Source organism: Deferrisoma palaeochoriense, assembly GCF_054656955.1.
This window is the reverse complement of sequence record NZ_BAAHXI010000003.1, coordinates 1-109,984: the sequence shown is the minus strand read 5'-3', so window position 1 is coordinate 109,984 and position 109,984 is coordinate 1. Positions and strand designations below refer to the sequence as shown.

Sequence of the window (109,984 nt, the reverse complement as noted above, 5' to 3'; positions counted from 1 at the left end):
TTGGAATAAGAGGGGCACCGATCCCATGCGAGATGCCGTGATCCTCGCTTGCACCGAGTGCAAGCAGCGGAACTACCATACCGATAAAAACAAGAAGCGCACGACCGGCAAACTCGAAAAGAAAAAATACTGCCGGTTCTGCAACCGCCACACGCTCCACAAAGAGACGAAGTAGGCGGTTTCCGACGCGTGCAAAGAGTGCAGGCCAGTAGCTCGAACTGGTAGAGCACCGGACTCCAAATCCGGGGGTTGGGGGTTCGAATCCCTCCTGGCCTGCCACCTTTTTCTCTGGGGCCTCGGATGATCGAAAAGCTCAAGGTGTTTCTCCGGGAGGCGAAGGTCGAGCTCAAGAAGGTGACCTGGCCGGACCGGAAGGTCACCACGGCCTCCACCGTGGTGGTCCTGGTGGTCACGTTCGTGGTCGGGATCTATCTCGGGGTGGTGGACGCCCTGTTAAACCAGTTGTTCCGGCTCGTGTTGAGCTAGATCCCTTCTGGACGCCGGCCCCTCCGGCGCCGGTTGCTCCCCTTCCTTCCTTTCCCCCACTTTCACACCGCATCGCGAAGGCGTGAGGAAATGGCCAAGCAGTGGTTTGTCGTGCAAACCTATTCCGGTTACGAGAACCGTGTGAAGGCGGCGCTCGAGCAGCGGATCCGCGAGCACGGTATGGAGGACCGGTTTGGCCAGATTCTCGTGCCCTCGGAGAAGGTGGTGGAGGTGGTGAAGGGGGAGAAGCGCACCACCTCCCGGAAGTTCTTCCCGGGATACATCCTGGTGCAGATGGAGATGGACACCGACACCTGGTACCTGGTGAAGAACACGCCGAAGGTCTCCGGGTTTGTGGGCGGGGGCGTGAAGCCCACCCCGATCTCCGACGAGGAGGTCGAGAAGATCATCGGGCAGATGGAGGAGGGGCGGGCCCACCCGAAGCCCAAGTACGAGTTCAGCCGTGGCGAGCAGGTCAAGGTGATCGACGGCCCGTTTTCGAACTTCACCGGCGTGGTGGAGGACGTAAACCCCGACAAGGGGAAACTCCGGGTGCTCGTGAGTATCTTTGGCCGCTCGACCCCGGTGGAACTGGAGTTCTTCCAGGTGGAGAAGACCTGAGGGAGGCCCGCCCCGGGGCGGGCCGCTAGGCGGGGACCACGGGGGTCCCCCCACACCTCTGGAAAGGAGCATCCGTCATGGCGAAGAAGGTCGCAGCGATCATCAAGCTGCAGATCCCGGCGGGCCAAGCGAACCCGTCCCCTCCGGTGGGGCCGGCGCTGGGCCAGCATGGGGTCAACATCATGGAGTTCTGCAAGGCGTTCAACGCCAAGACGAAGGACGGCAACGGCATCATCACGCCCGTGGAAATCACGGTCTATGCCGACCGCTCGTTCACCTTCGTCACGAAGACCCCTCCGGCCGCCGTGCTCCTGAAGATGGCGGCGGGCATCGAGAAAGGCTCCGGGGAGCCCAACAAGAAGAAGGTGGGCAAGGTGACCCGGGAGCAGGTCCGCAAGATCGCGGAGCAGAAGATGCCCGATCTGAACACCACCGACATCGAGGCGGCGATCCGCACCATCGAGGGGGCGGCGCGAAGCATGGGCCTCGAGGTCGTGGACTAGGCGGCGGAGGGAGCGGACGATGGCGCGCAAAGGAAAGAAGTACTTGGAGGCCCGGTCCAAGGTAGACCGGTTGAAGCTGTACGATCTCGACGAGGCCCTGGCGCTGCTGCCCCAGATCTCGTACGCCAAGTTCGACGAAAGCGTCGACCTGGCCGTGCGCCTGGGAGTGAACCCGGCCCACGCCGACCAGATGGTGCGGGGCACGGTGGTGCTGCCCCACGGAACCGGCAAGGGCGTGCGGGTGCTGGTGTTCGCCAAGGGCGACAAGGCCAAGGAGGCCGAGGAGGCCGGCGCCGACTTCGTGGGCGCCGAGGATCTGGCCGAGAAGATCCAGGAGGGGTGGCTCGAGTTCGATAAGGCGGTGGCCACGCCCGACATGATGGGGGTGGTGGGCCGCCTGGGCCGGATTCTGGGGCCCCGGGGCCTCATGCCCAACCCGAAGAGCGGCACCGTGACCTTCGACGTGGCCCAGGCCGTGAAGGAACTCAAGGCGGGCCGGGTCGAGTACCGGGTGGACAAGTACGGTAACGTCCACGTGCCGGTGGGCCGCAAGTCGTTCTCCCCCGAGCAACTCAAGGAGAACGTGGCCGCCGTGATCGAGAGCCTGATCCGGGCCAAGCCCGCCTCGGCCAAGGGGGCCTACATCCGGGGGGTGGCGATCGCCACCACCATGAGCCCCGGGATCAAGCTCGACCCGGTGCAGTTCCGGGCCTGAGGACCGTGAATCGCAAATCGTGAATCGTCGGGGCCGGGTCCGACCGGTGACTGACGACCGACGACCGAAGTTTCGTGTTGGCCTTCCGGGCCGTACGAAGACCGCAGGCGCCCGGCCGCGGCCGGGCTTAATCTCCTGCCGAGTCGGCTTCTCGGAGGGATGGGGTGAACGACCCCCTCTCCACACGGCCGGAAGATGGGAAACCGTCCACCGTAACCGCAGTCGAGAGAAAGGGGGTCGAGGGAGACGTGAATAAGACACAGAAGCAGGAAGCCGTCCAAGAACTCAGGGAGATGTTCGAGAAGGCCCAGGGCATCGTCGTGAGCGAGTTCCGCGGGCTCACGGTGGCCCAGGCCAACGCCCTGCGCCGGGGCTTGGAGAAGGAGGGTGCCGGCCACAAGGTGGTCAAGAACACCCTGGCCCGGATCGCGGTGCAGGGGACCCCGTACGAACCCCTCGTGGACGAGTTTGTGGGGCCCACGGCCGTGAGCTTCACCTTTGGCGACCCGGTGGCGCTCGCCAAGGCCGTGGTGGATTTCGCCAAGGCGAACCCCCAGATCACGATCCGCAGCGGGGGGCTGCCCGGGCGGGCGATCACCGCGGCCGAGGTCGAGGCGCTCGCCAAGCTCCCCAGCCGGGAGCAACTCCTCGGGCAGTTCGTGGGGGTGCTGGCCGGGCCCATCCGGGGGCTCCTGGGCGTCCTTTCGGGCGTGCCGCGCGGGTTCGTGCAGGTGCTCAGCCAGATCCAGAAGCAGAAGGAGGCGGCCTAGCCGCCACGTTTCCACCCCATCCCTAAAAACCGAGAACGTGGAGGGTACCAAATGGCAATCACCAAGGAAGACGTGATCCAGTTCATTGAGAACATGACGGTGCTCGAGCTCGCCGAGCTCGTCAAGGAGCTCGAGGAGAAGTTCGGCGTGAGCGCCGCCGCCCCCGTGGCCGTGGCCGCCATGCCCGCGGCCGGCGGCGAGGCTGCCGCGGCCGCCGAGGAAAAGACCGAGTTCGACGTGAAGCTGACCGAGGCCGGCAGCCAGAAGATCCAGGTGATCAAGGTGATCCGGGCCATCACGGGCCTCGGCCTCAAGGAGGCCAAGGAACTCGTGGACGGCGCGCCCTCCGTGGTCAAGGAGGGGGTCAGCAAGGAAGAGGCCGAGGACATCAAGAAGAAGATCGAGGAAGTTGGGGGCAAGGTCGAGATCGCCTAACGGCGACGTTCCGAGAAGAACAACACCCTGTGGACCCCCAATGGGGGCGCGCGGGGGGCGTGTGCCCTCCGCGTGCCCCGTTTCGTTTTTGACCATCCCCTGACTCTCTCGCTCGTTTTCTCCTGCCCTGGATCGTACGGCGGGCGCGAGGCCCGCGAACCATCCTGCCGTGTGAAGGAGACGGAACCCCATGGCGTACTCCGTAGCCGACAACCAAAGGCTTCGTAGGAAGTTCAACAAGATCGAGACCGTGGTCGGGATCCCGAACCTGATCGAGGTACAGCGGGAGTCCTACGCCCGGTTCCTACAGGCCGACGTGCCCGCTGAGGAGCGGCGCAACGTGGGGCTGCAGCGGGTGTTCCAGAGCGTGTTCCCCATCAAGGATTTCGCGGAGACGGCCTCGCTCGAGTTCGTGAAGTACGAGCTCGGGGAGCCGACCCACTCGGTGAAGGAGTGCCTTCAGCGGGGGATGACCTACGCGCGGCCGCTGAAGATCACGGTGCGGCTGGTGGCCTGGGACGTGGACGAGTCCACGGGCACCCGGAGCATCCGGGACGTGAAGGAGCAGGAGGTCTATTTTGGCGAGATCCCGATGATGACCGAGAACGGGACGTTCATCATCAACGGGACCGAGCGGGTGATCGTGAACCAGCTCCACCGGTCACCGGGCGTCTTCTTCAGCCACGACGAGGGCAAGAAGCACGCGAGCGGGAAGATCCTCTACTCGGCCCGCATCATCCCGTCGCGGGGTTCGTGGCTCGATTTCGAGTTCAACCACAAGGACCTCGTGTTCGTGCGGATCGACCGGCGCCGCAAACTCCACGCCACGGTGCTCCTGAAGGCCCTGGGGTACACCCACGAGGAGATCCTCGACGCCTTCTACGACAAGGTGAGAATCCGGGTCGACTGGGAGAAGGGCACCGCCGAGAAGGAACTGCGGACCGACCTGCTTTTGGATGCCCGGGCCACCGAGGATCTGGTGGACCCGACCACGGGCAACGTGATCGTGAAGAAGCAGCGGCGGATCAACAAGGGGGCCGTGCGCAAGCTCCAGCGCCTGGGGGTGGAGTACCTTCCGGTGGACCTCGGGGAGATGGAGGAGAGCTACCTGGGGGAGACCTTGCTCGATCCGGAGACCGGAGATCCCATCGCCCGGGCCGGCGATCCGGTGACCCCGGAGCTCCTGGAGCTTCTCAAGGAGAAAGGGATCCGGGAGTTCTCGGTGCTCTTCATCGACAACCTGAAGGTCGGGCCCTACATCCGAAACACCCTGGCCGAGGACCGGGTGCGCGACTCGGAGGAGGCGATCATCGAGATCTACCGGCGGATGCGGCCGGGGGATCCGCCGACGCCCGACACGGCCCGGAAGTTCTTCGAGAACCTCTTTTTCAACCCCGAGCGCTACGAACTTTCGGACGTGGGGCGGATCAAGCTGAACCACAAGCTCAAGCGAAACGAGCCCATCGAGCAGCAGACCCTCACCAAGGGCGACATCCTGGACGTCGTCCGGTACCTGGTGGGCTTGCGGAACGGCCAGGGCAAGGTGGACGACATCGACCACCTGGGGAACCGGCGGGTCCGGAGCGTGGGGGAGCTCCTGGAAAACCGCTACCGAGTGGGTTTGGTGCGCATGGAGCGGGCCGTGAAGGAGCGCATGGCCCTCGGGGAGATCGAGTCGTTCATGCCCCATGACCTGGTGAACTCCAAACCGGTGACCGCGGTGGTCAAGGAGTTCTTCGGGTCGGGGCAGCTCAGCCAGTTCATGGACCAGACGAACCCGCTCTCCGAGACGACCCACAAACGGCGCTTGAGCGCCCTGGGGCCGGGCGGCCTCACCCGGGAGCGGGCCGGGTTCGAGGTGCGAGACGTCCACCCCACCCACTACGGCCGGATCTGCCCCATCGAGACGCCGGAGGGTCCGAACATCGGGCTCATCGTGAGCCTTTCGATCTACGCCCGTGTGAACGAGTTCGGGTTCATCGAGACCCCCTACCGGAAGGTCGTGGACGGCCGGGTCACCGAGGAGATCGTGTACCTCACGGCGCTCGACGAGGAGGAGCATACGATCGCCCAGGCCAACGCGCCCCTGGATGAGGAGGGCCGGTTCACGAACGAGCTTGTGAACGCCCGGCGCAACGGGGAGACCGTGCTCGTGTCGGCGTCCGAGGTGGACCTGATGGACGTCTCCCCCAAGCAGCTTGTGAGCGTAGCGGCGTCCCTGATCCCGTTCCTGGAGCACGACGACGCGAACCGAGCGCTCATGGGCTCCAATATGCAGCGTCAGGCCGTTCCGCTCCTGCGGACCCAGGCGCCCCTGGTGGGCACCGGCATGGAGCGTGTGGTGGCCCGGGACTCCGGGGTCACGGTGGTGTGCCGCCGCGACGGGGTGGTCCAGAGCGTGGACGCCGCCCGGATCGTGGTGCGCTACGAGGAGCCCGAAGGGGAGGCGGGGGTGGACGTGTACACCCTGACGAAGTTCCAGCGCTCCAACCAGAACACCTGCCTCAACCAGAGGCCCATCGTGCGTGCGGGCGACCGGGTCAAGGCCGGCCAGATCCTGGCCGACGGCCCGGCCACGGCCCAGGGCGAGCTGGCCCTGGGGCAGAACGTGCTCGTGGCCTTCATGAGCTGGGGCGGCTACAACTTCGAGGACTCGATCATCGTCTCGGAGCGGCTCATTCAAAAGGACGCGTTCACCTCGATCCACATCGAGGAGTTCGAGTGCGTGGCGCGGGACACCAAGCTCGGCAAGGAGGAGATCACCGCCGACATCCCCAACGTGGGGGACCGCAAGCTCAAGGACCTGGACGAATCGGGCATCGTCCGGATCGGGGCCGAGGTGCGGCCCGGCGACATCCTGGTGGGCAAGGTGACCCCCAAGGGCGAGACCCAGCTCACCCCGGAGGAGAAGCTCCTGCGGGCGATCTTCGGGGAGAAGGCCGGCGACGTCAAAGATACGAGCCTTCGGGTGCCCCCGGGGGTCGAGGGCATCGTGGTGGACGCGAAGGTGTTCAGCCGCAAAGGGGGCGAGGACGGCGAACAGACGGTGGAGGAGCGGGAGGCCGAACGGCTGCGGCGGGACATGGAGGACGAGATCGCGATCCTCCGGAGCGCCACCTTCGCCGCGATCCGGGAGCTCCTGGTGGGCGAGCGGGCCGCCATGGACATCGTGGACCTGGAGGGGAACGTGGTGATCCCCGAAGGGGCCGAGATCACGAACGAGCTTCTGGACCGGGTGCCCCGGGACGCGTGGGGCGAACTTCCCCTCGTGGATGCCCCCGAGAAAGAGGAGCGGATCTTCGACCTGATGGAGAAGCTCGACCAGCAGGTGGCCGAGGTCCGCAAGCGGTTCGAGGAGCGGGTGTCGCGCCTGGAGGAGGGGGATGACCTGCCGCCGGGCGTCATCAAGATGGTCAAGGTTTACGTCGCGATCAAGCGGCGCCTGTCGGTGGGGGACAAGATGGCGGGCCGCCACGGGAACAAGGGCGTCATCTCGACGATCGTGCCGGTGGAGGATATGCCGTACCTCGAGGACGGCACCCCCGTGGACATCATCTTGAACCCCCTGGGCGTGCCCTCCCGGATGAACGTGGGGCAGGTGCTCGAGACCCATTTGGGGTGGGCCGCCCGAGGGCTCGGGGAGCAGATCCAGAAGGTACTGGACACCAAGTACTCCCCCAAGGCCCTGCGCAAGCGCCTCAAGGAGCTTTACGCCGAACCCGAGAGCCAGGAACTCCTCGACCGGGCCTCCGACGAGGTGATTCTCCACATGGCCCGCCAGGCGGCCCGGGAGGGGGTGTACATGGAGAGCCCGGTGTTCGACGGCGCCTCCGAGGACGAGATCTGGAGCCTGCTGGAACAGGCGGACCTGCCGCGGACCGGCCAGACCGTGCTCCACGACGGCAAGACGGGCGAACCCTTCGATCAGCCCACCACCGTGGGCGTGATGTACATGCTGAAACTCCACCACCTGGTGGACGACAAGATCCACGCCCGCTCCATTGGGCCCTACAGCCTGGTGACCCAGCAGCCCCTGGGCGGCAAGGCCCAGTTCGGGGGGCAGCGGCTCGGGGAGATGGAGGTGTGGGCGCTCGAGGCCTACGGCGCGGCCCACACGCTCCAAGAGATGCTCACGGTCAAGTCCGACGACGTGGCGGGCCGGACCCGGATCTACGAGGCCATCGTGAAGGGCAAGCCGATTTTGGAGCCGGGGCTGCCCGAGTCGTTCAACGTGCTCGTCAAAGAGATGCAGGCCCTGGGGCTCAACGTGGAGCTCCTGGAAGAGGAAGAGGGCGCCTGAGGCTCGCCTGACCGGGGAGCCCCTCGAAGGAGGTCTTGAACCTTGCGCACGATAGACAGCTTGTTCGACCAGCCCAAGGATCCGTTGAGCTTCAACGCGGTGCGCCTTTCGATCGCGGGCCCCGAGCAGATCCGGGAGTGGTCCCACGGTGAGGTGAAAAAGCCCGAGACTATCAACTACCGGACCTTCAAGCCGGAGTCCGACGGGCTGTTTTGCGCCAAGATCTTCGGCCCCGTGAAGGACTACGAGTGCAACTGCGGCAAGTACAAGCGCATGAAGCACCGGGGGGTGGTGTGCGAGAAGTGCGGGGTCGAGGTGATCCGCTCGTCGGTCCGCCGGGAGCGCATGGGCCACATCGAGCTCGCCACCCCGGTGGCCCACGTGTGGTTCCTGCGCAGCCTGCCGTCCCGGATCGGGGCGGTTCTGGGCCTCAAGCTCAAGGACGTGGAGCGGGTGCTCTACTACGAGGCCTATATCGTGATTGACCCGGGCTCCACGCCCCTCAAGAAGGGGGAGCTTCTCACCGAGGAGCAGTACCGGCAGGCCGTGATGGATTACGGAGCCGAGTTCGAGGCCGGCATGGGGGCCGAGGCGATCCGGAGGCTCCTCCAGTCCATCGACGTGCACCAGCTCGCCCACGAGCTTCGCACCGAGATGCTCGAGGCCACGAGCAAGGCGAAGCGCAAGAAGTACGCCAAGCGGCTCAAGGTGGTGAACGCCTTCAAGAACTCCGGGAACCGGCCCGAGGATATGGTTCTCGAGGTGATCCCGGTGCTCCCCCCGGACCTGCGGCCCCTGGTGCCCCTGGAGGGAGGGCGGTTCGCCACGAGCGACCTCAACGACCTCTACCGCCGGGTGATCAACCGGAACAACCGGCTGAAACGGCTTCTGGAGCTCAAGGCCCCGGACATCATCGTCAAGAACGAGAAGCGCATGCTCCAGGAGGCCGTGGACGCCCTGTTCGACAACGGGCGGCGCGGTCGCACCATCACCGGGCCGAACCGCCGGCCGCTCAAGAGCCTGTCCGACATGCTCAAGGGCAAGCAGGGGCGGTTCCGGCAGAACCTGCTCGGAAAGCGGGTGGACTACTCGGGCCGGAGCGTGATCGTGGTGGGCCCGGAGCTCAAGCTCCACCAATGCGGCCTGCCGAAGATCATGGCCCTGGAGCTCTTTAAGCCCTTCATCTTCAACAAACTCGAGGAGCGGGGGCTCGCCACCACCATCAAGAGCGCCAAGAAGATGGTGGAGCGGCAGGAGGACGTGGTCTGGGACATCCTGGAGGAGGTCACCAAGGAACACCCGGTGCTCCTGAACCGGGCGCCCACGCTCCACCGATTGGGCATCCAGGCCTTCGAGCCCAAGCTGATCGAGGGGAAGGCGATCCAGCTCCACCCCCTGGTGTGCACGGCCTACAACGCCGACTTCGACGGCGACCAGATGGCGGTGCACGTGCCGCTCACCGTGGAGGCCCAGATCGAGTCCCGCGTGCTCATGATGAGCACCAACAATATCCTGAGCCCGGCCCACGGCAAGCCGATCATCGTGCCGAGCCAGGACATCGTGCTGGGGGCCTACTACCTGACGCTGGCCCGGGACGGCCAGAAGGGCGAGGGGATGATCTTCGCGAGCCCCGCCGAGGTGCGCCGGGCCTTCGACCAGGGGGCGGTGGGGCTCCACGCGAAGATCCAGGTCCGGATCGACGGCGAGAGGGTCCAGACGACCCCGGGCCGGATCATCCTCTACGAGATCGTGCCCGAGGGCATCCCCTTCTCCGAGGTGAACCGGACCATGAAGAAGGGGAGCCTCGCGGAGTTGATCGACCTGGCGTTTCGGCGGGCCGGGGGGAAGGCCACCGTGATCTTCGCCGACCAGCTCAAGAACCTGGGCTACCGGATGGCGACCCAGTCGGGGCTTTCCATCGGGATCCACGACATGAAGATCCCGGCGGCCAAGAAGGAGATCCTGGACAAGGCCTTCGCCGAGGTGGCCGAGATCCAGCGCCAGTTCGAGGACGGGGTCATCACCGACGGCGAGCGCTACAACAAGGTGGTGGACATCTGGTCCAACGCGGCCGACGCCGTGGCCCAGGAGATGATGAAGGACCTCGAGGCCTCCGGAAACGGCGCCGAGCTCAACTCGATTTACATCATGGCCGACTCGGGCGCCCGGGGTTCCATGAGCCAGATGCGCCAGCTCGCCGGGATGCGGGGTCTCATGGCCAAACCCTCGGGCGAGATCATCGAGACCCCGATCACCGCGAACTTCCGCGAGGGGCTCACGGTGCTCCAGTACTTCATCTCGACCCACGGGGCCCGCAAGGGGCTGGCCGACACGGCCCTGAAGACCGCCAACTCGGGGTACCTGACCCGGCGGCTCGTGGACGTGGCCCAGGACGTCGTGATCACGGAGCAGGACTGCGGCACCCTCGATGGGATCGAGGTCACCGCCCTTGTGGAGGGCGGCGAGGTGGTGGAACGGCTCCGGGACCGGATCCTGGGGCGCACCGCGCTCATGGACATCCGCGACCCGTACACCGGCGAGGTAATCGTGCCGGCCAACGCCGAGATCACCGAGGAGCTCGCGGCCAAGGTGGAGGACGCCGGCATCGAGAAGGTGACGATCCGCAGCGTTCTGACCTGCCAGACCCGAAACGGGCTGTGCGTCGAGTGCTACGGCCGCGACCTGGCCCGGGGCCGCAAGGTCAACATCGGGGAGGCCGTGGGGATCATCGCGGCCCAGTCCATCGGGGAGCCCGGCACCCAGCTCACCATGCGCACGTTCCACATCGGCGGCACGGCCTCGAAACGGGTGGAGCAGTCGACCCTCGAGGTCCGGCACGCCGGCACGGCGCGGTACCGGAACCTCAAGACCGTGACCAAGGCGGACGGCACCATCGTGGCCATGAGCCGAAACGGCGAGATCGTGGTGGTGGACGACCAGGGCCGGGAACGGGAACGCTACCAGGTGGTGTACGGCGCCCACCTCCTGGTGAAGGACGGGGACCCGGTCAGCCCCGGCCAGCGGGTGGCCGAGTGGGATCCCTACACGAACCCGATCCTGACCGAGGCCTCGGGCCGGGTGAAGTTCGGCGATATCCTCGACGGCGTCACCATGCGCGAGCAGGTGGACGAGGTGACCGGCCTGTCGCGAAAGGTGATCACCGAGGCCCGGGGCGGCGACTACCAGCCCCGCGTCTCCATCAAGAGCCTGGAAACCGGCGAGACGGTGGCCCGGTACATCCTGCCCGTGGGGGCCAACATCCTGGTGCAGGAGGGCGACGAGGTCCAGGCCGGCGACGTGGTGGCCAAGATCCCGCGGGAGACCACGAAAACGAAGGACATCACAGGCGGTCTGCCCCGGGTCGACGAACTCTTCGAGGCGCGCAAGCCCAAGGATGCGGCGGTCATCTCGGAGATCGACGGGGTTGTGAGCTTCGGCAAGGACGTCCGCGGAAAGCGCCGGCTCATCGTGACCCCCGAGGTGGGGGAGCCCAAGGAGTACCTGATCCCGAAGGGCCGGCACGTGTCGGTACGGGAAGGCGACTTCGTACGGGCCGGCGAGCCGCTCATGGAGGGGGCCACGAACCCCCACGAGGTGCTCAAGGTCCTGGGCGAGAAGAACCTCATGAAGTACCTGGTGGACGAGATCCAGGAGGTCTACCGACTCCAGGGCGTCGACATCAACGACAAGCACATCGAGGTGATCGTGCGGCAGATGCTCAAACGCGTGGAGATCACCGACGTCGGCGACACCGATTTTCTCCTCAAGGAGCAGGTGGAGCGGCACGTGTTCGAGGAGGAGAACCGAAAGGTCTTGGAGAAGGGCGGCCGCCCCGCGATCGGCGTGCCGGTGCTCCTGGGGATCACGAAGGCGAGTCTTTCCACCGAGAGCTTCATCTCGGCCGCGAGCTTTCAGGAGACGACCAAGGTGCTCACCCAGGCCGCCATCGAGGGCCGGGTGGACTACCTGCGGGGCCTCAAGGAGAACGTGATCATGGGCCGGCTCATCCCGGCCGGCACCGGAACGCCGCGGTACCGGCGGGTGGGCATCGAGGTCCACGACGACGGGGTGCACTACGAGCCCCTGGTGAAGCCCCGGCGTTCCGAACTCACCGACGAGGAGGTCATGGCCGAGCTCACGGCCCTGGGGAGCCGGCAGGTCGCCCTGGGCGGCGAAGACGAAACCGCCAAGGACGAGGCGGCTGAAGCCGAGGAGTAGGCCCGATTGGGGGGCGCCCTGCGCAGGATGGGGCGCCGCGCCGATCGGAGCAAAAACGAACGGGGCCCCGAAAGGGGCCCCTTCTCTATTTATGGCTTAGGGGCGGGGTGATCAGCAGTCGAAATACAGGGCGAACTCCCACGGGGTGGGCCGCATGCGGATCGGGTCCACCTCGTTTTCGCGCTTGTACCTGATCCACATCTCGATCGCGTCCTCGGTGAAGACGTCGCCCTTCAGGAGGAACTCGTGGTCCTCCTCCAGGCAGTTCAGGGCTTCCTCCAGGGATCCCGGGGCCGAGGGGACGTCCGCCAGTTCCTCGGGGGACAGCCCGTAGATGTCCTTGTCCAAGGGCTCGCCCGGGTCGATCTTGTTCTCGATGCCGTCGAGGCCGGCCATGAGCATGGCGGCGAAGGCAAGGTACCCGTTGCACGAGGGGTCGGGGGTGCGGAACTCGATCCGCTTCGCTTTGGGGCTCGTGGAGTACATCGGGATCCGGACCGCGGCCGAGCGGTTCCGGCTGGAGTAGGCCAGGTTCACCGGGGCCTCGAAGCCGGGCACGAGCCGGCGGTAGGAGTTCGTCGAGGGGTTGCAGATGGCGCACAGGGCCCGGGCGTGCTTGAGGATGCCGCCGATGTACCACAGGCCGATCTGGCTGAGGCCCGCGTACTTGTCGCCGGCGAACAGATTCTCGCCGTCCTTCCAGATGGACTGGTGCACGTGCATCCCGGTCCCGTTGTCCTCGAACAGGGGCTTGGGCATGAAGGTGAGGGTCTTGCCGTTGCGGCGGGCCACGTTCTTCAGTACGTACTTGAACCACTGGAGATTGTCGCCCTGCTGGACCAGCGGGGCGTATTTGATGTCGATCTCGCCCTGGCCTCCGGTGGCCACCTCGTGGTGCTGGAGTTCCACCTCGATCCCGAGTCGCAGGAGTTCCAAGACCATCTCGTTTCGCAGATCGTTCAGGGAGTCGGTGGGGGGCACCGGGAAGTAGCCCTCCTTGTACCGGGGCTTGTAGGCCAGGTTCGGCTGCTCGTCCCGGCCCGTGTTCCACCGGCCCTCCACCGAGTCCACGAAATAGAAGGCGCTGTTGCGGGTCTGGTCGAACCGCACGTCGTCGAAGATGAAAAACTCCGCCTCCGGCCCGAAATAGGCCGTGTCGCCGATGCCGGTGCTCTTCAGGTACGCCTCGGCCTTCTGGGCGATGTACCGGGGATCCCGGCTGTAGGGCTCCTTGGTCACGGGATCGACGATGTTCCCGATAAGGGAGAGGGTGCGCTCCCGGGGGAACGGATCGATCTTGGCCGTGGCCGGGTCGGGGATCACGAGCATGTCCGAGGCGTGGATCGGCTGCCACCCCCGGATGCTCGAGCCATCGAACCCCATGCCCTCCTCGAAGGCCGACTCGTCGAATGCCTGAAGCGGCACGGTGAAGTGCTGCCACAGCCCGACGAAATCGAGAAACTTGACGTCCACGAACAGGCACTCGTTTTCGCGGGCGAACTCCATGACGGTTTTCGGATCCATGGTGCGACACCTCCTCCGGATGGGGTTTGGGCCGAAGCCCGTTTCGGGCAAAAGAAGATGGCCTCCGTTCTAGCACGATTCGTGCCATCGCTTCCGGGGCCGGTTACCCGGCCCTGCGGCGCCGGAAAGTGACACGATTGTTTCTTGTGATCTTGTGAAGTACAATGCTGTCGCATCCGGGGTGCCGGGCCCGCCCGCCGGGACCCGCAAGGACCCGTTCCCCGTTCTCGTATCCCGTCGCAGGAGTTTCCCCCGTGACCACGGCAAAGGCGCTGGAGCGAAAGCTCCAGGAACTCGAGACCCTGGGTGAGGTGAGCGCGGCCCTGGCCAGCGACGCCCCCCTCCGGGACCGGCTGTACCGGACGCTGGCGGTGCTCGCCCGGCGGCTCGGCATGACCCGGGGAACGGTGGCCGTGGTGTCGCCCTATGCCGAGGAGGTGCGGGTCGAGGTGTCCTACGGCCTTACGCCCGAGGAGGAGAGCCGGGGCCGCTACCGGATCGGCGAGGGCATCACGGGTCGCGTGGTGGCCACGGGCGAGCCCATGGCCGTGCCCCACGTGGGCAGGGAGCCGTTGTTCCTCAACCGCACCCTGAGCCGGGACCTCACCCGGGAGGACGTGGCCTTCGTGTGCGTGCCCCTGAAGGTGGGCGACGAGGTCCTGGGGGCCCTGAGCGCCGACCGGGTCCAGGGCGACGGCGCCGGGCTCCAGGATGACGTGCGGCTTCTGACGATCCTGGGCACCATGGTGGCCCAGGCCGTGAAACTCCATCGCCTGGCCGAGGACGAGCGCCAGAAGCTCGTGGCTGAGAAGGAGCGGCTCGAGGCCGACCTCGTGCGTAAATACAACATCACGAACATCATCGGAAACTCCAAGGCCATGCACGAGGTCTACGCCATGATCGCCCGGGTCGCAAAATCGAACGCCACCGTGCTGATCCGGGGCGAAAGCGGCACCGGGAAGGAGCTCGTCGCCCACGCCATCCACTACAACTCCCCCCGGGCGAAAAAGCCCTTCGTCAAGGTGAACTGCGCCGCGATCCCCGAGAACCTGATCGAGTCGGAGCTCTTCGGCCACGAGAAGGGGGCGTTCACGGGGGCGGTCCAGCGCAAACCTGGGAAGTTCGAGCTGGCCGAGGGGGGGACGATCTTCCTCGACGAAATCGGGGATCTCTCGCCCACCCTGCAGGTGAAGCTCCTGCGGGTGCTCCAGGAGAAGGAGTTCGAGCGGGTCGGTGGGCTCGAGCCGATCCGGGTGAACGTCCGGGTCATCGCGGCCACCAACCGGGATCTGGAGAGCCTGATCGAGGGCGGCCGGTTCCGGGAGGACCTCTACTACCGGCTCAACGTGTTTCCCATCTTCCTCCCGCCGCTACGGGAGCGGCGCACCGACATCCTGCTCTTAGCCGAGCACTTCCTTCAGAAGTACGCCCGGGAGAACGGCAAGGACATCCGCCGCATCACGACCCCGGCCATCGACATGCTGATGCGCTACCACTGGCCGGGCAACGTGCGGGAGCTCGAAAACTGCATGGAGCGGGCCGTTCTCCTGTGCGAGGAGCCGGCGATCCACTCCTACCACCTGCCCCCCACCCTCCAGACCGCCGACGAGTCGAGGAGCGCCGTGGAGCTCCCCTTCGACGAGGCGGTGCGGCATTTCGAAACCGACCTCATCGTGGATGCCCTAAAGGCCACGCGGGGGAACATCCGAAAAGCCGCCGAGCGGCTCCAGACCACGCCACGGATCGTGGGCTACAAGATCAGAAAGTACGGGATCGAGCCCAGAAAATACAAGTAGGAACGGCGGCCCTCGGCCCTCGAACTTCCGCCGTCGGCAGGGGGCGGGTCAGGGGGACGGGTGCGTGCCGGGTTCCGGCGGCCCGGCCGTAAGGCCCAGGCGAGATGCCTCGGCCTCTAGCAGCCGGAGTCCGGCCGCGGCCACGCCGGCGTAGAACCCCCCATAGGGCAATGTCCCATCCTGCCGGGCGAGGTCCCGGAAGAATCGCGGCATCCACGGCAGCACGTGGGTCCCGAGGCACTCCCGGTACGCGGCGGACCGGGGGCCGGCCTCCGCCGCCAGGAACGCCAGGCAGTCGAGCTGGAAGGCGGCGTGGTCCTCCGCGTCGCGGAACCGCTCGCCTTCGGGCACGAGCCCCTGGGTTCGGAGGAAGCCCCGGAAGGAAACCAGCGCCGGTCCGAACCGAGCCCCGTCCCGGTAGGCGCTGGCGTAGGGGGCGACGCGGGGTTGGAAGGGGTCTTGGAGGAGGGTCCAGAGGGCCTCCCGCGCCGCCTCGCCCCCCCGGACCGGACCCCATTTCCGGGCGGAGGCCGCGAGTTCCCCGAGGAGGACGGAGTCGGCGCGCGCGAGCGCCTCCAGGTCCTCCGGTGTCGGCCCCTCCCAGAGCCAACGGGCCAGATCACCCCAGCCCGGCCTCATGACCCGGCCTCCCCGGGGCGCGGCCCCTCGGCCAACGCGCGCACCGCGCGGCAGTCCGGGCACAGCGCCAGGAGTTCCGGATCGCCCACGCCCCGGTGCCGAAGCCGGCGGGCCACGGCCTCGATCGCCTCCCGGGTGGCGAACACCCGGCCGCACGCCGGACAGGCGTGGGCGTCGGCACGCACGAGCACTCGGGGCGCGAAGGATTCCCGCGCCCAGCGCAGCCCGTGCTGGAGCCCGAGGGTCGCCTCGGGGCAGGCGGCGGCGCACAGCCCGCACCCCACGCACCGCACCTCGGTCGCCCGGAGCACGGGGGTGTTCGGGTCGGCCTCCAGCGCCCCGGTGGGGCAGACGCCGGCGCAGGCCCCGCAGGCCGTGCACCCGCCCCCGACTTCCGGGCGCCCGAAGGGGCCGTCGAGGTCCGGGGCGTCCGGCGCCGCGTCCCACAGGGCCCGGAGGATCCGGGCGCGGCGGGCCAGGGTGGATTCTTCCGGGCGGCCCGGGGGCAGGGGGGGCCTCCGCGCCGCCCCGGACGCGGGGGCGTCCCCGCCGAGGAGGATCGTGCCGCCGAGGCCGACCCGGTCGAGCACGCGGTCGCATTCCTCCCGCAGCGCCTGGGCGACCGGTTCACACGTGGGGCAGGGCGCGAGCCGGAGGCACGGGGACCCGGCCAGGACGGCCCCGGCCAGTCCCCAGGCGTCGAGGCCGGCGAGGTGGTCGAGGGGAACACCCACGGGCCCCTGCGGCCCGCCGACCTCCTCGGCGTGGCGGCACCGCAGGTGAAGGGGAATCCCGGCCCGGCCGAGGGACTCGAGGGCCTGGGCCAGGGCGTCCCGGGGCCAGGGCCTCGAGTCCATCTGCCCGGTGGGGCAGGCGGCCACACACGCCCCGCACCCGGAGCAGGCGAGCGGGTCCCGGTCGAGCGAACCGGCCCGGTCCCGCAACGCCCCGGTGGGGCAGACCTCGAGGCACCGGGAGCAGCCCCCGAGCCGGGCGGCGCGGTGGGCGCAGGCTTCCGGGGGAGGGCCCACGGTGTCCCACGCGACCGTTCCCGCCGCCAGGGCGAGGGCCTCGACGATGGCCGCGGAGACCCCGTCCGGGCCCGCCGGCAGGAACAGACCGGGGCGTGGTGGATCCGTCCCGCCGGGCCAGATCACCTGGTCGGCCGCCACCGCCGGGGGGCGGCGGAGGTCCAGGGCGGCCGCCGGGCCGCAGGCCGCCTCGCACCGGCCGCACCCGTCGCAGCGCTCGGGGGAAAACCGAAGTTCCGGGTCCAAGGCCCCGGTGGGGCAGGCCTGGGCGCAGGCGCCGCACCCGACGCAGGACCAAGGGTCCACCGGGTGGGGGACGGCTAGGCCGATCCGAAATGCCCCGGCCCGCCCGTCGACCCGGACGGGTTGGGCGGGAAGGGCGTTCCAGCCCCTCCCAGGCCGGGCGCCGGGCGCGATCCAAACCACCTCGGCCACCCCGGCCAGGGTGCGCGCGACCCCCAGGCCTCCGGACCCCAGCACGGCCACCCGAGGAAGCGGGGGAAGTTCGCGCTCGGCCGGGGGGAGGGCCGCGGCGGCGAGGTTCGTCCCGGCTGCGGCGGCCGCGGCGGCGAGGCGCCGGGTCGCGGCACCGGGCCGGCCGACGAGCGCCGGGGGGAGGTCCCAGGCCACGACCCGGCCGGGGGATAGCCCCTGCGCCTCCCAGTCGGCCAGGAGCCGGCCGGTCCCCCGGGCGCACCCGACGAACACGGGCGCTTCGGGGGCCGGAAGATCCTGGCGGCACAGGAGCCGGAACCCCCGGAGCCGCAGGCCCTCGGGCAGATCGGCCGGGCGGGGCAGGGGGACGGTGCCGTTACACGAGCACAGCCACGCTTCCCGCGCCAGCCGGGGGGAGAGTCCGTCCTGGGGATTCGCCATGGATCAGCCCGGCTCCCCGAGGCGGCCGGTTCGCACGAGCTCGTCGTACTCCTCGGGGTGTTCGCGCCGCAGGTCCTCCAGGGAGATCCTGCCCGTCAGCCACACCCGGTTGAGCCTCGGCCGGCCGTGGTAGGTGTGCACGTGGTAGAGGTGCCAGATGAAGATCGCGATCACCGCAAGGAGCGCCTCGTCGGTGTGGGCGATGTATCCCATATGGATCACGAAGTCGGAAAACGACCTCGGAAACCACAGGATGAGCCCGGAGCCGGCCATGATCGCCACCCCCCAGAAGGCGCCCCAGTAGTCGAACTTGTTGATGTAGCTGTACCGGGGGTACCGGGCCCGCCGGGGCTCGAGGCCCAGGAGGAACCGGGTGTCGTGGAGCATGTCCCGGACGTCCCGCATCGAGGGCCAAAGCCCCCCGCGCCGGCCGGTGCGCGCCTGGTGCCAGAGGGCGTGGGCCACGTGAACCAGCCCCAGGCCGAGCATCACCACCCCGCTCGCCCGGTGGATCCACCGGACCACCTCGTACCCCCCCATCACCCGGATCATCCCCCACCAGTGCCATTTGAGCGGCATGCCGGTCACGGCGAGCACGGTGAAGGTGATCATCAGGAGGGCGTGCTGCCACACGAACCCGGGCGGAAACCGCTGAACCTCCCGTTGGCTCATCGGTCCTCCTCCTTGCGGGAACGCACGATGTCCAAGAGGATGTGGGCCAGGAGGGCCGCGGTCACGACAACGGTGAGTCCGACGAAGAATCGGTCCGTAAGCCGGGGCCAGGGACTCCTGGGGTCCGTGGCGTGCACGAGGCCCCCCGCGGCCGCGAGCCGGGGTACCTCGAGCTTGCCCTCGCCGTGGCAATCGGTGCAGACCCGCTCGATTCCGAAGGGGTTCTGGGGCGCGTGGCAGGATCTGTCGCAGGCGATGGCCTTTTCGTCCTTGGTGAGTTCGTGGGTGGGCCAGGCGCGGGCCGGACGTAGGTCCCTCACGACGGCAGTTTTCTTCTCCCCCCGGGCCTCGAGCACCTTGGGGCCCTCCAGGTGGCACGAGGTGCACTCGACCCGGTCGGTTTCCTGAAAATGGAGCCGGCACGCGGCGGTGCGTCGCCGGATCCGGTCCCATCCGTGGCAGTCCCCGCAGCGCTCGAGCCCCTGGCGGGGTTCCCGGGCCCCCTGCCGGTCGGGTCCGTCGGGCAAGGCGAGCAGTTTCTCGACGAAGGCGTCCCGGAACCCGGGGTGGCAGTCGGCCTGGTCGCACTTCCGGCCGTCCTTGCCCGGTGGGAACCGGTAGTGGGCCGCCTTGGCCTTGTCCTTCCAGTCGGGCATCGCCCGGGCCAGTGCGACCCAGCGGGCCACCAGCGGGTTCTCCTCCCCCGAAGGCGCCAGGTAGGGGTAGCGGCCGTCGGCCAGATCGGGGGCGGGCCCGGCGGCCGGGGTTCCCCCGGCCCAGAGCCCGAGCACCGCGAACGCGAGGGCCGCGGCGGTTCGTCGCAGGGTCATGCGCGCTCCCTCCCACCGGGGCGGACCCCGAGGGGCCGCCCCTTGCCCGTTACAGGCTCTTCCCGTAGGCCCGCTTCCACCCCCAGGCGTTCGCCTCGGAGCCCCGCTCCACGGCCCGTTTCCGGTAGATCCGGGAAATCTCGTCGGCCTCCCCGGCCAGGAGCGCCTTCGTGGCGCAGGCCGTGGCGCAGGCCGGGAGCTTCCCCTCGGCGAGCCGGTTGGCGCCGTACTTTCGCCGCTCGGCCTCCGAAAGGTCTTCCTCGGGGCCCCCGGCGCAGTAGGTGCACTTGTCCATGACCCCCTTGGCCCCGAAGGGGGCTCCGCTCGGGAAGCTCGGCGCGCCGAAGGGGCAGGCGAACAGGCAGTACCCGCACCCGATGCACTTGTCCTTGGAGTGGAGCACCAGCCCGTCGTCGGTCTGGTAGAACGCCTCCACAGGGCACACGGCGGCGCAGGGCGGGTTCGAGCAGTGCATGCACGAGATGGAGATACTCGCCTCGCCGTCCTGCCCCTCGTTGATCGTGATGACCCGGCGGCGGAAGGTGCCCCGGGGCACATCGTTCGCGTTCTTGCACATCACGGTGCAGCCGTCGCAGGCGATGCACCGGTTCGCGTCGCAAAGGAATTTCAGCCGGGCCATGGGGCACCTCCTAGGCCTTGGAGATCTGGCACAGGCCGGTCTTGGTCTCCTGCATCTGGGTCACCACGTCGTAGCCGTAGTTGGTGACCACGTTGGCGGACTCGCCCAGGACGAACGGCGCGGTCCCTTCCGGGAAGCGATCGGCCTTGCTCACGCCCTCGAACACCCCGCCGAAATGGTACGGCAGGAAGATCGTGTGCTCGTCCACCCGGTGGGTGACCTTCACCCGCACCTTGATCCGGCCCTTCTGGGGGCTCTCCACCCAGATCCAGTCGCCCTCGAGGAGGCCGTAGTCGTTGGCGGTCCTGGGGTTCACCTCGGCGTACATCTCCGGGGCGAGCTCCGAGAGCCAGCGGTTGCCCCGGGTCTCGGCGCCGCCGCCCATGTGGTGGACGATCCGCCCGGTGGTGAGGATGAGCGGGTACTCCTTGCACGCCTCCCCCGACTGGACCCCCTCGAACGGGGTGAAGCACCGGTACTGCATCTTCTGGTCCTTGTAGGTGGGGTAGTCGGCGATGAGGTCGGGCCGCGGGGTGTGGATGGGCTCCCGGTGCACGGGCACCGGATCGGGGAAGGTCCACACGTACATCCGGGCCCGGGCGTTTCCGAACGGGGCCATGCCTTTCGCCAGAGCCGCCTCGATCGTTTTGTTCGTGAGATCGGTCTTCCAGTTGGTGCCGGGCACCACGTCCTGGAACTCCGGGTAGCCGCCCTCGGCCTGGCTCCCGGGCATGGTCACCCCCTTGGCGGCCAGGAGGTCCCGGCCCTTGTACTCGGTGCCGAACCGCGCCCGGAACGGGAGCCCGCCCTCCATGATCGGCTTCGACATGTCGTAGAGGATCGGGGTGCCCGGATGCTTCTCGTTCCAGCACGGCCAGGGCAGCCCGTAGTACTCCCCGTCGCACGGGCCGCCGTTGGCGCGCAGGGTCACCAGGTCGAAGGTGTGGGCGTTGTCGCGCTGACGTTTGAGCCGTTCGACGGTCTGCCCCAGGTACCCGATGGTTTGGAGCCCCTTTCGCCATTCGTTCACGCAGTCGTCGGGCCACGTCTCGATCTTGCCCCGGAACTCCTTGCCGAACCCGAGGCGTTCGGTCAGGGCGAACATGATCTCGTGGTCGGGCCTGGAGTCGTACAGCGGCTCCATGACCTTGTAGCGCCACTGGAGCTGCCGGGCCGTGGCCGTGACCGAGCCCTCGTTCTCGAACTGGGTCGAGGCCGGCAAGAGGTAGGTGCCGTCGGTGCGATCAGGCACCACCGCGGCCGAGGGCACGAAGGGGTCCACGAGCACGAGGAGCTCGAGTTTCTCCAGCGCCTCCTTGACCCGGTGCATCTGGCTCTGGCTTTCCATGGCGATGCCCCAGTAGAACAGGGCCCGGATGTTGTCGCGCTGGTCGATCTGGTCCTTGGGCTGGAGCACCCCCTCGTACCAGCGGGCCATGGTGAAGCCCTTCTTGTTGTGCTGCTTCTTGTCGTACTCCCGATCGAACCGGCCCATGAGCCAGTCGGGATCCACGCCCCAGACCTGGGCCCAGTGCTTGAAGGCCCCGTCGGAGAGGCCGTAGTACCCGGGCAGGCTGTTGGCGAGGATGCACATGTCGGTGGCGCCCTGGACGTTGTCGTGGCCCCGGATCACGTTGGCCCCGCCGCCGGCCTTGCCCATGTTGCCGAGCACGAGTTGGAGGATGCAGTAGCTCCGGGTCACGTTGTTGCCGTTGGAGTGCTGGGTGCCGCCCATGCACCAGATCAGGGTGCCGGGTCGGTTCTCGGCCAGGAGCCGCGCCACCCTTTTGAGGAGTTCCGGCTTCACCCCGGTGATCCGCTCCACCTCCTCGGGGGTGTAGTGGTCGGCCACCTGCATGACCTCTTCAAACCCGAAGGTGCGCTTTTCGATGAATTCCTTGTCGTGCCAGCCGTTCTTTACGATCTCCCGCACCAGGCCCATGACGAGGGCCACGTCGGTGCCCGAGCGGTGGCGGACGTACACGTCGGCCTTGGCGGCGGTCTTCGTGAACCGGGGGTCCACCACGATCAGGGGCGCCCCATTTTTTTCCTTGGCCGCCAGGATGTGCTGCATGGCCACCGGATGGGCCTCGGCGGCGTTCGAGCCCAGCATGATGATGGACCGGGCGTTTCGGATGTCGTTGAGGTGGTTCGTCATGGCCCCGTAGCCCCACGTGTTCGCCAGACCGGCGACCGTGGTGCTGTGTCAGACCCGGGCCTGGTGGTCGACGTTGTTCGTCCCCCACATGGCGGCCATCTTCCGGAACAGGTAGGCCTGCTCGTTGGAAAACTTGGCTGAGCCCATCCAGTACACGCTGTCGGGCCCGGATTCCTTGCGGATGGCCAGAAGTTTTTCGGCGATCTCGTCGAGGGCCTGGTCCCAGGAGATCTTCTTCCACTTGCCCCCTTCGAGCTTCAGGGGGTGGCGCAGTCGCTTCTCGCTCGTGGCGAAGTCCCGGAGGCTCGCGCCCTTGCAGCACACCCCGCCCCGGCTGATCGGGTGGGTGAGGTCCATCTCCTGGCGGACCCACACCCCGTTTTGGACCTCGGCGATGATGCCGCACCCCACGGAGCAGTGGGTGCATACCGTTTTCACCTGCTTGGCGTCGGGGTAGGGCGACTTCTCCCCGGCCCGGGCCCGGCGGACGAACCCGGCCGGCGACCCGGCCACCGCGCCGGCCGCCAGCGCCGTGGCGGCGGATTTGAGGAACCCCCGTCGGTCCACCCCGGCCCCGCGCGGCTTGGCGGGGCTGGGCCTTGCCGTTCGAACGCGCATGGCTCGCCTCCTTATCTGCCTCGTTTCGGAGAGTTCAGTCCTCCAGGGTGCGGTAGTAGGTCTCGACGTGCGGCGTGCGGCGGAATCCCGTGGCCGGGCGGTTGCCGGCGCGCGCCGTGCCGGCCTTGGCCTTCGGCACGAGTCCCAGCGCGGCGAGGCCCGAGCCGAGGGCTGCCAGGAATCTACGGCGGGAGTGGGGGGTTGGCTTGGTCTTCACGGCCCACCTCCTTTGGCGAAGGGTTACGGGCTCACGAGCCCGGCGTCGATGAGGTCCTGGAAGAAGGCGCCCGCGTTGCGAAGCGCGTCGAACACGAGGGAACTCGACATGGTGGCGCCGCTCACGGCGTCCACCGAGGGGTCGAACATCCGGGGCCGAAACGCGTTGAATCCCCGGAGCCGGGCCCGGAGAAAGGCCAGGTCCTCCTCCGAGATCTCCTGGTTCCCGTAGCGGCTGATCCGGAGTTTCACGATGTCGACCACCTCACCATACCGGTCGAACACGGCCACGAAGTGCAGCGCGTGGCAGATGTCGCACACCGGGGCCACCGAGAACACCCGGGCAAAGTAGGGCCCCCCCGGTGCCTCGACCCGCCAGGCCCGGCCGGTATGGGGGAGATCCAGCGCCTCGACCCGCGCCTTCCGCCCCCGGAACGCCGGCGCCTCGAGGATGCGGCGCACCACCTCGTCCTCCGGCATCTGGAGCACCGGGGGTTTGCGCACCACCTGGAACGCGGAGGCCTCCTCCGCGAGCCCCTTGAAGAGCGAGGGATCCAGGTTGCGGTAGCGCTTCATGTCGTAGAACGGGAGCATCGGGGTCGTGATGGCCCCCAGGTGGGTCGTGGCTACGATCCACCGGCCATCGCGCCGGACACAGAGCACCGTGTAGGGCGTGCCCCCGGGGTTTCCAAAGGCGTGATAGGCGAGGAACTCGGGATCCGGGATCAGGGGAAACGACAGGCCGTACCTCCCCCGGAACGCCGCCACCTCGTCGGCCGTGTTGCCCTCGGCCACGCCGAGGATCTTGGCTTTCCCTGCGAGTTCCTCGTCGGCGGCGATGAGGGCCGTGAGTTCCGCCATGACCGGGGCCTGGGCCATGCACGACTGGCAATGGACGTTGAAGAACTCCACCAGCAGGATCTCGCCCGGGACGTCCTCCGTGCTGGCGTCGGGCGACGAGAGCCCGAGGTACGCGCGATCCGGTTCGGGTAGGTTCGCCCAGGCGAGCCGGGGCAGGGGGTTGCCCACCCCCAAGGGATGGGACTCCGCGTCGGTGAGCCGGGGCGCGGCCGAGGCGGAGGCGGCGAGGAAGACGGCGGCGAGGCCGAGGCCGAGAAGCCGGAACCGGTGGGAATTCCCCATGATGTGCCCCCAAACAAGATCAAACAACGTATGAAAAGAACGACGGCACGAAGTCTAGCCGCAGGCACTGTGGTGTCAAGGGGGTGAGGCCCAAAAAATCGCTTGGGAGCGGATCAGGACCGTACGATGGTCTGGAGGAGGGTCAACAGGTCTCGGGTTTGGAAGGGTTTGCGGAGCGGTTTGGGAAAACCGAGTTTGTGAATCTCGTCTTCGCGGTTTTCCGCGTACCCGCTGATGAACCGGATGGGGAGTCCGGGGTCGAGGTCCCGCAGTTTCACGGCCAGGGCCACGCCGTCCATGCCCGGCATGCGCACGTCCACGAGGGCGGCCCGGAAGGATCGGTCCCCCCGCTCGACCGCCCGAAGGGCCTCCTCGGCGCTCCGGGCCGCCCGCACCCGGTAGCCTGCGTCCCGGAGCACCCGGGCCAGGGTCGCTAGCACCACGGGGTCGTCGTCCACCACCAGGATGTCGCCCGCGCCGGCGGGCGGCTCCCCCTCGGCCGCGGCCTCCGGCGTCGCCCCTTCGGCGAAGGGGAAGGTCACCTCGAACCGGGCCCCTCCCCCCGGCGGGCTGACGAGCCGCACGGCCCCCCCGTGGCGCTCGGCGATCCCGTACACGATGGCGAGCCCCAGGCCGGTGCCCTTGCCGGGTTCCTTGGTCGTGAAGAAGGGGTCGAAGATCCGTTCGGCCAGGTCCTCCGGAACGCCCGGACCGGTGTCCTGGACCGCCAGCACGGCGGCCCGGGCATCCGGGGACCGGTAGGTCTCGACGGTCAGCGCGCCCCCGGAGCCCATGGCGTCGGCGGCGTTCAGGACGAGGTTCAAAACGACCTGCTGGACCTGGGTGGGGTCGGCCCGGACCGGCTCGAGGCCGTCGCCCGGGAGCCAACGCAGCTCGATGCCCTTGAGGCTCGGTCTCACCAGGCCGAGCGCCCGCTCCACCTCGGTGTTCAGGTCCACCGGCCGCGGTTCGAACTCCCCGGCTCGGCTGAAGGCGAGGAGCTGGCGCACCAAGCCGGCGGCCCGGTCGGCGCCGGTCTTCACGGTGGCCAGGTACCGAAGCGCCTTGGGATCCTCGATGCGCCGCTCCATCATCTCGAGCGACGGCACCATGGCCCCGAGGATGTTGTTGAAGTCGTGGGCCACCCCAGCCGCGAGCCGGCCCACGCTCTCCATCCGCTGGGCGTGCTGGAGCTGCCGTTCCAAGGTGCGCCGCTCGGTGATGTCCTGCACCACCACCACGGCGTGACCCTTTCCCGCGGGAGCCCTTTGGACCAGGTAGTCGCGGCCGCCCAGCCGGAGCTCGAGTTCGCCGCCCTCGGGCGGCGGTTCCGCCCGGCCCAGGACCCGGGCGCAGCGCATGCCCTCCACCGGCCCGAACCGGCGGTGGGCGTCCCGGTTCGCGTAGACGATCCGGCCGTTGGGGTCCACGAGGAACACGGCGTGGGGCATGCCGCTCAGCACCGCGTCGAGGCGCTCGCGCTCCTCCTCCAGTTCCCGGGTCTTCGCCCGCACCCGCTCCTCCAAGGTCCGGTTCGCCTCGGCGAGTTCCTCGTTGGCCGCGGCCACCTGCTGGAGGGCCGATTCGAGGCGGGCCACAAGATCGCCGAAGGACGCCGCCAGGATCCCCACCTCGTCGTCCCGTGCCACGGGCGGCGGCGGGGTGGGATGCCCCGGGTCGAAGCCCTGGGCCCAGCCGGAGAGCCGCTCCAGGTCGGAGGTGGCCCGGCGGACCACGGCGCGGTAAAGGACGAAGAACCCCAGGAACGCCGCGAGGAGGACCCCGGCCTGGCCGAGCGCCGTGCGAATCGCGAGGGCCTGGAGCTCCCCGGTGGGCAGGAGGATCAGGGCCCACCCCTGGGCCCGGCCCCCGGCGCGGAGGGGGGTGCGCAAGTAGGCGTGGGGAACCCCCCCGATCACGACCTCCCCCCTCATGGAATCGGGGGGTGGGGGATCCCACGGGCTCGGGAGGCTCGTTCCGAGCAGTTGGCCCTCGGGCCCGAGCAATGCCACATCGGCTCCCAGGAGGGAGGCCCAGCGCTGGAGGACGGAGGTCTCCAGGGGAAGGGCCACCACGATGACCTCCTCCACTCCGTTGGACCCCTCCCGGGGGCTCGCCGCGGCCAGCGCCGCCCCGCCTCCGGGAAGCGCCTCGACCGACGCCGCTGGGACCCCGGAGAACGCCTTCTCGAGGAGAAACTCCCAGCCTCCCCGGCCCCTCCAGTACGCCCGGTTTCCCATGCCGACGACCTCGAGCCCGTCGTGGGTGAGCCAGCGCATGGTGTACACCTGGAGTTGGCGCAGGGGCCGGGGATCGGGGCTGGACGACTGGACCCGGGCCACCTCGGCCAGGATCCGCGTGCGGAACACGAGCGACTCCTCCGTCGCCCGCAGGTGGCTTTCGAGGCGGGCCGCGGTCTGGCGGAGCCGCAGGTCGAGGTTCGTCCGGTAGAAGGCCGCCGTGGAGATCCAGGTGACGCCCAGGCTCAGGAGCCCCAACCCGGCGACCAGGGCGCCGAACGAAACCAGGAACCGGCTGCGCAGGCTCGTGGGGCGGATCATCGGTACTGGAAGTAGTTGGCGAGTTCGGCCGAGAGGGCCTGCACCATCTCGTAGAGGGGGGCGTAGTCCTCGTCGGTGGTGGGAAGGAACCGGTCGGCCCCGAGGTCAATCAGGGCCTTCTTCCCCTGGGGGGACTCGTGCATGGAAAGAAGGAGCGTTCGGATCTGGCGCCGAAGGGAGGGGGACACCGTGGGGCCGGCGACGAACCCGTTGGACGGCACGGGCTTCGACGCGGCGAGCTCCCGGAGCCGGCCCTTGAGCGACGGGTCTTCCCGCACCATCTCCCTCCACACCAGGTCCTTCGCCGCCGCGGCGTCCACCTCGCCGCCGAGGAGTCTGCGGAGGGCCGCCTCGTGGGATCCGGCGTCCTCGAAGGCGGCGAAGAACGTCTCGGGCGTCCCGAGCCCCCGGCGCTTGAGGGCGTACATCGGGAAGATCTGGCCTGCCGTGGTGGTGGGCCCCGCGTGGGCTACCTTGCGACCCTTGAGGTCCTCGAGGGACCGGAGCGGGCTCTCGGCGCGCACGTAGATCACCCCCCGGTACCGGGAGATCCCGCCGTAATCCGGCCGGGCCAGCACCTCGGCCCCGGTTTCCACGTGGGCCACCAGGTAGGCGAAGCTGCCGGCGAACGCCGCGTCCACCTGGCCCGTGCGAAACGCCTCGGTGAGATCGGTGTAGCTGGCCTGGTGCACGAGGTCCACGGGGAGCCCGAGGCGCGACTGGAGAAACCGGGCGAGGCCCCCGTATTTCGTCTCGAGGGCCACGATGTTTCGCATCGGCGGCACCCCGATCCGGAGTTCCCGCCGGACCGGCACGAGGCCCCTCGCCTCGGCGAGTTCCTGGGCGGCCTGGGTTTTCAAGAACTCGAGGAACCGCCGGGGCGTCGAAAGGGGTTCGGCCCGCACGGCGAAGATGACCGGTCGGGCGAGTCGATATCGACCGGTCCGCACCGCCTCCGGGTCCGGGTACACCCCGTCGAGCCGGAGCACGCGCACGTCGGGCTCGAGTTCCAGGGCGTCGCGAAGCGAGGTGTATCCCAGGGCCCCCGGGTACATCCGCAGGGCGTGGGACATGTCCTGGGGCGCCTCGAGCACGGTCGCGCTGGGGCTCACGGCAAGCTCGGCGAACACGGTCTCGTCGAGGAGTTTCCGGGGGGAGGTGAACGGCGGGCGGTCCAGGAGCACCACGGGCAACCGGGAGCCGCCGACGCCGGACCAATCGGGGATGGACCCGTCGTAGAGCCGTCGGAGTTGGAGGGTGGTGAGGCCGGTGATCCCGGCGTCGGCGTCGGCGGCGAAGACGAGGGGGTCGAGGGCGAAGGGGTAGACGTAGAGACCGGCGCGCTCGTCGGCGGAAGGCTCGCGGGTCAGGTAGGCCACGTCGATCTCCCGGGCCTTGAGGGCCTGGATGGCGGCGCCGGAATGGGTGGAGGGCACGTGCTCCACCTGGACCCCGGGGTGGGACGCCTGGAACGCGTCGACGAGGGCCTGGGCGAGATCGCGGGCCGAACCGGATCCGCCCAGGCGGAACCGTTCGGGCGGGGACCCGCCCCCGGGAGCACAGGCCCCGAGGAGAACGGCAAGAACGAAGAGAACGGCTGCGGTTCGGCTCATGGGCTCCCGCTCTCGTGGGAAAACGCGACGCCACCCCCTTCGTTTCGGCGGCAGAGGGAAAGAAGTTTACCATGCCAGAACGGGTATGCGGAGTTGATGGAACCCAGAAGGTCACCCCCGGGGGGGCGGCAACGGGGAAAACGGGTTGCCCTGCTTTGGTGAACCCGCAAATCCGTCGCCGGGGATCGGCCCGGTCGGCCCGAGACGCCCCCCGGGTCGGGCCGGCCCTGCTCAGGGGAGCCTCGTCGCTGGGCCGGCCGCAGCCGAGCAGCGGCCACGAGGAGGGTCCATGCGATTCGCCGACATCACCGGCTGGGGCAACTGTGTCCCCCTCCGCCGTCATGACCAACGACGACCGGGCCACCTTCCTGGACGCTTCGGAGGGGTGGATCCGCACCCGTTCGGGCATCGAGCGGTGGCATTACAGCCACGTGATCACCTGCGAGATGGCCCGGGTCGCTGCCGAGCGTCGAGTGCTACCTCGGCCCCAACGGGGCAGGGAAGGGAAGAAGGCGCAAAAAAACCGCCGGCCCGAGGGCCGGCGGTTTCGTTTCGGTGGTGGGCGAGGCGGGATTCGAACCCACGGCCTCAGGTTCCGGAGACCTGCGCTCTATCCAGCTGAGCTACTCGCCCGCCGAAGGAAGCGCGTAGTTAACCACAGGGCGGCACGGATTGCAAGAACTTTGGCCCGCCCCCGGCTGCGGGCTATTCGCACTTCAGGATCGCGTAGATTCTGCGGTTCTTCGCCCGTCCCTCCTCGGTGTCGTTGGAGGCGATGGGCTGGCTCGCGCCGTAGCCTTCCGCCTTCATCCGGGCCTTTTCGATCCCGTACTTCTCGTTGAGGAGTTTGACCACCGCTTTGGCCCGCCGCAGCGACAGGTCCAGGTTGTACTGGGGGGTGCCCACGTTGTCGGTGTGGCCCTGGATGATGACCTTGAGTTCCGGGTTTTCCTTGAGGTACTGGGCCACCCGTTCGAGCTCGGCGTAATCGGCCTGCTTGACCACGTCGGAGTCGAAGTCGAACTGAATCTGGAGTTCGACGCATTTGAGCTCCTTCACGTCGTCGGCCGGGTCGAGCGGGTTGGTGCCGGCCACCTTGACCTCGAGGCCGTCGGGCACCGACCCCTTGTCGGTGTCGGGGTCCTTGGGGTTCGTGCCGTGCTTGGCCACCTCGTCCCCGTCGGTGAGCCCGTCGCCGTCGGTGTCGGGGTTTTTCGGATCGGTGCCGTACTGGAGCACCTCCTTCCCGTCGGCGAGCCCGTCGTCGTCCGAGTCCGGGTCGTTGGGGTTGGTGCCGTACTTCTGGGTCTCATCCCAGTCGGTGAGCCCGTCGCCGTCGGAGTCCTTGAGGCATCCCGTCCGGTCCACCGGGGCGCCCATGGGCGTGCCCGGGCACTTGTCCTCGTGGTCGGCCACGCCGTCGCCGTCGGTGTCGATGGGGCAGCCCACGGCGTCCACCGGGACGTTCTTCAGGGTCCCGGGGCAGCGGTCCTTATAGTCGGGCACTCCGTCGCCGTCGGAGTCGGGGGGAGGGGCCGGCTTGGCCATGGCCTTCTGCTTGGCCTCCCAACACGCCTTGGTCTTGGCCAGGAGGTCGTCGGCCGCCCGTTCCGCCGTCTGGAACTCCTCGTCCACCTCGGCCCCGCCGTGGAACTCCATGGCCTCGTGTCGCGCGTGGGCCAGGAGCGCCTCGGCCGTCGCAAGTTCCCGGGGGGCGCACTCCATGGCGTCCATCTTCTGGGCCTCGCCGATCTTCGCCTGGATCGCGGCCACGCGATCGGCATCGGCCTTCGAGAGCGGCCGGATCGCTCCGCAGCCGGCCGTCAGGGCCAGGGCCCCGGCCCCGAGGAGGGCGCCCCAAAGCAGATTCCATGTCCTCATTGGGCACCTCCTTTCGACGTGGCCAGGGCTTTCTGGGCGTTCTCCAACGCCACCCCGGCCCACTCCTTGGCGGCAGACCAGTCGTTCTCGTCCTTTTCGTGCTCCGCCAGGTCCAGGAACGCCTGGGCCTTGTAGAACTCGTAGGGCGCCTTGGCTTCGGCCCCGGCCGCCTTGGCCTGGGCCAGGGTGTCGTGGGCTTGGCCCAGGGTGCCCAGGGTGGAACACCCGCCGAGCAGCCCGACGGCCGCGAGGGCCGCCAACCAGTGCCTTCGTCTCATGGGTTCCTCCTTTCTTCCGATTGCATCGCTTGGTTTACGGATGTGGCCGACCGTCTGCCCAAAGCACCGCACCTCCTTTCCCCAATCCGGGCCCCGGTCGGAGGTGGCGAACACGGTAACGCGGGAATTTCGGCCGTCAAGGAGGTCGGGTATACTGGCTAGGCGGCTGGGCGGCTGGGCGGCTGGGCGGCTGGAAGGCTGGAAGGCTGGAAGGCTGGAAACGGCGCGGGCGCTGGGAGCCGGGGCTGTAAGGCTTTCGGCATTCCCGCGTTCTAGCCTTCTAGCCTCTCAGTACCGGAACGACACGCTGAACCGGAGACGATCATGCGGGTGAAGGTGAATCTGTACGCCGGTCTTCGCAAGTTCGCGCCGGAGGGCAAGGCGCCCTTCGAGGTGGAGCTCCCGGAAGGGGCGACCCTGGGGGAGTTGATCGCGCGGCTCGGCATCCCGGAGGAGAAGCCTCGGATCCTGCTGGTGAACGGGCGGCACGCCGACCCCGGGCGGGAGCTCGCCGACGGCGACGAGGTGGCGCTGTTTCCGCCGGTGGCCGGGGGGTAGGCCGGTCGGGCGGCGGGTCTACCGGGGCGGGCGAAACCGGGCCAGCACCGGGGCGTGGTCCGAGCCCGGGTCGTAGGGGTCGAACCCGGGGCCCTCCTGGGCGGGCCGGAGCCGCTCGTTGTGCACCTCGGCCCCCAGGAAGTGGGGAAGGAGGGATTGGGAGATCAGGATGTGGTCGAGCATCTCCCTTCGGCCCCGGTACACCTGGGTGAACCGCCGGTCGGCCGGGATCGCCTCTTCGCAGGCCACGAGTTCCATCGGCGTCAGTGAGGGGCTGTCGCAGGCCCGGGCGTCCCCCGCCACGATCCGCAGGCCCTCCGAGTCCAACGTGTCGTTGAAGTCGCCGAGCACGACGACCCTCGCCTCGGGGTCCCGCCGCAGCAGGTGGTCGACCGCACGCCGGATCTGCACCGCCTGGCCCAGCCGCTTGGCCTCGGTCACGAGCCGCCCTTCCCCCGCATCCCCCAGGCTCTGCCACCGGTCCGAGGCCCCCTGTCCCTGGAGCTCCCGGGTGTAGGAGGGGATCTTCGATTTCCAGTGGACCACGATGAGGGTCATGGGAAACCCGGGCACCTGCCACTCCACCTGGAGCGCCGGCCGGCTGAACGCCCCCCGCACCCGGACCTCCATGCCGGCCTTCCGGTCCACGACCTCGAGGTCGATCCCGGCGGCCACCGTTTTGGCACCCGCCAGCGGATAGCGCGAGAACACCCCGCACCGTAGCGGGCTAGACCCCCGCTCGGCCAGGACCACGTGGGGATACCCCAGTCCGTCGAGCAGCGGTTCCAGGAGGTCGGGATCCAACAGCTCCTGGAACGCCACGGCGTCGGCGTCGAGCCGGCGGATCGCCCGCCGCAGGGCCTCGAGGTGCCGGGGCAGGCGCTCGCGGGCCTCCGGGGTTTCCTCGTCCGGGCGGACCCCTAGGTTTTCTAAGTTGTAGGTGGCGAGCCGAAGCTCCCGTACGCCGCTCATCCGTCCTCCCCCGCATGGGCCAGGGCCCGGTCGATGGTGGCGAGAAGGTCTCTCGCCGCTTGGAACCGGGAGTCCGCCCGGGCGACGCCCGCGGGATCCACCAGCACGAGCCGGGGGATCACCCGAACCCCGAAGGCCGAGATGGCCTCGCCGTTGCGGTCGAGGAGAATCCTTCCGGCGTACGAGCGCGGCATCCTGCGAACATCGGCGCGGACCACCTCGGGGGGTTCCCGCAAGAACACCTCGACCACCCGCACGCCCCGTTGCCGAAGGTCGCCGGCGATCCGGTTGAGTTCACCCACCTCGTCCCCGCACTGGGGGCACCAGGTCGTACCGAACTTCAGAAGGATCCATCCGGACCTCCCGCCGAGGAGATCCTCTTGCCGGCCGTCCAGGGTCTCGAGCACCAGGTCGGGAACGGGATTGCCCACGCCGGCGTACCGGGCCTCGGTGGACGCCCGGAACGCGCAGAGCAGCGCGGCGACGGCCACGGTGAAGACGATTTTGGAAACTCGGCCCACGGTCGTGCCTCCTTGCGGGAATGAACGGCGGCCGCCGGGGTTCCGCCCCGGGCCCCCTAGGGCGCCCTCCGGGGGGCGGAACCGCGGGTTTGTTCCATTCTGGCCCACGGGCCGCTCCGGCGCAAAGCGTTTTGGCTCACCGAGCCAGGAGGATTCGTGTCCCGACCGCGAGGAGCACGAGGCCCAGCGCCGCCCTCAGTGTTCGCGGTGGTACCCTCCGCCCCCACGCCGCCCCCCACCGCGCGCCGGCGAGGGCGGGCACCCCCGCCAGGGCCCAGGTGGGAAGGTGGAGGTACCCGATCGCCCCGGGAATCGGGTTGCCGCGGGCGAACCCGAAGGCGACGTAGCCCGCGGCCGCCGTGGAGGCGGAAAAGACCATGATGCCGGCGGCGGTGCCCGCGGCCCGGTGGGTCGGGAGACGGCCGGGTCCCGCCAGAAGGGGCACGAGGAGAACCCCTCCGCCGATCCCGAAGGCGGCGGCGATCGCCGCGGCCCCCGCGGCACAAACCCGCAGGCCGGTGAGCGCGAGCGCCGGGAGGGGACGGAGGAGTTCGCGTGCCCACTGGCCCAGGCCGAGCACGATCAAGAACACCCCGAAGGCCAACTGGACCGCTCCGGGGGCGGCAAAGGTCCCCAAGGCGCCCCCGGCCGCCGCGCCGAGGACCACGAAGGGCGCGAGCCGCCGCACCAGGGACCACTCCACCTGGTCTGCCCGGGCCTGGGACCGCAGGGCCGAGACCGCCGCCAGGAGGACCACGGCCTTGGATGTGCCGAGGGCGGTGGGCACCCTGGCCGCAGGGTAGCCCAGCCATCCGAAGAGCTCGAGGAAGGCCGGAGCCAGGAACACCCCGCCCCCGATGCCCAGGAAACCGGCCGCGAGTCCGGCCCCGAGGCCCAGGGGGGGAAGGATCGCCCAGGTCATGGGGGGGCGATCGGGGTGGGGCTATCCCCCATGGAGGACCACCTGGACCTTTCGGGTGCGGGGCCCGTCGAACTCCGCGAGGAAGATCCCTTGCCACGTGCCCAAAGCGAGCCGGCCCCCGACCACGGGGACCTGGACCGACGAGCCCACCAGGGTCGCCTTGATGTGGGCGTCGGAGTTGCCCTCGGTGTGGCGGTAGGGCCGGTTGCGGGGGACGAGCTCCGAGAGGTGGTGCAGCAGGTCGGCCACCACGTCGGGGTCCGCGTTTTCGTTGATGGTGACGCCGGCCGTGGTGTGGGGCACGAACACCGTGCACAGCGCCCCGTCCCGGCGCCGCACCACCTCCGCCACGGCCGCGGTGATGTCCACGAGGCACTCGCGACGGGTTGTCTTCACGGTCAGGGTTTCCATGCGGAGTTCCGTCTGCGGTCTTCGGTCGCCGGTCGTTGGTCTGGGGCCGCTGGGTTCCGGCTCATGCCCCCAGCGCCCGCCCCAGGTCGCGGGCGCGGGCCAGGAGGTCGGGGTGCCGCTCTACGGCCCCGGCCTCCTCCAGACCGGGGGCCACGAGGGCGGTGGGCTCGAAGCCATACGACGTGAGCACCCGCTCCAGGCTCCCCAGGGTCCAGGCGTAGGCGTCGGGATCCGGGTGCCCCTGGGTCACCAGGAGCACCGCCGGCCGCCCCGTTGGGATCCGGAGGGTTCGGTCCGCGCCGCGAAAGGAGTACCAGCGGTCGAGGTACGATTTGAAGAGTCCCGTCGCGTAGCCGTAGTAGATCGGGGTCGCAAGCACCAGCCCCCGGCAGGTCCGCGTCTCGTGCAGCACCGGGGTGAGGTCGTCCTCGAGCACGCACCGGGTGGCCGTGGCCCGGCAGGCGCCGCAACCCACGCACCCCCGGAACGACAGCCGGGCGAGGGGCACCGTCCGGGTCTCGCCCGCCCCCGCCTCCCGGGCCCCGGCCAGCACCTCCTCGGCGAGTCGGGCCGAGTTGGAGGGTTCTCGACCGCTTCCCACCACGCCCAGGATCATCAGTGCACCGCCTCGGACTCCGCGAACCCGAGTTGCACCGCCTTCACGGCGGCCTGGGTTCGGTTTTTCACCCCTAGTTTCTCGAACAGGCTCACCAGTTCCTTCTTTACCGTCTGCTCGGACACGCAGAGTTTCTCGGCGATCTCGGCGTTGTTGTCGCCCCGGGCCAGGTAGCGGAGCACCTGGAGTTCCCGCTCGGTCAGCCCGTACCGCGCCGGGTCCTGCGCCTGGGACAGTTTCTGGTCCGCGAGGAACGGGGAGTGGATCTCGTCGCCGCGGTACACGGCCTTGAGGATCCGTACGAGTTCATCGAGGTCCACGTCCTTGAGAACATAGCCCGCCGCGCCAGCCTTGATGGCCTGGTCGACCTTGGTGGGGGCGTCGTGGAGGGAGAGAATCAGCACCTGGGTGCGGGGGACCCGTTCCCGGATGAGACGCGTGGCCCGGATGCCGTCGAGGCGGGGCATGGCCAGGTCCATCAGCACGATGTCGGGCTGATGCTTCTCGGCGAGCACCACGGCCTCGGTGCCGTCGGAGGCGGTCGCCACCACCTCGATGTCCTCGTCGAGCCCCAAGACCTCTTCGAAACACTGTCGGAGCAGTCGCTGATCCTCGGCGATGAGAACGCGGATCGGCATGGAGCGGAAAACCCCCTTTTCCCCCTTTTTTCAAGGCCAAAACGTGCGACCGCGATGCTCGTACGGTAGCATAGCCCGAAACGCCTGTTCAACGAGGGCGCCGGCCTCGCGGCGCGGGAGGAACCCATGCGAACGGATCTCCAACTCGTGCCCTACCGGGACTACGACTATCCGCGCCTGGTGGCCGAACCGGCGGGGGGGGTGTGGAACCCGGGCCCGGAAACGTTTCGGGTGGAGGAGATCCCCCTGTACCCGTTCTGCGGGGAGGGGGAACACGCCGCCCTCTGGGTGGAGCGCACAAACCGATCCACGCGGGACCTCGCCGTGGCGGTGGCGCGGAGGCTGGATCTGCACCCTGCCGCCGTGGGGTACGCGGGCATGAAGGACAAACGCTGCACCGCGGTGCAGGGGTTCACCGTGGCCGGCGTGGCCACGGATTCGGCCCGGGAGGCCTTCGAGGCCGAGGGATGCCGGGTTCACCTCGCCACGCGGCATCGAAACAAGCTCCGCCTGGGGCACCTGGCCGCGAACCGGTTCCGGGTGGTCCTGGAAGGCGTGCAGGCCGGGGCCGTGGAACGGGTGGTGGCGTTTCTGGAGTCGTGGGGGGTGCCCAACTACTTCGGGCCCCAACGGTTCGGGGGGAAGGGAGACAACGCGGTCAAGGGGCTTGCCGTTCTCCAGGGCGAGGTGCGCCTGGGACGGTGGAAGCGCGACCTCATGGTTTCGGCCCTCCAGTCCCTGGTGTTCAACGAGGTGCTCGCCCGGCGCATCGAGGCGAACCTGCTCGACCGGCCCCTTCCGGGCGACGTGCTCCAGAAAGCGGACTCGGGGGGGCTCTTTGTGTGCGCCGACCCCGAGGCGGACGCCCCCCGGGTGGACCGGTTCGAGGTGGCGCCCACCGGCCCCCTGTGGGGCCGTAAGATGGTCCGCCCCACGGGTTGGGTGGCCCGTCAGGAGGCGGAGGTGCTTTCGGATTTCGGCCTCGAAGAGGAGTGGTTCTCCCGGGAGACGGGCTCCCGGCGCCCCCTGCGGGTGCCGCTGGCCGGGGCGGAGGTGCGGCCGTCGGAGTCGGGCGTCGTGGTCGAGTTCCTGTGTCCGCCGGGCGCGTTCGCAACCTCCGTGGTGCGGGAGATCACGGGAACCCCCGCAGGTTTTACGTAAAATATACGGCAATATATTTTGAAAAGCCGATCTTGACACTCGTATAATGTAGTGCCAAACTCCCCGTGCCAACGGAGTTCGACACGGGGAGAAAGCGATGAGCGTACGGCCTTCCGAGTTTTACACGCCCAAGGTGGTGGGCGCCCAACTCACGGGCATGATCAAAACCAAGGGGCCCAACGAGTACTCGGCCCGGTTGCGGATCCCGGTGGGGATCCTCACGGCCGAGGTCCTCGAGAGCCTGGCGCGGCTGAGCCGGGAGCACGGCCGGGGGGAGGTGTTTCTCACGGCGCGCTACGGCGTGGAGCTGCCCGGGGTGCCCGGGGACCGGTTCGAGGCCCTCCGCCGGGAACTGGCCGAGGCCGGCATCGGGCTTGCGGGGTGCGGCCCCCGCATGCGAACGACCACCGCGTGCCGGGGAACGGTCTGCCCCCATGGCAACGTCGACACCTTCCGGATCGCTTGGGAGATCGACCGGCGGTACAACAACGCCGAGGTCCTGCCCCACAAGTTCAAGGTGGGGGTGTCGGGTTGCGCCTCGAGTTGCTCCAAACCCCAGGCGAACGACGTGGGCCTCGTGGGAGCCGCGAAGCCCGAGTGCGACCCCGACCGGTGCACCGGATGCGGCGTGTGTGTGGAGGCCTGCCACCTGGGGGCCGCGCGGATGGAGGGGGAGGTGGCCACGATCGACCGGTCGGCCTGCGTTTCGTGCGGCGACTGCATCAAGGCCTGCCCCATGGCGGCCATGCGGGAAGCCCGCACGGGGCTTCACCTGTTCGCTGGCGGGCGGTGGGGCCGGGTCAAGCAGGTGGGCCTCCAGGTGGCGGAATTCCTAGGCGAGGAGGAGGCGATCGAGGCAGTCGGCCGGATCAAAGCGTGGTACCGGGACAACGGCCGGCCCAAGGAGCGGCTCGGCCAGACCATGCTTCGTGTAGGCCCCGAGCGGTTTCAGGCCGAGGTGCTCGACGGCGTCGCCCGGGAAAAATGGGTGGCCCTCACCCCCGAGGCGCTCGCGCGGTTCCAGCCGTTTGGGTGAGTGGGAAGGCGAGTAGGCTGGAAGGCTGGAAAGCTAGAAAGCTAGAAGGCTGGAAAGCTGGAAAGCTGGAAGCTTCCCAGCGCCGCTTTGGGGCGCCACTGTGCATGACAGTAACGCCCGAGTCAGTGCCCGGGTGTAGGAGCGGCGTCCCCGCCGCGATCCGGGCCGAAGGCCCGAAGGGAAATGGTCGCGGCTCGAAAGCCGCTACCACAGGTCAGGACAACTGCCGACGCTGGAATCCCGAATGTTCCCAGCCGCCTAGCTGCCAAGCAGCCCAGCCGTCTAGCCGAAGTTGACGAAGGAGGTTCCCCATGTCCTTCCTCGATATCACCGGCGATGTGTGCCCGATGACCCTGGTGCGGGTCCGGATGGCGTTGGAGCAGGTGGAACCCGGGCAGGAGCTCGAGATCCTCATGGCCCCGGGGGAGCCGGTGGCGAGCATTCCCCGGACGCTCCGGGACGAGGGGCACGAGGTCGTCTCGGTGGAGCGGGACGGCGGGGCGTTCCGGGTGCGGGTGCGGAAGAAGGCATGAGCCTCACCGAGGAGGAGATCCACCGGTATTCCCGCCAGATCATCCTGCCCGAGGTTGGGGGGATCGGCCAGGAGCGCCTCAAGCGGTCCCGCGTGCTGGTGGTCGGGGCGGGGGGACTCGGGTCGCCCGCGGCCCTCTACCTGGCGGCCGCCGGGGTGGGAACCCTGGGGCTGTGCGACGCCGACCGGGTGGACCTCACAAACCTCCAGCGCCAGATCCTCCACGGCACCCCGGACGTGGGCCGCCCCAAGGTGGAATCCGGGGCCGAGGCCCTGCGCCGGCTGAACCCCGGGATTCGGCTGGTCGAGCACCCCGTGCGGCTCGCCGCGGCGAACGCCCTCGAGGTGATCCGCGGCTACGACGTGGTGGTGGACGGCACCGACACCTTTCGGTCGAAATTCCTCGTGAACGACGCCTGCGTGGACGCGGGGGTTCCCTACGTGTACGCCGGCATCCTGCGGTTCGAGGGGCAGATCCTCACCGTCGTGCCGGGTCGGGGCCCGTGCTACCGGTGCTTTTTCCGGGAACCGCCTCCCGCGGGGAGCGTGCCCACGTGTGCCCAGGCCGGCATCCTCGGCGCCGTGGCGGGGGTGATGGGAAGCCTGCAGGCCCTGGAGGTGCTGAAGCTGCTCCTCGGGGTCGGGGAGCCGCTCGTGGGCCGGCTGGTCGTGTTCGACGGGGAGGCCCTGACGTTCCGGGAGGTCCGGGTGCGCCGCGACCCCCAATGCCCGGCGTGCGGGGAGGAGCCCTACCGCAGGCCCGTGGCCGACGAGGCCGAGGAGACCTGCCGGGCCCCGGAGGCGGGGTGCTGAGGCCCACGACGGTATCGCCGGTCGCGGGGTGGGGGACCGGCTCCGGCCGAGCGCGACTGCGGCACCTTTTTTCGCCGCGCCTTCCGAGCAACTTCGGCTAGGCGGCTGGGCTGCTCGGCAGCGAGGCGGCTAAGAACATTCGGGCTCCCGACGTCATCGCGCCGGCGAACCCTTGGGAGCGGCTGCCGTATCGGGGGCCAGAGTTCAGAGGTTAGAGTTCAGAGCACCCCTGTCCTCTGTCGTCTGTCTTCTGGCACCTGGCACGGTCTCCGGTCCCTTCGCCCAGGGCGCGGCGATCCACCCTGTGGCCGAAACCGAGAAGTTATCGTTCTTGCGGACAGGCCGCGCTCCACGGCCTACGGCAGCTTCCAAAGCAATCCAAGCCTGGTGGAGCCCAGCGACGTAGACGTAAACGGCGGCGCCGGGTTTTCCGTGATCGCGCGGGTCCCTGGTTCCCGTACCGACACCCGGGAGTTGATCATTCTCCCGTCGGGATTCGTATCCCTCGGGACCCCTACCCGGCCTCGCCTTCGTTCCCGTCCCGGGTTTTCGCCTGCTTGGGCTGGTAGAGCGCGTTTAAGAACCGGTCGCGCATCCAAGTCTCGTGATCCAGGCACTCCTCGGGGAGATTTTCGAGGGGGATCACCGCTTTGGCCATGGCCTTGTGGCCCCCGGCGCTTCCGAACGCCTCGAATGCTGCCTTGGTGACCTCCCCCGCGCTCCGGCCGGTTCCGAAGCTCCGGACCGAGATCACGAGTTTTCCGCCGTAGATCCCCGACACGACCGACCACTCCACGCCTTCGATCTCGAGGCCGAAGTCCGCGATGAAGGGCACCACGTCCTCCCGGGTCAGGGGGCCCAGGTGGGCGAACAAGATGTCGTCCACGATCTGGGTGTGGGCCAGGGCCTGGCTGAGGGCCGGCAGATCCCGGCGGGGGAACTGGGGCCTATCGATCCGGCGCAGAAGGGCGTGGTTCGCCAGGGGGTAGAGCGCCGCAAAGGCCGACACGTCCATGGGGGTGGTGTCGCGGCCCAGGAGTTGGGTGTCGGTCTTGATCCCGTAAAGGAGCGCCGTGGCGAGCCGCTGGGAGATGGGGACGTCCGAGGCCAGCAGGTACTCCGTCATGATGGTGGACGTGGCCCCGTACTTGGGCCGGATGTCGGCGATCGTGGCCCGGCACTGGGACCGGCGGGGGTGGTGGTCGATGACCAGGTCTACCCGCAGCGGGATGTCGGGGGAGTGGAGCGGTTGAACGTCGAGCAGGGCCACCCGGTCGAACCGGGAGAGGTCGTCTGGGGCCAGGGTCTCCACGTGGATGTCGAGGAGCTTCACCATGGCCACGTTCTCGGGCCGGGTAACCCTGCCGAACGCGCCGATGACCGCGGTGAGTCGGTTGCGGCCGAGGAGCGCCCGGAGCGCCAGGGCCGAGGCCAAGCCGTCCGGGTCGGGGTCGTCCTGCACGAGGAGCAGCACCTTCTCGGCCCCCTCGAACAGCTTTCGGATGGCCGCGAGCATGCGGCGGGTGGCCGCTTTCTCGAGTTCGGCGCGCAGCCGCACGTTGCCCAGTTGCCCGGTGGGAACGAAGAGCACCCGCTCCTTCCACGCCTCGGGAGGCGTTCGGCCCGGTTCCAGGAGCGCCGCCACGGCGGCATCGGGCACCGCGCGAAGCAGGGTGCGGAGCACCCGGTTGAGCTCCGGGGCCCGGGGCAGGTGCACGAGGATGCGGTCCTCGGCCCCCACCCGGGCCCGGCGGTAGAGGGCCGGATCGCCCAGGTCGCCCGTGGCGGTTCGGAATCCCCGACGCCGGGCCTGACGGGCCAGGGCGGGTTGGTCGGTGACGAAGGCCATGGGCTCCTGGGCGGATTTGGGATCCAGGAGCAGAAGGGGAAGGTCGGTCCGGCTGACGACAACGACGGCCATGGTCGGGAACGGGCCTCACACCGGCGCAGGGGTTCTGGGGAAACCGCAAAGGGCTAGAAGTGTAGGCTCGCGACCCCGCAGGGTCAACCGCGCACGGCCCGGGCCAGGGCCGTCGGGAGGTCGCGGGCCGGAAGAACCCGGCTCGCCCCGCCGGCCTCGATGACGGCCTTGGGCATGCCCAGGAATTTGCTCGAGGGGTCGTCGATCACCAGCACCTCGGCCCGGGCCTTGCGCAGGGCGAGGGCGCCCTCCACGGCGTCCTTCTTGGCCGAGAGCCCCGTGAGCACCACTCCCACGACCCGGCGTCCCAGGGCCTTGGCCGCCGTGAAGAAGAGGATGTCGATGCTGGGCTTGAAGTGGAGTTCCTGGGGCTTGGGGCTCAGGACGATCCGGCCGGTGGGCGAAAGCCCTAGATGGAGCCCCCCAGGCCCCAGGTAGACGCATCCGGGCTCGGGTCGGGCGCCGTTTTCGGCCACGCAGACCCGAAACGGCACCCGCTTTTCCAGCGTCTGGGCGAACCCGGCGGTCATGGAACCGGGCATGTGGAGGGCCACCAGGATGGGAGCCGGGAGATCGCCGGGGAGCTTCGCCAGAAGGTCGGTGAGCCCGGCCGGCGCGCCCGTGCTTCCCCCGATGCAGACAATCCGGTCCATGGCCTCCCCCTAGAACAGCCGGAATCCGCGCACGTCCATCACCCGGGTCATCACCTCGTCGAGCACGGGTTTGAGCCGGTCGCCCTGGAGCCCCACGAGGGCCAGGTCCCGCTCGTCCAGTTCGGCGTCGGCCGCGTCGAACCCGGCGCCCACCCCCAGGATGCCGCACACCCCGTCGGCCAGTCGGACTAGGGCAGCCAGGCGAGGATTCTCCACCTCGGCGTCCCGGTCGTGGTGGGAGCGGATCACGTCCCGGAGCACCGGCGCCAGGTTCCAGCGCTCGGCCACCAGGGCCCCGACCTCGGCGTGGTTCGTGCCCAGGACCTCCCGTTCCGCCTGGGGGAAGGGGATCCGCCGGGTCTTAACCGCCTCGACCACCTCTTGGAACCGCGGTGCCAGCAGGGTCGCCAGCACCACCTTTCCGATGTCGTGGAGAAGCCCCGCCGTGTACGCGACGTCGGTGAGATCGGGCGCCGCCTTCTCGGCCAGGGCAAGGCATGCCGTGGCCGACCCGAAGCTGTGCTCCCACAGGCCCTCGGAGGTCTGGGCGTAGGCCTCGAAATCCCCCTGGATCACCGAGTGGACGAAGCTCGAGAGCACGAGGTTCTTGGTCATCTCGAAGCCCAGGAGCACCACGGCCCGCTGGATGCTGGTGACCTCCTTGCCGAGTCCGTAGAAACCGGAGTTGCACAGCTTCAGGACCCGGGCCGCGAGCGTCGGGTCCTTGCACACCACCTGGGCCAGGTCTCCCACGGCGAAGTCCTCGGTCCGGCTCATCTGCATGACCTCGGACACGGTCTGGGGCATGGGCGGAAGTCGCTCCAGGCGGTCGCTGATCTCGGCCAGGATCGGGGCGGGCTGAACCATGGTGATCTCCGGGGAAATGTCGGTCTGCCGTTCGTCGGTCTGCGGTCTTCGGTCGAAGGGCTCCCGCCGGCGCGCGGGAAGCCCCCGCCCTGGAACACGGGTCGGCCCAAGCGGCCGGGATCTTTAGCCGGAACCCGTTCCCCGCCCCCCCGGCAATACGTCCGAACGTATTCGTACCCCCGCGGAGGGTGGAGGGGGTCAGACGAGGGGTTCGTCCGGGCGGACCCGCAGGTGCTCCGTCACCGTGCGGGGCAGTTGGCCCACGAGCTGGCCCTCCCGCAGGAGCCCCACCCCGATCACCGCGCCCTCCCACCGGAGGAGCACGAACCCCCGGCCGGGGCGGTCCACCGGGATCGTCTGCCCCTGCAGGAGGGCCCGGAGTTGCTCGTCCCGGAGGTCCACGGCCCCGCCCCCGGCCCCGGACGCCAGGAGTTGGACCCCCCGGGTGGCCGGTTTGAACCGGCCCGGCCCCATCTCCTTGGCGAGCCGGAGCCCGCCCCCGGCGAGTTGGAGCGCCTCGGCCGCTTCGGCCGCCTCCCCGCGCACGGCGCACACGTACCCGCTGCGGCGAAAGAGCCGAAGGCCCTCAAACGCCTCCGGGGGCACGCCGAACCGCTCGCCGAAGTAGGCGATGACGGCCCGGGTCTCATCCGGGTTTAGCCAATCGAGCGACAAAGAAACCCTCCGAATCGAACCGGTGGGGATAGAGGCGGCGGGTCAGCGCGAGCTCAGGAGGGAACCGGCGCCCCTCCCACTCCGGAAGCCCCGGTTCGGCCGGCACGTCCACCGGCACCGGGAGCACCCGGGCCCCCTCGCGCTCCACCAGGCCGGCCAGGATCGCCTCGTTCTCCTCCGGGGCGTAGGTGCAGGTGGAGTACACGAGTTCGCCGCCCGGTTCCAGGACGTCCCAGGCCCTCTGGATGAGGCCCGTTTGTTGGCGCGCCAGGGCGGCCCGGAACTCCCCGGAGATCCTCCGGGGTTTGGCGTCGGGGCCGCGCCAGGTGCCCTCGCCAGAGCAGGGGGCGTCCACCAGCACCCGGTCGAACCGAAGCCGCTTGGGGAAGTTCTGGCCGGCGTAAGCGGTGATCAGGACCGACGCCGCGCCCATCCGCTCGAGGTTTGCGGCGAGCGACTTGATCCGCCGGCGGTTGGGCTCGTTGGCCACCACGAGCCCCCGGTCGTCCATCTCCTGCACGAGCAGGGTGGTCTTGGATCCCGGGGCCGCGCACAGGTCGAGCACCCGGTCCCCGGGGCGGGCCCCCAGGGCCCGGGCCGACACGGCCGACGACGCGCTCTGGATGTACACGAAGCCGAGCGCGTGGACCAGGGTGGCTCCGAAGGCGAACCCCTGGGGGGCCTCGATGACGCGAAGGAGATCCGGATACCAGGATTCCGGCCGGACTCGCACCCCGGCCCGGGACAGCCGGTTCACCACCCAGTCGGAGGCGGCCTTGCGAGGGTTGACCCGCAGATGGACCGGGGCCGGCGCCTCGTGGGCCGCGCAGAAGGCCGGGAAATCGGGCACGATCTCCCGGTACCGGGCGAACCGGTCGGCGAACCGGGACAAGGGGCCTTACTCCCCGAAGACGAGTTCGGTCTCGAGGGGGATGCCCTGGGCCACCGAGGCCGAAACGATGCAGTACTTCTTGAAGATCTCGTAACAGCCCTCGACCTTTCGGCGATCGGCCTCGGCGGCCCCGACCCGGATCCGGGCCCGGATCCGGACGACCCGCAACAGGCCCTCCTCGTTGCGGGCCACCTCGCCCTCCATGTCCATGGCCAGGGGGGCCTCGACCCGCTTCTTTTGGAGGCACAGGGCGAGGCTCGATAGGAGGCACCCCCCCACCGCCGTCAGAAGGTAGTCCATGGGGCACGGCGCCGCGCCGTCCCCCCCGAGGTCCTTGGGTTCGTCGAGGCCGTAGGGCGGCAGGTCGCGAACCCTCACGGTGGCCCGGAACCCGCCGGCATGCTCGATCGTCTGGGTGAAACGAAGGGTCTGGATCTGGGACATGGGAGCACCTCCATCAGGGAGTGTGGCAGGCTCCGGTTCGTCTCGGGTTCGCCCGCCTCTGGCGTTGGGCCTCGTAGAGGATCATGGCCGCGGCTGCCGCGACGTTGAGCGACTCCACGGCGCCTTCCATGGGCAGCGTGATCCGGAGATCCGTCAAGGCCGTAAGCCCGCGGCCCAGCCCCCCTCCCTCCTGGCCGAGGAGCAGGGCGAACCGGCCCGAGAGGTCGAGGGCGTCCGGGGGGGTGCCGCCCCGGCTCACCGTGGCGGCCGCCGGGAGGCCGGCGTCCCGGAGGAAGCCAGCCGGGTCGTCCACCCGCAGGGTCGGGAGCCGGAGCAGGGACCCGGCCGAGGCCCGCAGGGCCTTGGGATTTCCGGGGTCCGCAGCCCCCTTGACCAGAACGAGTCCCGCCGCGCCCGTGGCCTCGGCCGTGCGGGCGATCGTGCCCAGGTTCCCGGGTTCCTGGAGGCGGTCGAGCACCACCACGGGGCCGGGCCGTGTCAGGAGATCTTCGGCCGACCAGGCCGGGGCCTCGAAGGCCACCACCACGCCCTGGGGCGTGGCGGTGTCGGCGGCCTCCCGCACCGCGGCCCGGGTGGCGTGGGCCACCGGGTCGCCCCGGGCCCGGACGCGCCGGAACAGCCGGGCCTCGCGCTCCCCCCGCTCCTCCCAGCCCTCCTCCAGGAGCCACAGGCGCACCCGGAGCCCGGAGGCCAGCACCTCCTCGGCCAGGCGGATCCCCTCGGTCACCCATGCCCCCTCCCGCCGGCGGAACCGGCGGTCGGCGCCGAGGCGGGCGAGCCACCGGACGCGCTCGTTTCTGGGGGATCGGATCGTGTCCGCCACGGGCCGCGCCTCCTTTCCCTCCGTGGCCCCGCCGGGGGCCGCCCGGCCGGACCAGACTACCCTTCCGGGCCGGGGCCGGTAAAGCGCGGGGCTGGACACCCCCGCCGGGGTTGGTAGCCTTGCCGCCAACCGGAACCGGTCCCGAGAAGACGGAGGAACCGATGGCGGAGGCGAAAGCGGTTCTCTACGCGGTGCCCTGGTGCGAGAAATGCCGCGCCGTGCGCCAGATCCTCGACGCGGCGGGCGTGGGCTACGAGGTGGTGGACCCCGAGGCCGACCCCGAGGCGGGCCGGCGCCTGGAGGGGCTCACGGGGGGCGGGGTCGAGGTGCCCGCCGTGGAGGTGGGGGGGCGCCTCCTCGTCGATCCCGCCCCCGGGGAACTGGGCGAGGCCCTGGGATTCGACCCGGAGTCCCTGCCGCCGGCGTACGACGTGGCGATCCTGGGCGGCGGGCCCGCGGGCTTGACGGCGGCGATCTACACCGCCCGGGAGGGGCTGCGCACCCTCGTCCTGGAGGCGGCCATGCCGGGCGGGCAGGCCGCCCTCACCGACCGGATCGAGAACTACCCCGGGTTCCCGGAGCCCGTGAACGGCGCAGAGCTGATGGAACGGGTGTACCGCCAGGCCCTCAAGTTCGGGGCCGAGGTCCGGACGTTCGAAGGGGCCGAAGGGCTGGAGCCGGCCAGCACCCTGGTGCGGGTGCTCACCCCCCGGGCCGAGGTCCTGGCCTGCGGGGTGATCGTGGCCACGGGGTCGGTGTACCGGCGCATGGGGGTTCCGGGGGAGGAGGAGCTCGTGGGCCGGGGGGTGAGCTTTTGCGCCACCTGCGACGCCCCGTTCTTCAAGGGAAAGCACGTCGTCGTGGTGGGGGGCGGAAACTCGGCCCTCCAGGAAACCGTGCACCTGGCCCAGTACGCCGACCGGATCACCCTGGTGCAGAACCTCGACCGGCTCACCGCAAGCCGGGTGCTCCAGGAGCGGGTGCGGGCGTTGCCCCAGGTGGAGATTCGGCTGGGCCAGCGCGTCCGGCGGGTGCTTGGGACCGACGGGGTGGAGGGGGTAGAGGTGGAGGACGCGGCCACCGGCCGGGTGGAGACGGTCCCCTGCGACGGCGTGTTCGTGTTCATCGGGCTCCAGCCCAACGCGGGGTTCCTGAGGGGCACGGTGGAGCTCGACGAGGGCGGCTTCGTGAAGACCGACCCGGCCACCCTCGCCACCTCGATGCCCGGGGTGTTCGCCGCCGGCGACGTGCGTTCGGGGAGCCGCAAACAGATCACCTCGGCCGTGGGGGAGGGAACCGTGGCCGCCTTCATGGTGGCCGAGTGGATCGAGCGCCGGCACCGGGGGGGTGGCTGACCCGGACCGGGAGGCCGCCCGCGCGTTCCACCCGAGCGGAAAAGGCCGGCCCCCGCGGGGGCCGGCCTTCGGGTCCGGCGGAGAAGGCCGCGGTCACACCTCGTGGGCCTCGAACTTCTCCTTGGCGCAGCCGCACACCGGACACTTGTCGGGGGCCTCTCCCCGCACCGTGTACCCGCACACCGGGCAGATGTGGAGGGTGCCGAACGAGATGTCCTTGCCCTGGTCCACGGCGGCCTTGGCCTCCTCGTAGAGCGCCTTGTGGACCTTCTCGGTCTCCAGGGCGTAGTGGAAACTGCGAGCCGCGGCGTTCTCGCCCTGGAACTCGGCCACCTGCTTGTAGACCGGGTACATCTGCTCGATCTCGAAGGTCTCGCCGTCGATGCCGCCCTGGAGGGCCTGGCTCGTGGTCTGGTACCCGAACACCCCGCCGGCCGTCACCGCCGTGTCGCCCACCTGGTCCTTGAGCACCCGGTAGTGGTTGCCGGCGTGGATCCACTCGGCCCGGGCCACGGCCCGGAACAGCCGGGCCACCCCGGGGAACCCCTCCTTCTCTGCCAGATCGGCCCAGTGCAGGTAGCGCATGTGGGCCATGGACTCCCCGCCGAACGCGCTCTTCAGGTTGGCCTCGGTCATCGCGTTCATGAACTCTCCTCCTCTCTGGGTGAGAAAACGGGCAAACGTCGCCGAAAAGATAGCCAGGCGGCCTTCGAAGTCAAGCCACCGTCCGTTCGAGCAGGGGCAGGATCTCCCTCGTGTAGAGGTTGTCCCATACGTAGTGGCGGATCACGTGGCGGAACATGCTCTGGGTGTTGTTGCTCCGGGCGATGGCGAGCACCTTCTCCGCAATGGCCTCCGGGGACTCGTCGAGGCCGAAGTAGGTGACGTTGTCGCCCCCGATCTCCCGGAACGGAGGGATGTCGGAGCACACGATGGGCAGCTTGATCATGCCGGCCTCCAGGAGCGGGATCCCGAACCCCTCCTGGACGCTGGGGAGAAAGAGCACGTCGGCCAGGAGGTAGAGGTCCCGGATGGTGATCCGGTCGGCCGTCAGGCGCTCCCCGCTCCGGAACCGGTACTCGGCCATGATCAGGATGTCGTCGAGCACCCCGAGATCCCGGGCGAGGTGGCGGAGCTTCCGGTAGTACGCCAGGGTCTTCTCCTCGTGGGGGTCGTAGGCCCCGGTCAGCAGGAGCCGGGCCTTGAGCCCCCTGTCCTGGAGGGCCCGCACCACCCGGATCGACAGCTCGATGTTCTTGCGGGGGTGAAGCCGGGAGGGGTGCACCAGCAGGAAGTCAGCCTCGAACAGCCGCTGTTCCTGGATCACCCGCACCGTGGTGGGGTCGAGCCGGAAGAACCGGATCGGGTCGATGCCGTTGGGCACCACGTGGATCTCGGCGCCGGGGCCGTAGAGGGCCTGGAACTGCTCCCGCCGGGCCTCGGTGATGGTGACGTAGGTCACGTTGGGGTTGTACCGGCGCAGGATCTCCCACACGGGGTGCGAGAGCCGGGGGGCCATGTGGTCGTAGAAGAAGGGGCTGTCGTGGTTCCAGGCCACCACCCGGATCGCCCCCTCGTCGGCCAACCGGTGGAGGGCCCGGGCCAGGGGCAGGTTGTAGGCCATGGCGAGCACGTTGTGGGCGATGACCACCTCGAACCCAGCCAGGGTCTCGGCGAGGTAGGAGTGGACCTCGTCGGTCACCCGGTCCAGCGTGCGGGGGTCCTCCCGCCCGATCTCCTGGGCCCGGGCCACCCGTTCGTACCGGGACCCGAGCTTGGGGTTGATCTCCACGGGGTACTCGTCGGTGAACGGCCCCCCGGCGCCGGCCACGATCTTCACGGGGTGGAAGTGGCGCCGGAACAGGGAGGCCTGCTGGCGCACCACCTCCTCCACACCGCCTACCACCGGCGGGCAGGAGTAGTGGACGAGGGCGATCGGGAGTTTGGGCTGGGAACCGGGCATCGGTTGCCTCCGGGGCTCAGGGTTCCAGGAGTTGGCCGTTGCAGCACCGGATGAGGTGGAGGAGTTTCTCCTCTAGCACCTCGAAGCTGAAGAACCTTCGGGCGATCTCGTAGTTTCGGTCCACCATGGCCCGGCGCCGAGCGGGGTTCGAGAGGACCTCCCGGATCTGGTCCACGGCCTGGTGGGTTGCAAAGCCCTCGATCTCGATCACGTCGAAGCCCCTCGGTTCGATGTCGGCCACGTAGATCGAGTACCGGTTCACCACGATGGGTTTGCGGAAGTAGATCGCCTCCAGGAACGCGTTTCCGAACCCCTCGTAGCCGCTGGGGTAGGTCACGAGGTCCGCGGCCTGGTAGGCGTCGGCGATGGTGTAGAGGCGCTCTCCCCGGTCGTTCGTGCCCCGCTCGGAGGCGATCAAGTGGTCGATAAAGACGAGCTCCACCCCCAGGTTCTCCGCGTATTCCTTCACCCGCAAGGTGTACTCGTCGCCCTCGTCCCCCGAACCGTGGGAGATCACGAGCCGCGGCTTGGGGAGCTGGAGGTAGCGGACGATCTCGATGGACCGCTCGATCCACTTGCGGGGCACCACCCGGGTGGGCTGGAGCACCAGGACGTCGTCGTCCCCGAACCCGAGCCGCGCCCTGAGGCTCCGGCAGTACTCGTCGCACGGCGGCGGGGGGTTCGCGAAGTCATACACGTTGGGTACCACCGTGTTCGACACACCCCGCCGGTGGGCGAGTTGTTCGGACGCGAGGGAGTTGATCACCACGTGCTGGATGCTCGGGAGATCCGGCGGAAACGCGCAGTCTAAAAGATCGCGGCAGGCGCTCACCAGGAACCGGTCGCGCTCCCAGGAGAAATCGTGGTGGTGGGCGATGGTGGGGATGCCGGTCTCGGCGACGAACTCGGCCGTGGCGAGCCCCAGGGGGATGTTGAGCGGGATCGCCAGGATGTTCTCGGGGATCAGGAGGTCGATTTCGAACCGGTCCCGAAACGCGTAGAGGGCCTCCTTGAACTCGGCGGCGAGTTCCCGGATGCGCTCGCTGGCCCAACGGGGCCGGGTTTTCCGGCCGAACAGCACGGCCTGGAGTTCCAGGATCTCAGGGTGGAGGAAGTGGAACCGGGGCCCCAGCATCGAGCGGTCGGCCGGCCGGTCGAGCTCCCCGGCCAGGTAGAAGCAACGGTACCCGTTTCGTTCGAGCACCCGGGCCCACTTGTCGAGCTCCAGCGACACCCCGTCGGTACCCGCGATGCGGGTCGAGACGAACCCCACGTTGCGGATGGCGGACGGTCGGCAGTCGGTCGGCATGGCGCGTCACCTCCGGTCTGGATCGGGAGTCGGGGGGGCGGCCACCAGGCGAAACAGGTACGGGAAGATAAGGCTCGAGGCCATGGCTGCCAACACCAGGGCCCCGGTGAGCCGCGGGGTCAAGAGGCCCATGCGCTCCCCGAGGGCCCCGGCCACTACCATCATCGAAAGGGGGGCCGCGAGCAGGAGCGCCATGGCTCCCCCGTCGCGCAAAGAGTGGCCGAGTTTGGGGGCCAGGGCCACCACCGGGGCCCGGGCCGCCAGGGCCGCCAGGGTGAGCACCCCGGCCCAGGCCAACACCCCGGGGTCGGTCAGCAGGGCGGGGGGAAGGTCGGCGCCCACCCCCACAAAGAAAAACGGGGTGAAGAACCCAAACCCCACGGCGTTCACCTTGTCCTCGAAAAGCCCCTTGTTGGGGAACACGTAGCTCGTGATGAGCCCGGCCATGAACGACCCCAGGATCGGCTCGACCCCGGCCGCCTCGGCCAGCACGGCCCCGGCGAAGGCTAGCACGATCACGCCCCGGATGCCCTCCTCGGCGGGGTCCTGGCTCGTCATGACCCGCTCGACCCAGTCGGGATGCCACCAGCCCAGGAGGTAGATGACGTGGAGGGTTACCGCGGCCGCCCCGAGGAGCCCGGCGAGTTTGGCGAGCATCCACAGGGCGTGCACCGACACGCCGTGGGCCGCGTAGGAGTCGGCCGCCGTGAGCACGAGGATGCACACCACCTCTCCCACCAGGGCGAACCCGATGAGGTCGCGGCCCAGGGCCGTGCGGGCGTGGCCGGTCTCCTTGAGCACCGGGATCACGATGCCGGCCGAGATCATGGCGGCGCAAAGCCCCAGGTACGCCGGGACCCCGGCCGCGCCGAAGGCGAGCGCCGCACCCCCCAAGGAGGCCGCGGCGGCCAGGGCGTAGGCCAGGGGCCGGCGCGATCCGGCCATGGCCCGAAGGTCGAGCTCCATGCCGGCGATGAACATGAGGTAAAGGAATCCGAGTTCCCGCAGGAGCCGGAACCACTCGGGCTGACCCCGGAGCAGGGTGTGGAAGAGCACGGCGCCGTAGAGGATCTCGAGCACCGGGGCCGGCACCCGAAGCCGCCGAGACACGAAGGGCGCCAGGGCCGCTCCGCCCACGATCAGGAACAGCCCCAGGTGCTCGGGGTTCACCCCGTGGTGGGGCGCCGGGCTCACAGGGCCTCCTCGTCGGGGGGCAGAAGCAGGGTGCTCGCCGGGCAGTGGCGCACCACGAGCCAGGGCGGATCGGGCTGGAGGAGGGACCGGAGGAACCCCGGTCGCCTCCACCCGCCGGTGTCGAGCACGGCCAGGTGGTATCCGTGGAGGGCCTCCTCGGTCGCCCGTACCGGGTTCCCCGCGAGTTCCTCCACCTCGATCCGCACCCGGTGGGCCAGCGCCATCTCGGCGATGATCTTCCGGATCTCCTCGGGATCCGACAGGTCTTCGGGGGCCGCCATGTGGGGCGACGGCAGGCTCAGGAGCACCGCGGCCTCTGCCCCGAGGACCGGGGCGATCTCGGCCAGGGCCTCCACGGCGTGCTCCACGTCGACCCCGGGCACCGCCGGCACGGCGAGCCGTTCGTAGGGAAACGTGCCGGCCGCGAGCAGCAGGGGGGCCGCCCGCTGCTCCACCAACTCCCGGAGGAACGCCTTGCGGCCGGCATCGGTGCGGGGCACGCCTCCGGCGAAGAGGCAGCGCCGACAGACCACCACGAGCCCGTCCCCGCCCTGGCGGGGCGGCGGCCAGGCCCCGGGGAGCGGCCCCTCGGCGGCGAGGACCTCCTCCGGTTCGACCCCGGCGGCGGACCACCGGGATTCCAGAACGGCCCGCCGGTCCCGCGCATCGCCGGCGAGCACGAGCCGCATGGGCTCCAGGGGGAACGTCCGGGCCACGTAGGCGAGTTCCTGGAAGAATCGGTCGTCCTCGCCGCCGAAGAGGCAGGCCGTGAGCACCGAGCCGTACTCCAGGGGGAACTGCCGGAAGCTCAGGGTCAGCAGTTCCACCACCGTGCGAAGCGCCCCCGGGTCGCCGGCCAGGACGACCCGGTCCCCGCCCCGGAGCACGGTGTTCCCGTGGGGCACCACGATCTCCTCGCCCCGGTACACCAGCGCCACCTGCCAGCGCCGGGGCCGGAGCGCCGAGAGGGGCTTCCCCACGAGCCGGGACCGGGGGTGAACGTCGGCCTCCACGATCTCGTCGCGCCCGAGGCCGATGCCCTGGGCCACCCTGGCCCGGGACTCGATGCGGTTCCGAAGGGCGATGGCCCCCAGTTCCAGCACCCCCTCCACCTCGACCCCGAGGGCCCGGAACGCCTCGATCCCGGCCGGCGTGATCCCAACCGCCACGATCCGGGGCACGTCGAAGTGCTCCCGGAGCACCCGGGCCACCTCCAGGTTGACCCGCTCGGAGGTCACCGTGAGGGCCACCACCTGGGCGTCGGCTGCGCCGGCGTCCTCAAGCACCAGCCGGCTCGTGGCGTCCCCCTCCACGGTCCGCACCCGGCCCTGGCGAACCTCCCGGGCCCGCTCCAGGGCCCCGGGGTCCCGGTCCACGCAGACCACGTCCAGGTCCCGGGACAGCCGCTCCAGGAGCTCCTGGCCCACCCGGCCGGCGCCCACCACGAGGCAGGTGGCCCGCTGCATGGCGCTACGCCGTCAGGAGCCGCAGCTCGATCGCCCGGGCCGCCTCCACCAGCGCCCGGGCCAGGTCCTCGAACTGGCCCTCGGTGAGGGTGACCCGGTCGCCGGCCGTGACGAGCTTCACCTTGCCCCCGGGGTAGCGGAGTTCGAGGGTCGATTCGCCGAGGGCCTCCAGGGCCCGCCGGTCCAGGGGTCCGCCCCGAAGCGCCGCCCGGTAGAGCTGGAGAAACAGGGGGACCCACGGGGGGGCCTTGGCCAGGGCCCCCGGGGTGCCGGCCAGGGTCTCGACCCCAGCGGTGGTTTCGGGAAGCGGCGGAAGCTCCCGGAGCCCCAGGGCCCGGGCGAGGAAGGCCCGGAAGTGGTCCCCGAGCGCCAGCACGGCCACGTCGGTGAGCCGGTCGGGCGCGGCCTCTAGGGCTCCCCGAACGGCCGCGAGCTCCGGCCCGAGTTGGGCGGCCGAGGCCGCCGGGTTGTTCACGAGGTCGGCCACCCGCTTCGTGGCCAGCCGGAGCCCGTACTCGGCGGCCCTCACGAACCCGAGCACCCCCTCGACCGCCTCTTCGAAGGCCCAGAGGGCCCGTTCCACATCGCTCGCCATGGTGACTCCTTGGACGGCTAGGAAGCTGGAAGGCTGGAAAGCGGGGAGGCCCAACCTCCTTCTTTCCGGCCGGGCTTTCTTCGCGCACCCGAACGGTCGGATACTGTAACGACAAGCGCGGGGGAGGCAAGCGGCGCGCCGTTCGGATGCCGAGGCGGGAACACCACGGAGGACACGGAGAACACGGAGGGAGCGGGAGTCCGGCTCTTTTCGTGTTCCTTGCAAGGTGAGATGACAACTCAAACTCCCGTGGACGAATTGGAACAGAAGGTCTCCCGGTTCCCCACCCGGCCCGGCGTCTACCTCATGAAGGACGCCGAGGGGCGGGTCCTGTACGTGGGCAAGGCCAAGAACCTCCGGGCCCGGGTGCGCACCTACTTCCGGGAAGGGGCCGACGGCCGGCTCCGGGTGCGGTTCCTGATGGCCCGGGTGGCCGACATCGACTTCGTGGTGACCGACACGGAAAAAGAGGCCCTGATCCTCGAAAACACCCTGATCAAGCGCCACCGGCCCCGGTACAACGTGGACCTCCGGGACGACAAGACCTACCTCTCGCTCCGGCTCGACGTGCAAAACCCCTTCCCCCGGCTCACCACGACCCGCCGCATCGTGCCCGACGGCGCCCTCTACTTCGGCCCCTACTCCTCGGCCCGGGCCCTCCGGGAGACCGTGGAGCTCATTCAGCGCATCTTCCCCCTGCGCCAGTGCCGGGACCGGGAGTTCCGGGCCCGCACCCGGCCCTGCCTCTATTGCCAGATGCGGGGGTGCCTGGCCCCGTGCTGCGGCCGGGTCACGCCCGAGGCCTACCGGGAGATCGTGGACCAGGTGGTGGCGTTTCTGAAGGGGCGGGGCCGCGAGCTCCTCGACGACCTGAGGGCCCAGATGGCCCAGGCGGCCGAGCGGCTCGAGTTCGAGGAGGCCGCCCGGCTGCGCGACCGGATTCGGGCGGTGGAGGAGACCCTGGAACGCCAGAAGGCCGTGACCCACCGGCCCGTGGACCGGGACGTGGTGGGCTGGGTCCGGGAGGGGGGGGAGGCCGAGGTGGTGGTGCTGGTGGTCCGAAGCGGCAACCTGATCGACCGCCGGTCCTACTACCTGGACCGGTTGGAAGAAGACGACGCCGAGGTCATGGCCCAGTTCCTGCGGCAGTACTACCGGGGCGACCGGATCGTGCCGGCCGAGGTGGTGGTGGGCGTGGACGTGGGGCCCGAGGAGGCCGGCGTGCTGGAGGAGTGGCTCGGGGAAAAGCGCGGGGGGCGGGTCCGGGTGGTGCACCCCAAGCGGGGGGAGCGCCGGGAGCTCGTGCGCATGGCCGAGGGGAACGCGGCCGAGCTCCTCGAGGAGCGGCGGAAGACCAAGGTCGGTTACGAGGCGGCCCTGGCGGAACTGCGGGACCGGCTGGGCCTGCCCGACCTGCCGCGCCGGATCGAGGGGTACGACATCTCCAACCTCCAGGGCCGGGAGGCCGTGGGGAGCATGGTGGTGTTCACCGACGGGTTCCCCGACCCCGGGGCGTACCGGCGGTTCCTCATCCGCACCGTGGAAGGGGCCGACGACTTCGCCTCGCTCTACGAGGTGCTTCGCCGGCGGCTGGGCCGGCGGGGTCAACCGGGGTGGGAGCTGCCGGACCTGGTGCTGATCGACGGGGGCCGGGGGCAGGTGGCGGCCGCCGCCAAAGCCTTGGAGGACGAGGGGATTGCCGTGCCCCTGGCCGGCATCGCCAAGGCCCGGGTGCTCCCGGGCCGGGGCCCCGAGGTGGAGCACTCGGCCGAGCGGATCTTCCTCCCCGGCCGCTCGAACCCGGTGGGGTTCGGCCGGAACAGTTCGGGGCTCTTCCTGCTCCAGCGGGTCCGGGACGAGGCCCACCGGTTCGCCGTGGCCTTCCACCGAAAACGGCGGGCCCGGGCGAGCCTGCGCTCGGCCCTGGAGGGGGTGCCGGGCCTCGGCCCCAAGCGCCGCAGGGCGCTTCTGCGCCATTTCGGAAGCCTCAAGCGCCTGGCCGAGGCCTCGGCCGACGAGATCGCCGCCGTCCCCGGCATCCCCCGTCCGGTGGCCGAACGGGTGGCCGAGGCCTTGGGCCGGCCGGACCGGGCCCCCGACGCTTGACACCCCTTGCGACGGGCCCCTATGCTCCGCTGTTTCGGCGGCGGGACGGCTAGGCGGCTGGGCGGCCGGGCAGCTAGGCAGTTAGGCAGCGGGGCGGCTGGTTTTTTCCGCCTTCTAGCCTTCTAGCCTTCTAGCCTTCTAGCTTCCCAGCTTCCCAGCTTCCCAGCTTTCCAGCTTTCCAGCTTTCCATCGGTGCCAGCCCAACACGGGCGAGCGGAGGTTCATGGGGTTGGACACACACGAGCGGGTTCGCGCACACTGGGCCGAGGCGGCCCGCACCCTGGAGCGGTTCGCCGAGGACGCGGCGGCCGAGACGGCCCGGGTGGCCGAGGCCGTGGCCGGGCGGTTGCGGGGGGGCGGGAAGCTCCTCGCCTTCGGGAACGGCGGGTCGGCGGCCGACGCCCAGCACCTGGCGGCCGAGTTCGTGAACCGGTTCCTGCGGGACCGGCCGCCGCTCGCGGCGGTGGCCTTGACCACCGACACCTCCGCGCTCACGGCGATCGGGAACGACTTCGGGTTCGACGAGGTGTTCGAAAAGCAGGTGCGGGCCCTGGCCCGGCCCGGCGACGTGGCCGTGGGCATCTCCACGAGCGGCCGGAGCCCCAACGTGCTCCGGGGGCTTCGGGCGGCCCGGGAGGCCGGGTGCCTGTGCGTGGGGCTCACGGGCGAGGCCGGGGCCGCCATGGCCGAGGCCTGCGACCACCTGATCCGGGCCCCGAGCCGCCACACCCCCCGGATCCAGGAGTGCCACGTGGCCTGGATCCACGCCCTGTGCGACCTGGTGGACGAGATCCTCTTTCCCGCGGAACCCGCCTGATGGCCAAGCGCTTTCCCCCCCACGCCGAGCTCGACCCGGCCGGCGCCGACACCTACCCGCTGGCCGAGCGGCCGAGCAAGGTGCACCGGAAGGACTTCCGGCCCCCCTTCCGGCCGGGCGGGAGCTTCCGGGCGTTCGTGGAGAGCCTGCCGGCCTTCCTCCAGGCCGAGGACCTGCGGGCCCTGGCCGGGGCCGTGGCCGAGGCCCACCGGGCCGACCGGGTGGTGCTCCTGGGCCTCGGGGCCCACAACATCAAGGTGGGCCTCCAGCCCCTGTACGCCGACCTCATGGCCCGGGGGCTCCTGAGCGGCGTCGCGGTGAACGGGGCCTGCGTGGTCCACGACTTCGAGCTCGCGGCCGCGGGCCACACCTCCGAGGACGTGGCGGCCCAGTTCCGGGAGGGGCGGTTCGGCATGGCCCGGGAGACGGGCGAGTGGGTGAACCGGGTGGTCCGCCGGGCCCGGGACCGGGGCCTGGGCCTGGGCTACGCGGTGGGCGAGGCGATCTGGGAGGACGGGCTCCCCTATCGGGAGTCGAGCCTGCTCGCCGCGGCCTACCGCCACGGGGTCACGGCCACGGTCCACGTGGCCGTGGGGACCGACATCGTGCACATGCACCCGGGGTGCGACGGCGCTGCCCTGGGCGAGACGAGCCTGAGGGACTTTCGGAAGTTCGCGGCCCTGGTGGCCGAGCTGGAAGGGGGGGTGTACCTGAACGTGGGAAGCGCCGTGGTGCTCCCCGAGGTGTTCCTGAAGGCCCTGACCCTGGCCCGGAACCTGGGCCGCGAGGTGGCCCATTTCACCACGGCGAACCTCGACTTCGTGCGCCACTACCGGCCCAGCGTGAACGTGGTGGGCCGGCCCACGGGCGGGGGCGGCCGGGGCATTCACCTGACCGGGCCCCACGAGATCCTGGTGCCGCTCCTGTTCGGGTGGGTGCTGGAGCTTCTGGAAGGGGGGCCGTGAGCCGCCCGCGCTACCCGGTCTTCCTGGACCTGCGGGGGAAGCCCGTGCTCGTGGTGGGCGCCGGCCGGGTGGCCGAGCGGAAGATCCGGGGGCTTCTGGCGTGCGGGGCGCGGGTGCGGGTGGTGGCGCCCGAGGCGGCCGTGGGGGTTCGGGGGCTCGCCGAGGCGGGGGTCGTGGAGTGGGTGCGGCGGCGGTTCGAGCCCGAGGATCTGGGCGGCATGGTCCTTGCTTTCGTGGCCACCTCCGATCCGGCGGCGAACCGGGCCGCGGCGGCCGAGGCGGCCGCCCGGGGCGTGTGGGCCAACGTGGTCGACGACCCCGAGGGGAGCCCGGTCCACGTGCCGGCCGTGTGGCGGCAGGGGGACGTGGCGGTGGCCGTGTCCACGGCCGGGGCGTCACCCGAGCTGGCGGCCTGGCTTCGCGACCGGATCGCGGCGGCACTGCCGGGGCGCCTGGGCGATCTGGCGGAGTTCGTACGTCGTGTGCGCCAAATGGCCCAGCCGGGCGCCGTGTCGCGCCTGCTCGCCCGGGGCGTGGCCGAGGATTTCGCCCGGGGCGACCGGGCCGCGGCCGAACGCAAAGCGGCCGAGGTGCTTTCCGGATCGGAGCGGGAGGGGTAGGGAGGAGCCATGAGCGTCTGGATGTTGAAGGGAACCGCCCTGGTGTACCTCTTGGCCATGGTGCTTCAGTTGGCCCACCTGGTGACCCTGCAGGAGCCCGTGCGGCGGTGGGCCCACCGGGCCACCTGGGCCGCGTTCGGGCTCCACACGCTTTCGATCGTGGTGCGGTTCGCCGAGGCCGGGTACACCCCGGTGACGAACCTCCACGAGGCCCTGAGCTTTTTCGCCTGGTGCGTGACGCTCCTCTATCTCGTCCTCCAGTTCCGGTTCCAGGTGCCGACCCTGGGGGCCTTCGCCACCCCGTTCGCGGTCGTGTTCGTGCTGGGGGCCATGGCCGTCCCGGGCGATGTGCAGCCCCTGCCGGCGGCGCTCCAGTCCTGGTGGCTCCCGGTACACGTGGGGCTCCTGTTCTTGGGCGACGGCGCCTTCGCCGTGGCCGCCGCGGCCGGCGTCATGTACCTGCTCCAGGAGCGGCAGTTGAAACGAAAGCGGCTCGGGGCCTTGTTCCGGCGGCTCCCCAGCCTTGACGTGCTGGACGAGCTCAACTACCGGTGCCTTACCCTGGGCTTCCCCCTCCTGACCGTGGGCATCATCACGGGGGCCATCTGGGCCCAGCAGGCCTGGGGCACCTACTGGAGCTGGGACCCCAAGGAGACCTGGTCGCTCATCACCTGGTTTCTTTACGCCGCGCTCCTGCACGGCCGGCTCACCGTGGGGTGGCGGGGCCGGCGGGCGGCCATCTGGTCGCTCGTGGGGTTCGCATCGGTGCTGTTCACGTTCCTGGGCGTCAACTTCATCCTGCCCAAACTGATCCCGGGGCTCGAAAGCCTCCACATCTACACCGGATGAGGGGCCGAGAGAGGCGCACATGGACATCCTCGTCGTCGGGTTGAGCCACAAGACCGCGCCGGTGGAGATCCGGGAGAAGGTGGCGTTCGCCGCCGACTGCCTCCACGACGCGCTCGAGCGGGTGCGGGTGGGCGGGGTGGTGCCCGAGGCCGTGATCGTGTCCACCTGTAACCGCGTGGAGGTGTACGCCGCGGCCCGCGATAGGCAGGAGGGGGTCGAGCAGGTGGTGCGGTTCTTCGCCGACTACCACGACATCCCCCTGGAAGAGCTGCGGCCCCACCTCTACGTGTACGAGGGGCCCGAGGCCGTGCGCCACGTGTTCCGGGTGGCCTCGAGCCTCGACTCCATGGTGGTGGGCGAGCCCCAGATCCTGGGACAGGTGAAGGACGCCTACGAGGCGGCCGCGGCCGGCAAGGCCACGGGCCTGGTGCTCAACAAGTTCATGCACAAGGCCTTCAGCACGGCCAAGCGGGTGCGCACCGAGACCGCCATCGCCCAGGCGGCCGTGTCGGTGTCGTTCGCGGCGGTGCAGCTCGCCCGGGCCATCTTCGGCACCCTGGAGGGCAAGAGCGTCCTCGTGATCGGGGCGGGCGAGATGTGCGAGCTGGCCGTGACTCATCTGGTGGAGAACGGGGTCCGGGAGGTCCAGGTGACAAACCGCACCCTGGCCCGGGCCGAGGAACTCGCCGCCCGGTTCGGGGGGCGGGCCGTGCCCTTCGAGGAGTTCTCCTACCACCTGCCCGAGGTGGACATCGTGATCTCCTCGACCGGGGCCCCCCACTTCGTGTTGGGGGTCGAGGCCGTGCGCTCGGCCATGAAGGCCCGCAAGCAAAAGCCGATGTTTCTGATCGACATCGCGGTGCCCCGGGACATCGACCCCCGGATCAACGACCTTGCGAACGTGTACCTCTACGACGTGGACGACCTCCAGAGCGTCGTGGAGCAGAACAAGAAGGAACGGGAGAAGGAGGCCGCCAAGGCCGAGCAGATCGTGGCCGAGGAGGTGGAGAGCTTCCAGGCCTGGCTCAAGACCCTGGAGGTCACCCCCACGATCCGGGCCCTGCGGGAACGGTTCGACGCCATCCGGAAGGCCGAACTCGAAAAGACCCTGCGGGTGTTCGGCGACGGCCTCACCGCCAAGCAGCGAAAGAGCCTCGAGGCCATGAGCCAGGCCATCGTGAACAAGATCCTCCACGAGCCCACCGTGTACCTCAAACGGGCGGCCAACGACCCGGACCTGGAGGCCGCGGTGGACGCCGTGCGCCGCCTGTTCGGGCTCGACGAGGGGGAGGGGAACGGCACGTAGGTCGCGGGTCGTTCGTCGTTCGTCGTGTGTCCCCGGATGGGGACGGCGAGGCCGCCGCCCCGCCGCCAAGCTGCCGAGCCGCCAAGCCGAAACAAGGAGCCGGTTTCGTGAACACCCTACGGATCGCAACGCGAAAGAGCCAACTCGCCCTGTGGCAGGCCAACTGGGTCAAGGGCGAGCTGGAGCGCCTCCACCCCGGCCTTCGGGTGGAGCTCGTCAAGGTGGTGACCAAGGGCGACAAGATCCTCGACGTGCCGCTCGCGAAGGTGGGGGGCAAGGGGCTGTTCGTCAAGGAGATCGAGGACGCCCTCTTGGAGGGCCGGGCCGACATCGCGGTCCACTCCATGAAGGACGTGCCCACCGAGCTGCCCCCGGGGCTCCACCTGCCGGTGATCTGCGAGCGCGAGGACCCCCGGGATGCCTGGTTCTGCCGCTCCGGCTCGTCGTTTCGGGATCTGCCGGCCGGGAGCCGGGTGGGCACCTCGAGCCTGCGGCGCCAGGCCCAACTGCGGGCCGTGCGGCCCGACCTCAGTTTCGAGAACCTCCGGGGCAACGTGGACACCCGGCTCCGCAAGCTCGACGAGGGCCAGTACGACGCCATCGTGCTCGCCGCCGCCGGGGTGAAGCGCCTGGGGTTCGCCGACCGGATCACCGAACTCCTGGGGCCCGACGTGACCCTGCCGGCCATCGGCCAGGGGGCGGTGGGCATCGAGTGCCGGGCGGACGACCCCGAGACCAACGCCCTCATCGCGCCCCTGCGCCATGAGCCCACCTGGATCACCGTGACGGCCGAGCGGGCGTTCCTGGCCCGGCTCGAGGGCGGGTGCCAGGTGCCCATCGCGGCGTTCGGAGAGCTCGAGGACGGCACGCTCCGGCTCCGGGGCCTGGTGGGGAGCCTCGACGGCGCAACGCTCCTTCGGGCCGAGCGGACCGGTCCGGCGGCCGAGGCGGCGGCCATGGGCCGGGCCCTGGCCGAGGAACTCCTGGACCGCGGCGCCCGGGAGATCCTGGACGAGGTGTACCGCCAGAACGCGCCGGACGCCCGGGAGACCTAGTGTGGGCCACAAGGGGTTCGTCTACCTGGTGGGCGCGGGGCCCGGCGATCCGGGGCTCGTGACCCTGCGGGCCCGGCAGGTGCTCGGCCGGGCCGAGGCGGTGGTGTACGACAACCTGGTGCATCCCCGGGTGCTCGACTGGGCCCCGCCGGAGGCCGAGCGGGTGCCCATGGGGAAGATCGGCCACGTCCACCAGCACACCCAGGCCGAGATCAACCAGGCCCTGATCGACCGGGCCCGGGCCGGGAAGGTCGTGGTCCGGCTCAAGGGGGGCGACCCGGCCGTGTTCGGCCGGCTGGGGGAGGAGGCCGAGGCCCTGGCCCGGGAGGGCATCCCCTTCGAGGTGGTGCCCGGGGTCACCTCGGCCTCGGCCGCGGCGGTGTACGCCGGGTTCCCCCTGACCCACCGGGACCATGCCCCGTCGGTCACCTTCGTCACGGGCCACCGCCGCCGGGACGGCGGCGAGGGCCCCGAACTCGACTGGGGGGCCCTGGCCCGGGCCAGCGGGACCCTGGTGGTGTACATGGGCATCCGCACCCTGCCCCAGGTGGTGGAACACCTGGTGGCCGGCGGCCGCGACCCGGCCACCCCGGTGGCCGTGGTGGAGCGGGCCACCTGGCCGGGGCAGCGGGTGGTCACCGGCACGCTCGGCGACATCGTGGAGCGGGCCCGGGCCGAGGGCGTGCGGGCCCCGGCGCTGGTGATCGTGGGCGGGGTGGTGGAACTCCGGGCGCGGTGCGACTGGCTGCGGTGGAAGCCGCTCTTCGGGAAGCGGGTGCTGGTGACCCGGGCGGCCCACCAGTGCGCCGAGTTTTCGGAACTCCTGCGGGACCACGGGGCCGAGGCGGTGGAGCTGCCCCTGATCGAGCTCCGGCCCACGGGCCACGCGAGCGGCACCGAGGCGGCACTCCGGCGGCTCTTCGCGTACGACTGGGTGATCCTGACCTCCGGGAACGCGGTGCGGTTCCTGTTCGAGCGGCTCGACGCCCTGGGCCTCGACGCCCGGGCGTTCGGGGCGGCCCGGGTGTGCGCCGTGGGCCCCCGCACGGCCGAGGCGTTGGAGGCCCGGGGCATCCGGCCCGACGTGGTGCCGGGAAAGTACGTGGCCGAGGCCCTGGTGGAGGCCCTCGCGGCCCATGCCGAACTCCGGGGGGCGAGCGTGCTCGTGCCGCGGGCCAAGGAGGCCCGGGACGTGATCCCCAACGAGCTCACCCGGCTCGGGGCCAAGGTGGAGGTGCTCCCCATCTACGAGAACGTGAAGCCGGCGACCCACCCGGCCGAGGGCCTGGCCGCGGTGAAGGAGGGGGCCCTCGATCTGGTGACCCTGGCCAGTTCCTCGGCGGCCCGAAACTACGCGGAGCTCTGCCGGGAACTGGGGGTGCCGGCCGACCGGATCCCCTGCGCCGTCATCGGCCCGGCCACCGAGAAGACGGCCCGGGCCCTGGGCCTTCCGGTGGCCGTGGTGCCCGAGGAGTACACGCTGCGGGGCCTCGTGGCCGCGGCGGAACGGTATTTTCTGGGGCTAGGCGGCTAGGCGGCCAGGCAGCCGGGCGGCCGCGATCCCTTTTCTCCTTTGCGCACCCGGGGCCCCTGGAGGCTCCGGCACAGAGAAGACCATGACCCAAGAGTTCGTGCCCAAATGGATCGCGTGGGAGACCACGCAACGCTGCAACCTCCGGTGCGTGCACTGCCGGTGCTCGTCGGACCTCGAGGCCGCCCAGGGCGACTTCACCACCGAGGAGGCCAAGAAGCTCCTAGACGACATCGCCGAGGTGAGCAAGCCGGTGATCGTCTTGTCCGGGGGCGAGCCGCTCCTCCGGCCCGACATCTGGGAGATCGCCCGGTACGGCACCGACAAGGGGTTCCGGATGTGCATGGCCACCAACGGCACCCTGGTGACCGACGAGGTCTGCCGGAAGATGCTCGAGGCCGACATCAAGATGGTGTCGCTCTCCCTCGACGGCCCCACGGCCGAGGTCCACGACGACTTCCGCCAGTGCCCGGGCGCCTTCGAGGGGGTGGTGCGGGCGGCGGAACTGTTCCGCAAGCACGGGGTGAAGTTCCTCGTCAACTCGTCGTTCACCAAGCGAAACCAGCCCTACATCGCCGACACGTTCCGGCTTGCCAAGGAGCTCGGGGCCACGGCCTGGTACATGTTCATGATCGTGCCCACGGGCCGGGGCGAGGAGCTTTTCGAGGAGCTCATCTCCAAGGAGGACTACGAGGAGATCCTGGCCTGGCACTACCAGCAGGAGAAGAACGAGCACGAGATCCTGATGCGGCCCACCTGCGCGCCCCACTACTACCGCATCGTGCCCCAGCTCGCCAAAAAGGAGGGCATCAAGTTCCAGCGCCGGAGCCTCACCTTCTCCACCGGCGGGGGCAAGGGGTGCATCGCGGCCCAGTCCATCTGCCTCATCGACTGCTTCGGCGAGGTGAAGCCCTGCTCCTACTTCCCCATGAGCGCGGGCAACGTGAAGAAGACCCCGTTCAAGAAGATCTGGTTCGAGAGCCCGCTGTTCCACGATCTCCGGAACTTCAAGGCCTACAAGGGCAAATGCGGCTCCTGCGAGTTCCTGAACGTGTGCGGCGGCTGCCGCGCCCGGGCCTACGCCGTGAGCGGCGACTACCTGGAGGCCGAGCCGTTCTGCTCCTATGTGCCGAGGCGGCTGGAAGGCCGGGAGGCTGGAAAGCTGGAAGGCTAGGAGGCTAGAAGGCTGGAAGGCTGGAAGGCTAGAAGGCTGGAAGGTCGTCCCTTTCGTCCCTTTTGTCCGTTTCGTCCCTGAAACGCCCATCATCGGGAGACACCCAATATGAGCCGAGCCGACCGATTCCTGAACGCCTGCCGGGGCCTGCCGGTGGACACGACCCCCATCTGGATCATGCGCCAGGCGGGCCGGTACATGCCCGAGTACCGGGCCGTGCGGGCCAAGCACTCGTTCCTCGAGGTCTGCCACGAGCCGGAACTCGCCTGCGAGGTGACCCTCCAGCCCGTGGACATCCTGGGGGTGGACGCGGCGATCCTCTTTTCCGACATCATGATCCCCCTGGAGGGCATGGGCTGCTCCATCGAGTTCAACCCGGGCCCGGTGTTCGCCGAGCCCGTGCGCACCGCGGCCGACGTGGAAAAGCTCCGGGTCTGCGAGCCCGAGGAGGACGTGCCCTTCGTGCTGGAGGCCGTGCGGCTCATCCGTCGTGAGCTCGCCGGCCGGGTGCCGCTGATCGGGTTCTCCGGCGCACCGTTTACGCTCGCGGCCTACATGGTCGAGGGCAAGGGCTCCCGGAACTTCGAGAACCTGAAGGCGATGATGTACGCCGCCCCCGAGGTGTACCGGGCGCTCATGGACAAGGTCACCGACACGGTGATCCGGTACCTCAACGCCCAGATCGCCGCCGGCGCCCAGGCCGTGCAGGTGTTCGACACCTGGGGCGGCATCCTGTCGCCGGCCGACTACGCCGAGTACGTGCTCCCGTACTCGAAGCGGGTCATCGCTGGGCTCGACCGGAGCGTGCCCGTGATCCACTTCGTCAAGGGCTGCGGGCTCCTCCTGGACCACATCCGCACGGCCGGGGGCGACGTGCTGGGCATCGACTGGCACATCGACCTCGCCGACGCCATCGCGAAGGTGGGGGGCGAGTTCGCCGTGCAGGGGAACCTGGACCCCACCGTGCTCCTCGGGCCCCGGGAGTTCGTGCAGGCCCGGGCCCGGGAGATCGTGGAGAAGGGCAAGGCCGCCAAGGGCCACGTGTTCAACCTGGGCCACGGCATCCTGCCCATGGTGCCCGTGGACAACGTGAAGGCCCTGGTCGAAGCGGTCCACGAGGCAGGGGCGAGGGGGTAGGAGCCCCCCTCACCCCGGCCCTCTCCCCCCGGTTGCGGGGGGAGAGGGAGACAGACGGCGGGGGCGTCATGCCGGCGCGGGGCCGGTTCCCCCTCCCCTGGTGGGAGGGGGGCAGGGGGAGGGGGTGAAAGGGACCCGCATGCTCACTCCGGCCCTTTCCCCCCGGTTGCGGGGGGAGAGGAAGCCAAACGGCGGGGGCGTTGTGCCGGCGCGGAGCCGGTTCCCCCTCCCCTGGAGGGAGGGGGGCAGGGGGAGGGGGTGAAAGGAACCAAGACGCTCACCCTGGCCCTCTCCCCCCGGTTGCGGCGGGAGTGGGAGACAGACGGCGGGGGCGTTGTGCCAGCACGGGGCCGGTTCCCCCTCCCCTGGCAGGAGGGGGATAGGGGGAGGGGGTGAAAGGAACCAGCATGCTCGCCCCGGCCCTCTCCCCCCGGTTGCGGCGGGAGTGGGAGACAGACGGCGGGGGCGTCGTGCCAGCACGGGGCCGGTTCCCCCTCCCCTGGCGGGAGGGGGATAGGGGGAGGGGGTGAAAGGAACCCGCATGCTCACCCCGGCCCTCTCCCCCCGCTTGCGGGGGGAGAGGGAGACAGACGGCGGGGGCGTTGTGCCGGCGCGGGGCCGGTTCCCCCTCCCCTGGCGGGAGGGGGATAGGGGGAGGGGGTGAAAGGAACCAACATGCTCGCGTACTTGGCCTGTCTCGCGGCCGGGATCGCCCTGGGGATCACCCTGGGGGCCCGGCCGCTTCTTCGTCGGATGCAGCAGCGGTTTCTGCCGGCCACGATCCTGGGGCTCTTGTTCTTCATGGGCGTGGGGATCGGCCGGGACCCGGACCTTCCGGCCAAGATCGCCCGGTTCGGGTGGGACGGGGGCGCCGTGGCCCTCCTGGCCGTGGGGGGGAGCGTGGCCGCGGTGTGGGGCCTGGACCGGCTCTTCCGGAGGCGGCCGTGACCGCGGCGCTGGTCGCGAGCGTGGTGGCCGGGGCGGTGCTCGCCCAGGCGGGCCTCCTGCCGGCGGGGCTCGTGGCCGCAAGCGGCGAGATCACCCGGTGGGCCCTCTACCTCCTGCTCCTCTGGATCGGGTACGACATCGGCCGCGACCGGGCGGCGCTCCGGCGGCTTTTCACGGCCGACCGCTACGCGCTGCTCGTGCCGGCGGGCACCGTGCTCGGAACGCTCGCCGGCGGGTGGTGCGCCGCCTGGGTCACGGGCCTGGGCCTGCGCGAAAGCCTCGCCGTGGCCGCCGGGTTCGGGTGGTACAGCCTCTCGGCCGTCATCCTCACCGACGCGGGCCACCCGGACCTCGGGTCGGTGGCGTTTCTGGCCAACGTGTTCCGGGAACTCCTGGCCATCGGGCTCATCCCGGTGGTGGCCAAGCGCCTCGGGCCCTACGTGGCCGTGGCCCCGGGCGGTGCCACCACCATGGACACCACGCTCCCCCTGATCGAGCGCTACGCCGGCGACGCCGCGGCCCTGGTGGGGTTCGTGAACGGCTTCCTCCTGAGCGCCCTCGTGCCGGTGCTCGTGCCGCTCCTCCTGGGCGGGGGGTGAGCCGCACGGGGTCGGGAGGGAATCCGTGCCGGCGGCTATTCTCGTCGGCGGCGATGGTCCCCGCGGGGGCATCCCCGGGTGCGCCGTTGCTCGTCGCGCGCCTCGAGGCGGGCCCGGGTCATGCGCTCCCGAAGGCCGCCCTCCTCGAGGAACGCCTTCTCCAGTTGCTCCAACTGCCGGTCGAGCAGGTACGTCGTGATCTTGATGAGCCCAACGATGGCGTTGGCCGCGATGGCCGGGTCCGGGTGCTCCACGGCCCTGCGGAACGTTTCGTAGTCGGCCCCCGGGGTGCACGCGAGTTCCGACAGGCGCCGGGCGTAGGGGTGGGTCCTGGGCCATTCCTCGATCCCCCGGAGCCGCAGGAAGTCGCGGTAGTCCTCGAGCAGTTCCTCCAGGCTCGCCCGGGCCACGTTGGTGAGCTTGATCTCCATCTCCTTCGAGGTGCCCGAGGCCATGCTGGCCTCGACGATGTTCTGCTTGCCCGACCGGGCCGCCTGCACCATCTGGTCCACGGTGCGGTCGCGCGGGTCGAGCCAGCGCTCGCAAAACCGCACCGTGGCCTCGTACACCACGAGGGCCCACTGGTAGCTCAGGAGCTTCTTGTACCCTCCGTGGGGCGGGATGAACCGCTCGGGCATGGGCGCCCCTCCGTTGCCGAGAGAGCCGGCGGTCCAAGGGGCCCAAGGGACGTAAGGGCCTTCGCACCTTTTGTCCCTCGGGTCTCTTGCGTCCCTGTGACCTACGGCCGCCAGGTCTCCATCACGGCCAGAGCCTCGCGCAGGAGTTCCTCGGCCCGCTCCTCGGAGTCGGCCTCGGTGTAGCAGCGGAACTCCGGGGCGTTGCCCGAGGGCCTGAGGTGCACGATCTCCCCCGAGGCGAAGGTGATCCGGAGCCCGTCGGTGGTGTCGGTGGCGGCCACCGGGCCGAACCGGCCGCCGAAGGCGGCCTCGATGGCCGCCGGCCCGCCCTCGGCGAGTTCGCGCACCCGGGCGAGGCTCACCTCGGTGGGGAACTCCTTGAGCCGGTCGCTCGCGGTGTACCGGCGGGGCAGGGCCTCGCGGAGTTCCGACACGGTTTTCCCCTCCCGCACGGCCAGAAGGAGCACGCCCAGGATCACGATGGCCGCGTCGCGGGTGGGCAGGGGCGCGAGTTCGGCCCGACCGAGCCCGATGGGGGAGGCCGTGAGGAACCCCCCGTTCGCCTCGTACCCCACCACGGTGCGGTAGCCCTCGGCCGCGGCCGCGAGCATGCCCTCGATCACGTAGGGCGACCCGATCCGGGTGCGCACCACCTTCCGGAACCACCCGCACTGTTCCACCGCGGTGTTGCAGCTCACCGGGCAAACCACAGCGTCGGCGCCGAGAAGCCGGGCCGTCAGGATGCCCACCACGTCGCCCCGGAGCCACTTGCCCCGTTCGTCGGCCACGAGGGGCCGGTCGCTGTCGCCGTCGGCCGAGACGAGGGCGTCGAGCCGGTGTTCGGCCGCCCAGCGACGGGCGAGTTCCACGTCTTCGGGCCGGATCGCCTCGGTGTCCACCGGGATGAACCGGTCGCTTCGGCCCAGCCGGACCACCTCGGCGCCGAGGCCCCCGAGAATCTCGGCCAGGAGGTCCCGGGCCACGGCCGAGTGCTCGTAGAGCCCGATCCGCTTGCCCCGCAGGAACCCCTCGGGGAAGGCGGCCAGGTAGCGCTCCACGTACCGGCGGCTGGCGGTGGGGTCCTCCGGCGGCATCTCGGGCGGCGCCACGAGGTTCCCCGCCGGGTCGAAGAGTTCGTCGGGAAGCTCCACCACCTGTTCCCGGATCGCCGCCTCGTCGCGCTTCAGGATCTCGCCCCCGGGCCGGGTGTACTTGATGCCGTTTCGGTCGTCGGGGATGTGGCTACCGGTCACCATGACCGAGGGGATGCCTTCCGTGAACCCGTAGAGGGCCAGGGCGGGCGAGGGCAGGAGCCCGCCGTTCACCACCCGGCCACCCCGGTCGGCCACGGCCCGGGCCACGGCCCGGAGGATCCGGGGGGTGGACGGCCGGTGGTCTCCCCCGAGGGCCACCGGCGTGCCGGGCCCGAACTCGCCGAACCCCTCGAGGTGCTGGAGGAACCCCAGGGTGTAGGCGTACGCCACCCGGTCGGTGATGGCCTGGGCCAGGCCCCGGGCCCCGCTGGTGCCGAACTTGACCCCTGTTTGTTCCATGAGGTCCTGGATTCGCATGGTCGCCATGTCGTCCTCTCCTCCCGCGCCGGGAGCCGATGTGCCCGGCGGCGTGTGGCATGAAATGAAACCGAGGCGGGCCGCAATCAACCAGGGGTTGACCGTGTGAACGGCCCGCCGGTAGCCTTGCGCGGCGATTTCCCGTGGGCATGCCGAGGCAACGATGGGGTCCTTTCTTCGAAACGTCAAGATCCGCTGGAAGCTTCTGGCCGTGGTGCTGCCGCTTGTGCTCGGACCCATGGCGCTGGCGGCCGCGGCGGTGGGGTATCTGGCCAAGGAGCTCGCGATCGAGGGGGTCACGCGCACGAGCCGCGACGACCTCGACCACATGGCCGAGTTCGCCCTCGATCTCCTCGCGGCCCACCACCGTCAGTTCGAGGTGTACCGGGAGGACAAGAAACGGGTTCTCCGGGCCGAACTCCAAAGCCTCCTGAATCTGGCCTACGGCCTGGTGGAAGCCCAGCATCGTAGGGAAACGGAAGGGGCGGTTTCCCGCGAGGCGGCCCAGGCCGAGGCCCGCCGGGCCCTGAAGGCGGTGAGCGTGGGCGACACGGGGTACCTCTACGCCATGACGAGCGCCGGGGTGCTCACGGTGCACCTGGCCCTGGAGGGACAGGACATCTCGAACTCCCGGGACGAGGAGGGCCGCGCCTTCATCCGGGAGATGTGCGCCCGGGCCACGGCGGAGCCGGACCGGGTCCACTTCATCGTGTACCCCTGGCGGAACCCCGACCGGGGGGAGGCGACGCCGCGGCGCAAGATGGTGGCCTACCGGTACGTTCCGGCCTGGGACTGGATCGTGGCGGCCGGCGCGTACCTGGACGAGGCCTACGAAGACCCGGCCTTCGAGCGCAACGCCTTCGAGGACCTGAAGCGCCGGATCAAGGAGAAGCGGGTCGGCCGCACCGGGTACATCTACGCCATGACCACCGGCGGGGTGCTCACGATTCATCCGTTTCAAGAGGGGGCGAACATCCTCGACGCCCGGGACCACGAGGGCCGGGCGTTCATCCGGGAGATGTGCCGGCGCAAGGAGGGCTGGATCCGGTACCCCTGGCGCAACGAGGGGGAGCCCGAGGCCCGGTGGAAGATCGTCCGGTACCGGTATTTCGAGCCCTGGGACTGGATCGTGGCCGTGGGGTCCTACGAGGACGAGTTCTACGCCGAGGCCAACCTGATCGAGGGCCGGATCCTCGTGGCCGTGGTGTCGCTGGTGGGCCTGGTGGGGGCGGTCGCGGTGGGGCTCACCTTCGTGGTGGCGGGATGGATCACCCGGCCGGTCCGGGAGCTCACCGGGGCGGTGCGGGAGGTGGAGCGGGGGCGCTCGGACGTGCGGCTCGACGTGCGCGGCAACGACGAGCTCGGGGAGCTCGCGGCCGCGTTCAACCGCATGCTGGGGGAGCTCCGGCGGGTGCGAGAGCTCGAGGCGGAGCTCGGGCGGCAGGGGAAGCTCGCGTCCCTGGGGGTGCTCGCCTCGGGGGTGGCCCACGAGATCAACAACCCCCTGGGGGTGATCCTGGGCTACGCCTCCCACATGGAGCGCAAGCTTCCCCCCGAGGACCCCAACCGGCGGTTCGTGGAGGAGATCCGGCGGGAGAGCCTGCGGTGCCGCCGGATCGTCCAGGACCTCCTCCAGTACGTGCGGGTGCCCCGGCCGGCCCGCCAGGAGGTGGACCTCCACGCCCTGTTGGACGAGATCCTGGATTTCGCGGCCCACCACATCGAACTGGGCCGGGTCGAGGTGGTGCGACGGTGGAGCCCCGGCGTGCCGCCCCTGCGCCTGGACCCCGACCAGATGCGGCAGGTGGCGCTCAACCTCGTGCTCAACGCCGGGGCCGCCATGGAGGGAGAGGGCACGCTCACGGTCTCGACCGCGGTGGGCGAGGGGGCCGTGGAGATCCGGTTCGAGGACACGGGCCCCGGCATTCCCGAGGAGATCCGCGACCGGATTTTCGAGCCGTTTTTCACCACCAAGCCCCGGGGCACGGGGCTCGGGCTCCCCATCACCCGGCAGATCGTGGAGCGCCACGGCGGCGCGATCCGGATCGAGAATCGGGACGAAGGAGGGGCCCGGGTGGTGGTGCGGTTGCCGCTGGACGAGGGGAACGGGTGATGGCGCGCGAGCCGAGGATTCTCTTCATCGACGACGAGCCGGGCCTGTGCCGGATGGTGGAAACCGTGCTCGCCGACGAGGGCTACCGGGTGGACACCTTCACCCGGCCGGTGGAGGCCCTCGAGCGGTTCGAGCCGGGCACCTACGACGTGGTGGTGACCGACGTCAAAATGCCCGGGATCGACGGCCTGGAGATCCTGGAGCGGGTGCGGGCCCGCGACCCCGACGTGCCGGTCATCGTGATCACGGCCTACGCCACCGTGGACCTCTCGATCCAGGCGCTCCGGAAGGGCGCCTACGACATGCTCACCAAGCCCTTCGAGCCCGAGGAGCTCCTGTACCGGGTGCGAAACGCCCGGCAGCACACGGCCCTGGTGGCCGAGAACCGGGAGCTGCGGGACGAGCTCGAGGGCCGGGCGGTCACGGCGGACCTCGTGGGCGAGAGCCCGCGGCTCCGGGCGGTTCTCGAAATGGCCCGGAAGGTGGCGGCCCGGGATCTGCCGGTCCTCGTCACGGGCGAGTCGGGCACGGGCAAGGAGCTCGTGGCCCGGGCGATCCACCGGTTCTCCCCGCGGCGGGAGGCCCGGTTCGTGGCCCTGAACTGCGGCGCCCTGCCCGAGTCGATCCTGGAGGGGGAGCTCTTCGGGTCGCGCAAGGGGGCGTACACCGGCGCGGACCGGGACCGGCCCGGGCTCCTCGAGGAGGCCGACGGCGGCACCCTGTTCCTGGACGAGGTCGGGAACCTGCCCATGGGGGTCCAGAAGAGCCTTCTGCGGTTCCTCCAGGAGAAGGAGTTCCTGCGGCTCGGCGACCGCACCCCCACCCGGGTGGACGTGCGGATCGTGTCGGCCACCAACGCCGACCTCAGGGCGGCCGTGCGCGAGGGCCGGTTCCGGGAGGACCTGTTCTACCGGCTCAACGTCATCACCCTGGAACTGCCGCCCCTCCGGGAGCGCACCTCCGACATCCCGCTCCTGGCGAACCACTTCCTGGCCCAGGCCAACCGGCGGTTCGGCACGAAGCTGCGCGGGTTCACGCCCGAGGCCATGCGTGCCCTGGTGCACCACCCCTGGCCCGGGAACGTGCGCCAGCTCAAGAACGTGGTGGAGGCGGCGGCCGCGGTGGAGGACCGGGAGCGGGTGGGCCTCGACGTGGTGCGGCAGTTCCTGGAGGCCGACGAAGGGGCCCCCGCGGGGGTGGCGGCGGCCGAGGAAACCTACGCCGCGGCCCTGGCCCGGTTCGAGATCGACTACCTGCGCCGGCTCCTGCGCCGCACAGAGGGCAACGTGGAGGAGGCGGCCCGGGTCTCGGGCATGAACGTGGCCACCGTGTACCGGAAGATGAAGCGCTACGGCATCCGCCGGGAGGACTGCGTGGAGCGGCGGGGCGGCTAGGCGGCTGGGCAGCTAGGCGGCTAGGCGGCTAGGCGGCTAGGCAGCTAGGCGGCTGGGCGGCTGGAAGCTCCGGTAGGCCGCGCAGGGCGCGGCCTGTTCGCAGGACCAATGACGTTCCGCTCTCGGGTCCTCGGCGCCGTGGCTTGGCCCAAGGGACCGCAGACCGTGTCAGGTGCCAGAAGTCAGAAGACAGAAGACAGAGGGTTTCTGACATCTGTCCTCTGAATTCTGATCACTGGTACGGCTGCCGCTCCCGCACCGGGCCCCGACCCGGGGTTCATCTCTTGTCGTACTGCCCCCCGCGGCGGATGCGGGGGCCTCCAACGCGGAAGGCCCCTGATTCGCAAATTTGCGAAACCCCCTCGCTCTCCCTCGCAGCACTGCGACTCCTCCCCGCTGGACCCGCGAAAATGCCGTTTGCCTCCATGAAGACCGGCTCAAAGCCGGAACGGAGGCCTCCCCCTTTTCGCGCCCGTGCAAACCAAAACCGGTTTGTCGTCGCTTCCGTGTTCCTTGGTGTGTGAAAAAATTCCGGGAGGTCAATAGGTTATCCGAAAATCAGCGGAGCGTTTCTCCTTTTGGCCCTCCCCTTGCAGATCCCGGGGCAACCCCTTCCGGACCAAGGAGGTGCCGGAGCCATGGTGGACGTCTGCCCCTTTTACAGCCGGTCGAGGCGCGGTCCGTGCGAGGTGGGCTCCTGGCCCATCTCGCCCCACGAGGCCGGGATGATCGCCCGCCACTGCCTCAACCGGTACGAGGGGTGTCCCCGGTACGAGGTGCTCCGCGCCCGGCAGGAAGCCGAGCGGCGGGCCGAGGAGGAGCGGACCATGGGCGCCGAGGTGGCCGCGGTGGAGCACCGGCTCCGGACCCCGCTTACGAGCATCCGGGCGTTCTCCGAGATCCTGCTCCGGTATCCCGACGATCCGGTCCGGCGCGAGGAGTTCGTCCGGATCATCCACGACGAGGCCGTGAGGCTGTCGGCCGCCGTGGACGAGTTGGTGGAGGATCTGGCCGGCCGCAGGGGGCCGGTTCCGGTGGAACCGAAGGAACCCAAACCGAAGGGAGGAAGGACGATGGCAGCGACGACGAAGAACCGCGGGTGGGCCGTGGTGGCCGCCGGGACGGGGATCAACCTGGCCCTGGGCATCCTCTACACCTGGAGCATCTTCAAGGGGGCGATCCGGGCCTCGGTGGAGTCGGGTGGGCCGTTCCGGTGGGATCTGGCCTCGATCAACGACCCCTACGCCGTGTGCTGTCTCGTGTTCGCGTTCGCCATGATCGTGGCCGGCCGGGTGCAGGACCGGTTCGGGCCCCGGCTCACGGCGCTCCTCGGCGGGCTCATGGTGGGGGCCGGGTTCGTCTGGATCTCCCAGACGACCAACTACTGGGCCTGGATCCTGGGATTCGGCGTGCTGGCCGGGGTCGGGATCGGGTTCGGGTACTCCGCGGCGACGCCCCCGGCCCTCAAATGGTTCCCCCCGTCCCGCACCGGGCTCGTGGCCGGGATCGTGGTGAGCGGGTTCGGGCTGGCCTCGGTGTACATCGCGCCCCTGGCCCAGTATCTCCTGGGGGCCTGGGGGCTCCAGAAGGCGATGCTCTTCTTCGGGGTAGCCTTCGCCGTGGTCGTGAGCGCCCTGTCGCTCCTCCTGGTGAACCCGCCGGCCGGGTACCTCTTCGGCGAGGCCGCCCGCCGCACCGACGAGAAGCGAAAGCAGGCCCCGTCGGTGCGTTCCCGCGGCGACTTTCGGCCCGGCGAGATGCTTCGCACGCCCACGTTCTACATCCTGTGGACCCTGTACCTCATCGGCTCGGGCGCCGGGCTCATGGTGATCGGCAGCGTGGCCGGCATGGCCAAGGCGAGCCTGGGCGAGCTCGCGTTCGTGGCCGTGGCGCTCCTGGCGGTGGGGAACGCGGCCGGCCGGATCGTGGCCGGGGTGCTCTCGGACCGTATCGGCCGCACCAAGACCCTGATCGGCATGTTCCTCTTCCAGGCGGCCCTCATGTTCGCGGCCGTTCCGGTGGTGGGCGGCGCGACCCAAAGCGCGGTGCTCCTGGTGGCGCTGGCGACCTTCATCGGGTTCAACTACGGCACGAACCTGTCGCTCTTTCCCTTGTTTGCGAAGGACTTCTGGGGGCTCAAGCACTTCGGCACCAACTACGGCATCCTGTTCACGGCCTGGGGCGTGGGCGGGTTCGTGATGGGCCGGTTGAGCCAGATGCTCAAGGCCTCGACCGGCAGCTACAATCTTTCGTTCCTGGCGGCCGGAACCCTGTTGATCGCCGGGGTCGGCCTCGCCCTGACCCTGCGGGAGGGCAAGCGCTACCAGATCGAGCGCGCCGTCGAGGAAGAGGCCGCCCCGGCCGTGGTCCCGGAGGTCCGGCCCGGCGCCTCGACCGGCACGGCCTGATCCACTCCGGGCTCTTTCGGGAAGGGGAAGGGCGCTCCGCCTTGGGGGCGCCGAGGGAGGAGCGGGGCCCCGGCGTAGGTCCGGGGCCCCGGTTTTTTGTGCTCGTCGGTGCTCGAAATCTCACACCCGGGGGCCGACGAACACCAGGACCTTGGCCGGAGGTTGGGGTGGGTGGAAGACCGGCATCGAGAACACGTCGAACCCCAGGAACTCCCCCTTGAGCACGAGGCATTCGCCCCGGCCGATCACCCGGCCCTGGGCGTCGTAGGCGGCGGCGACGATCTGAAGGTCGTGCTCGGGTTCCGCCCCCGGCCGTAGGCGGATCTCTCCGTTGACGGTGGTTAGTTCATCCCCGTCCCATGAGGCGTAGAGCCCGGCGAGCTCCACACCCGAGCGTTCCTCCAGGTCCGCCTTCCTCTCGACCGAAATCTCTTTCGACGTGGGCATGGGGCGTCTCCTGTCGGCAAACGGTTGCCCGGATGGAAGCCGCCGGTTTCCCCCGGTCCGGACGAAACGTACCTGCCGCCGCTTGTGGGGGGCCGGGGGGGATATCCTCCCCCGTTTTCCTTCGTCGGTCGCCACCCCGGGGGGCGACCAAACGTACCACGGCGTCTCGGCATCGGCCAGCCGGGCTCCCCGCCCCACGCATCTAGGGTGTTGTGCCTCGCTGCGCGGTGGTGCGGGGACCCGTGCAGCCCGCCGGTTCGTTCGGTCGTTGCACGCGAACGGCCCCCGTTGGGCGGGCCGTTCGCGTGGGGGCCTGTCACACGGCGCCCGGCGGGTTCGCCGGGTCGTACCGGCTCATCAGGAAGATGGCTTTGGTGGGGCAGGCCATCATGCAGGCCCCGTCGCCGATGCAGTTCTCCGGGCGCGCCACAACCGCCACCCCGTCCCGAATCTCCAGCACGTTGGGACCAAGTTTCTTGCACAGCGCGACGCAGTGATTGCATCCTAGGCACCGCACCGGATGAATCTCGGGGATGTTTCCCTTCACGAAGGTTCGGCCGAACGCCTCCGCGATCTCCGCCTGCACCGTTTTCTTCTCCATGACTCTTTCCTCCTCGTTTCGTGGGGCGAAAGGGTTCGTTGCCTCCAGCGTAGCGGCGGGGGCGGGGGCTGTACACCCGTAACTTTTTGGTAAGACACGAAAAATCTTTCTGCGGGAGAGCGGCCCGGTGGGAGCGATCGAGGCCTTCGAAACCGTGCTCAAGTGCAAGTGGACCCTGCGGATCCTGGCCCTCCTGGCCGAGGCACCGAAGCGGCCCGCCGAGCTGTTTCGGGGCCTGCCTGGGATCTCCTGGAAGGTTCTCTATGAGCGGCTTGCCCGGCTCGTGGACTTCGGCTTCGTGGAGAAGACGGTCGTCTCCGAGAAGCCGAGCCACGTGGAGTACGCCTTGACGCCCAAGGGGCGCCGGGCGGCGGAAATCGTGGAGATGGTGAAGGCCCTCGACGACCTGTAGGCGCAGGGAGGCGAAGACGTGACCGACTACCTCTTGTTGTTCGGCGTGGGCCTCGTGGCCGGGACCCTCAACGTGATCGCGGGCGGCGGGTCGTTTCTGACCCTGCCGCTCCTCATCTTTCTGGGGCTGCCGGCCACGGTCGCGAACGGCACGAACCGGGTGGGCATCTTCTGCCAAAACGTGGCCGCCGTGTGGGGGTTCCACCGCCACGGGGTGGTGGACTGGCGCTACGTGGTGTGGGCCGCGGTGCCGGCGACCTTCGGGGCGGGGCTCGGCACCTGGGCCGCCGTAGCCATCGGCGACGCGGCGTTCCGGCGGGTGCTCGCGTTCCTCATGATCGCCGTGACCCTGTGGACCCTGTGGGACCCCTTCAAGAAGAAGCAGGCGTTCCTGGAACCGGGCCAGCGGCCCAACGTGGCGGCGCTGGCCATCGGGTTTTTCTTCGTGGGGATCTACGGGGGGTTCGTGCAGGCCGGCGTCGGGTTCCTCATCCTCGCGACGACCACCCTGGCGGGCCTCGACCTGGTGCGCGGGAACGCGGTGAAGGTGTTGAGCGTGCTCATCTACACCGCGCTCTCCCTCGGGCTTTTCGCCTGGCAGGGCAAGGTGGTGTGGGACCTGGGCCTGGCGCTGGCCGTCGGCACCGTGGCCGGCAGCCAGGTGGGGGTGCGGTTCACGGTGCTCAAGGGGCACCGGTGGGTCAAGGCGGTGGTCACCACGGCGGTGCTGGTGTTCGCCGTGAAGCTCCTCCTGATGGGGTAGGGGGGGCTTTCCAACCACGGAGGGCACGGAGAGCACGGAGGGGAGCTCCGGTAGGTGACTGCGGCCTGGACCGCCGGACCGAAGACCGCCGACCGCCGTGAAAAAACACGGGCCGGAAGGAAGCTCCTTCCGGCCCGTTGCACGCTTGGGGGGGGGCGGGTCTTACGAGACCGCCTTCTCCACCCGGTTCGAGCGCAGGCACCGGGTGCAGACCTTGACCCGCTTGGTCGCGCCGTTCACCCGCGCCCGCACCACCTGGATGTTCGGCAGCAGGATCTTCTTCGTGCGGTTGTTCGCGTGGCTCACGTTGTTGCCCCGGGCAGGGCCCTTGCCGCAGATCTCACACCGTCTGGCCATGGTTTCGTCCTCCTACGCGGTTTCGTGCCACGGAAGGCCCGGGGCCTCCCGGCCGTGTTCACTTGGGCGCCGCCTGGCGGCAGCAAAGGCCCGCCTTTCTACCACGATCCCGCGCCGGACTCAAGCGGATTTCCTCACGAGAACGGTTTCCACCAGGGTTTCTTCTCCCCGGTCAGCTTGTAGGTTCGGCCCCGGCTTTTGAGCTCGTGGAGCTCGTCCTCGAGCTCGATGATCCGCTTGTCCCTCTCCTGGATCTGCTCGCGGAGCGCCTGGACCTGCTCCTTGAGCTTTCGGATCACCGTGTCGCGGGGGTCGGGCCCCCGGGCCACCGGGGGCCTGGGCTCCGGTTCCTGGGTTGGGGGAGGTTCCGTGGCCTGGGGCGGCCCCTCGGGCTGGGGCCAGCTCAGGGAGTAGTGTTTGAGCCGGAGTACCACGCTGGGAGGAATCCGAAAGGTCTGGGGCTCCCCCACCGCCCATCCGGTTCCCCCGGGCTGGCACGGATACACCCGGAACTGTTTCGTCTCGAGGAACGCCCACAGGAACCGCAGATCGTCGGGCTGGTCCGGATAGAGCCGGAGGTCGTAGCTCACGGGCTCGGTGGGGATGTCGTAGAGGAGGATCGAGAGGGCCACACAGCCGTCCTCTTCCCGGTTGATCTCGATCCCCATGTCGGCCTCGGCAGCCTTCTGGAGGTCGGGCACCCGCACCAGAAAGTGGGGCATTCCCGTGCGGTCCAGATCGCGCACGATGGCCGCCGTCTCCAGGGCGGCGGCCGCTTCGGGTTCGAGCTGGAACTTCACCGTGGAAGCCTCCCTCGTTTCGGCGGCGACGGGTGGGGTTCGGCGGAGCCCACGGAAGCATACTTCAGCCCCCCCGCCGAGACAACGCCGGCCTACTCGAACCAGTGGCTCTGGCCGAACCCGATGACCACCACCTCGGCCCCGGCGCCGGCCGCCTTGTCGGCGAACTCCCGCGGGTCCTGCACGAGGACGTCGAAGGTGCCGTAGTGCATGGGCACGACGTAGCGGGGCCGCAGGAGTTCCACCGCCTTGGCGGCGTCTTCGGGTCCCATGGTGAAGTTGTCGCCGATGGGCAGGAGCGCCACGTCGATGCGGTGCATCTCGCCGATGAGCTTCATGTCATAGAAGAGCCCGGTGTCCCCGGCGTGGTACACGGTGAGGCCGCCCATCTCCACGAGGAACCCGCAGGGGTTCCCGGTGTACTCGGTTCCCTTGTCCACGAAGGCCGAGCCGTGGTGGGCGATGGTGAGCTTGACCCGGCCGAACTCGAACCCGTGGCTTCCCCCGATGTGCATGGGATGCACGGCGGCACCGCGACGCTGGCAGAACATGGCGAGCTCGAAGGGGGCCACCACCGGCGCCCCGGTGCGTTTGGAGATCTCGATCGCGTCGCCCAGGTGGTCGGCGTGGCCGTGGGTGACGAGGATGGCGTCGAGCGCGGGGAACGCCTCGGGGCCGACCCGGGCGTTGGGGTTCCCGGTGAGGAACGGGTCGATGAGCACCTTGTGGGAGCCGTCGTCCAGCAGGAAACAGGCGTGTCCGTGGTAGGTAACCTCGACCATGACTTCTCCTCCTTTGCCTTCGGGGCGTGTGGATAAGACGGCCGGCCCGGTCGGGCTTCGGCCGAAACCCTCAGCGATGCCGGCACTTTTCTGTAACTATTTGAAATGAAAGACGTTCTTTGTTGCACAAAAAAAGTGCACCTTGGCAAGCCTCCCCATGACCCCTGGGGATTTTCCCGGTATCCACACCGCCGTCCACAGGTTATCCACAGGTCCGTGTGGAAACGGCGGCCCCGGTGGGGACCGTGGGTACACTAGTACTGCAAGGCGCCGGGCGGGGCAACCGTCCCTTGACCCGGGGCCCGGTTTCCCCGTTGAATGACGCCACGCCGGGAACCGGACACCGGGGCGGCACGCAGCGGAGGCCCCGCGGTCGCCCCGGCCGCTGGCCCGAAACGGGCGGTCCGCCCGCCATCCCGGCGAAGAACCGCGACCCTTCTGCCACGAGGTGCTCCCGTGTCTCCCGAGGAACTCAAGGAACTGACCGGTATCGACGTCCTGCCCCGCCACCGGCCGCGCATGGTTTACGCGTGCATCCGGTGCGGCGAAACGACCCCCCTCGACCGGCTCCTTTACACCTGCCCGTCCTGTGGGGGGCTGCTGCGGGTGCGCGACGAGAACTTCGCGGCCCTGCGGGAGCGAAGCGGCGAGGAGTGGCGCCGGGTGTTCGATCTGCGCCGGGCCACCCGGGTGGAGGCCCTCCAGGGCATTTTTTGCTTCCACGAGCTGGTGCTCCCCCACCTGCCCCTGGAAGACATCGTGTACCTGGGCGAGGGCCACACCCCGCTGGTGCGGGCCAACGCCGAGCTGAGCGAGTGGGTGGGCGCCGAGTTCTTCGTCAAGAACGACGGGCAAAACCCCTCGGCCTCGTTCAAGGACCGGGGCATGGCCAGCGCCATCAGCTTCCTCAACCACTACCTGCGGACCCAGCGGCCGGGCACCGTGCTCGGGATCTGCGCCTCCACGGGCGACACCTCGGCCGCGGCGGCGCTCTACCTCTCGTACCTCCCGAAGGGCGCGGTGCGCTCGGCGGTGCTCCTGCCCAAGGGCCGGGTGACCCCCCAGCAGCTCTCCCAGCCCCTGGGCAGCGGCGCCCGGGTGCTCGAGGTGCCGGGGGTGTTCGACGACTGCATGCGGCTGGTGGAGGATCTCGCGGCCCGGTACGAGGTGTTTCTTCTGAACTCCAAGAACCCGGTGCGGATCAACGGCCAGAAGTCGTTCACCTTCGAGGTGGCCCAGCAGCTCGGCTGGCGGGTGGAGCACGCCACCGTGGCGGTGCCCATCGGGAACGCCGGGAACGTCACGGCGATCCTCGAGGGGTTCCTCGATCTGTGGCAGCTCGGCGTGACCGACGGGCTCCCCCGGATCCTGGGCGTCCAGAGCGAGCACGCGAACCCCGTGGCCCGGTGGAAGGCGAGCGGGCACTACGAGCCGGTGACGGTGCGGCCCAGCGTGGCCCAGGCGGCCATGATCGGGAACCCCGTGTCGTTCCCCAAGGTGCGCCAGCTCGTGGAGGAGCACTACGGCGACCGGTTCGCCTGCGTGAGCGTGACCGAGCAGGAGATCCTGGACACCATGCTCCACGTGAACCGCCACGGCCACGTGGTGTGCACCCAGGGGGGGGAGGCCGTGGCCGGGCTCCGGAAAGCCCTGGCCGAGGGGGTGGTGCCGGCCCACGGTCGGTTCGTGTGCGACTCCACGAGCCACCAGCTCAAGTTCGCGGGGTTCCAGGAGGCCTACTTCGCCGGCACCCTGGACCCGGAGTACGGCATCGAGCCCCGGGAGGAACTCGTGAACCGGCCGGTCTCCCTCGAGGCCAGCGCCGAGGCCATCGCGGCCCACCTGGGGCTGCGGCCGCGGGCGGGATAGGCCGCCGGGGCCGGGGGTTGCGAGCCGCGGTTCCCGTGGCAGACTGGGGAGCCGGTGATTCGCCAACGCTCCCGACGGGAGGTGGAACGGATGGGCCGGCTTCGATGGGTCTGGGCGGTGGTGGGGGTGCTCGTCGGGATCGGCCCGGTGCGAGGAGGTGAGGCCATGGCGATGGAGATCCGGTCCTCCGCATTTGCGCACAACGGCGAGATTCCCAGCAAATACACCTGCGACGGTGCGGACGTCTCCCCGCCCCTGGAGTGGTCGGGGGTGCCCAAGGGCGCGAAAAGCCTCGTGCTCATCGTGGACGACCCCGACGCGCCGGATCCCCGGGCGCCCAAAATGACCTGGGTCCACTGGGTGCTCTACAACCTGCCCCCCGACTCCCGGGGGCTTCCCGAGGGCGTCCGCCCCGAGCACCTACCGGCCGGCACGGGCCAGGGGCTCAACGACTGGAAGCGAACGGGCTACGGCGGGCCCTGCCCGCCCATCGGCCGGCACCGGTACTTCCACAAGCTCTACGCCCTGTCGGAGCGCCTGCCCGACCTGGGCACCCCCACCAAGGCCCAGCTCTTGAAGGCCATGGAGGGCAAGGTGCTCGCCGAGGCCCAGCTCGTGGGAACCTACGAACGAAAGAGGTGAGGGCGCGATGCCGCTTTACGACTTCGTGTGCGAGGCCTGCGGCCACGCCTTCGAGGCCCTGGCACGGCCAGGGGAGGTTCCGCCCTGTCCCCGGTGCGGTGCGGCGGACGCCCGTCGCAAGCTCTCCGCTTTCGCCATCGGAGGCGGGGGAGGCGGGGGCGGGAGCTCGTGCGCGGGGTGCAAGGCCTCGTCCTGCGCCGGTTGCCGATGAGGAGTGCCGGATCGCCGTGCCCCACCCCTTTCTCCTTTCCCCGGGTGTACCTGACCCGGGGCGTCCCGCCCCCCTGTCCGATTGCCCCCCCGCCCTGCTCTTGAGACGCGCCCCACGGTAGGTGCCCCATGAAGCTCCCGCTCCAGGACCTTTGGCAGCCCGTGGCCGCGGTGGTGGAGCCCGAGGCCCCCGTGGCCGGGCTTCCGCCGGTGGGCCGCGACGCGGCCGTGGTGGTCCGGGGGCACGGGGGGGTGCTCGCCGTGGCCTCGGGCCCCGCCATCGCCCGGGCGCTCGACGCCGGCCGGGGGAACGACCCGGTGCTGGGCGTCGCGGAACCGGCCCGCGCCGTGCCGGACGGGCAATCCCTGCCACTTCTGGAGCCCGGCGCGGCCGACCACGCCGTGGTGGGGATGCGCCGAAACGAGGTGGTGGGCTGGATCCCGCGGGACCGGCTGCTGGAGGCCGCGTTCAAGGCCCTGTGTGCCCGGATGGCGAAGCTCCGGGTCGCCCTCGACGCCGCCCACAACGCGATCGTGGTGGTCGATGCCGAGGGCCGGGTGGTGGCGGCGAACAAGGCGCTGGGCCGGGTGCTCGGGGTGGAGCGCGAAGACCTCATCGGCCGGCCGATCCAGGAGGTGGTGCCCCACACCGGATTGCCCGAGGTGCTCCGCACCCGCGAGCCCCGGATCGGGCAGCGGATCGAGCTCCGGGGGCACGTCTACCTGAGCAACCGCACCCCGATCTTCCGAAACGGCCGGCTGGCCGGGGCCGTTGCCGTGCTCCAGGACGTGACCGATCTCGAGTCGGCCCGGGCCGAGCGCGACGAGGCGAACCGGTGGAAGAGGACCCTGGAGGCCGTGCTCGACACCGCCTACGAGGGGGTCGTCGTGGTGGACGAGCGGGGCGTCATCACCATGTTCAACCGCGCCTACGGGGAGTTCCTGGGGGTGGACCCGGCCGACATGGTGGGCCGGCCGGTCACGGAGGCCATCGAGAACACCCGGATGCACATCGTGCTCCGCACGGGCGAACCCGAGATCCGGCAGGTCCAGCGGATCAAGGGCCACGACATGGTCTGTGACCGGATCCCGATCCGGGAGGGCGACCGGATCGTGGGGGCGGTGGGGAAGGTGCTGTTCCGGGACGTGTCGGAGCTCGACGCCCTGTTCGAGGAGACCCGCCGGCTCCGAACCGAGCTCAGCTACTACCGCGAGGAGCTTCGCCGTCAGAACGGCACCCGGTACAGCCTGGAGAACCTGGTCGGGGAAAGCCCCGTGATCCGCGAGCTCAAAGACATGGTGCGACGGGTCGCCCGGACCCATTCCACCGTGCTCATCCAGGGCGAGAGCGGCACGGGCAAGGAGCTCGTGGCCCACGCCCTCCACAACCTGAGCCCCCGGGCCGACAAGCCCTTCGTCAAGGTGAACTGCGCGGCCATCCCGGAAAACCTGCTCGAGGCGGAGCTCTTCGGCTACCGGGAGGGCGCGTTCACGGGGGCCCGCAAGGGGGGGCAGGTGGGCCGGTTCGAGCTCGCTCAGGGCGGCACCGTGTTCCTGGACGAGGTGGCCGAGCTGCCCCTGCCCACCCAGGCGAAGCTCCTCCGGGTGATTCAGGAGCGGGAGATCGAGCCCCTGGGCGGGGGCGGGCCGGTGGAGGTGGACCTGCGGATCATCGCGGCCACCAACCGGGATCTGCGGCAGTTGGCCGCCGAGGGGGCGTTCCGGCAAGACCTCCTGTACCGTCTCAATGTGGTGCTGATCGAGGCGCCGCCCCTGCGCGACCGCAAGGAGGACATCCCGCTCCTGGCCGAGCGGCTCCTCTGCCGCCTGTCGAAGACGCTCGGGGTCCGGCCCCGCAGGCTCTCGGCCGAGGCCCTGGCGACCCTGCTCGCGTACGCCTGGCCGGGAAACGTGCGGGAGCTCGAAAACGTCCTGGAAAGAGCCCTGAACCTCTGCGACGGCGACGAGATCCTCCCGGCCCACCTGCCCCATCACGTCCGGCGCCCGGCCGGGCCGGGATTCGCCCTGGCCCCCCTGCGACAGGTGCTGGCCGAGGTGGAGGCCGAGCACCTGCGCGCGGCCCTTCGTGTGGCCAACGGGCGGGCCGTGGAGGCGGCCCGGCTCCTCGGCATCGGGAAGTCCGCCTTTTACGAAAAGGCGGCCAAGCACGGACTCTTGAACTCCTGACCCCACCGCCCGGTTTCCGGAAAACCGGAAACCATCCGGATTTCCGGAAACCCCCGCAGTAGCCGCCGCCTCAGCGAAAACCCCCGATACGACCCCGCTTGGATTCCGGATATCCGGAAACGCCCCCGCGAGAACCCCCGAAAAACGGCGCTCGCCTCGGCGGCACGGTCCGTGCACTTGCCCTTCGCCGTTTCGTTTCCCCAACCGAAAGGAGGCAGGACATGCGAAGGGGACTGAGGCTGGTGGCGGTGACGGTGGCGATGGCGGCTCTTGTGGTTTCCCCCGGCTGGGCGAAGGAGAAGAAGGTGCTGCTCAAGGTGCCGATCGCGTTTTCAACGGCGCTGCCCGGGCTGGGGTCGACGATCCAGTGGATGGCCGACCGGATCGAACCCCTGAGCGGGGGGTCGATGCGGATGAAGGTCTACGAGCCGGGGAAGCTTGTCGCCCCGTTCGAGATCCTGGACGCGGTGAGCACGGGCAAGGTGAACGCCGGTTACACCACGGCCGGCTACTGGCAGGGCAAGATGCCGGCGGCCGCGCTTTTTAGCGCGGTGCCCTTCGGCCCCGAGGCCGGGGAGTACCTGGCCTGGCTCTATTACGGCAACGGCATGAAGCTCTACCAGGAGATGTATGACCAGGCCGGGTACAACGTGAAGGTGCTCGTGTGCGGGATCATCGCGCCCGAGACCTCGGGGTGGTTCAAGAAGGAGATCCAAAGCCCGGAGGACCTCAAGGGGCTCCGGATCCGGTTCTACGGCCTGGGGGGCAAGGTGATGGAGAAGCTGGGGGCCTCGGTGAGCGTGATCCCGGGCGGCGAGATCTTCCCGGCGCTGGAGAAGGGGGCGATCGACGCCACCGAGTTTTCGATGCCGGCCATCGACAAGCGGCTGGGATTTTACAAGATTGCCAAGCACAACTACTTCCCGGGCTGGCACCAGCAGGCCACGGTGTTTGAGCTCCTGATCAACAAGGACGTGTGGAACGGTTTGAGCGACCACCAGAAGATGGTGCTGGAGATTCTATCCAAGGCGAGCGTGGCCGACTCCTATGCTTACGGCGAGGCCATCCAGTTCGACGCCATGAAGGAGAACGTCGAGAAACACGGGGTGAAGCTGCATTACTGGAAGGACGAGATGCTCCAGGCGTTCCGGAAGGCCTGGGACGAGGTGGCGGAGGAAGAGGCGGCCAAGGATGAGTTCTTCAAGAAGGTATGGGAAGACATGAAGGCGTTCCGGACGAACTACAAGGTGTGGCAGGCCTACGCGTTCCTGCCGCGGCCGAAGCCTGAAGAGGTGGAGGTCAAGTAGGCGCCGGATTCCAAGGAAAGGGGGCGGGTCCCGGGGGACCCGCCCCCTTTTGAGGGACGGAGCAGAGGAGACGACGGTGAGCGGGAACGGGGAACTGCCGCGGATCGGTTGGTGCGAGGCGATCGACAACGGGATCCGGCGCCTGGGCCACGTGATCATGTGGGCGAATGCGGTCTTGGTGGCGGTGATCATCGTGCAGGTGGTGCTGCGCTACGGGTTCGGCCATGGGTTGGTGGCGCTGGAGGAGCTGGAATGGCACCTCTACGCCGTGGGCATCATGTTCGGCATCAGCTACGCCATGGTGGAGGACAGCCACATCCGGGTGGACATCTTCCACATGCGGTTTTCGCCTCGGACGAAGGCCAAATGGGAGGTGTTCGGGACGCTGGTGTTCCTGCTGCCGTTCCTGTGGGTGGTGTTCGACCACAGCCTGCCGTTCGTGGCGGACTCGTGGCGGGTGGGCGAGGCCTCCCAGGCGCCGGCCGGGCTCCCGTGGCGGTGGCTCATCAAGGGGGTGATCCCGGTGAGCGTGGCGCTGATGATGCTGGCGGCGGTGACGCGGCTGGTGCGCCACGTGGTGTTTCTGGCCTCGGGCCGGGGGCGATGAGGTTCCCCGGCGGGCCGACGAGCGCGACGACACGGCCGAAGAGCGACATGCGAGGGCCGACCAACCGAGCCAGGGGCGCGAGCCGATGCTGACCAACGACATCTTGGTCGTGGCGATGTTCGCCACGTTCATCGCAGGGCTGTTCACGGGGTTTCCGATCGCCTTCGTGCTGGGGGGCACGGGGGTGTTGTTCGCGGGGGTGGGCTGGATCGCGGACACCTACTTCGACGCGTGGACCGGGCTCGATTACATGACGCTCGGCATGGTGGTGAACCGGATCTACAAGTACATGGACAACTGGGTGCTGGTGGCCCTGCCCATGTTCATCTTCATGGGGCTGATGCTCGACCGCTCGGGGATCGCCGAGCGGATGATGGAGTCCATGCAGCGGCTGTTCGGCCGGGTTCGGGGGGGCCTTGCGATCACCGTGACCGCGATCGGGATCATCCTGGCGGCCTCCACGGGGATCATTGGGGCCTCGGTGGTGCTCCTGGGGCTGCTGAGCTACCCGGCCATGCGCCACCAGGGGTACGAAAACCCCCTGGCCCTGGGCACGATCGCGGCCTCGGGGACCCTGGGGATCCTGATCCCGCCGTCGATCATGCTGGTGATCATGGCCGACCAGTTGGGGCTGTCGGTGGGAGACCTGTTCATGGGGGCGGTGCTCCCCGGCCTCATCCTGGGCTGCCTCTACATCGGCTACATCCTGGTGTACTGCTGGCTCCGGCCCCGGGCGGCGCCGCTGCCGCAAGGGGCCGAGCAGGGGGTGGGACTGCGGGAGGTGTGGGCGGTGGTGCGCACGGTGCTTCCCGCAGCCGGGCTGATCCTGGCGGTGCTGGGGTCCATTTTCGCCGGCATCGCAACGCCGACTGAGGCGAGCGGGGTGGGGGCGTTGGGGGCGACCCTGCTGGCGGCTGGAAACCGCAAGCTCGATTTCCAGGTGTTCAAGGAGGTGCTCAGGGGCACGTACAACACCACGGCCTATATCTTCGCGATCTTCCTGGGGGCCACCTGTTTCGCCCTGGTGCTGCGGGGCCTGGGGGGGGACGAGGTGATCGAGCAGGTGCTCACGGGGCTGCCGTTCGGTCCCTACGGGATCATCGCGTTCATCCTGGGCGTGGTGTTCCTCCTCGGATTCTTCCTGGACTGGATCGAGATCACCCTGATCGTGCTCCCGCTGGTGGCGCCGGTGGTGGGCCAGTTGGGGCTCGAGATTCCGGGATACGGGCAGGTGGAGAACCCGGAGTTGGTGTGGTTCGTGCTGCTGGTGGCGGTGGCGCTCCAGACCAGCTTTTTGACGCCGCCGGTGGGATTCGCGCTGTTCTACCTGAAGGGGGTTGTCCCCCCCGACGTGCGGCTCGTCGAGATCTACAAGGGCGTGATCCCGTTCATCGTGCTCCAGCTCGTGGGACTCGTTCTCGTGGCGTTGTTCCCATGGCTTGTGACCTGGCTCCCGGCCGCGGCCTACGGCTGATCCCGGTTTGATGCCGAGGGAGGCAAGACCAATGTGCGCCAAGATCGTGACCGCCCAGGAGGCGGTTCGGCTCATCCCCTCCGGGGCCACGGTGGCGAGCGGGGGGTTCGTGGGGACCGGGTTTGCCGAGGGGCTTGCCGTGGCCCTGGAGGAGCGGTTCCTCGCCACCGGGGAGCCCCGGGATCTCACGTTCGTGTACGCCGCAGGGCAGGGGGACGGCCGCGACCGGGGCATGAACCACGTGGCCCACGAGGGGCTGGTCAGGCGGGTCGTGGGGGGCCACTGGGGCCTCGCGCCCAAGCTCGGCCGGATGGCCCTGGAGAACCGGATCGAGGCCTACAACCTGCCCCAGGGGGTCATCTCCCACCTGTTTCGGGACATCGCGGCGGGTAAGCCCGGCACCATCACCCACATCGGGCTCCGAACCTTCGTGGATCCCCGGATCGAAGGGGGGAAGGTGAACGCCCGGACCACCGAGGACCTGGTGGAGGTGGTGGAGATCGGCGGGCGGGAGTGGCTGTGGTACAAGGCGTTCCCGATCCACGTGGGGTTCATCCGGGCCACCTCGGCGGACCTCAGGGGGAACCTCTCCTACGAGAAGGAGGCGGCCCTGCTCGAGAACCTGGCCATCGCCCAGGCCGTGCGGAACTCGGGCGGCATCGTGATCGCCCAGGTGGAGCGGATCGTCAAGAACGAGACGCTCCGGCCCAAGGACGTGCGGGTGCCGGGGATCTTCGTGGACTACGTGGTGGTGGCCCCGCCCGAGCACCACATGCAGACCTTCGCCAAGGCCTACGACCCGAGCTTTTCGGGGGAGACCAAGATCCCGGTGGAGCACCTGGAGCCGATGCCGCTCGACGTGCGTAAGGTGATCGCCCGGCGGGCGTTGCTGGAGGTCCAGGAGGGGGCGGTGGTGAACCTCGGGATCGGCATGCCCGAGGGGGTGGCCCTGTGCGCGGCCGAGGAGGGGGTGTTCGATCGGTTCACCCTGTCGGTGGAGTCCGGCATGACCGGCGGAATCCCGGCCGGCGGACTCAATTTCGGGGTGGCCACGAACCCTGAGTGCATCTACGAGCAGCCGAGCCAGTTCGACTTTTACGACGGCGGCGGCCTCGACCAGGCGTTCTTAGGCATGGCCCAGGCCGACCGGGAGGGCAACGTCAACGTCTCCCGGTTCGGGCCCCGGTTCGCCGGGTGCGGGGGGTTCATCAACATCACCCAGACCGCGAAAAAGCTCTATTTTCTGGGCACCTTCACGGCGGGCGGGTTCGAGGCCCGGGTCTCGGACGGCCGCCTCGAGATCCTGCGGGACGGCGAGCACCCGAAGTTCATGGAACGGGTGGAGCAGGTGACCTTCAGCGGGGCGTACGCCAGGGATCTCGGTCAGGAGGTTCTCTACATCACGGAGCGCGCCGTGTTCCGGTTGCTGCCCGCGGGGATCGAGGTGGTGGAGATCGCGCCGGGGGTGGACCTGGAGCGGGACGTGCTGGGCCGCATGGCGTTTCGCCCGCTCGTGAGCCCCGATCTCAAGCCCATGCCCCCCGAGGTGTTCCTGCCCGGCCCCATGGGGGTGGCCGACCAGGTGTGAAAACGGGGGGCGCCCCGGACCGGGGACCGAGGACGGTAGACCGCAGACCGGCGACCGTGGACCTTTGTCACTCCTCGTCCCAGAACTGCGGCGGAAGGGGCTGGGGGCCGGGGACGATGCCGGCGATGTCGGGGTCTCCCTCGGTATCGTCCCGGGGCGGAAGGCTGGCCTTTCGCTCCCGGGCCTCGGCACGGCGGGCTTCTTTCTCCTGCCGGCGCTCCTGCCGGGCCTTTTCGCGCTGGCGTTTCTGAAAGGTCTGCTTGGATCGGCGGGCCATGGGATGCTCCTTGGAGAGGGGTGTGCGTGGAGGGCCTCCGGGGAAGGAAAAAAGGGCGGATCCCCTGGGGGATCCGCCCTTTTCGTGGGTCAGACCGGACCTAGACGGGCCGGACGTTGGCCGCCTGGGGCCCCTTCATGCCGGGCACGGCGTCGAACTCGACGGCCTGGCCCTCGGTCAGGGTCTTGAACCCCTCGCCCTGGATCGCGCTGAAGTGCACGAACAGGTCGGCGCCCCCGTTGTCGGGGGTGACGAAGCCGTAGCCCTTCTGGTCGTTGAACCACTTCACGATGCCTCTAGCCATGGTGTTTCTCCTTCGGTTTCGGGATCCTGGATCCCAGGGGATGCAACTGCGATGGGGACCAGGGCGGGAACCGCGTTCCCGAACTCCGAACCATGTCCATCGAGGTGCGAAAAAACAAAAAAAGCGGTGAGAGGCTACGGTCGCCTCTCCCGCTTGGGTTCGCCTTCCGACACTGCCTTTCCGTCTGTGTTGTGGCGCTTACCCTACGCCCCTCGGCGGCCGGATGCAAGGAAAAAGGTTGGGGACCCGATCCTCTCGGTTCCCCGACCGCCAAGCCGGGTCGCCGCCCGGTCTACTCTACCGGTCCCACGGCCGCCAGGTAGTACGCAAACTCGTTCTCCCCGTCCACACCCAGGAGTTCGTTCATCTCCCGGTCGAAAAACGCGGCCACGGGGCAGGCCCCGAGCCCCAGGGCCTCGGCCGCGAGGAGCAGGTTCTGGCACACGTGCCCCAGGTCGAGACCCAGGTACCGGAGGGCCCGGTCGCCGTATTTCCAGGCGGCCCGGGGGTAGACGGCGGTCCACACCAACACGACCGAGGCCCGGGCCAGGAACCCCTGGGCCAGGGACGCAAGGGCGAGGGTTCTGCCGTGGTCCCCCTGGGCCAGGATCTCCAACGCGAACCCGGCCACGTCGAAGTGGGCGAGGCAGGGTTCGATCCCCCCGACCCGCTGGAGCGACACATAGGTCTCGAACGGGTAGAGGGCCCCTGCCGACGGGGCCGTGCGCAGAAGGTACGGTCCCTGCCGGGCGGTGACCCCCTGGCAGGCCCAGAGGAGCAGGGCCAGCGTTTCCAGGGAGAGGGCCCCTCCCGTGAACTCGCGCCTGGACCTGCGGGCCGCCAGCGCCGCCCAGAGGTCCGAGGCGCCCGGTCGGAGGTCCCCCGGCCGGGGCAGTTTGAGTCGCCGGCACCCCGGGTAGGTCTTGAGCGCCTCGGGTTTCCGGGCCCAGTCGAGGCTCCGGCCCGAAAGGGCGTCGGGCGAAAGGTCGGTCCTCTGCCTCCACCACCGGAGCGCCTCGTCCACGGCGATCCTCCATGCCCTTGGGGGTCAGCCGCCCGGGGGCTCCTCCAGGAGTTTCCGGATTTTCTCCTCCATGTCCCGGGCGATGTCCTGGCTATACCCCATGAAGGTGTAGCGGATCCGGCCCTGGCGGTCGATCAGGAAGGCCTGGGGGATCGATGCCACCCCCCCGTAGGCCAGCCGGGTGGCTTCGTCCACCTTCACCACGGGGTAGTTAAACGAGGTGCGGGTTATGAACTCGGTGAGGTCGTCGGGGTTCTGGTCCATGTTCATCCCGACGACCACGAGCCCTTCGGCCCGGTACTTCTGCTGGAGCTCCACGAGGTGGGGGATCGCCACCCGGCAGGGCGGGCACCAGGTGGCCCAGAAGTCCAAAAGCACCACCTTACCCCTGAGGTCGGAAAGCCGCACATGGTTCCCGTCCACGCTCACCAGGTCGAAATCCGGCGCGGGCTTCGGCTCCTCGGCCTCCTTTTTCCCCCCCGAGCACGCGGCCACCGCCAGGGCGAAAGCGAAAACCATCCCCCACACGACCCCCCGTCCCCTTGAGATCCCCATCGCGAAACGCCTCCACGAAAAGATGAGAAAGGAAAAAGAGCGGCGCAGGGCCAAAGGCTCCTGCGCCGGTTCTTCGGGGCCCCCGGCCCCGTGTGGTCTAGCCTCAGGTGAACCCACCCCGCGGGGCGCAACCCCCTCCCCCCGGGCTCTTCGTGTGGGCGGCCACCGGGGCCCAGTTTCGGTCCATCGGGCCGCCGCAGTTGGGGCACCGGGGGGCGTCCTGGGCCCGGTCGCCCGAGCGGACCAGGATTTCGGTCTTCTCCCCGCACTGGGTGCACTGGTACTCGTACAGCGGCATGGCTCTCCCTCACACCACCTTGTTCAGCATCTCCTCGAGTTTCTGCCGGGGCACGGCGCCCACCACCTCGTCCACCACCTGGCCGCCCTTGAACAGCTTCAGGTTCGGGATGCCCCGCACCCCGTACTTGGCCGGGGTCTGGGGGTTGTCGTCCACGTTCATCTTGGCGACCACCACCTTGCCCTCGTACGCCTCGGCCACCTCGTCGATCACCGGGCTCATCATGCGGCACGGCCCGCACCAGGCGGCCCAGAAATCCACGAGCACCGGCTTGTCGGCCTTGAGAACCTTCTCCTCGAAATCCGCGTCGGTCACGTTGAGAACCTTATCTCCCGCCATCTTGTGTCTCCTTTTGTCGAAAGGGTATTCGTTTGGTCCCTTGATGTACCGCCGACCGGCGGTCAGCAGCCTCCTCAGCCCCCGCCCCGGAGGGACATGACCGCCACGAGGACGATCAACACGATCCAGATCCAGCCTTCCACGCTACTCTCCTCCCTCTTCGCCGCAGCACTTCTCCCGGAGGAACCGGTGGAGATCGATGTGGACCTCCTGGGGCACCTCTTCTTCCTGGCCCGAGTACTTGTAGAGTACCACGGTCTTCTTGAGCGTGTTGAGGAACGCCACGCAGGGGTTGCACCCCTCCATGTGGGCCTCGATTTCCTCGCAGATCGACGGGTCGAGCTCGTGGTCGATGTACGCCGAGAGTTGCTCCAGAATCTCTTTGCAGGTCAGTTTCCGGCTCATGGGTTCACCGCCCGCCCCTCGGCGCTCTCCTCGTCGGAGAAGTAGGGGCTCAGTTTCTCCCGCAGATGGATCCGGGCCCGGTGGAGGCGGGTCTTCACGGCCCCCTCGGTGGTGCCGAGGATCTTCGCGGTGTCGGCCGTGCTCAGTCCCTCCACGTCGCGTAGCACCACCACGGCCCGGTAGATGGGCGGCAGTTCCTGGATGGCCCGGACGAGGAGCTGCCGCACCTCCTGCCGGAGCAAGGCTTCCTTGGGGTCGAGGGCCCAGTCGGTCACGCCCTTCTGGCGGATCTCCTCGTGGCTGGGCATGGGCAGCTCGTCCCACGACACGGTGTCGGGCTGCTTTTTGCGAAGCCGCATGAGCGCGTGGTTCGTGGCGATGCGATAGAGCCAGGTGGAGAACGCCGCGTTCCCCTGGAACGATTTCAGGTTTCGGTACGCGCTCAGATAGGTCTCCTGCATGAGCTCCCGGGCGTCTTCGGGGTTTCCGGTCATCCGCAGGAGCAGGCTGTAGATCCGCCCCTCGGTGCGGTTAACCAGTTCCTCGAAGGCCTGGAAGTCGCCCTCTCGGGCCCGCTCCACGAGCCGTGCCTCGTCCATTGCCGTGTCCTTGAGATGCGGGTGCCCCCTCGGGGGTTACGGAAGACCCCGGAAGCATAAAGGAGGGCCCCCGGGTGCGCAAGCAGCCCGGGTCGGGGGGATTTTCGAGTTGCCCGGGGGTCCAAAAAAAGGGTGGCGAGCCACTACATGTCGTGGTATCATTTCGCCGCCTACTAGATATGGCGTTTTCTCCCCTCCCTAACCCCCTGTTTTCCCTACGGAAGGAGCGACGGCCATGGGCGAGGTGATGGAGCTCGGCCGGACCGGGGCCAAGCCCCGCGACGGCGACGCGACCGACCGGGTGCTGTTCGTCCGCACGTCGGACATGGAGATCGTCAACTGGGACCGGAGCCGCATCGCCGACGCCCTGGTCCGGGAGACGTACCTCGACCGGGACACGGCCGAGCGCGTGGCCGAGGAGGTGGACAAGCTGATCCACCGGTCCCGGATCGAGGTCCTGACCGCGCCCCTGATCCGTGAGCTCGTGGACGCGAAGCTCATTGATATGGGGCTCGAGGGCGCCCGCCGGATGCACACCCGGCTCGGGATGCCGCTTTACGACGTGGAGGAGCTGCTGGTCGCCCCCAACAAGGAGAACGCCAACGTTCCCCACGGCCCCGAGGCCACGAACCTCACCCTGGCCGAGAACATCAAGAAGGAGTACGCGCTGCTGGCGGTGTTCAGCCAGGACGTGGCCGACGCCCACATGCGGGGCGACCTCCATCTGCACGACCTGGGGTTCATCGACCGGCCCTACTGCTCGGGCCAGAGCCTCGAGTACCTGAAGAAGTTCGGCCTGAACCTCCCGAACAGCCTCGCGAACGCGAAACCCGCCAAGCACCCCGAGGTGCTCCTGGCCCACATGGTGAAGTTCTCGGCCGCGCTCCAGTCCAACTTCGCCGGGGCCATCGGGTGGGACGCGGTGAACCTGTTTTTCGCCCCGTATCTCGAAGGGCTGCCCGACCGGGACGTGGAGCAGCTCGCCCAGATGCTGATCTTCGAGTACTCCCAGCAGGCCGTGGCCCGGGGCGGCCAGGCGATCTTCTCCGACATCAACCTCTACTGGGAGGTGCCCAAGCACTTCCAGGACGTGCCGGCCATCGGCCCCGGGGGCGAGTACACCGGGAAGACCTACGGCGACTACGAGAAGGAGGCCCAGCGGTTCGTGTGGAAGCTGTTCGACGTGTACGCCGAGGGCGACGCCTCGGGCCGGCCGTTCTTCTTCCCGAAGCCGCTGGTGCACATCACCGAGAAGTTCTTCCAGACCGAGGGCCACGAGCGGTTCCTGGCGAAGATCTGCGAGGTGGCGGCCGAGAAGGGGAACACCTACTTCGTGTTCGACCGGGGCGACACGGCGAAGATCTCGGAGTGCTGCCGGCTCGCGTTCAAGCTGGAGAAGTCCGATCTCGAGGACGCCAAGCAGCCCTGGCGCATGCGATACTCGGCGCTCCAGAACGTGACCCTGAACCTCCCGCGCATCGCCTACCGGGCCGGCGGTGATGACACCCGGCTGTTCCAGCACCTGACCGAGATGATGGAGCTCGCGGCCCAGGCCCACCTGCAGAAGCGGGCCTTCATCGAGCGGCTCCTGAGCCAGGGGGACCGCGGGCCGCTGTCGCTGCTCACCATGGACCGGGACGGACAGCCCTACCTCCGGATGCACCGGGTGAGCTATCTGCTGGGCATGGTGGGCCTGAACGAGATGGTCAAGATCCACACCGGCCAGGAACTCCACGAGAGCCAAGAGGCGTTCCGGTTCGGGCTCAAGATCATCGCCCACATGAAGCTCCTGGCCGACAAGCTCGCCCGCAAGCACAACATGCACTTCGTGCTGGAGCAGACCCCGGCCGAGTCCACGGCGTACCGGTTCGCCAAGCTCGACCTCAAGTATTTCTCTCCGGCGGCCGGAGCGGCCGTGCGGGGCGACGTGGCCCGGGGCGAGGTGTACTACACGAACTCCACCCAGCTCCACGTGGGAAGCCCCACGAACCCCGTGGACCGGGTGCGTTTGGAGGGCCTGTTCCATCCCCTCATCGAGGCCGGGGCCATCACCCATCTGTGGCTCGGCGAGGAGAAGCCCCACCCCGAGAGCCTTGCGAACTTCGTGGTCAAGGTGTTCCGGAACACCCACAACGACCAGGTGGCCTTCAGCCCCGAGTTCACCACCTGCCTGGCGTGCGCCCGCACCACCCGGGGTCTCCGGGAGTCCTGCCCCCAGTGCGGAAGCGACGATGTGGAGGGGATCACCCGGATCACGGGGTACTTCACCAAGATCAGCTCCTGGAACAAGGGGAAGATCGGGGAGCTCCACGACCGGCAGCGCACCGCGGGATTTTTCTCGGGCCCGGCTCCCGATGCCGGCGCCGCCGAGGCGTAGGGGCGCGCCGAACCGGGGACCGAAGACCGCTGACCGCGTTTCCTGAGGAGGGTTCCATGACGCTGTTTACCAAGGTCGGGTGCGAGAAGTGCGAGTACGTGAAGGAACGGGTGGATCTCGCCGCCCTCGGGGTTGTCGTGGAGGAGCTCGGCCCGGAAAACCCGGACGCCCTGGCCCACCTGGCCTGGCACGGGCTCGTGAACGTGGCGGAGCGAAGCCTCCCGATCCTGGTGCTGGACGACTCGTCCTATCTCACCGGGGCGGTGCGCATCCGGAAATACCTCGAGGAGATGAAGACCCGGGCCGCGTAGGAACGGGCATCGGCCCGGCGTGTGCGGGTTTCGAGGGGCGACGGGTTCGTCGCCCCTCGTTGCGTGAAAGGGAGGACGAGGTGGCGCTGCCCGAGATCAAGGGGTTCCTGGAGACCACCTTCACCGACTGGAAGGGCAAGGTGGCCGCCGTGGTGTTCCTGCCCCGGTGCAACTTCCGGTGTCCCTACTGCCACAACCACCGGATCGTGACGGCCCCCCACGAGGTGCCCTCCTGGCCGTGGGACGAGGTGGAGGCGCGGCTTCGGGGACTTGGGGGCTGGGTGGACGGGGTGTGCGTGACCGGGGGGGAGCCCACCCTCCACCCGGGTCTCCCGGAACTCCTGGAGCGGTTTCGGGCGATGGGGCTGGCCGTGAAGCTCGACACGAACGGGTCCCGGCCCGAGGCGGTCGAGGAGGTGGTGCGGGCGGGCCTGGTGGACCTGGTGGCGGTGGACGTGAAGGCGCCTCTGGAGCCCGTGCCTTACCGCCGGAACACGGGCCCCGGCTCCGACCCGGACCGGGTGGAGGCGACGCTGGAGTTCTTGGGGGCCGCGGACCTTCCGCTGGAGCTTCGCACCACGGTCCACCCTCGGCTTCTGAGCCGGGACGAGGTGTGCCGGCTGGGGGCGGACCTGGGCCGCAGGGTCCGGGGCCGGGCGGCCCCGGTACGCTGGGTGCTCCAGCGGTGCCGCACCGACGAGGTGCTCGACCCGGAACTCCAAAATCACCCGCCGCTCACGCCGGAGGCGTTCCGGAAGTGGGAGGAGGCGGCCCGGCGAGAATTCCGGGTGGCGTCGGAGGGGCTCAGGCCTTGACGCCCTTCGTCCGGCGGGGCACGAAATCCTTGCGGTTCAGGCCGTACTTGGCCATTTTCCGCTCGATGGTGCGGCGCGAGAGCCCGGAGGCCTGGATCAGGTTCTTGATCCGCCCCCCGAACCGCCGCAGGTTGTGTTCCAGGTAGGCCCGTTCGAACTCCTCCAAGACCCGGCCGGCGGCCTCCTCGAAGGGCAGTTCCCAGTCGGCGGGGGCTCCGGAGGCGCGGGAAAACGTCTCCGGCCCCATGGCCTCCTTCAGGTGCGACTCGTGGAGCACCTTTCCCCGGCCCATCACCACGGCGCTCTCGATGATGTTCCTGAGTTCCCGGACGTTCCCCGGGTAGTCGTACTGCTGGAGCACCCGGGCGGCGCGGGCGTCGATGTCCTCGAAGGATTTCCCGTACGCCTGGGAGAACCGCCGCAGAAACGCGTGGGCCAGAAGGAGGATGTCCTCGCGCCGCTCCCGCAGGGGCGGAAGCTCGATGTGCACGACCCGAAGCCGGTAGTAGAGGTCGTTCCGGAACGAGCCCTCCTGCACGGCGTCCAGGAGCCGGCGGTTCGTGGCCGCCACGATCCGCACGTCCACGCGCCGCGGTTTCGTCTCGCCCACCCGGGTGACCGCCCCGTCCTGGAGCACCCTCAGGAGCTTGACCTGGAGCCGCGGGTCCATCTCCCCGATCTCGTCCAGGAACAGGGTGCCCCCGTGGGCGGCCTCGAAATAGCCCTGCCGGTCCACGTGGGCCCCGGTGAAGGCGCCCCGCACGTGGCCGAAGAGCTCCGACTCCAGCAGTTCCCCGGGGATCGCCCCGCAGTTCACTGGCACGAACGGGCCGGCCGCCCGCCGGGACTCGGCGTGGATGGCCTTCGCCACGAGCTCCTTTCCGGTGCCGGACTCGCCCTCGAGAAGAACCGTGGCGTCGGTGCGGGCGGCGCGGCGCACCCGCTCGAATACCCGGAGCATGGCCGGGCTCCGGCCCAGGAGTTCGCCCTGGAGGAGGGCCGCCGCCTTTTCCCGCCGCAGGGCCCTCACCTCGTCTCGGAGGCCCTTCATCTCCAGGGCCCGGCGCACCACGTGGAGGATCTCCTCGGGCAGCAGGGGCTTTCGCAGGTAGTCGAAGGCCCCCTCCTTCATGACCTCGACGGCCGAGTCCACCGAGGCGTGGGCCGTGATCACGAGGACCTCGGTCTCCGGGTTCGTGGCCTTGACCTCGCGGACCACGTGCTCCCCGCCCCGGCCCCCGAGCACGAGATCGGTGATCACGAGGTCAAAGGCGTTCCCGGCCAGTAGCCCCAGGGCCTCCTCCGCGGAACCGGCCGTCTCCACCTCGTACCCCTCCCGTTCGAGGACCCGCCGGAGCAGGTCCACCATGCCGGGCTCGTCGTCCACGACGAGGAGCCGGACGGGGCGGTCGGAACGGGCTTGGGGGTGGGGTTGGGCCATGGGCGGTTCACCGGAGCCGCCCCGGGGCCCAGGGCCCCGGGGCGCGTGAGGGAGATCAGAACACCCAGACGATGTTGAGCCAGGTGCTCGTGCCCTCGGGCATGTTCTTTCCGTCGAACTCCCAGAGGTGCTTGGCCACCAGGCTGAACCGGCCCTGGTTGGGCCACCATTTGAGCCCGGGGCCGATGCCGGCCAGTCGGCTGCGGTTGTGGTCCTCCTTGCCGTCGATCTCGTCGTCGGTCGTCTGCCAGTAATAGAACCCGTTCACGCCGAACCGCCACCCGGGTTTCGGTGCCCAGCCGATCGCCCAGTCGAAGTGGAACTCCTGGCCCGGGTCGAGGTCGACTTCTTTCATGCCCCCCGCGCCATCCGGCACGAGAAATTCATCGTTGGTGGTGTTGAAGTCGTACATCAATTTCACGGAGAAGTCGAAACCGTTCCACAGGTACGACATCGCCAGGACCGGCTCAAACGTCCAGTGGTTCTTCGAGAGAAGTTGGGTAGACACGTCTTCGTTGTCGTAGTTGCCGGTGGGCGCCCAAATATCCAGGGCGAACACCGTATGGAAGTTGGGGCCGAAGTGCCATCCCAGGATGAAAGGGCTGAAAATGATGTCGCCGAGACCCCCGTCTGCGTCGTTGACCACTTTGAGCGGCCCACCCGGGGTCTGCGCGGTGACCTCCACGTCGGCCGCGTAGAAGGGGATGAAGATGTGGGCGCCCCAGGATGCCCCGAGCACCTTGTACGGACTCACCCAGATCACGCGGGGGATCACCCCGAACACGTTGGCGTCGAACTCCACGGGCGTCTTCTTGCCCTCGTTGTCCATGAGGCGGTTCTTGTCGATGTACACCAGATAGTTCTTCAAATAGAGCCCCGGGGGCGGCAGGGCGCCCACGACGAAGTCCTCCGCTCCGTTCGGGTAGTGCTGCCCGCCCCCCGCAAAAACGGGGGTGGCCGAAACCACCGCGGCCAGGGCCAGAGCGCCGAGCACTCTCATCGCCGTTCTGCGTCTCCTCATGTTCCTTCCTCCTTTCCTCGTTGGGGAGCCGAGTCTCCCCGGGGTGGGATCAGTCGTACACCGGATCGTGCCACCAGGGCTCGAACCGGTAGGGGATCGGCGTGCCGTCGAGCCGCACCCGCGCGCCCCGGTTGTCCACGGGCACGGTCACGGCGCAGGCCGCGCGGGGCGAACCCTCCCAGTCCCGCCACCGGGCCCACACCGAGGGGTTTCGGCTCAGGCCGAACACCGCCGGTCCGATGGAACTCATACCGACGATCTCGGCGCCGGTGCGGCGAAGTTCTTCCATCACCTCCAAGATCTCCCGCCCCCGGTCGCCGTGGAGTTCGATCTCGGCCCGCTTCGAGCCCTCTTGGGAAAGCTCCCACAGGAGATCCCCCACGACCCGGAGGTCGCCGGCGAGGGCGGCCGGAAGGAGATCCATGAACACCCGGCACACCTTCCGGGCTGCCGTTTTCGCATCAAAAGCCTGGGCGGCGCCGAGAAGCGACCGGTACTCCCCGGCCCCGGACGAAACCTCGGGCGCCATCTTGGGCAGGAGCAGAAGGGCCCTGAGGTCCTCGGGCATGGCGACCCGGGCCGCGAGTTCGCAGCGGTCCGTAGCGATCACCATGCCGCCGTGCAAACCCGCCATCGCCCCCACATTGGTTTCGAACCCCGGCACCAGCCTCGGCGGCGCCGCGGAAAGCTCCTCGCAGTAATTGTAGGCGACGAGCTTCCGGAGGTTTCTGAGGTCCAAGGGGCGGCCCAGGGCCTCGTTGAGCGCCACCGCGGCGGCCGTAAGGGTCGAAACCGAGGACCCCAGTCCCATATGGCGGCGGTTGTGGTCGCGGGTCTCGATCTCGATACCGCCCTCGTACCCGGTGAGTCGCCGAAATAGCTCCGCCACGTGTTGCCCCAAGAGGGGTCGGTTTCCGTACGAGCGGATCTCCGCTTTTTCGCTTAGGCTCACCGTGGCACGTGAGAACAGCCCCACGGCGAACCCGACTCCTCCGCCTCCCGGCCGGCCGATGTCGAAACGGGTCATGTCCAGCACCGCCGCGTGGATCCGTCCGGGAATCTCGACCTCACACCGGGTGCCGGCAGGGGGCGGTTCGACGCTGCGAACTCGGCCGCCCCAGGCTTCCGGCAGCACGAACCGCCCCGGGTCCCCCGGGGCGAAGGCAGTGTCCTCCAGGCGCCGGGTCGTCACCTAGCCCCCCCGCCGCCAAAACCGCCCCGGGCTTCGTTGCGGCATACGAGGTTTGGTTTCGTCATATTCAAGCTCTGTGCCTGCCCGGCAAAATCACCGACGTGCTTCGCGTCGGAAGCGTTCTGTTGAACGGTTTTTGCAGACGCTTGCTGGCCAACCATCCGTGTGCAAAGATCCCGTCGAACGGTAGGCGGGAAGATGGTGCCCATTAGAGCACGCAACATAAAATCAAACAAGGGTACGCGATGGACGTTTCCGCGATAAAATACGCCATCTCTGACGCATTGTGGGAGGGCCTCCCGGTGGCGGCGTTCCTGACCGACGAAACCGGCCGGATCGTCGGGTGGAACCCGGCGGCGGAGGTCCTCACGGGCCGCCTCGCGTCCGAGGTGGAAGGCCAGCCCTGGGCGGAAGCGCTCGGGGTCTCGGGGGGCGGGGTCACGGAACCCGGGAGCGCGCGGGGTGAGGCCTGGGCCGAGACGCTTTGCACCGCCCACCGGGCCGACGGCCGCTCGATCCGCTTGCGGTTGCGTTCGAGGGCCGTGCGGGATACCGCCGGCCGGCCCCTGGGCCGGTTGTGGCTTGCGACCGACGTGTCGCTGCGCGACGCCGTGGACCGAAAACTCGTGCAGTACGAACGGCTCGCCACGTTGGGGGAGCTCGCGGCGTCGGTGGTGCACGAGGTGGGAAATCCGGTCTCGGTGATCCTCGGGTTCGCGGCCCTCCTGCGAGACGATGCCGGCGCCGACCCCGACGGCGCGATCCGTGATCGGATCTACGAGGAGGCCCAGCGCTGTCGCACCCTGATCGACCAACTCCTGGGGTATGCCCGGTCGGCCACCGGCCGTTCGGACCCAGGTCCGGTGCAGGTACCCGACGTGGTGGGCGAAACCCTGGCCTTGGTGCGGTACCGGTTCCAGCGGGCTGGCGTGGGGGTGGAGACCCGGTGGGGGGAGGGGGGGCTCTCCGTTTGGGCCGACGCCTCCGAGCTCAAACAGGTGGTTCTCAACCTGCTCCTGAATGCGGCAGACGTGTCGCCCCCGGGCGGGGTGGTGGAGGTGGAGTGCACCGGATTCGAGCGCGAAGAGCAACGGGGCGGCGACTCCCTCCTGGACCCGGTGCTCCGGGTGGAACGGGTGCCCTGGGTGCGTCTGCGGGTGGGCGACCGGGGGCCCGGGTTCGGGGGCCAGGACCCGGAGCGGTTCTTCGACCCGTTCGTGACCACCAAGGAGGGGGGCGGGGGGCTGGGGCTTACCGTGTGCCGCCGGCTCGTGGGGTCGTGGGGCGGCGAGATCCGCCTCGAGGAGCGGGAGGGCGGCGGAGCATGGGCCGTGGTGGAACTGCCGGGCCATCGGGGCTGAGAACTCAGGAGGCGCCGTACAGGAGTTCCCGCAGCCTGCGCATGACCCGGGGTACGGCCTCAGGGTGCCGGATGGGGCAGGGCCGGGTCCACTCTTCCCACGGACCCAGGAGGTCCGCGTAGGGGTCTGCACAGGCCCGGGCCAGATGCACCCGGGCGCCCGGCGCCGCCCGGGAGGCGGTTTCCTCGAGGGCGGCCACCAGGCGGTCGCGTTCCGTGGCCGTGTCCGCATGAAGCACCAGGGCCGAGGTGCCGAAGCGCTCGCGCCGCCCCCCGAGCTTGCCGAACAGGTAGAGGTCGGGGTGCTCCTCGGCCAGCCTGTCAAGAAGCGCCATACAGGTCTCCTCGTCCGGGGCAACGGCCACCACCTTCCAGCAGTCCCAGGCGAAGGGGAGGTCCACCGCACCCACACCCTGCTTGAGTTGGTCCAGCAGGGTCGTGAGGCAGGGCAGGCACCGGTCGTAGATGCGGCGTTTGGTCCGGTCCATGCGGGGGTGGGTCTCGAAGCTCCACCACCCCTCCCGGGACCGACGGTGCCCGAAATGGACCTCCACCGGTCCCCCCTCACTCCTCCAGCGTCTCGGCCAGCACCTCGAAGTGGGCCCTCAAGGTCCAGAGGGTGCCCTGCATGCGCCGGGCGTTCCGCTCCACCGCGGGCAGGTCCTTCCCCTTCTCGATGAGTTCCTCCAGGTCCCGGCCGAGCCGTTCCACCGCCTCGGCGATCTCCCGGATCCTCGCGTCGGAAATCATCGTTGGCTCCCTCCCGTCTTTCGCAGGTCGTGGAACCGGCGGGCCTTCACCTGGTAGCGGGGCAGGCTGCCGTAGGGCTGGGGCTGAATCTCGAAGTTGAGCTGGGTCTTCCAGCGAAGCCGGCTGGCCAGTTCCTTGAGCAGATGTTCCCGGTCGGGCCCGGTCAGCCCGTCGGGCAGTTCCACCTTGAGGGTGATGTGGTCGAGGTCGCCGCGCTTCTCCACGTAGATCTCGAACTCGCCGTCGAGTTCCTCGAACGACCGCACCACCTCCTCCACCGTGACCGGCGAGAACAGGACGCCTTTCACCTTGGTGATGTGGTCCACCCGGCCCTGCACGCCCCCTTCGAGGATGCGCCAGGTCCGGCCGCAGCCGCAGGGATCCTTGGCCCACATCGACACGTCCTTGGTGTCGAACCGCACGCAGGGCTGGGCCCGGCGGTCGAACGCGGTGATCACGATCCGGCCCGGTACCCCCGGTTCGGTGACCGGCCGGTCAGAGTCGAGTTCCAGGAGCTCCACCAGGAACATGGACTCGATGATGTGCTGGCCGAAGGGCTGGTGGCGGCACTCGAACCCCCAGGCCCCCACCTCGGTGGCGCCCGCGTGGTCGTAGACCGGGCAGCCCCAGGCGTCCTGCATGCGCTTTTTCGTGCTCGGCACGAGCGCCCCGGGTTCCCCGGCGCAGGTGATGCGCCGGATGCCCCACTCCCTCGGGTCGGCCCCCAGTTCCTTCTGGGCGGTTTCGGCCATCCCGAGCACGTAGGTGGGGGTGGCCATGAAGGCGTTGACCTGGAGTTCGCGCATTTTGAGAAGCCGCTCCCGGGTGCCGAGGACGCCCCCGGGCACCACCTCGCACCCCATGCGCTCGGCGCCGTAGTGGGCGGTCCAGAACGCGATGAACACGTGGTAGCCGAAGGGGAAAAAGATCCGGTCCGTGGGGCGGTACCCCTGGGCCCAGAGGATGGTGGCCCAGAGTTCCGAGAACCACTCCCAGTCGGCCCAGGTGTCGGGCTGGTACACCGGGGTGCCCGTGGTGCCCGATGTCTGGTGGAACTCGGTGACCTCCTCGAGCGGTACGCACAGGGTGTCGCCGTAGGGGAACGGGTCCTTGCCCTGGCACCGGTAGTCGTCCTTGGTCACCAGGGGCACGCGGGCCACGTCGTCCCAGGTGCGCACGTCCTCCGGCCGAAGCCCGGCGGCCTCGTACTTGCGGCGGTACATCGGGCTCCGCTCATACACCCACGAGAGCACCCGCCGGAATTTGGCGAGTTGCAGCGCCCGCAGGCGCTCGGGGTCCAGGGTTTCGGTGGCCGGGTTCCAGTACTCGGATTCGGGGTACGGCATGGTTCCTCTCCGGGGCTAGGAAGCTGGAAGGCTGGAAAGCTGGAAAGCTAGGAGGCGCGGAAGCCAGAAGCTACCAACACCAACGCAAGTATTGTCAGGTCCCCGTGGTCGCTACGGAAGCCAGCGGGTGGGGGGCTGGTGGAGAGCCGGGTGCGGCCCCTCACGTCGCCGCGCCCCACCAGGCTTGGCGTGCTTTGGAACTTCCGGAACTTCCGCTGCCGGCGTCCCGACCTGCCGCGCCGGCAACGGCATGCGAAGGCGCGGCGGAAAGGGTGCCGCACTCGCGCCCGGCCGGAACCAGTCCCCCACCCGCCGCCCGCAACAGTTCTCAAGGTTAGTAGTAAAGCGCTCCCTTGTCCGCCGCGGTTCCACGCGGTCTTGGTCCTCGGCCGGGGGGCAGTCCTCGGGGCCCGGCGCGAGCGGGGTCACTCCGCGCCCGAGCCTCCCCCCGCCAACACCTTAACGTCGCTGCCCTTCCAGCGGCGAAACAGGTTGTGTTCGATCCGGAGCGCATCGAGCACCTTGCCCACGGTCTGGTCCACGATCTCGTCGACCGTTTTGGGCCGGTGATAAAACGCCACCATCGGCGGCAGGATGACGGCCCCGATGTCCGCGCAGCGGCGCAGGATGTCGAGATGCCCCTTGTGGAGCGGGGTCTCCCGGAACAGGAGGACCAGGGGCCGGCGCTCCTTCAGGGTGACGTCGGCCGCGCGCACCAGAAGGTTGTCGTTGTACGAGTTGGAGATGGCCGAGGCGGTCTTCACGGAACAGGGGGCCACCACCATCCCCTCGGTGAGAAACGAACCGCTGGCGATGGCGGCGCCCACGTCCTCGGGGTCGTAGACCCTGTCGGCCAGGGCCTCCACCTCTTCCGGGGTCCAGTCGCTTTCCAGCCGGATGTTGCGGCGCGCGGCCTTGGAGAGCACAAGATGGGTCTCCACGTCGGTGTTCCGGAGCACCTCCAGGAGCCGGATGCCGTACTGGGGGCCGGTGGCCCCGGAGATTCCCACCACGAGTCGGCGCGTTTTCATCAGCGTCTCCTTTGGCCCAGTTCCCGGGCTTTTTTCACGGCATCTTCGGGGATCCGCACCCGTCGGCCGGCCACGCGGCCGTATCCCGTGGCGTCGATGGCGGCCTTGGCCGTGCGCGCGGCCTCGTGGGCCGAAGGATCGATGGGCTGCCCCCGGAGTCCCGAGACCACGGACCAGTCTCGATCGGGTTGGGTGCGGCTTGCGATGGACCAGGCCAGGTCCCAGGGGTCCGTCGGGTCCACGTCCTCGGCCACCGCCACGGCGAGCTTCACGTGGGTCTGCTCCAGCACGGCCCGGAGTCCCCTTTCGATCGTGTCCGCCGGCGCGGGCGGCACCCGGAGCACCACCGTGGAGCCGTAAGTGGTGGGCAGAGCCCGGACCCCGGACACCGGCAGGCCGGCCCCGGCGGCGGCCGCTCGGGCCGCGGCCTCCCACACCATGGCAAGAAGCCGATCGGACTCCCACGCCGTGGGAAGGAGGGCGTGGTACAGGGGGGAGGCCCGGCACCACACCCGCTCGGCCACGAAGGTGGGGGTGGCTTCCAAGGCCACGTGCACCCCGCTGATCTCGCCGAACGGGCCGTCCGGCCTCTCGTCAGAAGGGTCGATCACCCCTTCGAGCAGAAGTTCGGCCTCGGCCGGCACCGGGATGCCGGTTAGGGGGGCTGGAACCAGGTCCACCGGTTCCCCCCGAAGCGCCCCGGCCCCGGCCATTTTGTCGAGCCCGGGCTTCCCCTTGAAGGCGGCTGCGAGGAACGTCAAGGGCTCGTGGCCCACCGTGACCGCGGCCGGCAGCGGAGTTTCGGCTGCCTTGGCCCGGGCGTACACCTCAGAAAGGGGCGGGTTCAGTAGAGCCACCCCGAACCGATCGGGGCCCCTTCGCTCCATCCGGTGCACCCCCCGGGCCGCGGAACCGGTGGCCGGGTCGAACACCGACACCACGGCCGTGGTCAGAAACGGCGCCGAGTCCCCTTCGTAATGGGTCAGCACTGGGAGAAAATCGCCCAGGTCGGCCACCGGGATCTCCCGGGCGAGAACCGGGGCATCGCCCACCCTCCGGGGCTCCACCGGTTCGGCCTGGGCCCGCGCCAGGAACTCGTCGGCCGCCCGCTCCAGGGGAACCCCCAGGGCGCGGGCCAGCACCCCGTCGTGGCAGAGCACGTTGCCCACCACGGGGAGCGCGCCGGGTACCGGGCGGCCGAGGTACACGGCCTTTCCGTCGCGGGAAGCCAGGTGGAGGAGGGCCGCGGCCTCGAACCGCACCGAAACCGGTTCGTCCACCCGGAGGAGTCGGCCGGTCCGTTCCAGAAACTCCACGGCTTCGGCGAGGTTTCGAAAGCCCACAGCCCTCCTCCCCCGACCTACCGCCACTGCTCGGGGATGGGGTTGATCTCCTCCACGACCCGGATAGACCAGGGTTCACCCACCCACTGGCCGCGCCCGAGCCGCGGCCAGAGCCGCTCGGGGTACTTGGTCGGGTTTTTGGACACCTTGGCCCGGACCACCTGGCACCGGTACTTGGCCCGGCCCGGCGTGAGGTCGCGGATCACGAGGCGGATCTCCTCGTCCTGGGGCACTTGGTCGAGATCCTCGAAGAACGCGTCGTATTCAGCCATCGGTCACCTCCGTTACTCCGAAAACCCGTAGTTCTTCCAGTTGGCCAGTACCTTCTCGCGGACCTCCTTGGGATAGACCGTGTCGAAGGCGACCAGGATGGGCACGTCGGAGGGCGGCCAGTCCCTGGGGAACAGGCAGTCGAACAGGACCTTCGCCCCCTTGCTCATGCGGCGCTCCGCCGGGGTGGCGAAGGGATTGAGCGGGGTGCCCACGTCGTTTTCGTAGACGTGGATGCCGTTCACCGGGTGGCACCGGGTGCACAGGGCGTGGATCACCTGGTTTTTGTTGTAGATGTCCGTCTTTTCGTCCACCACCACCACCATGTGGAACCAGGGCCCGAGCTTGCTGCCGAACACGAGGTTTGCGATCTGGCGGGCGATCCCGGTGTACGCGTGCCGGGTGCCGATCACCACCAAATGGTGGGTGGACTCGGGCCACATGTAGACCCCCGTGATCGGGATGCCCTGGCTCCGGAGGAGCTTTTCCATCTCGAGGCTCAGGGAGAACGAACGCAGGAGTTGGCCCTCGTCGGTGGGCACGCCCATGTTGGACACCGTGAGGATCGGGTTGTCCCGAAACGTGATCGCCCGGACCCGGTACACCGTGCGGGGTTCCCGGGGGGAGGTGCGGTATCCCGTGTACTCGCCGAACGGCGCCTCCTCCAGTTCGACCCCCGGCAGGATCTCCCCTTCGATGACGATCTCCGCGTGGGCCGGCACCAGCAGGTCGGACGTTTCGCATTTCACCAACTCCACCGGTTCTCCCATGAGCATGCCGGCGAACTCGTCCTCCGGGATCGGAGAGGGTGCGCACGCGGCCACGCCCGAAAGCGGGTCCATCCCGATCACCGTGGCGAACGGCAGGGGCTGGTTTCTCGGCACGGATTTGTTGTGGAACATCTTCCCCATGTCGGAGAACGGGAGCACGGGCCCGACCATGGTTTTCTCATCGAAGACCATCTGCCGGTACATGCCCCAGTTCACCTCTCGGGTGTCCGGGTCGGCCGCCACGATCATGTGCCAGGTGGCCAGGTACCGGCCGCCGTCGCCGTCGTGCACCATGGGGGCCGGCAGGTTGAACAGATTTGCGTCTTTGCCCGTCCAGACGTTCTGCTTGCAGGGGGCCTGGGACCGTTCGACCACCTTGGGCTTGACCGGGGTGCCCTTCTCGGTGCGCTCCACGTAGGCTTTTCCGATCTCGGGGATCGGGGTGTCGGGGGGAAGGCCCAGGCACACGGCCAGCTTCCGGTAGGTGGCCAGGGGGGCGCCCAGGGCCTCGAACCCGGGATAGTCCTTGATCTTTTTGAAATGGGGCGAGGGGCCTTGCAGTTCGCACACCCGCCGGACGATGGCGCCCATCTCCAGATCCCAGTCCACCTCGGGTTCCACCGTCACGAGGTCGCCGGTGGACCGCAGGGCCTCGATGAACTCCCGGTTGTCCTTGTAGTAGGTATATGCCATGATCTTGATCTCCCTTCGGAAACGGGCTATCCCCAGCCCATGTTGGAAACCTTGTCCACCAAGGGCTTCCATTTGCCCTGGGCCCGCAGGATGAACTCGGCGAGCTCCCGGAGCATGCCCTCGCCCCCGGCCCGGCGGGTGGCGTAGTGGGCGGCGTCCTGGACCTCGGGCACCCCGTTGGCGGGGCACACCGCGAACCCCACCCGCCGCATGGCCCCCAGGTCGATGATCTCGTCGCCCACGTAGCAGACCTCCTCGGGCCCGATGCCCAGTTCGGCCATGATCTCCTGCATCTTGGCCCACTTCTCCTTGGCCGCGTACACCCGCTTGATGCCCACCTCTTCGGCCCGCTTGAACACGATTTTCGACTTGCGGGTGAGGAGCGCCACCTCGATGCCGGACATCATCAGCGCGTTGGCCCCGAACCCGTCGTCGTGGTGAAACACCTGGAATTTCACCCCGTCCTCGTTGAAGAGGACCATGCCGTTGGTGAGCACGCCGTGCACGTCGAGCACCACGAGCTTGACCCGTTTGGCCCTCTCGATCGCATCCATCATGTCGTACGCCATGGGTTCGCACCTCCTGACTGCGGTCTTCGGTCCTCGGTCTTCCGTCCGGGGCCTGCGGCCCCACGGTCTGGATCGGCGCTCGGTCCCCCCCGGGGTCGTGGGACGTCTTCCCCCTCTCCGGTTGCGCCGGGTCTGTGGGTCAGTCGTCCAGGCCCAGTTCCTTCCAGCGCGCCTTGATGCGCTCGACCACCTCGGGCACCAGGGACACCTCCACCGGTTTCTGCTCCCACTCGAAGGGCACCGTGGCGTCCAGGAGGATCCGGGAGGTGATCAGCTTGTTGGAGGTGGGGTCGAGGGCCGGGTCCAGGGGCGTGGACCGGCCGCGCTGGATGATCTGGGCGTCCCGGGCTGGATCGAACCGTACGGCCAGGGCCCACCACACCCGCGGCAGGTCGTCGGCCTGGATGTCATCGTCCACCACGATCACCCCCTTGGTGCCGTAGGTGCAGGTGTTGCTCGCCACCACGGCGGCGGCCACCTGGTTCGCGTGCCCTGGGTACATCTGCTTCACGCTCACGATGGCCCAGAACCGTCCGCACCCCTCCGGGGGCAGGTACACCGACTGGATGCCGGGGATCCGCATGTTCTCGAGTTCGGTCCACAGGGTGGCGCCCCGCACGAACGCGAGCATCCAGTGGTTGTCGGTGACCGGCCGGCCCACCGAGGTGGCCCAGAGGATGGGGTTGTTCCGGTGGTACACCCGCTCGACCACCATCGAGGGTTTCGGGATGGGGTGGAACAGTTCGTCGGTGTAGTACCCGGTGTACTCGCCGAAGGGGCCCTCCGGCCGGAGGTCGTCGGGGTCGATCCAGCCCTCGAGCACGATCTCGGCGTCGGCGGGGATCGGGAGGCCGGTCACCTTCCCCCGCGTCACCTGGACCGGTTCGCCCCGGAGCGATCCCACCACGTCGTACTCGCTCGCCTTTGCCACCATGGCGCTTCCGGCGAGCATCAGCAGCGGGTCGCACCCGATCACGACGCAGGCCGGCATCTTCTCGCCGCGCTTCTTGTACTTCTTCAGGATCCGGTCGCCCCGCTTGCCCTTGAGGATCTGCACCCCGATCCGGTTCTTTTCCTGGGCTTGCATCCGGTAGGTGCCCAGGTTGATCTCCTGGGTTTCCGGGTCCTGGGTCACCAGGAACACAGCGGTGCCGATGTACCTCCCGCCGTCCTTCTCGAAGAACTTGGGGGAGGGGAACCGAAAGATGTCCACCTGGTCGCCCGTGAGTTCGTTTTCAAACACAGGCCCGGAATCCACGTTTTCGGCCGGGATCACCTTGTCCACGGCGAGTTTCATCCACTCGCGGGTGAGGTCCACGAGCGACATGTGGGTGGGCCGGCCGAGGGCCAGGGCCAGTCGCTTCGGGGAGGCGAAGGCGCCGGTGAAGACCGGGCTTTGGTAGCCTTTCACGTTCTCGAACAGGAGGGCTGGCCCCTCCTTTTCCTCGACCAGTTTCGCGATGTGGCTGAGTTCCAGGTTCCAGTCCACCTCGGCCTTGATCCGCTTGAGTTGGCCCTCCCGCTCGCACAGGGAGATGAAGTCCCGCAGGTCCATGGCGCCCTCCTTCCCAAATAAGGTTTTGATGTGCTGCCAGGCTACGCCCCGGGGGCTCCGGGGTCCAATCATATGTTTTGCAACGATGGATAAGGTCAGGTTATGCTTTGGGTCGTTGGTCGTCACCTGTGACCCGTCACCGGAATCGCCATGCTCAACTTCAACCAGTTGCGAGCGTTTTTCGAGGCAGCCCGCACCGGAAGCTTTACCCGGGCGGCCGACGTGCTGTGCGTCACCCAGCCGGCCGTGACCGGGCAGGTGCGGGCCCTGGAGGAGTCACTGGGGCTCAAGCTGTTCCGGCGCAGGGGCCGGCGGATGGTGCTCACGGAGGCCGGGGCGCTCCTGTTCCGGGAGGCCGAGAAGGTGTTCGCCCTGGAGCGGGAGATCGAGGATCTGGTGGCCGAGATCCGGGACCTGCGGCGGGGGCTCCTCAAGGTGGGAACCACCAAGACCTACGCGCGCTACCTCATGCCCGACATCTTGGCCCGGTTCCACGGGGTGCACCCGGGGATCCGGATCGTGCTGGACGAGGGCGCCTCGGCCGAGGTGCTGCGCTCGGTGGTGGAGGGGCGAAACGAACTGGCCGTGGTGGGCCTGTCGCGACCCGTGGAGGGGCTCATCTGCACCCCGTTTCGGAGGGAGGAGGTGGTGCTGTTCTGCGCGCCCGGCCACCCTCTGGCCGGGCGCGCCGGCATTGGGGTGGCCGAACTCGGGGGGGAGTTGCTGGTCCTCAAGGAGGAGGGGTCCACGACCCGGGAGCTCGTGCGGCGCCTCTTCCGGCGCCACGGGGTTTCGCCCAATGTGCTCGTGGAGACGAGCAATCTGGAGTTCATCAAGGACATGGTGGCCCGGGGGGAAGGGGTGTCGTTTCTGGTGCGTTCGGCGATCGGGGAGGAGCTTCGAACCGGCAGGTTCGTGGAGGTGCCGCTCGCGGACGGGCCGATCCGGCTCGAGGTCTACACGGTCCACCCCGATCCGGCGGTCCTCTCCCCCGCCGCCAGGGCGTTTCTGGACGTGTTGGAGGATTCCCGCGAGTACCCCTGATACCGAGTTGCGTTCAAATCAACCGTTTCCTGATTCAGCCCGGCAAGGGGCCTGGTGGAGCGCCGGGCGTGGCTCCTACAGTCGCTGCATCCGGCACTCAGCCGATGTCTCCCTCGCCGTGAGCCCACCAATGGCTC

The 109,984-nt window shown here is 69.4% G+C and carries 105 protein-coding genes, 2 tRNA genes and 1 pseudogene; 48 read left to right on the top strand and 60 right to left on the bottom strand.

Annotated features, from left to right (window positions below):
* The first annotated feature begins 25 nt into the window (after nt 1-25).
* The 10 genes from rpmG to rpoC all read left to right on the top strand — a co-directional run bounded on the left by rpmG (nt 26) and on the right by rpoC (nt 12,048).
* Nucleotides 26-175 carry a 50S ribosomal protein L33 gene (rpmG, locus tag ACYQ8L_RS01950; protein WP_459940077.1) on the top strand — a complete coding sequence of 50 codons (150 nt, stop codon included), beginning with the start codon at nt 26-28 and terminating at the stop codon, nt 173-175.
* Nucleotides 176-202: 27 nt separating this feature from the next.
* Nucleotides 203-279 (top strand) — tRNA-Trp (locus tag ACYQ8L_RS01945).
* A 21-nt stretch (nt 280-300) separates the two neighbouring features.
* The gene (gene secE / locus ACYQ8L_RS01940; protein ID WP_459940073.1) at nt 301-486 is read left to right on the top strand and encodes a preprotein translocase subunit SecE; all 186 of its coding nucleotides are present in this window, start codon (nt 301-303) and stop codon (nt 484-486) included.
* Between the two features lie 90 nt (nt 487-576).
* Nucleotides 577-1,107, top strand: a complete 531-nt coding sequence (nusG, locus tag ACYQ8L_RS01935; protein ID WP_459940072.1) for a transcription termination/antitermination protein NusG — start codon at nt 577-579, stop codon at nt 1,105-1,107.
* Nucleotides 1,108-1,184: 77 nt separating this feature from the next.
* Nucleotides 1,185-1,610 carry a 50S ribosomal protein L11 gene (gene rplK / locus ACYQ8L_RS01930; RefSeq protein ID WP_459940071.1) on the top strand — a complete coding sequence of 142 codons (426 nt, stop codon included), beginning with the start codon at nt 1,185-1,187 and terminating at the stop codon, nt 1,608-1,610.
* 19 nt (nt 1,611-1,629) lie between these two features.
* Nucleotides 1,630-2,325 carry a 50S ribosomal protein L1 gene (gene rplA, locus ACYQ8L_RS01925; RefSeq protein WP_459940070.1) on the top strand — a complete coding sequence of 232 codons (696 nt, stop codon included), beginning with the start codon at nt 1,630-1,632 and terminating at the stop codon, nt 2,323-2,325.
* Nucleotides 2,326-2,573: 248 nt separating this feature from the next.
* On the top strand, nt 2,574-3,095 hold the full coding sequence (rplJ, locus tag ACYQ8L_RS01920; RefSeq protein ID WP_459940069.1) for a 50S ribosomal protein L10: 522 nt from the start codon (nt 2,574-2,576) through the stop codon (nt 3,093-3,095).
* Between the two features lie 51 nt (nt 3,096-3,146).
* The gene (gene rplL / locus ACYQ8L_RS01915; RefSeq protein ID WP_459940068.1) at nt 3,147-3,530 is read left to right on the top strand and encodes a 50S ribosomal protein L7/L12; all 384 of its coding nucleotides are present in this window, start codon (nt 3,147-3,149) and stop codon (nt 3,528-3,530) included.
* 190 nt (nt 3,531-3,720) lie between these two features.
* Entirely contained in the window at nt 3,721-7,830 is a 4,110-nt protein-coding gene (gene rpoB / locus ACYQ8L_RS01910; RefSeq protein ID WP_459940067.1) for a DNA-directed RNA polymerase subunit beta, read from the top strand.
* Nucleotides 7,831-7,872: 42 nt separating this feature from the next.
* Nucleotides 7,873-12,048, top strand: a complete 4,176-nt coding sequence (rpoC, locus tag ACYQ8L_RS01905) for a DNA-directed RNA polymerase subunit beta' (protein ID WP_459940066.1) — start codon at nt 7,873-7,875, stop codon at nt 12,046-12,048.
* A gap of 111 nt (nt 12,049-12,159) precedes the next feature.
* Here rpoC and glnA read toward each other — a convergent pair whose 3' ends face one another.
* Nucleotides 12,160-13,572 (bottom strand): type I glutamate--ammonia ligase, encoded by a 1,413-nt coding sequence (glnA, locus tag ACYQ8L_RS01900; protein ID WP_459940065.1) that lies wholly within the window; start codon nt 13,570-13,572, stop codon nt 12,160-12,162.
* A gap of 164 nt (nt 13,573-13,736) precedes the next feature.
* Here glnA and nifA point away from each other — a divergent pair, with 164 nt between their 5' ends.
* Nucleotides 13,737-15,368 (top strand): nif-specific transcriptional activator NifA, encoded by a 1,632-nt coding sequence (nifA, locus tag ACYQ8L_RS01895; protein WP_459940064.1) that lies wholly within the window; start codon nt 13,737-13,739, stop codon nt 15,366-15,368.
* 48 nt (nt 15,369-15,416) lie between these two features.
* Here nifA and ACYQ8L_RS01890 read toward each other — a convergent pair whose 3' ends face one another.
* The 13 genes from ACYQ8L_RS01890 to ACYQ8L_RS01830 form a co-directional block, all read right to left on the bottom strand.
* Nucleotides 15,417-16,007 carry a TorD/DmsD family molecular chaperone gene (locus tag ACYQ8L_RS01890; RefSeq protein ID WP_459940063.1) on the bottom strand — a complete coding sequence of 197 codons (591 nt, stop codon included), beginning with the start codon at nt 16,005-16,007 and terminating at the stop codon, nt 15,417-15,419.
* Nucleotides 16,004-17,914, bottom strand: a complete 1,911-nt coding sequence (locus tag ACYQ8L_RS01885; RefSeq protein ID WP_459940062.1) for a 4Fe-4S binding protein — start codon at nt 17,912-17,914, stop codon at nt 16,004-16,006. The genes ACYQ8L_RS01890 and ACYQ8L_RS01885 overlap by 4 nt, the downstream gene beginning before the upstream one ends.
* A 3-nt stretch (nt 17,915-17,917) precedes the next feature.
* Nucleotides 17,918-18,586 (bottom strand): formate dehydrogenase subunit gamma, encoded by a 669-nt coding sequence (locus ACYQ8L_RS01880; RefSeq protein ID WP_459940061.1) that lies wholly within the window; start codon nt 18,584-18,586, stop codon nt 17,918-17,920.
* On the bottom strand, nt 18,583-19,416 hold the full coding sequence (locus tag ACYQ8L_RS01875; RefSeq protein ID WP_459940060.1) for a hypothetical protein: 834 nt from the start codon (nt 19,414-19,416) through the stop codon (nt 18,583-18,585). Before ACYQ8L_RS01875 ends, ACYQ8L_RS01880 begins: the two co-directional genes overlap by 4 nt.
* A gap of 49 nt (nt 19,417-19,465) precedes the next feature.
* Nucleotides 19,466-20,056: a formate dehydrogenase FDH3 subunit beta gene (gene fdh3B, locus ACYQ8L_RS01870; protein ID WP_459940059.1), complete on the bottom strand. Its 591-nt coding sequence runs from the start codon at nt 20,054-20,056 to the stop codon at nt 19,466-19,468.
* 10 nt (nt 20,057-20,066) lie between these two features.
* Nucleotides 20,067-22,832, bottom strand: coding sequence for a formate dehydrogenase subunit alpha (locus ACYQ8L_RS01865; protein WP_459940058.1), 2,766 nt, complete (start codon nt 22,830-22,832; stop codon nt 20,067-20,069).
* A 34-nt stretch (nt 22,833-22,866) separates the two neighbouring features.
* The gene (locus ACYQ8L_RS01860) at nt 22,867-23,049 is read right to left on the bottom strand and encodes a hypothetical protein (RefSeq protein ID WP_459940057.1); all 183 of its coding nucleotides are present in this window, start codon (nt 23,047-23,049) and stop codon (nt 22,867-22,869) included.
* A 23-nt stretch (nt 23,050-23,072) separates the two neighbouring features.
* The gene (locus ACYQ8L_RS01855; protein ID WP_459940056.1) at nt 23,073-24,191 is read right to left on the bottom strand and encodes a hypothetical protein; all 1,119 of its coding nucleotides are present in this window, start codon (nt 24,189-24,191) and stop codon (nt 23,073-23,075) included.
* Between the two features lie 113 nt (nt 24,192-24,304).
* A complete protein-coding gene (locus tag ACYQ8L_RS01850; RefSeq protein WP_459940055.1) occupies nt 24,305-26,752 on the bottom strand; it encodes a hybrid sensor histidine kinase/response regulator in 2,448 nt (815 codons plus the stop codon).
* The gene (gene phnD / locus ACYQ8L_RS01845) at nt 26,749-28,365 is read right to left on the bottom strand and encodes a phosphate/phosphite/phosphonate ABC transporter substrate-binding protein (protein ID WP_459940054.1); all 1,617 of its coding nucleotides are present in this window, start codon (nt 28,363-28,365) and stop codon (nt 26,749-26,751) included. The genes ACYQ8L_RS01850 and phnD overlap by 4 nt, the downstream gene beginning before the upstream one ends.
* A 556-nt stretch (nt 28,366-28,921) precedes the next feature.
* Nucleotides 28,922-28,998, bottom strand: a tRNA-Arg gene (locus tag ACYQ8L_RS01840).
* Nucleotides 28,999-29,070: 72 nt separating this feature from the next.
* Nucleotides 29,071-30,246, bottom strand: coding sequence for an OmpA family protein (locus ACYQ8L_RS01835; protein WP_459940053.1), 1,176 nt, complete (start codon nt 30,244-30,246; stop codon nt 29,071-29,073).
* Entirely contained in the window at nt 30,243-30,524 is a 282-nt protein-coding gene (locus tag ACYQ8L_RS01830; RefSeq protein WP_459940052.1) for a DUF4398 domain-containing protein, read from the bottom strand. Before ACYQ8L_RS01830 ends, ACYQ8L_RS01835 begins: the two co-directional genes overlap by 4 nt.
* Nucleotides 30,525-30,848: 324 nt before the next feature.
* Here ACYQ8L_RS01830 and ACYQ8L_RS01825 point away from each other — a divergent pair, with 324 nt between their 5' ends.
* The gene (locus ACYQ8L_RS01825) at nt 30,849-31,082 is read left to right on the top strand and encodes a MoaD/ThiS family protein (protein WP_459940051.1); all 234 of its coding nucleotides are present in this window, start codon (nt 30,849-30,851) and stop codon (nt 31,080-31,082) included.
* Nucleotides 31,083-31,100: 18 nt separating this feature from the next.
* Here ACYQ8L_RS01825 and ACYQ8L_RS01820 read toward each other — a convergent pair whose 3' ends face one another.
* From ACYQ8L_RS01820 to ACYQ8L_RS01795, 6 genes are all read right to left on the bottom strand, one after another.
* Entirely contained in the window at nt 31,101-32,054 is a 954-nt protein-coding gene (locus ACYQ8L_RS01820; RefSeq protein WP_459940050.1) for an endonuclease/exonuclease/phosphatase family protein, read from the bottom strand.
* Entirely contained in the window at nt 32,051-32,575 is a 525-nt protein-coding gene (locus tag ACYQ8L_RS01815; protein WP_459940049.1) for a TlpA family protein disulfide reductase, read from the bottom strand. The genes ACYQ8L_RS01820 and ACYQ8L_RS01815 overlap by 4 nt, the downstream gene beginning before the upstream one ends.
* A 136-nt stretch (nt 32,576-32,711) precedes the next feature.
* A complete protein-coding gene (locus ACYQ8L_RS01810; protein ID WP_459940048.1) occupies nt 32,712-33,497 on the bottom strand; it encodes a sulfite exporter TauE/SafE family protein in 786 nt (261 codons plus the stop codon).
* A 21-nt stretch (nt 33,498-33,518) separates the two neighbouring features.
* On the bottom strand, nt 33,519-33,908 hold the full coding sequence (locus ACYQ8L_RS01805; RefSeq protein WP_459940047.1) for a secondary thiamine-phosphate synthase enzyme YjbQ: 390 nt from the start codon (nt 33,906-33,908) through the stop codon (nt 33,519-33,521).
* Nucleotides 33,909-33,969: 61 nt separating this feature from the next.
* Nucleotides 33,970-34,524, bottom strand: coding sequence for a flavodoxin family protein (locus tag ACYQ8L_RS01800; RefSeq protein ID WP_459940046.1), 555 nt, complete (start codon nt 34,522-34,524; stop codon nt 33,970-33,972).
* Nucleotides 34,524-35,162, bottom strand: coding sequence for a response regulator transcription factor (locus tag ACYQ8L_RS01795; protein ID WP_459940045.1), 639 nt, complete (start codon nt 35,160-35,162; stop codon nt 34,524-34,526). The genes ACYQ8L_RS01800 and ACYQ8L_RS01795 overlap by 1 nt, the downstream gene beginning before the upstream one ends.
* Before the next feature lie 126 nt (nt 35,163-35,288).
* Here ACYQ8L_RS01795 and truD point away from each other — a divergent pair, with 126 nt between their 5' ends.
* The 4 genes from truD (at nt 35,289) to ACYQ8L_RS01775 (ending at nt 38,704) form a co-directional block, all read left to right on the top strand.
* Complete coding sequence (truD, locus tag ACYQ8L_RS01790) at nt 35,289-36,323, top strand: tRNA pseudouridine(13) synthase TruD (RefSeq protein ID WP_459940044.1); 1,035 nt, start codon at nt 35,289-35,291, stop codon at nt 36,321-36,323.
* Between the two features lie 97 nt (nt 36,324-36,420).
* A complete protein-coding gene (locus ACYQ8L_RS01785) occupies nt 36,421-37,359 on the top strand; it encodes a 4Fe-4S binding protein (RefSeq protein ID WP_459940043.1) in 939 nt (312 codons plus the stop codon).
* Between the two features lie 311 nt (nt 37,360-37,670).
* Nucleotides 37,671-37,892, top strand: coding sequence for a sulfurtransferase TusA family protein (locus tag ACYQ8L_RS01780; protein WP_459940042.1), 222 nt, complete (start codon nt 37,671-37,673; stop codon nt 37,890-37,892).
* Complete coding sequence (locus ACYQ8L_RS01775) at nt 37,889-38,704, top strand: HesA/MoeB/ThiF family protein (protein WP_459940041.1); 816 nt, start codon at nt 37,889-37,891, stop codon at nt 38,702-38,704. Before ACYQ8L_RS01780 ends, ACYQ8L_RS01775 begins: the two co-directional genes overlap by 4 nt.
* Before the next feature lie 514 nt (nt 38,705-39,218).
* Here the strand turns inward: ACYQ8L_RS01775 and ACYQ8L_RS01770 are convergent.
* The 7 genes from ACYQ8L_RS01770 to ACYQ8L_RS01740 form a co-directional block, all read right to left on the bottom strand.
* On the bottom strand, nt 39,219-40,625 hold the full coding sequence (locus tag ACYQ8L_RS01770) for a DHH family phosphoesterase (protein ID WP_459940040.1): 1,407 nt from the start codon (nt 40,623-40,625) through the stop codon (nt 39,219-39,221).
* An 83-nt stretch (nt 40,626-40,708) separates the two neighbouring features.
* Nucleotides 40,709-41,278 carry a CheB methylesterase domain-containing protein gene (locus ACYQ8L_RS01765; RefSeq protein ID WP_459940039.1) on the bottom strand — a complete coding sequence of 190 codons (570 nt, stop codon included), beginning with the start codon at nt 41,276-41,278 and terminating at the stop codon, nt 40,709-40,711.
* Nucleotides 41,279-41,287: 9 nt separating this feature from the next.
* Complete coding sequence (locus tag ACYQ8L_RS01760; RefSeq protein ID WP_459940038.1) at nt 41,288-42,145, bottom strand: HDOD domain-containing protein; 858 nt, start codon at nt 42,143-42,145, stop codon at nt 41,288-41,290.
* Between the two features lie 198 nt (nt 42,146-42,343).
* Nucleotides 42,344-42,820: a methyltransferase RsmF C-terminal domain-like protein gene (locus ACYQ8L_RS01755; RefSeq protein WP_459940037.1), complete on the bottom strand. Its 477-nt coding sequence runs from the start codon at nt 42,818-42,820 to the stop codon at nt 42,344-42,346.
* Nucleotides 42,792-43,712 (bottom strand): RsmB/NOP family class I SAM-dependent RNA methyltransferase, encoded by a 921-nt coding sequence (locus ACYQ8L_RS01750; protein ID WP_459940036.1) that lies wholly within the window; start codon nt 43,710-43,712, stop codon nt 42,792-42,794. Before ACYQ8L_RS01750 ends, ACYQ8L_RS01755 begins: the two co-directional genes overlap by 29 nt.
* Before the next feature lie 6 nt (nt 43,713-43,718).
* On the bottom strand, nt 43,719-44,156 hold the full coding sequence (locus ACYQ8L_RS01745; protein WP_459940035.1) for an OsmC family protein: 438 nt from the start codon (nt 44,154-44,156) through the stop codon (nt 43,719-43,721).
* Nucleotides 44,157-44,169: 13 nt separating this feature from the next.
* A complete protein-coding gene (locus tag ACYQ8L_RS01740) occupies nt 44,170-45,000 on the bottom strand; it encodes a TrmH family RNA methyltransferase (protein ID WP_459940034.1) in 831 nt (276 codons plus the stop codon).
* A 161-nt stretch (nt 45,001-45,161) separates the two neighbouring features.
* On the opposite strand from ACYQ8L_RS01740, the gene ACYQ8L_RS01735 reads away from it, so the two are divergent.
* The gene (locus ACYQ8L_RS01735) at nt 45,162-46,355 is read left to right on the top strand and encodes an FAD-dependent oxidoreductase (protein ID WP_459940033.1); all 1,194 of its coding nucleotides are present in this window, start codon (nt 45,162-45,164) and stop codon (nt 46,353-46,355) included.
* Between the two features lie 93 nt (nt 46,356-46,448).
* Here the strand turns inward: ACYQ8L_RS01735 and ACYQ8L_RS01730 are convergent, their stop codons facing one another.
* From ACYQ8L_RS01730 to ACYQ8L_RS01705, 6 genes are all read right to left on the bottom strand, one after another.
* Entirely contained in the window at nt 46,449-47,000 is a 552-nt protein-coding gene (locus tag ACYQ8L_RS01730) for a rubrerythrin family protein (protein WP_459940032.1), read from the bottom strand.
* 70 nt (nt 47,001-47,070) lie between these two features.
* The gene (locus ACYQ8L_RS01725; RefSeq protein ID WP_459940031.1) at nt 47,071-48,318 is read right to left on the bottom strand and encodes a glycosyltransferase family 4 protein; all 1,248 of its coding nucleotides are present in this window, start codon (nt 48,316-48,318) and stop codon (nt 47,071-47,073) included.
* Between the two features lie 16 nt (nt 48,319-48,334).
* Nucleotides 48,335-49,627 (bottom strand): glycosyltransferase, encoded by a 1,293-nt coding sequence (locus ACYQ8L_RS01720; RefSeq protein ID WP_459940030.1) that lies wholly within the window; start codon nt 49,625-49,627, stop codon nt 48,335-48,337.
* Between the two features lie 6 nt (nt 49,628-49,633).
* Entirely contained in the window at nt 49,634-50,821 is a 1,188-nt protein-coding gene (locus tag ACYQ8L_RS01715; protein WP_459940029.1) for a cation:proton antiporter, read from the bottom strand.
* Nucleotides 50,818-52,287 carry a potassium channel family protein gene (locus tag ACYQ8L_RS01710; protein WP_459940028.1) on the bottom strand — a complete coding sequence of 490 codons (1,470 nt, stop codon included), beginning with the start codon at nt 52,285-52,287 and terminating at the stop codon, nt 50,818-50,820. The genes ACYQ8L_RS01715 and ACYQ8L_RS01710 overlap by 4 nt, the downstream gene beginning before the upstream one ends.
* Before the next feature lie 4 nt (nt 52,288-52,291).
* Nucleotides 52,292-52,882, bottom strand: coding sequence for a hypothetical protein (locus ACYQ8L_RS01705; RefSeq protein WP_459940027.1), 591 nt, complete (start codon nt 52,880-52,882; stop codon nt 52,292-52,294).
* 231 nt (nt 52,883-53,113) lie between these two features.
* Between ACYQ8L_RS01705 and uvrC the strand changes: the two genes are divergently transcribed.
* The 12 genes from uvrC (at nt 53,114) to ACYQ8L_RS01645 (ending at nt 65,989) form a co-directional block, all read left to right on the top strand.
* Nucleotides 53,114-54,988 carry an excinuclease ABC subunit UvrC gene (gene uvrC, locus ACYQ8L_RS01700; RefSeq protein ID WP_459940026.1) on the top strand — a complete coding sequence of 625 codons (1,875 nt, stop codon included), beginning with the start codon at nt 53,114-53,116 and terminating at the stop codon, nt 54,986-54,988.
* Nucleotides 54,989-55,211: 223 nt separating this feature from the next.
* Nucleotides 55,212-55,805: a D-sedoheptulose 7-phosphate isomerase gene (locus ACYQ8L_RS01695; protein WP_459940025.1), complete on the top strand. Its 594-nt coding sequence runs from the start codon at nt 55,212-55,214 to the stop codon at nt 55,803-55,805.
* Nucleotides 55,805-56,770, top strand: a complete 966-nt coding sequence (locus ACYQ8L_RS01690) for a GSU2086 family protein (protein ID WP_459940024.1) — start codon at nt 55,805-55,807, stop codon at nt 56,768-56,770. The genes ACYQ8L_RS01695 and ACYQ8L_RS01690 overlap by 1 nt, the downstream gene beginning before the upstream one ends.
* Nucleotides 56,767-57,390 carry a precorrin-2 dehydrogenase/sirohydrochlorin ferrochelatase family protein gene (locus ACYQ8L_RS01685; protein WP_459940023.1) on the top strand — a complete coding sequence of 208 codons (624 nt, stop codon included), beginning with the start codon at nt 56,767-56,769 and terminating at the stop codon, nt 57,388-57,390. Before ACYQ8L_RS01690 ends, ACYQ8L_RS01685 begins: the two co-directional genes overlap by 4 nt.
* Before the next feature lie 9 nt (nt 57,391-57,399).
* On the top strand, nt 57,400-58,239 hold the full coding sequence (ccsB, locus tag ACYQ8L_RS01680) for a c-type cytochrome biogenesis protein CcsB (RefSeq protein ID WP_459940022.1): 840 nt from the start codon (nt 57,400-57,402) through the stop codon (nt 58,237-58,239).
* Between the two features lie 19 nt (nt 58,240-58,258).
* On the top strand, nt 58,259-59,545 hold the full coding sequence (gene hemA / locus ACYQ8L_RS01675; RefSeq protein ID WP_459940021.1) for a glutamyl-tRNA reductase: 1,287 nt from the start codon (nt 58,259-58,261) through the stop codon (nt 59,543-59,545).
* 107 nt (nt 59,546-59,652) lie between these two features.
* A complete protein-coding gene (gene hemC, locus ACYQ8L_RS01670; protein WP_459940020.1) occupies nt 59,653-60,600 on the top strand; it encodes a hydroxymethylbilane synthase in 948 nt (315 codons plus the stop codon).
* 1 nt (nt 60,601) lies between these two features.
* Nucleotides 60,602-62,134: a uroporphyrinogen-III C-methyltransferase gene (gene cobA, locus ACYQ8L_RS01665; RefSeq protein ID WP_459940019.1), complete on the top strand. Its 1,533-nt coding sequence runs from the start codon at nt 60,602-60,604 to the stop codon at nt 62,132-62,134.
* An 82-nt stretch (nt 62,135-62,216) separates the two neighbouring features.
* Nucleotides 62,217-63,305 carry a radical SAM protein gene (locus tag ACYQ8L_RS01660; protein ID WP_459940018.1) on the top strand — a complete coding sequence of 363 codons (1,089 nt, stop codon included), beginning with the start codon at nt 62,217-62,219 and terminating at the stop codon, nt 63,303-63,305.
* Between the two features lie 108 nt (nt 63,306-63,413).
* On the top strand, nt 63,414-64,442 hold the full coding sequence (hemE, locus tag ACYQ8L_RS01655) for a uroporphyrinogen decarboxylase (RefSeq protein ID WP_459940017.1): 1,029 nt from the start codon (nt 63,414-63,416) through the stop codon (nt 64,440-64,442).
* A 675-nt stretch (nt 64,443-65,117) separates the two neighbouring features.
* Nucleotides 65,118-65,390 (top strand): LysO family transporter, encoded by a 273-nt coding sequence (locus ACYQ8L_RS01650; protein WP_459940016.1) that lies wholly within the window; start codon nt 65,118-65,120, stop codon nt 65,388-65,390.
* Nucleotides 65,387-65,989, top strand: coding sequence for a LysO family transporter (locus ACYQ8L_RS01645; protein WP_459940015.1), 603 nt, complete (start codon nt 65,387-65,389; stop codon nt 65,987-65,989). Before ACYQ8L_RS01650 ends, ACYQ8L_RS01645 begins: the two co-directional genes overlap by 4 nt.
* Nucleotides 65,990-66,024: 35 nt before the next feature.
* On the opposite strand, the gene ACYQ8L_RS01640 is transcribed toward ACYQ8L_RS01645, so the two are convergent.
* Together ACYQ8L_RS01640 and ACYQ8L_RS01635 are read right to left on the bottom strand one after the other, a co-directional pair.
* Nucleotides 66,025-66,627: a four helix bundle suffix domain-containing protein gene (locus ACYQ8L_RS01640; protein WP_459940014.1), complete on the bottom strand. Its 603-nt coding sequence runs from the start codon at nt 66,625-66,627 to the stop codon at nt 66,025-66,027.
* 101 nt (nt 66,628-66,728) lie between these two features.
* Nucleotides 66,729-68,207, bottom strand: a complete 1,479-nt coding sequence (locus tag ACYQ8L_RS01635; protein ID WP_459940013.1) for a phosphomannomutase — start codon at nt 68,205-68,207, stop codon at nt 66,729-66,731.
* Between the two features lie 154 nt (nt 68,208-68,361).
* Here ACYQ8L_RS01635 and ACYQ8L_RS01630 point away from each other — a divergent pair, with 154 nt between their 5' ends.
* From ACYQ8L_RS01630 to ACYQ8L_RS01615, 4 genes and pseudogenes are all read left to right on the top strand, one after another.
* A complete protein-coding gene (locus ACYQ8L_RS01630) occupies nt 68,362-70,311 on the top strand; it encodes a cache domain-containing protein (RefSeq protein WP_459940012.1) in 1,950 nt (649 codons plus the stop codon).
* The gene (locus ACYQ8L_RS01625) at nt 70,311-71,705 is read left to right on the top strand and encodes a sigma-54-dependent transcriptional regulator (RefSeq protein ID WP_459940011.1); all 1,395 of its coding nucleotides are present in this window, start codon (nt 70,311-70,313) and stop codon (nt 71,703-71,705) included. The genes ACYQ8L_RS01630 and ACYQ8L_RS01625 overlap by 1 nt, the downstream gene beginning before the upstream one ends.
* 638 nt (nt 71,706-72,343) lie before the next feature.
* Nucleotides 72,344-72,691 (top strand): annotated as a pseudogene (locus tag ACYQ8L_RS01620) (histidine kinase dimerization/phospho-acceptor domain-containing protein); the annotation flags it as partial.
* Nucleotides 72,692-72,778: 87 nt separating this feature from the next.
* Entirely contained in the window at nt 72,779-74,113 is a 1,335-nt protein-coding gene (locus ACYQ8L_RS01615) for an L-lactate MFS transporter (protein WP_459940076.1), read from the top strand.
* A gap of 120 nt (nt 74,114-74,233) precedes the next feature.
* On the opposite strand, the gene ACYQ8L_RS01610 is transcribed toward ACYQ8L_RS01615, so the two are convergent.
* Nucleotides 74,234-74,560 carry a hypothetical protein gene (locus ACYQ8L_RS01610; protein ID WP_459940010.1) on the bottom strand — a complete coding sequence of 109 codons (327 nt, stop codon included), beginning with the start codon at nt 74,558-74,560 and terminating at the stop codon, nt 74,234-74,236.
* 316 nt (nt 74,561-74,876) lie between these two features.
* Entirely contained in the window at nt 74,877-75,161 is a 285-nt protein-coding gene (locus tag ACYQ8L_RS01605; RefSeq protein WP_459940009.1) for a 4Fe-4S dicluster domain-containing protein, read from the bottom strand.
* 127 nt (nt 75,162-75,288) lie between these two features.
* Between ACYQ8L_RS01605 and ACYQ8L_RS01600 the strand changes: the two genes are divergently transcribed.
* Both ACYQ8L_RS01600 and ACYQ8L_RS01595 read left to right on the top strand, forming a co-directional pair.
* On the top strand, nt 75,289-75,573 hold the full coding sequence (locus tag ACYQ8L_RS01600) for a winged helix-turn-helix transcriptional regulator (protein WP_459940008.1): 285 nt from the start codon (nt 75,289-75,291) through the stop codon (nt 75,571-75,573).
* 18 nt (nt 75,574-75,591) lie between these two features.
* Complete coding sequence (locus tag ACYQ8L_RS01595; RefSeq protein ID WP_459940007.1) at nt 75,592-76,335, top strand: sulfite exporter TauE/SafE family protein; 744 nt, start codon at nt 75,592-75,594, stop codon at nt 76,333-76,335.
* Nucleotides 76,336-76,497: 162 nt separating this feature from the next.
* Here the strand turns inward: ACYQ8L_RS01595 and rpmB are convergent, their stop codons facing one another.
* The 3 genes from rpmB to ACYQ8L_RS01580 form a co-directional block, all read right to left on the bottom strand.
* A complete protein-coding gene (gene rpmB / locus ACYQ8L_RS01590; RefSeq protein WP_459940006.1) occupies nt 76,498-76,692 on the bottom strand; it encodes a 50S ribosomal protein L28 in 195 nt (64 codons plus the stop codon).
* A gap of 134 nt (nt 76,693-76,826) precedes the next feature.
* Nucleotides 76,827-77,492 carry a hypothetical protein gene (locus tag ACYQ8L_RS01585; protein WP_459940005.1) on the bottom strand — a complete coding sequence of 222 codons (666 nt, stop codon included), beginning with the start codon at nt 77,490-77,492 and terminating at the stop codon, nt 76,827-76,829.
* Between the two features lie 92 nt (nt 77,493-77,584).
* On the bottom strand, nt 77,585-78,274 hold the full coding sequence (locus tag ACYQ8L_RS01580) for a metal-dependent hydrolase (RefSeq protein WP_459940004.1): 690 nt from the start codon (nt 78,272-78,274) through the stop codon (nt 77,585-77,587).
* A 456-nt stretch (nt 78,275-78,730) separates the two neighbouring features.
* Between ACYQ8L_RS01580 and thrC the strand changes: the two genes are divergently transcribed.
* The 8 genes from thrC to ACYQ8L_RS01540 all read left to right on the top strand — a co-directional run bounded on the left by thrC (nt 78,731) and on the right by ACYQ8L_RS01540 (nt 88,158).
* On the top strand, nt 78,731-80,143 hold the full coding sequence (gene thrC / locus ACYQ8L_RS01575) for a threonine synthase (protein WP_459940003.1): 1,413 nt from the start codon (nt 78,731-78,733) through the stop codon (nt 80,141-80,143).
* Nucleotides 80,144-80,308: 165 nt separating this feature from the next.
* Nucleotides 80,309-80,785, top strand: a complete 477-nt coding sequence (locus tag ACYQ8L_RS01570) for a YbhB/YbcL family Raf kinase inhibitor-like protein (protein ID WP_459940075.1) — start codon at nt 80,309-80,311, stop codon at nt 80,783-80,785.
* A 7-nt stretch (nt 80,786-80,792) separates the two neighbouring features.
* Nucleotides 80,793-80,996 carry an FmdB family zinc ribbon protein gene (locus tag ACYQ8L_RS01565; RefSeq protein ID WP_459940002.1) on the top strand — a complete coding sequence of 68 codons (204 nt, stop codon included), beginning with the start codon at nt 80,793-80,795 and terminating at the stop codon, nt 80,994-80,996.
* Between the two features lie 128 nt (nt 80,997-81,124).
* Complete coding sequence (locus ACYQ8L_RS01560) at nt 81,125-83,182, top strand: sigma 54-interacting transcriptional regulator (RefSeq protein WP_459940001.1); 2,058 nt, start codon at nt 81,125-81,127, stop codon at nt 83,180-83,182.
* A 221-nt stretch (nt 83,183-83,403) separates the two neighbouring features.
* A complete protein-coding gene (locus tag ACYQ8L_RS01555; RefSeq protein WP_459940000.1) occupies nt 83,404-84,489 on the top strand; it encodes a TRAP transporter substrate-binding protein in 1,086 nt (361 codons plus the stop codon).
* 76 nt (nt 84,490-84,565) lie between these two features.
* Nucleotides 84,566-85,096, top strand: a complete 531-nt coding sequence (locus ACYQ8L_RS01550; RefSeq protein WP_459939999.1) for a TRAP transporter small permease subunit — start codon at nt 84,566-84,568, stop codon at nt 85,094-85,096.
* Between the two features lie 85 nt (nt 85,097-85,181).
* Nucleotides 85,182-86,570, top strand: a complete 1,389-nt coding sequence (locus tag ACYQ8L_RS01545) for a TRAP transporter large permease (RefSeq protein WP_459939998.1) — start codon at nt 85,182-85,184, stop codon at nt 86,568-86,570.
* 31 nt (nt 86,571-86,601) lie between these two features.
* A complete protein-coding gene (locus ACYQ8L_RS01540) occupies nt 86,602-88,158 on the top strand; it encodes an acyl CoA:acetate/3-ketoacid CoA transferase (RefSeq protein WP_459939997.1) in 1,557 nt (518 codons plus the stop codon).
* Between the two features lie 67 nt (nt 88,159-88,225).
* Here ACYQ8L_RS01540 and ACYQ8L_RS01535 read toward each other — a convergent pair whose 3' ends face one another.
* From ACYQ8L_RS01535 to ACYQ8L_RS01500, 8 genes are all read right to left on the bottom strand, one after another.
* Nucleotides 88,226-88,435, bottom strand: coding sequence for a hypothetical protein (locus ACYQ8L_RS01535; RefSeq protein WP_459939996.1), 210 nt, complete (start codon nt 88,433-88,435; stop codon nt 88,226-88,228).
* Between the two features lie 100 nt (nt 88,436-88,535).
* Nucleotides 88,536-88,739 (bottom strand): cold-shock protein, encoded by a 204-nt coding sequence (locus ACYQ8L_RS01530; RefSeq protein WP_459939995.1) that lies wholly within the window; start codon nt 88,737-88,739, stop codon nt 88,536-88,538.
* 292 nt (nt 88,740-89,031) lie between these two features.
* Entirely contained in the window at nt 89,032-89,763 is a 732-nt protein-coding gene (locus tag ACYQ8L_RS01525) for a SagB/ThcOx family dehydrogenase (RefSeq protein ID WP_459939994.1), read from the bottom strand.
* A gap of 24 nt (nt 89,764-89,787) precedes the next feature.
* A complete protein-coding gene (locus tag ACYQ8L_RS01520) occupies nt 89,788-90,282 on the bottom strand; it encodes a TlpA family protein disulfide reductase (protein ID WP_459940074.1) in 495 nt (164 codons plus the stop codon).
* A gap of 139 nt (nt 90,283-90,421) precedes the next feature.
* Nucleotides 90,422-90,616: an FmdB family zinc ribbon protein gene (locus ACYQ8L_RS01515; protein ID WP_459939993.1), complete on the bottom strand. Its 195-nt coding sequence runs from the start codon at nt 90,614-90,616 to the stop codon at nt 90,422-90,424.
* 9 nt (nt 90,617-90,625) lie between these two features.
* Nucleotides 90,626-90,955, bottom strand: a complete 330-nt coding sequence (gene trxA, locus ACYQ8L_RS01510; protein ID WP_459939992.1) for a thioredoxin — start codon at nt 90,953-90,955, stop codon at nt 90,626-90,628.
* Nucleotides 90,956-91,099: 144 nt separating this feature from the next.
* Nucleotides 91,100-91,360, bottom strand: coding sequence for an anti-sigma factor family protein (locus ACYQ8L_RS01505; protein ID WP_459939991.1), 261 nt, complete (start codon nt 91,358-91,360; stop codon nt 91,100-91,102).
* The gene (locus ACYQ8L_RS01500; RefSeq protein ID WP_459939990.1) at nt 91,357-91,959 is read right to left on the bottom strand and encodes an RNA polymerase sigma factor; all 603 of its coding nucleotides are present in this window, start codon (nt 91,957-91,959) and stop codon (nt 91,357-91,359) included. The genes ACYQ8L_RS01505 and ACYQ8L_RS01500 overlap by 4 nt, the downstream gene beginning before the upstream one ends.
* 235 nt (nt 91,960-92,194) lie before the next feature.
* Here ACYQ8L_RS01500 and nrdD point away from each other — a divergent pair, with 235 nt between their 5' ends.
* From nrdD to ACYQ8L_RS01485, 3 genes are all read left to right on the top strand, one after another.
* Nucleotides 92,195-94,336 (top strand): anaerobic ribonucleoside-triphosphate reductase, encoded by a 2,142-nt coding sequence (gene nrdD / locus ACYQ8L_RS01495; protein ID WP_459939989.1) that lies wholly within the window; start codon nt 92,195-92,197, stop codon nt 94,334-94,336.
* Nucleotides 94,337-94,392: 56 nt separating this feature from the next.
* Nucleotides 94,393-94,647 carry a hypothetical protein gene (locus ACYQ8L_RS01490; protein WP_459939988.1) on the top strand — a complete coding sequence of 85 codons (255 nt, stop codon included), beginning with the start codon at nt 94,393-94,395 and terminating at the stop codon, nt 94,645-94,647.
* Nucleotides 94,648-94,727: 80 nt separating this feature from the next.
* On the top strand, nt 94,728-95,462 hold the full coding sequence (locus tag ACYQ8L_RS01485; protein WP_459939987.1) for an anaerobic ribonucleoside-triphosphate reductase activating protein: 735 nt from the start codon (nt 94,728-94,730) through the stop codon (nt 95,460-95,462).
* Here the strand turns inward: ACYQ8L_RS01485 and ACYQ8L_RS01480 are convergent.
* From ACYQ8L_RS01480 to ACYQ8L_RS01470, 3 genes are read right to left on the bottom strand one after another with little or no spacing between them, the layout of a single operon-like run.
* Complete coding sequence (locus tag ACYQ8L_RS01480; RefSeq protein WP_459939986.1) at nt 95,452-96,903, bottom strand: sigma-54-dependent transcriptional regulator; 1,452 nt, start codon at nt 96,901-96,903, stop codon at nt 95,452-95,454. The genes ACYQ8L_RS01485 and ACYQ8L_RS01480 overlap by 11 nt on opposite strands.
* A 55-nt stretch (nt 96,904-96,958) precedes the next feature.
* Nucleotides 96,959-97,924: a SphA family protein gene (locus ACYQ8L_RS01475; protein ID WP_459939985.1), complete on the bottom strand. Its 966-nt coding sequence runs from the start codon at nt 97,922-97,924 to the stop codon at nt 96,959-96,961.
* Nucleotides 97,925-97,973: 49 nt separating this feature from the next.
* Nucleotides 97,974-99,116, bottom strand: a complete 1,143-nt coding sequence (locus ACYQ8L_RS01470) for a GHMP family kinase ATP-binding protein (protein WP_459939984.1) — start codon at nt 99,114-99,116, stop codon at nt 97,974-97,976.
* A 245-nt stretch (nt 99,117-99,361) separates the two neighbouring features.
* On the opposite strand from ACYQ8L_RS01470, the gene ACYQ8L_RS01465 reads away from it, so the two are divergent.
* Nucleotides 99,362-100,477 (top strand): two-component system sensor histidine kinase NtrB, encoded by a 1,116-nt coding sequence (locus ACYQ8L_RS01465; protein ID WP_459939983.1) that lies wholly within the window; start codon nt 99,362-99,364, stop codon nt 100,475-100,477.
* Nucleotides 100,478-100,481: 4 nt separating this feature from the next.
* Here ACYQ8L_RS01465 and ACYQ8L_RS01460 read toward each other — a convergent pair whose 3' ends face one another.
* From ACYQ8L_RS01460 to ppcB, 9 genes are all read right to left on the bottom strand, one after another.
* Nucleotides 100,482-101,030: a hypothetical protein gene (locus ACYQ8L_RS01460; RefSeq protein ID WP_459939982.1), complete on the bottom strand. Its 549-nt coding sequence runs from the start codon at nt 101,028-101,030 to the stop codon at nt 100,482-100,484.
* A gap of 10 nt (nt 101,031-101,040) precedes the next feature.
* Nucleotides 101,041-101,226: a hypothetical protein gene (locus ACYQ8L_RS01455; RefSeq protein ID WP_459939981.1), complete on the bottom strand. Its 186-nt coding sequence runs from the start codon at nt 101,224-101,226 to the stop codon at nt 101,041-101,043.
* The gene (locus ACYQ8L_RS01450; protein ID WP_459939980.1) at nt 101,223-102,572 is read right to left on the bottom strand and encodes a phenylacetate--CoA ligase family protein; all 1,350 of its coding nucleotides are present in this window, start codon (nt 102,570-102,572) and stop codon (nt 101,223-101,225) included. The genes ACYQ8L_RS01455 and ACYQ8L_RS01450 overlap by 4 nt, the downstream gene beginning before the upstream one ends.
* A 425-nt stretch (nt 102,573-102,997) precedes the next feature.
* Nucleotides 102,998-103,603 carry a UbiX family flavin prenyltransferase gene (locus ACYQ8L_RS01445; RefSeq protein ID WP_459939979.1) on the bottom strand — a complete coding sequence of 202 codons (606 nt, stop codon included), beginning with the start codon at nt 103,601-103,603 and terminating at the stop codon, nt 102,998-103,000.
* On the bottom strand, nt 103,603-104,946 hold the full coding sequence (locus tag ACYQ8L_RS01440; protein ID WP_459939978.1) for a UbiD family decarboxylase domain-containing protein: 1,344 nt from the start codon (nt 104,944-104,946) through the stop codon (nt 103,603-103,605). The genes ACYQ8L_RS01445 and ACYQ8L_RS01440 overlap by 1 nt, the downstream gene beginning before the upstream one ends.
* 17 nt (nt 104,947-104,963) lie before the next feature.
* Nucleotides 104,964-105,218 carry a phenylphosphate carboxylase subunit gamma gene (locus ACYQ8L_RS01435; RefSeq protein WP_459939977.1) on the bottom strand — a complete coding sequence of 85 codons (255 nt, stop codon included), beginning with the start codon at nt 105,216-105,218 and terminating at the stop codon, nt 104,964-104,966.
* Between the two features lie 12 nt (nt 105,219-105,230).
* A complete protein-coding gene (ppcA, locus tag ACYQ8L_RS01430) occupies nt 105,231-106,679 on the bottom strand; it encodes a phenylphosphate carboxylase subunit alpha (protein WP_459939976.1) in 1,449 nt (482 codons plus the stop codon).
* Between the two features lie 26 nt (nt 106,680-106,705).
* Nucleotides 106,706-107,248 carry a KdsC family phosphatase gene (locus tag ACYQ8L_RS01425; protein ID WP_459939975.1) on the bottom strand — a complete coding sequence of 181 codons (543 nt, stop codon included), beginning with the start codon at nt 107,246-107,248 and terminating at the stop codon, nt 106,706-106,708.
* 139 nt (nt 107,249-107,387) lie between these two features.
* A complete protein-coding gene (gene ppcB / locus ACYQ8L_RS01420; RefSeq protein WP_459939974.1) occupies nt 107,388-108,803 on the bottom strand; it encodes a phenylphosphate carboxylase subunit beta in 1,416 nt (471 codons plus the stop codon).
* A gap of 150 nt (nt 108,804-108,953) precedes the next feature.
* Between ppcB and ACYQ8L_RS01415 the strand changes: the two genes are divergently transcribed.
* Nucleotides 108,954-109,847 (top strand): LysR family transcriptional regulator, encoded by an 894-nt coding sequence (locus tag ACYQ8L_RS01415; protein ID WP_459939973.1) that lies wholly within the window; start codon nt 108,954-108,956, stop codon nt 109,845-109,847.
* Nucleotides 109,848-109,984 lie beyond the last annotated feature (137 nt).

Bases quoted from the DNA above. Each gene is read 5' to 3' on its own strand.
- rpmG (WP_459940077.1), top strand. From the start codon at position 26: ATGCGAGATGCCGTGATCCTCGCTTGCACCGAGTGCAAGCAGCGGAAC.
- secE (WP_459940073.1), top strand. From the start codon at position 301: ATGATCGAAAAGCTCAAGGTGTTTCTCCGGGAGGCGAAGGTCGAGCTC.
- nusG (WP_459940072.1), top strand. From the start codon at position 577: ATGGCCAAGCAGTGGTTTGTCGTGCAAACCTATTCCGGTTACGAGAAC.
- rplK (WP_459940071.1), top strand. From the start codon at position 1,185: ATGGCGAAGAAGGTCGCAGCGATCATCAAGCTGCAGATCCCGGCGGGC.
- rplA (WP_459940070.1), top strand. From the start codon at position 1,630: ATGGCGCGCAAAGGAAAGAAGTACTTGGAGGCCCGGTCCAAGGTAGAC.
- rplL (WP_459940068.1), top strand. From the start codon at position 3,147: ATGGCAATCACCAAGGAAGACGTGATCCAGTTCATTGAGAACATGACG.
- rpoB (WP_459940067.1), top strand. From the start codon at position 3,721: ATGGCGTACTCCGTAGCCGACAACCAAAGGCTTCGTAGGAAGTTCAAC.
- glnA (WP_459940065.1), bottom strand. From the start codon at position 13,572: ATGGATCCGAAAACCGTCATGGAGTTCGCCCGCGAAAACGAGTGCCTG.
- nifA (WP_459940064.1), top strand. From the start codon at position 13,737: ATGCTGTCGCATCCGGGGTGCCGGGCCCGCCCGCCGGGACCCGCAAGG.
- ACYQ8L_RS01890 (WP_459940063.1), bottom strand. From the start codon at position 16,007: ATGAGGCCGGGCTGGGGTGATCTGGCCCGTTGGCTCTGGGAGGGGCCG.
- ACYQ8L_RS01885 (WP_459940062.1), bottom strand. From the start codon at position 17,914: ATGGCGAATCCCCAGGACGGACTCTCCCCCCGGCTGGCGCGGGAAGCG.
- ACYQ8L_RS01880 (WP_459940061.1), bottom strand. From the start codon at position 18,586: ATGAGCCAACGGGAGGTTCAGCGGTTTCCGCCCGGGTTCGTGTGGCAG.
- ACYQ8L_RS01875 (WP_459940060.1), bottom strand. From the start codon at position 19,416: ATGACCCTGCGACGAACCGCCGCGGCCCTCGCGTTCGCGGTGCTCGGG.
- fdh3B (WP_459940059.1), bottom strand. From the start codon at position 20,056: ATGGCCCGGCTGAAATTCCTTTGCGACGCGAACCGGTGCATCGCCTGC.
- ACYQ8L_RS01855 (WP_459940056.1), bottom strand. From the start codon at position 24,191: ATGGGGAATTCCCACCGGTTCCGGCTTCTCGGCCTCGGCCTCGCCGCC.
- ACYQ8L_RS01850 (WP_459940055.1), bottom strand. From the start codon at position 26,752: ATGATCCGCCCCACGAGCCTGCGCAGCCGGTTCCTGGTTTCGTTCGGC.
- phnD (WP_459940054.1), bottom strand. From the start codon at position 28,365: ATGAGCCGAACCGCAGCCGTTCTCTTCGTTCTTGCCGTTCTCCTCGGG.
- ACYQ8L_RS01835 (WP_459940053.1), bottom strand. From the start codon at position 30,246: ATGAGGACATGGAATCTGCTTTGGGGCGCCCTCCTCGGGGCCGGGGCC.
- ACYQ8L_RS01830 (WP_459940052.1), bottom strand. From the start codon at position 30,524: ATGAGACGAAGGCACTGGTTGGCGGCCCTCGCGGCCGTCGGGCTGCTC.
- ACYQ8L_RS01825 (WP_459940051.1), top strand. From the start codon at position 30,849: ATGCGGGTGAAGGTGAATCTGTACGCCGGTCTTCGCAAGTTCGCGCCG.
- ACYQ8L_RS01820 (WP_459940050.1), bottom strand. From the start codon at position 32,054: ATGAGCGGCGTACGGGAGCTTCGGCTCGCCACCTACAACTTAGAAAAC.
- ACYQ8L_RS01810 (WP_459940048.1), bottom strand. From the start codon at position 33,497: ATGACCTGGGCGATCCTTCCCCCCCTGGGCCTCGGGGCCGGACTCGCG.
- ACYQ8L_RS01805 (WP_459940047.1), bottom strand. From the start codon at position 33,908: ATGGAAACCCTGACCGTGAAGACAACCCGTCGCGAGTGCCTCGTGGAC.
- ACYQ8L_RS01800 (WP_459940046.1), bottom strand. From the start codon at position 34,524: ATGATCCTGGGCGTGGTGGGAAGCGGTCGAGAACCCTCCAACTCGGCC.
- ACYQ8L_RS01795 (WP_459940045.1), bottom strand. From the start codon at position 35,162: ATGCCGATCCGCGTTCTCATCGCCGAGGATCAGCGACTGCTCCGACAG.
- truD (WP_459940044.1), top strand. From the start codon at position 35,289: ATGCGAACGGATCTCCAACTCGTGCCCTACCGGGACTACGACTATCCG.
- ACYQ8L_RS01785 (WP_459940043.1), top strand. From the start codon at position 36,421: ATGAGCGTACGGCCTTCCGAGTTTTACACGCCCAAGGTGGTGGGCGCC.
- ACYQ8L_RS01780 (WP_459940042.1), top strand. From the start codon at position 37,671: ATGTCCTTCCTCGATATCACCGGCGATGTGTGCCCGATGACCCTGGTG.
- ACYQ8L_RS01775 (WP_459940041.1), top strand. From the start codon at position 37,889: ATGAGCCTCACCGAGGAGGAGATCCACCGGTATTCCCGCCAGATCATC.
- ACYQ8L_RS01770 (WP_459940040.1), bottom strand. From the start codon at position 40,625: ATGGCCGTCGTTGTCGTCAGCCGGACCGACCTTCCCCTTCTGCTCCTG.
- ACYQ8L_RS01765 (WP_459940039.1), bottom strand. From the start codon at position 41,278: ATGGACCGGATTGTCTGCATCGGGGGAAGCACGGGCGCGCCGGCCGGG.
- ACYQ8L_RS01760 (WP_459940038.1), bottom strand. From the start codon at position 42,145: ATGGTTCAGCCCGCCCCGATCCTGGCCGAGATCAGCGACCGCCTGGAG.
- ACYQ8L_RS01745 (WP_459940035.1), bottom strand. From the start codon at position 44,156: ATGTCCCAGATCCAGACCCTTCGTTTCACCCAGACGATCGAGCATGCC.
- ACYQ8L_RS01735 (WP_459940033.1), top strand. From the start codon at position 45,162: ATGGCGGAGGCGAAAGCGGTTCTCTACGCGGTGCCCTGGTGCGAGAAA.
- ACYQ8L_RS01730 (WP_459940032.1), bottom strand. From the start codon at position 47,000: ATGAACGCGATGACCGAGGCCAACCTGAAGAGCGCGTTCGGCGGGGAG.
- ACYQ8L_RS01725 (WP_459940031.1), bottom strand. From the start codon at position 48,318: ATGCCCGGTTCCCAGCCCAAACTCCCGATCGCCCTCGTCCACTACTCC.
- ACYQ8L_RS01720 (WP_459940030.1), bottom strand. From the start codon at position 49,627: ATGCCGACCGACTGCCGACCGTCCGCCATCCGCAACGTGGGGTTCGTC.
- ACYQ8L_RS01710 (WP_459940028.1), bottom strand. From the start codon at position 52,287: ATGCAGCGGGCCACCTGCCTCGTGGTGGGCGCCGGCCGGGTGGGCCAG.
- ACYQ8L_RS01705 (WP_459940027.1), bottom strand. From the start codon at position 52,882: ATGGCGAGCGATGTGGAACGGGCCCTCTGGGCCTTCGAAGAGGCGGTC.
- uvrC (WP_459940026.1), top strand. From the start codon at position 53,114: ATGACAACTCAAACTCCCGTGGACGAATTGGAACAGAAGGTCTCCCGG.
- ACYQ8L_RS01695 (WP_459940025.1), top strand. From the start codon at position 55,212: ATGGGGTTGGACACACACGAGCGGGTTCGCGCACACTGGGCCGAGGCG.
- ACYQ8L_RS01690 (WP_459940024.1), top strand. From the start codon at position 55,805: ATGGCCAAGCGCTTTCCCCCCCACGCCGAGCTCGACCCGGCCGGCGCC.
- ccsB (WP_459940022.1), top strand. From the start codon at position 57,400: ATGAGCGTCTGGATGTTGAAGGGAACCGCCCTGGTGTACCTCTTGGCC.
- hemA (WP_459940021.1), top strand. From the start codon at position 58,259: ATGGACATCCTCGTCGTCGGGTTGAGCCACAAGACCGCGCCGGTGGAG.
- ACYQ8L_RS01660 (WP_459940018.1), top strand. From the start codon at position 62,217: ATGACCCAAGAGTTCGTGCCCAAATGGATCGCGTGGGAGACCACGCAA.
- hemE (WP_459940017.1), top strand. From the start codon at position 63,414: ATGAGCCGAGCCGACCGATTCCTGAACGCCTGCCGGGGCCTGCCGGTG.
- ACYQ8L_RS01650 (WP_459940016.1), top strand. From the start codon at position 65,118: ATGCTCGCGTACTTGGCCTGTCTCGCGGCCGGGATCGCCCTGGGGATC.
- ACYQ8L_RS01640 (WP_459940014.1), bottom strand. From the start codon at position 66,627: ATGCCCGAGCGGTTCATCCCGCCCCACGGAGGGTACAAGAAGCTCCTG.
- ACYQ8L_RS01635 (WP_459940013.1), bottom strand. From the start codon at position 68,207: ATGGCGACCATGCGAATCCAGGACCTCATGGAACAAACAGGGGTCAAG.
- ACYQ8L_RS01630 (WP_459940012.1), top strand. From the start codon at position 68,362: ATGGGGTCCTTTCTTCGAAACGTCAAGATCCGCTGGAAGCTTCTGGCC.
- ACYQ8L_RS01625 (WP_459940011.1), top strand. From the start codon at position 70,311: ATGGCGCGCGAGCCGAGGATTCTCTTCATCGACGACGAGCCGGGCCTG.
- ACYQ8L_RS01615 (WP_459940076.1), top strand. From the start codon at position 72,779: ATGGCAGCGACGACGAAGAACCGCGGGTGGGCCGTGGTGGCCGCCGGG.
- ACYQ8L_RS01610 (WP_459940010.1), bottom strand. From the start codon at position 74,560: ATGCCCACGTCGAAAGAGATTTCGGTCGAGAGGAAGGCGGACCTGGAG.
- ACYQ8L_RS01605 (WP_459940009.1), bottom strand. From the start codon at position 75,161: ATGGAGAAGAAAACGGTGCAGGCGGAGATCGCGGAGGCGTTCGGCCGA.
- rpmB (WP_459940006.1), bottom strand. From the start codon at position 76,692: ATGGCCAGACGGTGTGAGATCTGCGGCAAGGGCCCTGCCCGGGGCAAC.
- ACYQ8L_RS01580 (WP_459940004.1), bottom strand. From the start codon at position 78,274: ATGGTCGAGGTTACCTACCACGGACACGCCTGTTTCCTGCTGGACGAC.
- ACYQ8L_RS01570 (WP_459940075.1), top strand. From the start codon at position 80,309: ATGGCGATGGAGATCCGGTCCTCCGCATTTGCGCACAACGGCGAGATT.
- ACYQ8L_RS01565 (WP_459940002.1), top strand. From the start codon at position 80,793: ATGCCGCTTTACGACTTCGTGTGCGAGGCCTGCGGCCACGCCTTCGAG.
- ACYQ8L_RS01560 (WP_459940001.1), top strand. From the start codon at position 81,125: ATGAAGCTCCCGCTCCAGGACCTTTGGCAGCCCGTGGCCGCGGTGGTG.
- ACYQ8L_RS01555 (WP_459940000.1), top strand. From the start codon at position 83,404: ATGCGAAGGGGACTGAGGCTGGTGGCGGTGACGGTGGCGATGGCGGCT.
- ACYQ8L_RS01545 (WP_459939998.1), top strand. From the start codon at position 85,182: ATGCTGACCAACGACATCTTGGTCGTGGCGATGTTCGCCACGTTCATC.
- ACYQ8L_RS01540 (WP_459939997.1), top strand. From the start codon at position 86,602: ATGTGCGCCAAGATCGTGACCGCCCAGGAGGCGGTTCGGCTCATCCCC.
- ACYQ8L_RS01535 (WP_459939996.1), bottom strand. From the start codon at position 88,435: ATGGCCCGCCGATCCAAGCAGACCTTTCAGAAACGCCAGCGCGAAAAG.
- ACYQ8L_RS01530 (WP_459939995.1), bottom strand. From the start codon at position 88,739: ATGGCTAGAGGCATCGTGAAGTGGTTCAACGACCAGAAGGGCTACGGC.
- ACYQ8L_RS01520 (WP_459940074.1), bottom strand. From the start codon at position 90,282: ATGGTTTTCGCTTTCGCCCTGGCGGTGGCCGCGTGCTCGGGGGGGAAA.
- ACYQ8L_RS01515 (WP_459939993.1), bottom strand. From the start codon at position 90,616: ATGCCGCTGTACGAGTACCAGTGCACCCAGTGCGGGGAGAAGACCGAA.
- trxA (WP_459939992.1), bottom strand. From the start codon at position 90,955: ATGGCGGGAGATAAGGTTCTCAACGTGACCGACGCGGATTTCGAGGAG.
- ACYQ8L_RS01505 (WP_459939991.1), bottom strand. From the start codon at position 91,360: ATGAGCCGGAAACTGACCTGCAAAGAGATTCTGGAGCAACTCTCGGCG.
- ACYQ8L_RS01500 (WP_459939990.1), bottom strand. From the start codon at position 91,959: ATGGACGAGGCACGGCTCGTGGAGCGGGCCCGAGAGGGCGACTTCCAG.
- nrdD (WP_459939989.1), top strand. From the start codon at position 92,195: ATGGGCGAGGTGATGGAGCTCGGCCGGACCGGGGCCAAGCCCCGCGAC.
- ACYQ8L_RS01490 (WP_459939988.1), top strand. From the start codon at position 94,393: ATGACGCTGTTTACCAAGGTCGGGTGCGAGAAGTGCGAGTACGTGAAG.
- ACYQ8L_RS01480 (WP_459939986.1), bottom strand. From the start codon at position 96,903: ATGGCCCAACCCCACCCCCAAGCCCGTTCCGACCGCCCCGTCCGGCTC.
- ACYQ8L_RS01475 (WP_459939985.1), bottom strand. From the start codon at position 97,924: ATGAGGAGACGCAGAACGGCGATGAGAGTGCTCGGCGCTCTGGCCCTG.
- ACYQ8L_RS01465 (WP_459939983.1), top strand. From the start codon at position 99,362: ATGGACGTTTCCGCGATAAAATACGCCATCTCTGACGCATTGTGGGAG.
- ACYQ8L_RS01455 (WP_459939981.1), bottom strand. From the start codon at position 101,226: ATGATTTCCGACGCGAGGATCCGGGAGATCGCCGAGGCGGTGGAACGG.
- ACYQ8L_RS01450 (WP_459939980.1), bottom strand. From the start codon at position 102,572: ATGCCGTACCCCGAATCCGAGTACTGGAACCCGGCCACCGAAACCCTG.
- ACYQ8L_RS01445 (WP_459939979.1), bottom strand. From the start codon at position 103,603: ATGAAAACGCGCCGACTCGTGGTGGGAATCTCCGGGGCCACCGGCCCC.
- ACYQ8L_RS01435 (WP_459939977.1), bottom strand. From the start codon at position 105,218: ATGGCTGAATACGACGCGTTCTTCGAGGATCTCGACCAAGTGCCCCAG.
- ppcA (WP_459939976.1), bottom strand. From the start codon at position 106,679: ATGGCATATACCTACTACAAGGACAACCGGGAGTTCATCGAGGCCCTG.
- ACYQ8L_RS01425 (WP_459939975.1), bottom strand. From the start codon at position 107,248: ATGGCGTACGACATGATGGATGCGATCGAGAGGGCCAAACGGGTCAAG.
- ppcB (WP_459939974.1), bottom strand. From the start codon at position 108,803: ATGGACCTGCGGGACTTCATCTCCCTGTGCGAGCGGGAGGGCCAACTC.
- ACYQ8L_RS01415 (WP_459939973.1), top strand. From the start codon at position 108,954: ATGCTCAACTTCAACCAGTTGCGAGCGTTTTTCGAGGCAGCCCGCACC.